Source organism: Monashia sp. HAY1-11D, from assembly GCF_056868035.1.
The window spans coordinates 2,675,955-2,787,506 of sequence record NZ_CP200320.1 but is presented as its reverse complement, the minus strand read 5'-3'; the positions used below and the strand labels follow the sequence as shown (position 1 = coordinate 2,787,506).

The 111,552-nt window shown below is 71.3% G+C and carries 107 protein-coding genes, 1 tRNA gene and 7 pseudogenes (2 of these 115 running past the window's edge); 26 read left to right on the top strand and 89 right to left on the bottom strand.

The genetic code is table 11. The features are described from left to right. Positions 1 to 529 carry the 5' portion of a redox-regulated ATPase YchF gene (gene ychF, locus AC1VM9_RS12910; protein WP_481342389.1) on the bottom strand. It extends 557 nt beyond the left edge of the window, so the window shows 529 of its 1,086 coding nt (coding positions 1–529); its start codon is at positions 527 to 529; the stop codon falls past the left edge of the window. A 98-nt stretch (positions 530 to 627) separates the two neighbouring features. Then, a complete protein-coding gene (locus AC1VM9_RS12905; protein WP_483122933.1) occupies positions 628 to 1,476 on the bottom strand; it encodes a thioesterase family protein in 849 nt (282 codons plus the stop codon). Positions 1,477 to 1,619: 143 nt separating this feature from the next. Between AC1VM9_RS12905 and AC1VM9_RS12900 the strand changes: the two genes are divergently transcribed. The 3 genes from AC1VM9_RS12900 to AC1VM9_RS12890 all read left to right on the top strand — a co-directional run bounded on the left by AC1VM9_RS12900 (position 1,620) and on the right by AC1VM9_RS12890 (position 5,538). Further along, complete coding sequence (locus AC1VM9_RS12900) at positions 1,620 to 2,399, top strand: M15 family metallopeptidase (protein ID WP_483122931.1); 780 nt, start codon at positions 1,620 to 1,622, stop codon at positions 2,397 to 2,399. A gap of 48 nt (positions 2,400 to 2,447) precedes the next feature. Next, complete coding sequence (locus AC1VM9_RS12895) at positions 2,448 to 3,692, top strand: DNA recombination protein RmuC (RefSeq protein ID WP_483122930.1); 1,245 nt, start codon at positions 2,448 to 2,450, stop codon at positions 3,690 to 3,692. A 136-nt stretch (positions 3,693 to 3,828) separates the two neighbouring features. Next, complete coding sequence (locus AC1VM9_RS12890) at positions 3,829 to 5,538, top strand: substrate-binding domain-containing protein (RefSeq protein ID WP_483122929.1); 1,710 nt, start codon at positions 3,829 to 3,831, stop codon at positions 5,536 to 5,538. Positions 5,539 to 5,604: 66 nt separating this feature from the next. Here AC1VM9_RS12890 and AC1VM9_RS12885 read toward each other — a convergent pair whose 3' ends face one another. Beyond that, the gene (locus AC1VM9_RS12885) at positions 5,605 to 6,624 is read right to left on the bottom strand and encodes a 4-hydroxy-3-methylbut-2-enyl diphosphate reductase (RefSeq protein ID WP_483122927.1); all 1,020 of its coding nucleotides are present in this window, start codon (positions 6,622 to 6,624) and stop codon (positions 5,605 to 5,607) included. 70 nt (positions 6,625 to 6,694) lie between these two features. On the opposite strand from AC1VM9_RS12885, the gene xseA reads away from it, so the two are divergent. Both xseA and AC1VM9_RS12875 read left to right on the top strand, forming a co-directional pair. Then, positions 6,695 to 8,020, top strand: coding sequence for an exodeoxyribonuclease VII large subunit (xseA, locus tag AC1VM9_RS12880; protein WP_483122926.1), 1,326 nt, complete (start codon positions 6,695 to 6,697; stop codon positions 8,018 to 8,020). A gap of 10 nt (positions 8,021 to 8,030) precedes the next feature. Continuing rightward, positions 8,031 to 8,330, top strand: a complete 300-nt coding sequence (locus AC1VM9_RS12875; RefSeq protein ID WP_481342383.1) for an exodeoxyribonuclease VII small subunit — start codon at positions 8,031 to 8,033, stop codon at positions 8,328 to 8,330. A gap of 34 nt (positions 8,331 to 8,364) precedes the next feature. Here AC1VM9_RS12875 and AC1VM9_RS12870 read toward each other — a convergent pair whose 3' ends face one another. Next, positions 8,365 to 9,105, bottom strand: coding sequence for a DUF4245 domain-containing protein (locus AC1VM9_RS12870; protein ID WP_483122925.1), 741 nt, complete (start codon positions 9,103 to 9,105; stop codon positions 8,365 to 8,367). Between the two features lie 94 nt (positions 9,106 to 9,199). On the opposite strand from AC1VM9_RS12870, the gene glpX reads away from it, so the two are divergent. From glpX to AC1VM9_RS12855, 3 genes are all read left to right on the top strand, one after another. Continuing rightward, complete coding sequence (glpX, locus tag AC1VM9_RS12865) at positions 9,200 to 10,192, top strand: class II fructose-bisphosphatase (RefSeq protein WP_481342380.1); 993 nt, start codon at positions 9,200 to 9,202, stop codon at positions 10,190 to 10,192. Further along, entirely contained in the window at positions 10,189 to 11,130 is a 942-nt protein-coding gene (locus AC1VM9_RS12860) for a carbohydrate kinase family protein (RefSeq protein WP_481342379.1), read from the top strand. Before glpX ends, AC1VM9_RS12860 begins: the two co-directional genes overlap by 4 nt. 126 nt (positions 11,131 to 11,256) lie before the next feature. After that, positions 11,257 to 12,987 (top strand): substrate-binding and VWA domain-containing protein, encoded by a 1,731-nt coding sequence (locus AC1VM9_RS12855; protein ID WP_483122923.1) that lies wholly within the window; start codon positions 11,257 to 11,259, stop codon positions 12,985 to 12,987. 100 nt (positions 12,988 to 13,087) lie between these two features. Here the strand turns inward: AC1VM9_RS12855 and AC1VM9_RS12850 are convergent, their stop codons facing one another. The 3 genes from AC1VM9_RS12850 to AC1VM9_RS12840 form a co-directional block, all read right to left on the bottom strand. Continuing rightward, entirely contained in the window at positions 13,088 to 14,017 is a 930-nt protein-coding gene (locus AC1VM9_RS12850; RefSeq protein ID WP_481341625.1) for a carbohydrate ABC transporter permease, read from the bottom strand. Then, positions 14,014 to 14,997, bottom strand: a complete 984-nt coding sequence (locus tag AC1VM9_RS12845) for a carbohydrate ABC transporter permease (protein ID WP_481341624.1) — start codon at positions 14,995 to 14,997, stop codon at positions 14,014 to 14,016. The genes AC1VM9_RS12850 and AC1VM9_RS12845 overlap by 4 nt, the downstream gene beginning before the upstream one ends. 79 nt (positions 14,998 to 15,076) lie before the next feature. Beyond that, positions 15,077 to 16,402 carry an ABC transporter substrate-binding protein gene (locus tag AC1VM9_RS12840; protein WP_481341623.1) on the bottom strand — a complete coding sequence of 442 codons (1,326 nt, stop codon included), beginning with the start codon at positions 16,400 to 16,402 and terminating at the stop codon, positions 15,077 to 15,079. A 412-nt stretch (positions 16,403 to 16,814) separates the two neighbouring features. On the opposite strand from AC1VM9_RS12840, the gene AC1VM9_RS12835 reads away from it, so the two are divergent. Continuing rightward, positions 16,815 to 18,527 carry a fumarate hydratase gene (locus tag AC1VM9_RS12835; protein ID WP_483122922.1) on the top strand — a complete coding sequence of 571 codons (1,713 nt, stop codon included), beginning with the start codon at positions 16,815 to 16,817 and terminating at the stop codon, positions 18,525 to 18,527. A gap of 17 nt (positions 18,528 to 18,544) precedes the next feature. Then, positions 18,545 to 19,060, top strand: a complete 516-nt coding sequence (locus AC1VM9_RS12830) for a beta-class carbonic anhydrase (RefSeq protein WP_481341621.1) — start codon at positions 18,545 to 18,547, stop codon at positions 19,058 to 19,060. A gap of 3 nt (positions 19,061 to 19,063) precedes the next feature. Here AC1VM9_RS12830 and AC1VM9_RS12825 read toward each other — a convergent pair whose 3' ends face one another. Both AC1VM9_RS12825 and glmM read right to left on the bottom strand, forming a co-directional pair. Beyond that, entirely contained in the window at positions 19,064 to 20,251 is a 1,188-nt protein-coding gene (locus tag AC1VM9_RS12825; RefSeq protein WP_483122920.1) for a low temperature requirement protein A, read from the bottom strand. A gap of 107 nt (positions 20,252 to 20,358) precedes the next feature. After that, on the bottom strand, positions 20,359 to 21,705 hold the full coding sequence (glmM, locus tag AC1VM9_RS12820; RefSeq protein ID WP_481341619.1) for a phosphoglucosamine mutase: 1,347 nt from the start codon (positions 21,703 to 21,705) through the stop codon (positions 20,359 to 20,361). A gap of 265 nt (positions 21,706 to 21,970) precedes the next feature. Here glmM and AC1VM9_RS12815 point away from each other — a divergent pair, with 265 nt between their 5' ends. Then, positions 21,971 to 23,149: a hypothetical protein gene (locus tag AC1VM9_RS12815; RefSeq protein ID WP_483122919.1), complete on the top strand. Its 1,179-nt coding sequence runs from the start codon at positions 21,971 to 21,973 to the stop codon at positions 23,147 to 23,149. Between the two features lie 86 nt (positions 23,150 to 23,235). Here AC1VM9_RS12815 and rpsI read toward each other — a convergent pair whose 3' ends face one another. Both rpsI and rplM read right to left on the bottom strand, forming a co-directional pair. Beyond that, on the bottom strand, positions 23,236 to 23,739 hold the full coding sequence (gene rpsI, locus AC1VM9_RS12810) for a 30S ribosomal protein S9 (protein ID WP_481341616.1): 504 nt from the start codon (positions 23,737 to 23,739) through the stop codon (positions 23,236 to 23,238). Between the two features lie 42 nt (positions 23,740 to 23,781). After that, positions 23,782 to 24,225, bottom strand: coding sequence for a 50S ribosomal protein L13 (gene rplM / locus AC1VM9_RS12805; RefSeq protein WP_481341615.1), 444 nt, complete (start codon positions 24,223 to 24,225; stop codon positions 23,782 to 23,784). A 283-nt stretch (positions 24,226 to 24,508) separates the two neighbouring features. Between rplM and AC1VM9_RS12800 the strand changes: the two genes are divergently transcribed. Both AC1VM9_RS12800 and AC1VM9_RS12795 read left to right on the top strand, forming a co-directional pair. After that, complete coding sequence (locus tag AC1VM9_RS12800; RefSeq protein WP_481345793.1) at positions 24,509 to 25,144, top strand: winged helix-turn-helix domain-containing protein; 636 nt, start codon at positions 24,509 to 24,511, stop codon at positions 25,142 to 25,144. Beyond that, positions 25,141 to 26,358: pseudogene (locus tag AC1VM9_RS12795) on the top strand (MFS transporter); the annotation flags it as partial. The gene AC1VM9_RS12800 and the pseudogene AC1VM9_RS12795, both read left to right, overlap by 4 nt. Positions 26,359 to 26,634: 276 nt before the next feature. Here the strand turns inward: AC1VM9_RS12795 and AC1VM9_RS12790 are convergent. From AC1VM9_RS12790 to AC1VM9_RS12775, 4 genes and pseudogenes are all read right to left on the bottom strand, one after another. Continuing rightward, positions 26,635 to 27,576, bottom strand: a complete 942-nt coding sequence (locus AC1VM9_RS12790; RefSeq protein ID WP_481341627.1) for an aldo/keto reductase — start codon at positions 27,574 to 27,576, stop codon at positions 26,635 to 26,637. 188 nt (positions 27,577 to 27,764) lie between these two features. After that, on the bottom strand, positions 27,765 to 33,443 hold the full coding sequence (gene pulA / locus AC1VM9_RS12785; RefSeq protein ID WP_483122917.1) for a pullulanase-type alpha-1,6-glucosidase: 5,679 nt from the start codon (positions 33,441 to 33,443) through the stop codon (positions 27,765 to 27,767). A 153-nt stretch (positions 33,444 to 33,596) separates the two neighbouring features. Continuing rightward, complete coding sequence (locus tag AC1VM9_RS12780) at positions 33,597 to 34,304, bottom strand: B12-binding domain-containing protein (protein ID WP_483122916.1); 708 nt, start codon at positions 34,302 to 34,304, stop codon at positions 33,597 to 33,599. 91 nt (positions 34,305 to 34,395) lie between these two features. Continuing rightward, a pseudogene (locus AC1VM9_RS12775) lies at positions 34,396 to 34,608 on the bottom strand (MerR family transcriptional regulator); the annotation flags it as partial. A gap of 256 nt (positions 34,609 to 34,864) precedes the next feature. On the opposite strand from AC1VM9_RS12775, the gene AC1VM9_RS12770 reads away from it, so the two are divergent. Beyond that, entirely contained in the window at positions 34,865 to 35,146 is a 282-nt protein-coding gene (locus tag AC1VM9_RS12770) for a WhiB family transcriptional regulator (protein ID WP_483122915.1), read from the top strand. Positions 35,147 to 35,161: 15 nt separating this feature from the next. Here AC1VM9_RS12770 and AC1VM9_RS12765 read toward each other — a convergent pair whose 3' ends face one another. The 6 genes and pseudogenes from AC1VM9_RS12765 to truA all read right to left on the bottom strand — a co-directional run bounded on the left by AC1VM9_RS12765 (position 35,162) and on the right by truA (position 40,939). Then, on the bottom strand, positions 35,162 to 35,719 hold the full coding sequence (locus AC1VM9_RS12765) for a YbaK/EbsC family protein (protein WP_481341609.1): 558 nt from the start codon (positions 35,717 to 35,719) through the stop codon (positions 35,162 to 35,164). Between the two features lie 98 nt (positions 35,720 to 35,817). Further along, a complete protein-coding gene (locus AC1VM9_RS12760; protein WP_483122914.1) occupies positions 35,818 to 36,879 on the bottom strand; it encodes a nitronate monooxygenase in 1,062 nt (353 codons plus the stop codon). A 79-nt stretch (positions 36,880 to 36,958) separates the two neighbouring features. Then, complete coding sequence (locus AC1VM9_RS12755) at positions 36,959 to 38,641, bottom strand: ABC-F family ATP-binding cassette domain-containing protein (RefSeq protein WP_483122912.1); 1,683 nt, start codon at positions 38,639 to 38,641, stop codon at positions 36,959 to 36,961. A gap of 93 nt (positions 38,642 to 38,734) precedes the next feature. Beyond that, complete coding sequence (locus AC1VM9_RS12750) at positions 38,735 to 39,397, bottom strand: hypothetical protein (protein WP_483122911.1); 663 nt, start codon at positions 39,395 to 39,397, stop codon at positions 38,735 to 38,737. Beyond that, positions 39,382 to 40,008, bottom strand: coding sequence for a hypothetical protein (locus tag AC1VM9_RS12745; protein ID WP_483122910.1), 627 nt, complete (start codon positions 40,006 to 40,008; stop codon positions 39,382 to 39,384). The genes AC1VM9_RS12750 and AC1VM9_RS12745 overlap by 16 nt, the downstream gene beginning before the upstream one ends. 81 nt (positions 40,009 to 40,089) lie before the next feature. Beyond that, positions 40,090 to 40,939, bottom strand: a pseudogene (gene truA, locus AC1VM9_RS12740) (tRNA pseudouridine(38-40) synthase TruA). Positions 40,940 to 41,212: 273 nt separating this feature from the next. Here truA and AC1VM9_RS12735 point away from each other — a divergent pair. Then, entirely contained in the window at positions 41,213 to 41,758 is a 546-nt protein-coding gene (locus tag AC1VM9_RS12735; RefSeq protein WP_481341604.1) for an AMIN-like domain-containing (lipo)protein, read from the top strand. A gap of 82 nt (positions 41,759 to 41,840) precedes the next feature. On the opposite strand, the gene rplQ is transcribed toward AC1VM9_RS12735, so the two are convergent. From rplQ to AC1VM9_RS12695, 8 genes are all read right to left on the bottom strand, one after another. Continuing rightward, complete coding sequence (gene rplQ / locus AC1VM9_RS12730; RefSeq protein WP_483122908.1) at positions 41,841 to 42,455, bottom strand: 50S ribosomal protein L17; 615 nt, start codon at positions 42,453 to 42,455, stop codon at positions 41,841 to 41,843. An 81-nt stretch (positions 42,456 to 42,536) separates the two neighbouring features. Next, positions 42,537 to 43,565 (bottom strand): DNA-directed RNA polymerase subunit alpha, encoded by a 1,029-nt coding sequence (locus AC1VM9_RS12725; RefSeq protein ID WP_481343157.1) that lies wholly within the window; start codon positions 43,563 to 43,565, stop codon positions 42,537 to 42,539. A 154-nt stretch (positions 43,566 to 43,719) separates the two neighbouring features. After that, a complete protein-coding gene (gene rpsD / locus AC1VM9_RS12720; RefSeq protein ID WP_481343156.1) occupies positions 43,720 to 44,328 on the bottom strand; it encodes a 30S ribosomal protein S4 in 609 nt (202 codons plus the stop codon). A 31-nt stretch (positions 44,329 to 44,359) separates the two neighbouring features. After that, complete coding sequence (gene rpsK, locus AC1VM9_RS12715) at positions 44,360 to 44,755, bottom strand: 30S ribosomal protein S11 (RefSeq protein WP_034801606.1); 396 nt, start codon at positions 44,753 to 44,755, stop codon at positions 44,360 to 44,362. A gap of 56 nt (positions 44,756 to 44,811) precedes the next feature. Continuing rightward, positions 44,812 to 45,186 carry a 30S ribosomal protein S13 gene (gene rpsM / locus AC1VM9_RS12710; RefSeq protein ID WP_481343155.1) on the bottom strand — a complete coding sequence of 125 codons (375 nt, stop codon included), beginning with the start codon at positions 45,184 to 45,186 and terminating at the stop codon, positions 44,812 to 44,814. Between the two features lie 224 nt (positions 45,187 to 45,410). Next, positions 45,411 to 45,524, bottom strand: a complete 114-nt coding sequence (rpmJ, locus tag AC1VM9_RS12705; RefSeq protein WP_006592630.1) for a 50S ribosomal protein L36 — start codon at positions 45,522 to 45,524, stop codon at positions 45,411 to 45,413. Positions 45,525 to 45,671: 147 nt separating this feature from the next. Continuing rightward, on the bottom strand, positions 45,672 to 45,893 hold the full coding sequence (gene infA, locus AC1VM9_RS12700; RefSeq protein WP_006946284.1) for a translation initiation factor IF-1: 222 nt from the start codon (positions 45,891 to 45,893) through the stop codon (positions 45,672 to 45,674). 237 nt (positions 45,894 to 46,130) lie between these two features. Continuing rightward, positions 46,131 to 46,484 carry an iron chaperone gene (locus tag AC1VM9_RS12695; protein ID WP_483122906.1) on the bottom strand — a complete coding sequence of 118 codons (354 nt, stop codon included), beginning with the start codon at positions 46,482 to 46,484 and terminating at the stop codon, positions 46,131 to 46,133. Positions 46,485 to 46,663: 179 nt separating this feature from the next. Here AC1VM9_RS12695 and AC1VM9_RS12690 point away from each other — a divergent pair, with 179 nt between their 5' ends. Both AC1VM9_RS12690 and AC1VM9_RS12685 read left to right on the top strand, forming a co-directional pair. Continuing rightward, complete coding sequence (locus tag AC1VM9_RS12690) at positions 46,664 to 46,882, top strand: hypothetical protein (protein WP_481343153.1); 219 nt, start codon at positions 46,664 to 46,666, stop codon at positions 46,880 to 46,882. 73 nt (positions 46,883 to 46,955) lie between these two features. After that, positions 46,956 to 47,669 (top strand): hypothetical protein, encoded by a 714-nt coding sequence (locus tag AC1VM9_RS12685; RefSeq protein ID WP_483122905.1) that lies wholly within the window; start codon positions 46,956 to 46,958, stop codon positions 47,667 to 47,669. Between the two features lie 53 nt (positions 47,670 to 47,722). Here the strand turns inward: AC1VM9_RS12685 and AC1VM9_RS12680 are convergent, their stop codons facing one another. The 28 genes and pseudogenes from AC1VM9_RS12680 to AC1VM9_RS12545 form a co-directional block, all read right to left on the bottom strand. After that, positions 47,723 to 49,150: a DHA2 family efflux MFS transporter permease subunit gene (locus AC1VM9_RS12680; RefSeq protein WP_483124012.1), complete on the bottom strand. Its 1,428-nt coding sequence runs from the start codon at positions 49,148 to 49,150 to the stop codon at positions 47,723 to 47,725. 258 nt (positions 49,151 to 49,408) lie between these two features. After that, complete coding sequence (locus AC1VM9_RS12675; RefSeq protein WP_483122904.1) at positions 49,409 to 50,836, bottom strand: serine hydrolase domain-containing protein; 1,428 nt, start codon at positions 50,834 to 50,836, stop codon at positions 49,409 to 49,411. Positions 50,837 to 50,936: 100 nt separating this feature from the next. After that, complete coding sequence (gene map / locus AC1VM9_RS12670; RefSeq protein ID WP_483122903.1) at positions 50,937 to 51,779, bottom strand: type I methionyl aminopeptidase; 843 nt, start codon at positions 51,777 to 51,779, stop codon at positions 50,937 to 50,939. 59 nt (positions 51,780 to 51,838) lie between these two features. Then, positions 51,839 to 52,417 carry an adenylate kinase gene (locus AC1VM9_RS12665; protein WP_481343148.1) on the bottom strand — a complete coding sequence of 193 codons (579 nt, stop codon included), beginning with the start codon at positions 52,415 to 52,417 and terminating at the stop codon, positions 51,839 to 51,841. Beyond that, positions 52,417 to 53,742, bottom strand: coding sequence for a preprotein translocase subunit SecY (gene secY, locus AC1VM9_RS12660; RefSeq protein ID WP_481343147.1), 1,326 nt, complete (start codon positions 53,740 to 53,742; stop codon positions 52,417 to 52,419). Before secY ends, AC1VM9_RS12665 begins: the two co-directional genes overlap by 1 nt. Positions 53,743 to 53,931: 189 nt before the next feature. Continuing rightward, positions 53,932 to 54,405: a 50S ribosomal protein L15 gene (rplO, locus tag AC1VM9_RS12655; protein ID WP_481343146.1), complete on the bottom strand. Its 474-nt coding sequence runs from the start codon at positions 54,403 to 54,405 to the stop codon at positions 53,932 to 53,934. A gap of 2 nt (positions 54,406 to 54,407) precedes the next feature. Beyond that, on the bottom strand, positions 54,408 to 54,590 hold the full coding sequence (gene rpmD, locus AC1VM9_RS12650; protein WP_034715233.1) for a 50S ribosomal protein L30: 183 nt from the start codon (positions 54,588 to 54,590) through the stop codon (positions 54,408 to 54,410). Next, positions 54,590 to 55,249: a 30S ribosomal protein S5 gene (gene rpsE / locus AC1VM9_RS12645; RefSeq protein ID WP_483122901.1), complete on the bottom strand. Its 660-nt coding sequence runs from the start codon at positions 55,247 to 55,249 to the stop codon at positions 54,590 to 54,592. The genes rpmD and rpsE overlap by 1 nt, the downstream gene beginning before the upstream one ends. 40 nt (positions 55,250 to 55,289) lie before the next feature. Next, positions 55,290 to 55,664 carry a 50S ribosomal protein L18 gene (gene rplR, locus AC1VM9_RS12640; RefSeq protein WP_481343982.1) on the bottom strand — a complete coding sequence of 125 codons (375 nt, stop codon included), beginning with the start codon at positions 55,662 to 55,664 and terminating at the stop codon, positions 55,290 to 55,292. 3 nt (positions 55,665 to 55,667) lie between these two features. Further along, positions 55,668 to 56,204: a 50S ribosomal protein L6 gene (rplF, locus tag AC1VM9_RS12635; RefSeq protein ID WP_481343981.1), complete on the bottom strand. Its 537-nt coding sequence runs from the start codon at positions 56,202 to 56,204 to the stop codon at positions 55,668 to 55,670. A gap of 12 nt (positions 56,205 to 56,216) precedes the next feature. Continuing rightward, entirely contained in the window at positions 56,217 to 56,615 is a 399-nt protein-coding gene (rpsH, locus tag AC1VM9_RS12630; protein WP_481343980.1) for a 30S ribosomal protein S8, read from the bottom strand. 116 nt (positions 56,616 to 56,731) lie between these two features. Continuing rightward, a complete protein-coding gene (locus AC1VM9_RS12625; protein ID WP_013493557.1) occupies positions 56,732 to 56,917 on the bottom strand; it encodes a type Z 30S ribosomal protein S14 in 186 nt (61 codons plus the stop codon). Position 56,918: 1 nt separating this feature from the next. Next, positions 56,919 to 57,478: pseudogene (gene rplE, locus AC1VM9_RS12620) on the bottom strand (50S ribosomal protein L5). Between the two features lie 2 nt (positions 57,479 to 57,480). After that, a complete protein-coding gene (gene rplX / locus AC1VM9_RS12615; protein WP_481343460.1) occupies positions 57,481 to 57,846 on the bottom strand; it encodes a 50S ribosomal protein L24 in 366 nt (121 codons plus the stop codon). A gap of 3 nt (positions 57,847 to 57,849) precedes the next feature. Next, positions 57,850 to 58,218 (bottom strand): 50S ribosomal protein L14, encoded by a 369-nt coding sequence (rplN, locus tag AC1VM9_RS12610; RefSeq protein WP_481347042.1) that lies wholly within the window; start codon positions 58,216 to 58,218, stop codon positions 57,850 to 57,852. 76 nt (positions 58,219 to 58,294) lie between these two features. Next, positions 58,295 to 58,594, bottom strand: coding sequence for a 30S ribosomal protein S17 (rpsQ, locus tag AC1VM9_RS12605; RefSeq protein ID WP_481343462.1), 300 nt, complete (start codon positions 58,592 to 58,594; stop codon positions 58,295 to 58,297). Next, positions 58,591 to 58,932, bottom strand: a complete 342-nt coding sequence (gene rpmC, locus AC1VM9_RS12600) for a 50S ribosomal protein L29 (RefSeq protein WP_483122899.1) — start codon at positions 58,930 to 58,932, stop codon at positions 58,591 to 58,593. The genes rpsQ and rpmC overlap by 4 nt, the downstream gene beginning before the upstream one ends. Further along, the gene (rplP, locus tag AC1VM9_RS12595) at positions 58,932 to 59,351 is read right to left on the bottom strand and encodes a 50S ribosomal protein L16 (RefSeq protein WP_076264098.1); all 420 of its coding nucleotides are present in this window, start codon (positions 59,349 to 59,351) and stop codon (positions 58,932 to 58,934) included. Before rplP ends, rpmC begins: the two co-directional genes overlap by 1 nt. A 3-nt stretch (positions 59,352 to 59,354) precedes the next feature. Then, a complete protein-coding gene (rpsC, locus tag AC1VM9_RS12590; protein WP_481343464.1) occupies positions 59,355 to 60,179 on the bottom strand; it encodes a 30S ribosomal protein S3 in 825 nt (274 codons plus the stop codon). Then, positions 60,179 to 60,547: a 50S ribosomal protein L22 gene (rplV, locus tag AC1VM9_RS12585; protein ID WP_481347041.1), complete on the bottom strand. Its 369-nt coding sequence runs from the start codon at positions 60,545 to 60,547 to the stop codon at positions 60,179 to 60,181. The genes rpsC and rplV overlap by 1 nt, the downstream gene beginning before the upstream one ends. Before the next feature lie 26 nt (positions 60,548 to 60,573). Next, positions 60,574 to 60,855, bottom strand: a complete 282-nt coding sequence (rpsS, locus tag AC1VM9_RS12580; RefSeq protein ID WP_026864141.1) for a 30S ribosomal protein S19 — start codon at positions 60,853 to 60,855, stop codon at positions 60,574 to 60,576. Between the two features lie 15 nt (positions 60,856 to 60,870). Continuing rightward, complete coding sequence (rplB, locus tag AC1VM9_RS12575) at positions 60,871 to 61,707, bottom strand: 50S ribosomal protein L2 (protein ID WP_076264095.1); 837 nt, start codon at positions 61,705 to 61,707, stop codon at positions 60,871 to 60,873. Between the two features lie 32 nt (positions 61,708 to 61,739). Then, complete coding sequence (rplW, locus tag AC1VM9_RS12570) at positions 61,740 to 62,039, bottom strand: 50S ribosomal protein L23 (protein WP_452269189.1); 300 nt, start codon at positions 62,037 to 62,039, stop codon at positions 61,740 to 61,742. Further along, a complete protein-coding gene (rplD, locus tag AC1VM9_RS12565) occupies positions 62,036 to 62,671 on the bottom strand; it encodes a 50S ribosomal protein L4 (RefSeq protein WP_483122898.1) in 636 nt (211 codons plus the stop codon). Before rplD ends, rplW begins: the two co-directional genes overlap by 4 nt. Further along, positions 62,668 to 63,327, bottom strand: coding sequence for a 50S ribosomal protein L3 (rplC, locus tag AC1VM9_RS12560; RefSeq protein ID WP_481343467.1), 660 nt, complete (start codon positions 63,325 to 63,327; stop codon positions 62,668 to 62,670). Before rplC ends, rplD begins: the two co-directional genes overlap by 4 nt. A 14-nt stretch (positions 63,328 to 63,341) precedes the next feature. Then, positions 63,342 to 63,650 carry a 30S ribosomal protein S10 gene (gene rpsJ / locus AC1VM9_RS12555; RefSeq protein WP_009775966.1) on the bottom strand — a complete coding sequence of 103 codons (309 nt, stop codon included), beginning with the start codon at positions 63,648 to 63,650 and terminating at the stop codon, positions 63,342 to 63,344. A 430-nt stretch (positions 63,651 to 64,080) separates the two neighbouring features. Next, on the bottom strand, positions 64,081 to 64,518 hold the full coding sequence (locus AC1VM9_RS12550; protein WP_483122897.1) for a thiol-disulfide oxidoreductase DCC family protein: 438 nt from the start codon (positions 64,516 to 64,518) through the stop codon (positions 64,081 to 64,083). A 125-nt stretch (positions 64,519 to 64,643) separates the two neighbouring features. Further along, positions 64,644 to 65,948: a M18 family aminopeptidase gene (locus AC1VM9_RS12545; protein WP_483122895.1), complete on the bottom strand. Its 1,305-nt coding sequence runs from the start codon at positions 65,946 to 65,948 to the stop codon at positions 64,644 to 64,646. A 157-nt stretch (positions 65,949 to 66,105) separates the two neighbouring features. On the opposite strand from AC1VM9_RS12545, the gene AC1VM9_RS12540 reads away from it, so the two are divergent. The 4 genes from AC1VM9_RS12540 (at position 66,106) to AC1VM9_RS12525 (ending at position 68,722) form a co-directional block, all read left to right on the top strand. Continuing rightward, the gene (locus AC1VM9_RS12540; protein WP_483122894.1) at positions 66,106 to 67,305 is read left to right on the top strand and encodes a WXG100 family type VII secretion target; all 1,200 of its coding nucleotides are present in this window, start codon (positions 66,106 to 66,108) and stop codon (positions 67,303 to 67,305) included. After that, positions 67,302 to 67,808, top strand: coding sequence for a hypothetical protein (locus tag AC1VM9_RS12535; protein WP_483122893.1), 507 nt, complete (start codon positions 67,302 to 67,304; stop codon positions 67,806 to 67,808). The genes AC1VM9_RS12540 and AC1VM9_RS12535 overlap by 4 nt, the downstream gene beginning before the upstream one ends. Next, on the top strand, positions 67,805 to 68,398 hold the full coding sequence (locus AC1VM9_RS12530) for an LLM class flavin-dependent oxidoreductase (RefSeq protein ID WP_483122892.1): 594 nt from the start codon (positions 67,805 to 67,807) through the stop codon (positions 68,396 to 68,398). Before AC1VM9_RS12535 ends, AC1VM9_RS12530 begins: the two co-directional genes overlap by 4 nt. A 63-nt stretch (positions 68,399 to 68,461) precedes the next feature. Then, positions 68,462 to 68,722: a hypothetical protein gene (locus tag AC1VM9_RS12525; RefSeq protein WP_483122890.1), complete on the top strand. Its 261-nt coding sequence runs from the start codon at positions 68,462 to 68,464 to the stop codon at positions 68,720 to 68,722. 220 nt (positions 68,723 to 68,942) lie between these two features. On the opposite strand, the gene tuf is transcribed toward AC1VM9_RS12525, so the two are convergent. The 9 genes from tuf to rpoB all read right to left on the bottom strand — a co-directional run bounded on the left by tuf (position 68,943) and on the right by rpoB (position 83,815). Then, positions 68,943 to 70,139, bottom strand: coding sequence for an elongation factor Tu (gene tuf / locus AC1VM9_RS12520; protein WP_481340695.1), 1,197 nt, complete (start codon positions 70,137 to 70,139; stop codon positions 68,943 to 68,945). 107 nt (positions 70,140 to 70,246) lie between these two features. Continuing rightward, positions 70,247 to 72,364: an elongation factor G gene (fusA, locus tag AC1VM9_RS12515; protein ID WP_481340694.1), complete on the bottom strand. Its 2,118-nt coding sequence runs from the start codon at positions 72,362 to 72,364 to the stop codon at positions 70,247 to 70,249. 180 nt (positions 72,365 to 72,544) lie between these two features. Beyond that, a complete protein-coding gene (gene rpsG, locus AC1VM9_RS12510; protein ID WP_481340693.1) occupies positions 72,545 to 73,015 on the bottom strand; it encodes a 30S ribosomal protein S7 in 471 nt (156 codons plus the stop codon). Further along, the gene (gene rpsL, locus AC1VM9_RS12505; RefSeq protein ID WP_076264083.1) at positions 73,015 to 73,389 is read right to left on the bottom strand and encodes a 30S ribosomal protein S12; all 375 of its coding nucleotides are present in this window, start codon (positions 73,387 to 73,389) and stop codon (positions 73,015 to 73,017) included. The genes rpsG and rpsL overlap by 1 nt, the downstream gene beginning before the upstream one ends. A gap of 393 nt (positions 73,390 to 73,782) precedes the next feature. Continuing rightward, positions 73,783 to 74,400, bottom strand: a complete 618-nt coding sequence (locus tag AC1VM9_RS12500) for a hypothetical protein (RefSeq protein WP_483122888.1) — start codon at positions 74,398 to 74,400, stop codon at positions 73,783 to 73,785. Positions 74,401 to 74,492: 92 nt separating this feature from the next. Continuing rightward, positions 74,493 to 75,320, bottom strand: coding sequence for a D-alanyl-D-alanine carboxypeptidase/D-alanyl-D-alanine endopeptidase (dacB, locus tag AC1VM9_RS12495; RefSeq protein WP_483122887.1), 828 nt, complete (start codon positions 75,318 to 75,320; stop codon positions 74,493 to 74,495). Positions 75,321 to 75,334: 14 nt separating this feature from the next. Further along, positions 75,335 to 76,138 carry a D-alanyl-D-alanine carboxypeptidase gene (locus tag AC1VM9_RS12490; RefSeq protein ID WP_483122885.1) on the bottom strand — a complete coding sequence of 268 codons (804 nt, stop codon included), beginning with the start codon at positions 76,136 to 76,138 and terminating at the stop codon, positions 75,335 to 75,337. 173 nt (positions 76,139 to 76,311) lie between these two features. Further along, entirely contained in the window at positions 76,312 to 80,211 is a 3,900-nt protein-coding gene (locus tag AC1VM9_RS12485) for a DNA-directed RNA polymerase subunit beta' (RefSeq protein ID WP_483122884.1), read from the bottom strand. A gap of 121 nt (positions 80,212 to 80,332) precedes the next feature. Next, complete coding sequence (gene rpoB / locus AC1VM9_RS12480; RefSeq protein WP_481340689.1) at positions 80,333 to 83,815, bottom strand: DNA-directed RNA polymerase subunit beta; 3,483 nt, start codon at positions 83,813 to 83,815, stop codon at positions 80,333 to 80,335. Positions 83,816 to 84,305: 490 nt separating this feature from the next. Between rpoB and AC1VM9_RS12475 the strand changes: the two genes are divergently transcribed. Next, complete coding sequence (locus tag AC1VM9_RS12475) at positions 84,306 to 84,818, top strand: DUF4282 domain-containing protein (RefSeq protein ID WP_483122883.1); 513 nt, start codon at positions 84,306 to 84,308, stop codon at positions 84,816 to 84,818. A gap of 16 nt (positions 84,819 to 84,834) precedes the next feature. On the opposite strand, the gene AC1VM9_RS12470 is transcribed toward AC1VM9_RS12475, so the two are convergent. From AC1VM9_RS12470 to AC1VM9_RS12410, 13 genes are all read right to left on the bottom strand, one after another. Further along, entirely contained in the window at positions 84,835 to 85,845 is a 1,011-nt protein-coding gene (locus tag AC1VM9_RS12470) for an agmatine deiminase family protein (protein WP_483124010.1), read from the bottom strand. A 95-nt stretch (positions 85,846 to 85,940) separates the two neighbouring features. Beyond that, positions 85,941 to 86,915, bottom strand: coding sequence for a nitrilase-related carbon-nitrogen hydrolase (locus tag AC1VM9_RS12465; RefSeq protein WP_483122881.1), 975 nt, complete (start codon positions 86,913 to 86,915; stop codon positions 85,941 to 85,943). 79 nt (positions 86,916 to 86,994) lie between these two features. Further along, positions 86,995 to 87,759, bottom strand: a complete 765-nt coding sequence (locus tag AC1VM9_RS12460) for a hypothetical protein (RefSeq protein WP_483122880.1) — start codon at positions 87,757 to 87,759, stop codon at positions 86,995 to 86,997. After that, positions 87,743 to 88,366, bottom strand: coding sequence for a hypothetical protein (locus AC1VM9_RS12455; protein ID WP_483122878.1), 624 nt, complete (start codon positions 88,364 to 88,366; stop codon positions 87,743 to 87,745). Before AC1VM9_RS12455 ends, AC1VM9_RS12460 begins: the two co-directional genes overlap by 17 nt. Positions 88,367 to 88,417: 51 nt before the next feature. Continuing rightward, positions 88,418 to 89,746 (bottom strand): MCE family protein, encoded by a 1,329-nt coding sequence (locus tag AC1VM9_RS12450; RefSeq protein ID WP_481340685.1) that lies wholly within the window; start codon positions 89,744 to 89,746, stop codon positions 88,418 to 88,420. Beyond that, the gene (locus AC1VM9_RS12445; protein ID WP_481340684.1) at positions 89,743 to 90,984 is read right to left on the bottom strand and encodes an MCE family protein; all 1,242 of its coding nucleotides are present in this window, start codon (positions 90,982 to 90,984) and stop codon (positions 89,743 to 89,745) included. Before AC1VM9_RS12445 ends, AC1VM9_RS12450 begins: the two co-directional genes overlap by 4 nt. Continuing rightward, positions 90,984 to 92,174 carry an MCE family protein gene (locus tag AC1VM9_RS12440; RefSeq protein ID WP_481340683.1) on the bottom strand — a complete coding sequence of 397 codons (1,191 nt, stop codon included), beginning with the start codon at positions 92,172 to 92,174 and terminating at the stop codon, positions 90,984 to 90,986. The genes AC1VM9_RS12445 and AC1VM9_RS12440 overlap by 1 nt, the downstream gene beginning before the upstream one ends. Continuing rightward, a complete protein-coding gene (locus tag AC1VM9_RS12435; protein ID WP_481340682.1) occupies positions 92,174 to 93,202 on the bottom strand; it encodes an MCE family protein in 1,029 nt (342 codons plus the stop codon). Before AC1VM9_RS12435 ends, AC1VM9_RS12440 begins: the two co-directional genes overlap by 1 nt. Continuing rightward, the gene (locus AC1VM9_RS12430) at positions 93,199 to 94,230 is read right to left on the bottom strand and encodes an MCE family protein (RefSeq protein WP_481340681.1); all 1,032 of its coding nucleotides are present in this window, start codon (positions 94,228 to 94,230) and stop codon (positions 93,199 to 93,201) included. Before AC1VM9_RS12430 ends, AC1VM9_RS12435 begins: the two co-directional genes overlap by 4 nt. Further along, positions 94,227 to 95,594, bottom strand: a complete 1,368-nt coding sequence (locus AC1VM9_RS12425) for an MCE family protein (protein ID WP_483122876.1) — start codon at positions 95,592 to 95,594, stop codon at positions 94,227 to 94,229. Before AC1VM9_RS12425 ends, AC1VM9_RS12430 begins: the two co-directional genes overlap by 4 nt. Continuing rightward, a complete protein-coding gene (locus tag AC1VM9_RS12420; protein WP_481345161.1) occupies positions 95,591 to 96,445 on the bottom strand; it encodes an MlaE family ABC transporter permease in 855 nt (284 codons plus the stop codon). Before AC1VM9_RS12420 ends, AC1VM9_RS12425 begins: the two co-directional genes overlap by 4 nt. Before the next feature lie 7 nt (positions 96,446 to 96,452). After that, positions 96,453 to 97,223: an MlaE family ABC transporter permease gene (locus AC1VM9_RS12415; protein ID WP_481340678.1), complete on the bottom strand. Its 771-nt coding sequence runs from the start codon at positions 97,221 to 97,223 to the stop codon at positions 96,453 to 96,455. A 1-nt stretch (position 97,224) separates the two neighbouring features. Beyond that, positions 97,225 to 98,268, bottom strand: coding sequence for an ABC transporter ATP-binding protein (locus tag AC1VM9_RS12410; protein WP_483122874.1), 1,044 nt, complete (start codon positions 98,266 to 98,268; stop codon positions 97,225 to 97,227). A 169-nt stretch (positions 98,269 to 98,437) separates the two neighbouring features. On the opposite strand from AC1VM9_RS12410, the gene AC1VM9_RS12405 reads away from it, so the two are divergent. Then, positions 98,438 to 98,911, top strand: a complete 474-nt coding sequence (locus AC1VM9_RS12405) for a DUF4178 domain-containing protein (protein WP_483122873.1) — start codon at positions 98,438 to 98,440, stop codon at positions 98,909 to 98,911. Positions 98,912 to 98,941: 30 nt separating this feature from the next. Here the strand turns inward: AC1VM9_RS12405 and AC1VM9_RS12400 are convergent, their stop codons facing one another. After that, a complete protein-coding gene (locus tag AC1VM9_RS12400; protein WP_483122872.1) occupies positions 98,942 to 99,826 on the bottom strand; it encodes a hypothetical protein in 885 nt (294 codons plus the stop codon). A gap of 96 nt (positions 99,827 to 99,922) precedes the next feature. Between AC1VM9_RS12400 and AC1VM9_RS12395 the strand changes: the two genes are divergently transcribed. Continuing rightward, on the top strand, positions 99,923 to 101,305 hold the full coding sequence (locus tag AC1VM9_RS12395) for an FAD-binding oxidoreductase (protein ID WP_483124009.1): 1,383 nt from the start codon (positions 99,923 to 99,925) through the stop codon (positions 101,303 to 101,305). 144 nt (positions 101,306 to 101,449) lie between these two features. Here AC1VM9_RS12395 and rplL read toward each other — a convergent pair. Both rplL and rplJ read right to left on the bottom strand, forming a co-directional pair. Next, positions 101,450 to 101,837 (bottom strand): annotated as a pseudogene (rplL, locus tag AC1VM9_RS12390) (50S ribosomal protein L7/L12). A gap of 61 nt (positions 101,838 to 101,898) precedes the next feature. Beyond that, positions 101,899 to 102,483, bottom strand: a complete 585-nt coding sequence (rplJ, locus tag AC1VM9_RS12385) for a 50S ribosomal protein L10 (RefSeq protein ID WP_481340673.1) — start codon at positions 102,481 to 102,483, stop codon at positions 101,899 to 101,901. A gap of 395 nt (positions 102,484 to 102,878) precedes the next feature. Between rplJ and AC1VM9_RS12380 the strand changes: the two genes are divergently transcribed. After that, positions 102,879 to 103,799, top strand: coding sequence for a DUF3152 domain-containing protein (locus AC1VM9_RS12380; RefSeq protein ID WP_483122870.1), 921 nt, complete (start codon positions 102,879 to 102,881; stop codon positions 103,797 to 103,799). A 105-nt stretch (positions 103,800 to 103,904) separates the two neighbouring features. Here the strand turns inward: AC1VM9_RS12380 and AC1VM9_RS12375 are convergent, their stop codons facing one another. From AC1VM9_RS12375 to AC1VM9_RS12345, 7 genes and pseudogenes are all read right to left on the bottom strand, one after another. Beyond that, complete coding sequence (locus AC1VM9_RS12375) at positions 103,905 to 105,170, bottom strand: choice-of-anchor P family protein (protein WP_483122869.1); 1,266 nt, start codon at positions 105,168 to 105,170, stop codon at positions 103,905 to 103,907. A gap of 222 nt (positions 105,171 to 105,392) precedes the next feature. Further along, positions 105,393 to 107,089, bottom strand: a pseudogene (gene ggt, locus AC1VM9_RS12370) (gamma-glutamyltransferase). A 328-nt stretch (positions 107,090 to 107,417) separates the two neighbouring features. Beyond that, positions 107,418 to 108,137 carry a 50S ribosomal protein L1 gene (gene rplA / locus AC1VM9_RS12365; protein WP_481340669.1) on the bottom strand — a complete coding sequence of 240 codons (720 nt, stop codon included), beginning with the start codon at positions 108,135 to 108,137 and terminating at the stop codon, positions 107,418 to 107,420. Between the two features lie 170 nt (positions 108,138 to 108,307). Next, positions 108,308 to 108,733, bottom strand: a pseudogene (gene rplK, locus AC1VM9_RS12360) (50S ribosomal protein L11); the annotation flags it as partial. A gap of 107 nt (positions 108,734 to 108,840) precedes the next feature. After that, positions 108,841 to 109,701, bottom strand: a complete 861-nt coding sequence (gene nusG, locus AC1VM9_RS12355) for a transcription termination/antitermination protein NusG (RefSeq protein WP_483122868.1) — start codon at positions 109,699 to 109,701, stop codon at positions 108,841 to 108,843. A gap of 100 nt (positions 109,702 to 109,801) precedes the next feature. Further along, positions 109,802 to 110,071: a preprotein translocase subunit SecE gene (secE, locus tag AC1VM9_RS12350; protein ID WP_481340666.1), complete on the bottom strand. Its 270-nt coding sequence runs from the start codon at positions 110,069 to 110,071 to the stop codon at positions 109,802 to 109,804. A 100-nt stretch (positions 110,072 to 110,171) separates the two neighbouring features. Continuing rightward, positions 110,172 to 110,244, bottom strand: a tRNA-Trp gene (locus AC1VM9_RS12345). Between the two features lie 180 nt (positions 110,245 to 110,424). Between AC1VM9_RS12345 and AC1VM9_RS12340 the strand changes: the two genes are divergently transcribed. Beyond that, a protein-coding gene (locus AC1VM9_RS12340; RefSeq protein WP_483122867.1) for an aspartate aminotransferase type Ic crosses the window boundary here: on the top strand, positions 110,425 to 111,552 show its 5' portion. It continues 219 nt past the right edge of the window; 1,128 of the gene's 1,347 nt are visible here — the first part of the coding sequence; the start codon lies at positions 110,425 to 110,427; the stop codon falls past the right edge of the window.

Here is a 111,552-nt window from a genome sequence, read left to right as displayed (position 1 = left end):
GGGTGTGCCCCTCCTCGAGAACCTTCTGCGCGGCCTGGGCCAGCTCGAGCGCGGCCTTCCGGTCCTTGTTGACCCGGGCCTCCTTCTCGAGGCGCGGCACCGCCTTCTCGAGCGTCTGGAGGTCGGCGAGGATCAGCTCGGTGTGGATCGTCTCGATGTCGCCGGCCGGGCTGATCTTGCCGTCGACGTGGACGACGTCGGCGTCCTCGAAGGCGCGCACGACCTGGCAGATGGCGTCGGCCTCGCGGATGTTGGCGAGGAACTTGTTGCCGAGACCCTCACCCTCGGACGCGCCGCGCACGATGCCGGCGATGTCGACGAAGCTGACGGTGGCCGGGAGGATCTTCTCGGAGCCGAAGAGCGACGCGAGCACCGTCAGGCGCGCATCGGGCAGCGGCACGACGCCGACGTTGGGCTCGATCGTCGCGAACGGGTAGTTCGCGGCGAGCACGTTGTTCTTGGTCAGCGCGTTGAAGAGCGTCGACTTGCCGACGTTGGGGAGACCGACGATTCCGATGGTGAGTGCCACGAGGACAGGAGTTTAGTGCCGCAGGACGAGCGCCCCGACCACGCACCGACGGCCGCGGCCCTCCGGAGGGTCCGCGCCGACGTCGGGGGCGGGCTGCCTCACCCGTCGGTCGGTGCGGGCCGGACGCCGCAGAGCTGACGCGACTGCGCGACGAGGGCGCCGGTGGAGTCCCAGATCGTCGCGTCCTCCTCCATCATCCCGCCACCGAGGTTCTCGCTCGAGAGCGCGACGCGCAGCCAGCCGGGCGCGGGTCGGCGGCGGACGTGCCCGGTGAACTCCAGCGTCGGGGTCCACCCGAAGAGCCCGAGGTCGAAGGCGACCGGGGGCAGGGCGTCGAGGGCGAGCAGGAGCATCGTCGTGTCCGGGTCACGTCCGTCGCGCAGGCGCAGCCATCCGCGCATGACGCCCTGCATCGAGGGACGCCCGAGTGCCCAGCCGGCCGTCGCCGGGTCGAGCCGCAGGTCGAGGCGCTCGAGGAACCGGGCGTTCGCGAGGAAGTCCGGCGGCGCCTGGTCCGCGCCGAGGCACTGCTCCGGCGGCGGCATGTCGGGCACGACGGACTGGCGCTGCACCTCGACCTCGTCGAGGTTGCCGAACGAGGCGATGGCGCGCATCCGCTCCACCGGGGGGCCGTCGGGCGAGGGCTGCACGATGCTCACCAGCCCCGTCGAGAGGGCGCGTCCGCACCGCATGACCTCGGTCGTCGCCGTGAACGGCCCGCGCTGCGAGGCGGTCAGGAAGTACGCCGAGACGACGACCGGGTCGACGTGACGCGTCGCCTCGGCGGGGTCGGCGGCCAGGTGCTGCCCCAGGGCCGTCAGGGCCGTCGCCATGACCAGCCCCCCGTTGACGGCGTTGCCGATCATCCAGGCCTCGGAGAAGCTGCCGGTCCGGGCGTCGGGCCCCGGCCCGGGCTGCAGGCGGACGGCGTCGTCGTACTCGCTCACGGCGACTGTCTAGCAGACGCGTCCCACACATCGCACCGGGCGGGGCGTGCCGCGGGCCACACCGGGACAAGGGGTGTGTAATGGACACTCCCCTGATCTCCGCACGGACGCAGTCACCCACTGGAACGACCGAAGGACGACTCATGGCTGGATCCCTCCGGCGCGGTGGCGGCCTGGCTGCCGCGGCCCTCGTCACCACCCTCGCTCTCGCCGCCACGGCACCGGCCGCCTCCGGTGCGACGCCCGAACGTCCGGAGCGGCCCCCGGCTGCGGCACCGTCCGTCGCCACCGCGTCGACGCCACGCTCCGGGTCGCTCGGTCGGGGCCCCTCCCTCGCTGCCCTCGCCGTCGCCGCGACCACCGACCCGATCCGCGCCACCGCCCGGCCCGTGACGGCGGCCGACGTCCGTTACACCTGGCGGTCGGGCTGCCCCGTGGGGCCCAGCCGGCTGCGCGTCGTCGAGATGAACTTCCGGGCCTACGACGGCACGATCCGCCGCGGCATGCTCATCGTCCGGTGGGACAAGGTCGGCCAGACCGCGGCCATCTTCCGCGCCGCCTACCTCGCCGGGTTCAAGATCCGCCGGATGGACAACCCGAACCGGTGGTACGGCAACGACGAGGAGATGATGAAGGCCGACAACACCTCGGCCTTCAACTGCCGCCGGGTCACGGGCAACAGCTCGCGGATGTCGCCGCACTCCTACGGCACGGCGATTGACGTCAACACGATGCACAACCCGTACAAGGCGGCCAACGGGGTCTGGTACCCGCCGAACGGGGTGCGCTGGATCAACCGCAACCTGCGCGACCCCGGGATGATCTGGGGCTCCTCGACCATCACGAGGCAGGTCATCTCGCGGGGCGGGATCTGGGGCGGCTACTGGTCGTACAAGGACTACCAGCACTTCGAGCTCGGCTGAGGGCGTGGGCTCCCCGGCCCTGTCGGACCTCTCTGGGACGGTGGGGCCATGGAGTCCTCCTCGCTGCTCACCGGCCTCGTGACCGGCCTCGTCGTCGGCCTCGTCGTCGGCGCGCTCGTCGCCTGGCTGGCGGTCCGTTCCTCGCTCGTGTCGCGCACCGCGGCCGCCGAGGCGGCCCGCGACGTCCTGCGCGAGCGCGTCGACGACCTCGAGGCCTCCCGGGCCGAGGACGACGCCACGGCAGCGGTGCTCGCGCCGCTGCGCGAGACGATCGGCCGCGTCGAGCGGCAGGTCGGCGTTCTCGAGCGCGACCGCGCGCAGCAGTTCGGCCAGCTCGGGGAGCGCCTCAGCGAGGTCAGCCGGTCCACCGAGTCGCTGCGCTCCGAGACCGCCACCCTTGCCGGCGCCCTCAACGCCTCGACCGTCCGCGGCGCCTGGGGCGAGGTGCAGCTGCGACGGGTCCTCGAGGTCTCCGGGCTGCTGGCCCGGTGCGACTTCGACGAGCAGGTGACGCGCGTCAGCCGGCACGGCGCCACCGTGCGCCCGGACGCCGTCATCAACCTGCCCGGTGGCCGGCACGTCGTCGTCGACAGCAAGGCCCCGATGGCCCACTTCCTCCAGGCGCACGGCGACACGGTGTCCGAGGTGGAACGCGGCGAGCTGCTCGCCGCCCACGCCACGGCCCTGCGTCGGCACGTCGAGGGCCTCGCCGCGAAGGCGTACTGGACCGCCTTCACCCGCTCCCCCGAGGTCGTCGTCTGCTTCGTGCCCGGCGAGGCGATCCTCGCCACCGCGCTCGCCGACGACCCGGGGCTCTACGAGCACGCGCTGACGCGCAAGGTCGTGCTCGCCACCCCGGGCACGCTCTACGCCGTGCTGCGCACGGTCGGCGCCATCTGGCAGCAGGACGCCCTCGAGCAGAACGCCAGGGAGCTGCTCGCCCTCGGACAGGACCTCTACGCCCGCCTCGCGACCCTCGGAGGTCACGTCACCGGGATGGGGCAGTCGCTGGCCCGCTCCGTCGAGCAGTACAACCGCTTCGTCGGCACGCTCGAGTCACGCGTGCTCGTCACGGCCCGCCGGATGCACGAGCTGCAGCTGGCCACCGAGCGGCCGGCCGAGCTCGTGCCGCTCGAGGCCGCGCCACGCTCGCTGAGCGCCGCCGAGCTGACCGGAAGCACCCCGGACGACGTCGCCGATGCACTCGGTGCGCGCTCGAGCGAGGAGCGGGACGACGCGTTCCTGCGCCGTGAGCGCGACGCGGCGGCCCGACGTCGGGAGGACACCGCCTGACGGCCTCCCCAGGGGCCGATCACCCACGGCCACAGCCGCTTTCGAGGTGCGGAGAGGCGAGATGTCCGGTATGGGGCGATAGTGGACACCCGCGCGGGAGGCACGGACAATACGGCGGCATGGAAGCGGGCGCAGCGTGACCGGCACCGGGGGGCCGGACCCAGACCATCAGGCAGCAGGCACGGGCCGCCGCATCGGCCCCTACGAGCAGAGCCTCATCGACTCACGGCACAAGGTCGAGGCCGCCGTCCGCGAGCGCAGGTGGCGTCAGCGCCGCAACCGGGTGCTCGGCGCCGTGCTCGCCATCGTCCTGGCCGGCGCCGCGGCGGGCGTGTACGCCCTGCTCGTCCGGCGTGACGTCCCGACCAGCCTGCCTGCCATCGCCGCTCGTCCCGTCGCGTGCGCCCACCCGGCGAAGGTCCGCGTCGCAGTCGCCCCGGCCGCCGCGCCCGCCGTCGCCGCCGCGGCCGAGGCCCTGAGCAGGCACCCCGACGGGCCGTGCGCCGCGTACACCTTCGAGCCCGCGGAGCCCTTCGCGGTGGCCGGCTCGCTCGTCGGCGCCGGGCGGCCCGACGCGTGGATCACCGACTCCGACGTCTGGCTCGGGCGGGCCCGCGCGATCTCCGGTGTCACGGCGGCTCCGGGCAGGCCGTTCGCGACGAGCGCCGTCGTCGTCGCGCTGTCCCCTGCCGCCGCCGAGAGGGTCGGTGCCGACCTCTCGTGGGGGGCGGTGCTCGGGGGCGGGACGCCCGTCCGCGTCCCCGACCCCAACCGCTCCACCGTGGGGCGCCTGGCGCTCGGTGCCGCCGCCGCTTCGATGTCGGACGCGGCCCTCGGCACGCTCGTGTCCCGCGCCGCCGAGGACGGCACCGGCTCGGTGTCCCTCGACGGGGTCGACGGTAAGGACCCGGCCGGCGCCGTCGTCACGCAGGCTCAGCTGACGACGTGGAACGCCGCGCACACCGACGCACCGCTCACGCCGGTGGCGCCGAAGGAGGGCGCGGGCCCGGCCGAGTACTCCCTCGTGTCCCTGTCCGACGACGCGGCCAAGAAGCGCCTGGTCAAGGCGCTCGACGACTACCTCCACACGGGGCAGGCGGCACAGGTCCTGCGGGCCGGCGGTTTCCGCACACCGGGTGGCGCGGACCCCGGGACCCCCAGCGGGCTGCGTGGGACGATCACGGTCGGGCCCGCCCCGGCCGAGGCCGCCGTGGCCCGCGCCGCCGCGCTGTGGGACGCGTCGGCCCCCAAGACCCAGGCCCTGCTCGCGGTCGACGTGTCCGGGTCGATGCTCGACCGGACCGAGAGCGGCGCCACGCGCCTGGCCACCGTCCAGCGGGCCACGGTCCGGGCCGCCGCCGCCGTGTCACCGACGACGGTCGCCTCGCTGTGGGTCTACTCGCAGCACATCGGTGACCACGCCGACGACTACCGGCCGCTCGTCGGCTACGGCGGCCTCGGTGAGGGCAGGCGCCTGGCCGCGTTCGACACGTCCGTCGCCGGCCTCGACACCACGGTGGGCGGTGGCCGCGGCCTCTACGACTCGATCGCGGCGGCGTACGCGCAGGCCAGGGGGTACTGGCGTCCGGGGTCCACCAACGCCGTCGTGGTCGTGACCGGTGGCCCGAACGACGACGACTTCGGGCTGAGCCTGCGGCTGCTCCAGAAGCAGCTGGCGGCGCTGCGGGACCCCGCCAAGCCGGTACGGCTCGTCGTGGTCGACATCGGCGGCCGGTCCGACGAGGGGGCGCTCCGGCAGGTCCTGGCCATCACGGGTGGGCAGTACGTCGCGACGAGCTCGCTCGACGACCTCCAGCCCGCCCTGACCTCCGCGCTCGGAGGCTGACACCGACCCTCGGGAGCCGGTGGGCCCCGGCCCGGTCGGCCGTGAGGACGCGTCGCGGAGGCGGGCTCAGTGGAGCGAGCCGGCGTCCTCGAACGCGGCGTCGTGGCGCAGGCTGCCGGCGTCCTCCCCCTTGCGGGCCTTGAGGTCGCGCCGCAGCTCGTTGGGCAGCGCGAAGAGCAGGGACTCCTCCGCCGCGACGACGGCCTCCACCTCGCCGTAGCCCCGCTCGGCGAGCCACGACAGGACGTCGCGCACGAGCACCTCGGGCACGCTCGCGCCCGACGTCACACCGACCGTCGAGACCCCCTCGAGCCACTCCTCCTGGATCTCGTCGGCGTAGTCGACGAGATGACCGGCCCGGGCACCGTGCTCGAGCGCGACCTCGACGAGTCGCACCGAGTTCGAGGAGTTCCGCGAGCCGACGACGATCATGAGGTCGGTGTCCCGGGCCATCTGCTTGACGGCCAGCTGCCGGTTCTGGGTGGCGTAGCAGATGTCGTCGGACGGCGGGCTCTGCAGGGCCGGGAACTTCTCCTTGAGGCGCTTGACCGTCTCCATCGTCTCGTCGACCGACAATGTCGTCTGCGAGAGCCACACCACCTTCTCGGGATCCCGCACGGTGACGTGCTCGACGTCGTCCGGACCGTCGACGAGCGTGATGTGCTCGGGCGCCTCACCGCTCGTCCCGACCACCTCCTCGTGGCCCTCGTGGCCGATGAGGAGGATGTCGAAGTCGTCGCCGGCGAACCGGACGGCCTCGCGGTGCACCTTGGTCACGAGCGGGCACGTGGCGTCGATGGTCTTGAGCCTGCGCGCCCTCGCCTCCTCGTGGACCACGGGGGCCACCCCGTGAGCCGAGAAGACGACGGTGGCACCCTCGGGCACCTCGTCGGTCTCGTCGACGAAGATCGCCCCCCGCTTCTCGAGCGTCGTGACGACGTGCCTGTTGTGCACGATCTGCTTGCGGACGTACACGGGCGGGCCGTACAGCTCGAGAGCCTTCTCGACCGTGACGACGGCTCGGTCGACGCCGGCGCAGTAGCCACGCGGCGCGGCGAGCAGGACCTTCTTCGCGGCATCGGTCATGCGGCCATGCTACGTGCCGGCCGACGCGCCCCCGAAGTCCGCCGGGACCGGGACGTCGGTCGCTGCGCCTATGGTTGCCGTCGTGAGCCTGCCGAACCCGCTGCCGGACAAGGCGGCCGACACCACCGCCGAGCAGCCCTGGCCGGTCCGCGTGCTCAGCCTCAAGATCAGCGACTACGTCGACCGGATGAGCCAGCTGTGGGTCGAGGGGCAGGTCGTGCAGTTCAACCCGCGCGGCGGCACCGCCTACCTGACGCTGCGCGACCCCGACGTCGACATGTCGCTGTCCGTCTCGGTGCCGATGAACGCCGTCAACGCCATGGCCGTGCCGCTGACGCAGGGGGCCCGCGTCGTGCTCCAGGCCAAGCCGACGTTCTGGACCAAGCGCGGCACGCTGCAGCTCGAGGCCCGCCAGATCCGCCCGGTCGGCATCGGCGACCTCCTCGCCCGCGTCGAGATCCTCAAGCGCACCCTCGCCGCCGAGGGCCTGTTCGACACCGACCGCAAGCGCCCCATCCCCTTCCTGCCGCACCGCGTGGGACTCATCACCGGACGCGGCTCGGCGGCCGAACGCGACGTCGTCGAGAACGCCAGGAGGCGGTGGCCCGCCGTGCGGTTCGAGCTTCGCGAGGTGGCCGTGCAGGGGGCCAGCGCCGTGACCGAGGTCGTCGCGGCGCTCCGCGAGCTCGACGCACACCCCGAGGTCGACGTCATCGTCGTGGCGCGCGGCGGTGGCGCGCTCGAGGAGCTGCTGCCGTTCTCGAACGAGGCCATGGTCCGGGCCGTCGCCGAGGCGCGCACCCCGGTCATCAGCGCCATCGGCCACGAGGTGGACCAGCCCCTGCTCGACCTCGTCGCCGACTGGCGGGCCTCCACTCCCACCGACGCCGGCAAGCGGGTCGTGCCCGACGCCGCGCACGAGCGCGGAACCGTCGAGACCGGCCGCGACCGGCTGCGCCGTGCCCTGCTCCGTCGCGTCGAGCACGAGCGCTCCGGGTTGCGGGCCCTCGTGTCCCGACCGGTCATGGCCGACCCGGTCGCCCAGCTGCGCCCGCGCCGCGCCGAGCTGGCCGCCCTCCGCGAGCGGGCGGCGACGCGCCTCGAGGCCCGCCTGCACCGGGCGTCCGACGAGGCCGAGCACCTGCGCCGGCAGGTCGTCGCGCTCTCACCGCAGTCGACCCTCGAGCGGGGCTACGCCGTCGTGCAGCACCGCGACGGCCGCGTCGTCATGGACCGCGACGACGTCGGCGTCGGCGAGCTGCTGCGCGTGCGCGTCGCCCGAGGCGACTTCGGCGTCCGGCCGGTCAGCGTGAAGAAGGCCGCCGGGAAGAGGGCCACCGCGAAGAAGGCGGCACCGGCCCCGGACCCCGAGGGCGGCGTCGGGCCCACACCGTAGGGTGGCCGCCATGGCCGACGCGTCCCCGCCCGACAGCACCGACTTCCCCGACATCGCCGGCATGCGGTACGAGGACGCCCGCGAGGAGCTCGTCACCATCGTCGCGCGGCTCGAGGCCGGTCAGGCCCCGCTCGAGGACTCGATGCGCCTGTGGCGCCGCGGCGAGGCCCTCGCCGCCCACTGCGCGACGTGGCTCGACGGCGCCCAGGCCGAGATCGAGCGGGCCGTCCGTGGTGGCGACCCCGCCGGCCCGTCGGCTCAGGACGGGCCGCTGCACGCCGACGACGCCGTCTTCGACGACGAGTCCTGACCGCTGCCTCTCGACCCCGCGTGCGACCCGCAGGTCAGGGGGTCGTCGCAGGCGCCACCGGCCGCATCGCGGCGACGAACGCCTTCAGCTCGTCCTCGGACGCGTTGCCCGAGGCGACGATCGTCGGCGTGGTCGGAGCCGTCCCGCGCACGACGTAGGCGACCTGGCCGGCGTCGGAGGCGGTGAACCGCTGGAACGACCGTCCCGACACCTGCACGGTGCCGGCGGCCTCGCCGTCGTCCACCGACCGGCGCAGCCAGCCGTCCGTGGGGTTCACGGCCTGCTTGAGGGCGATGTCGGCTCCGGCCGGCGTCGTCCACACCGTCGTGAAGGTCCGGACCTTCTCGGTCCCGGGGGCGTACGTCGCGACGGTCGGCACCCAGCCGGACCCCAGGCCCTGGGGCAGCTCCACGGCCCAGTGCGTCTGGGCCGCGACCTCGCGCGCCTTGTCGAGCGCGTCCACCGCAGGCCGGTCCACGTGGTCGGTCCGGGGAACGATGGCGACGAGGGCGAGGACGAACAGCCCGATGACGAGCATCGAGCGGAGCATGTTCGGCAGCGTGCCCATCGAGTACCGGCTGCGCGGCGGCGCGAGGGCCTCCGTCTGGGAGTCCGTCTGGGAGTCGGTCTGGGAGTCGGCCTGGGACCGGGCGGACGGAACCGACTGTGCCACGGGCCCGCCCGTCGACGCCGCTGCGACGCCCTCGGGCCCGGTCGACGTGACCGGCTGCTCGGGGTGCCCCGGGGGAGGCGGGGAGGTGGACGGCGAGCTCATGCCTCCATGGTCCCCGACCCGTGGACGGCGTCCAAACGCGGGTCGACCCCCCGATAGGCTGGCGCCGACTCGTTCTGCGCCGACGGAGGACCCGATGAGACACAGCCAGCCGGACCGCAACCTCGCCCTCGAGCTGGTGAGGGTCACCGAGGCCGCCGCCATGGCCGGCGGACGGTGGGTCGGCCGCGGCGAGAAGAACAAGGCCGACGGGGCGGCGGTCGAGGCGATGCGCGCGATGATCTCGACGGTCAGCATGCGTGGGGTCGTCGTCATCGGCGAGGGCGAGAAGGACAACGCGCCGATGCTCTTCAACGGCGAGGAGGTCGGCGACGGCACAGGTCCCGAGGTCGACGTCGCCGTGGACCCCATCGACGGGACGACCCTCACCGCCAAGGGCATGAACAACGCCGTCGCGGTCATGGCCGTCGCCAACCGCGGCGCGATGTACGACCCGTCGGCGGTGTTCTACATGGACAAGCTCGCGACCGGTCCCGACGCCGCCGAGGTCGTCGACATCCGCCTGCCCGTCGCGGAGAACATCCGCCGCATCGCCAAGGCCAAGAAGGAGACGCCGGCCGACGTCACGGTCGTCATGCTCGACCGGCCGCGTCACGACCGCCTCGCCCAGGAGATCCGCGACACCGGCGCCCGTATCCGCTACATCGTCGACGGTGACGTCGCCGGCGCCGTCATGGCGGCCCGACCCGGTACGGGTGTCGACCTGCTCCTCGGCATCGGCGGCACGCCCGAGGGGATCATCGCCGCGTGCGCCATCAAGTGCATCGGCGGTGTCATCCAGGGCCGGCTCTGGCCCAAGGACGACGAGGAGCGCCAGAAGGCGCTCGACGCCGGTCACGACCTCGACCGCGTCCTGTCCACCGACGACCTCGTCGTCGGCGAGTGCTTCTTCGTCGCCACGGGCATCACCGACGGTGAGCTGTTGCGGGGAGTTCGCTACGGCGCCAAGTCCGCCCGCACGAACTCCCTCGTCATGCGCTCGCGCAGCGGCACCATCCGCACCATCGACAGCGAGCACCGCTTCGACCGCCCCGGCTGGTTCGGCAGCGCCGACATGGTCGACGCGTGAGCGAGGACGACGTGACCGACCTGCGCACCCTCGTCGTCGGTGAGGCGCTCGTCGACGCCGTGACGACGCCCGACGGCGTGACCTCCGAGCACGTCGGCGGCAGCCCCGCCAACGTCGCGTTCGGCCTGGCAGCCCTCGAGCATCCGGTCGACCTTGCGACGTGGATCGGGCGAGACGCCCGTGGTGAGCGCATCGCCGCCCACTGCGCCGAGCGCGGCATCGCCCTGACCGAGGGCTCGTGCGACGCCGCGGCCACCTCCCTGGCCCATGCGACGCTCGACGCGTCGGGCGCCGCCACCTACGTCTTCGAGCTCGAGTGGCACGTCGCACCGGTCCCGCACCTCGACGGCTACGGCCACGTCCACACCGGGAGCATCGCCGCGGTCATCGAGCCCGGTGGCCACGAGGTCCGGGCCGTGCTCGAGGCCGCGCGGGCCACCGGCGCCACGGTGTCCTACGACCCGAACGCGCGGCCGACGCTCATGGGCGCCCCGGGCGACGCGCGTCGCGCCATCGAGGCCTCCATCGCGCTGGCGGACGTCGTCAAGCTCTCCGACGAGGACGTCGCCTGGCTGTGCCCGGGCGAGCCCCTCGACGAGGTGCTGCGCGCGTGGGGCGACCTCGGCCCGGCCGTCGTCGTCGTGACCCGTGGGGGCCAGGGCGCCGTCGTGCGGGTCAGCGCCACGGGCGAGCAGGTGTCGTTGCCGGCGCCGAGCGTCCGCGTGGTCGACACCGTCGGCGCGGGCGACTCGTTCATGGCCGGTCTCGTGTCCGGGCTCCTCGACGCGGGCCTGCTCGGTGGGGCCGCCGCGGCCGCACGCCTCCGAGCCGCAGGTCTGGCCGAGATCGCCCCGGCGGTCGAGCGGGCCCTGCTCACCGGGGCCCTCACCGTGCAGCGCGCGGGGGCCTTCGCACCGCCGAGATCCGTGCTGCCGTAGGACATTTCGGGCATTCGACAAACGCGGGGCGGTTGGGGCACCATTCTGCGCGAGCCGCCCGGTACCGTTGCTCGGTGGTTCGCCCCGACGCCCCGGCACCGGGGCGTCCTCATGTGAGGAAACCCCGTGTCCCAGCCGACCCCTCCACGTCGCACCGTCGGTCCCTACGAGCAGAGCCTCATGGAGGGCCGCGCGGCCCGAAAAGCGCTCGAGGCGAAGCTCGCCCGCAACCGTCGCAACCGGCGGGTCGCCGCGGTGCTCGGCTTCGTGCTCGTCGTCGCCGGTGCGGGGGCCGGCGGCTGGACGTGGTGGCAGGGCCGTGACCAGGCGCCCGTCGCCGCGCTGACCGGAGCCCCCGGCAAGTCCTGCCCGGAGCGCACGCCCGTCACGCTCTGGGTCTCCGAGGCGGCGCAGCCGGCGGTTCTCGCCCTCGCCAAGGAGTACCAGGCCGACGCCGACTCCCCCTGCGTCGACTTCGTCGTGCGCGGGAAGACCCCGATCGAGGCGATGATCGGCCTCGGCCAGGGCCAGCCGAACCGGCCGGACGGCTGGATCCCGGACTCCCAGCGCTGGGTCGAGCGGGTCAACGAGTCGGCCAGGATCAACGCCAAGGTCGCCAAGCCCTTCGCCAAGAGCCCGCTCGTCATCGCCATGGACCCCACGCGCGCCAGGCAGCTCGACGGGCAGCCGACGTGGCTCGAGCTGGTCGGGTCCGACTCCCCCATCCGGATGAGCGACCCCCGGTCCACGACGGCCGGCATGCTGACGCTCGCCTCGGCGCTGCCCCGACTGGGACCCGAGCAGGGACGCGTCGTCATCCCGAAGCTGGCCAAGGGCGCCGCCGCGTCCATCGACGAGCTCTTCTCGGCCTACAACGCCAACCCGCAGGAGGCTGGGGCCTTCCCGGTGGCCGAGGCCGACCTCATCGACCACAACCGGCTCTACCCCGACCACCGGATGGTGTCGGTGACCCCGAGCGAGGGCACGCCCGCCTTCGAGTTCTCCCTCGTCAACGTCGCCACCGACCCGGTCCGGGCCCAGGCCGTCGAGCTGCTCCGCACCTACCTCATGACGTCTGAGGCCGCCACGATCCTGGCCCGCTACGGCATCCGCTCCAGCGCGGTTCCCGTGACGATGCCCACCCCGTCCGGCAGCGTCGGTGACGTCACGGTCGGGCCGACGCCCGACGCGGCCACGGTGGCCGCGGCGACCGACACGTGGCAGTCGGCGACCACCGACTTCTCCATCCTGTCGGTGTTCGACGTCTCCGGGTCGATGAACGACAGGGTAGGCAACAGCACCCGGGTCGCCATCACGCAGGAGGCGGCCGGGATCGCGCTGTCGGCCCTGCCGAAGACGACCAAGCTCGGGCTGTGGATCTTCTCCATCGACAAGGGTGGTCCCGGTCAGGACTGGCGCGAGCTGGCTCCGATCGGCCGTCTCGACGACGACAGCCACCGGGCCCAGGTCGCCACCGCCGCCGAGACGCTGTCCAAGAACGTCGGCGGCGGCACGGGCCTCTACGACACCATCTGGGCCGCCTACCAGAAGGCGCAGGCCCAGTACGACCCCGACCGCGTCAACGCCGTCGTCATCCTCACCGACGGCCGCAACGACGACCCGAACGGCATCTCGCTCGAGCAGCTCAAGGCCAACCTGCGCTCGGCGAGCGACCCCGACAAGCCCATCGCCATCACGACGATCGGCATCGGGCCCGACGTCGATGCCACGGCCCTGACCGAGGTGTCGAGGATGACCTACTCGGACTTCTACTCGGCACCGACGCCGGCCGACATGACGACCGTCCTCGCACGCGCGCTCTTCGACCACGACTGCAAGAACGGCCGCTGCGTCTGAGAGCCCGGACCGACCCACCCGGCGGTGGTGACGCGGCTGCGCCCGGGACCCCTGAGCGGGGTCCCGGGCGCCGGCGACGACAGGGCTGCGGGGGTCGGCCTCAGCCCTTGACGGCCCCTGAGGTCATGCCGCGGATGAAGTACCGCTGCAGCGAGAGGAAGACGAGGATCGGGACGATGATCGTCACGTATCCGGCTGCAGGGATGAGCTCCCGTCCTGCTCCGGTCTGGCCCTGCAGGCCCTGCAGCGCCACGGTGGCGACGGTGTTGTCGCCACGACCGAGGAAGATCAGCGCCACGAGGAGGTCGTTCCAGACCCAGAGGAACTGGAAGATCGCGAATGACGCCAGTGCGGGCGTCGACATCGGCATGATGAGCCGCCAGAACGTCGTGAAGTGGCTCGCACCGTCGATCTTCGCCGACTCGATCACCGCGGTGGGCAGGCCGGACATGTAGCTGCGCAGGATGTAGACGGCCAACGGCATGCCGAACCCGATGTGCGCCAGCCAGACCGCGATGAAGGTGCCGTTGAGGCCGAGGCCCGAGTAGAGCTTGACCAGGGGGACGAAGGCCACCTGGTTGGGCACGACGAGCAGGCCCACGATGATGACGAAGACGACGTCGCGGCCTTTCCACTGCATGAACGTGAACGCGTACGCCGCGAAGGCTGCGATGAGGATGGGGATGACCGTCGCCGGCAGCGCCACGATGAGGCTGTTGAGGAACGCTTGGGCCATCGGGATGCCGGCCGCGTCCGAGGTCAGGACCGTGCTGTAGTTCTGCACCGTCCACGCCGAGCCGAACGGGTTGAAGAACGCGGTCCACCAGCCCGAGGCGAACTGCTCGTCACGCGGACGGAACGAGTTCACGAGCATCCCGAGGGCCGGGATCATCCACGCGATGCAGAGGACGAGCACTCCGATGCGGACCGGCCAGTTCGCTGACCCCGTGCCGGCACCGGGCTTGCTCTGGCGCAGGAGCTGCGGCTCGTCGGCGGGTGCGCCGGTGCCTGGCTGGAGCGTCGTGGTCATCGTGCTGCCTCCTCGGCCCTGAAGTGGCGGACCTGGTAGATGAGGATCGGGATGACGGCAAGCAGCAGGATCACGACAATGGTGGCCGCGTAGCCGTTGTTGCCCTGCGTGTAGAGCTCGTCGTAGAAGCGCCGTGCGATGACGTCGGTGTCGTAGGCGCCGTTGGTCGTCACGTAGACGACGTCGAACACCTTCATGACACCGATGAGGACCGTGATGAACACCGTGATCACCGTCGGCCAGATCTGAGGGACGATGATGCTGAAGAAGATCCGCCGCTCGCCGGCTCCGTCGATGCGCCCCGCCTCGACGGTGTCCTCGGGGACGCCCTTGATGGCCGCGGAGAGCAGCACCATCGAGTACCCGACCTGGGTCCAGATGAGGATGATCATGAGCAGCAGACTGTTGAAGTGCAGCGTGCTCTGCCCATACCAGAAGACCGGCGCCTTGTTGAACAGGCCCAGGAAGGCGTTGAGCAGCCCGGTCTGCGGAGTGCCTGGCGGCTGGTAGTCGTAGATGGTGCGCCAGATGGTCGCGGCCCCGACCATGCTGATCGCCATCGGCAGGAAGATGAAGGTCTTGGCAGCCTTCTCACCGCGCGGCCTGAGCCGGTCGGCCAGCACGGCCACCCCGAGGCCCAGAACCACGGTCAGGGCCGGGACGATGACGATCCACAGGACGTTGTTGAACAGCACCTGCAGGAACGTCTTGTCGGTCAGGACGTCCCCGTAGTTCTTGAACCCGACGTAGGCCGTGGAGTCCTCGTTGGCGAAGCTGTACTGGATCGTGACGATCGCGGGGTAGATCAGGTACACCGTGATCGCGAGGATCGCGGGCCCGGCGAACATCCACGGTTTGACGCGGTCCTCCCAGCGGCCCTTGAGCGACTCGGCCAGCTTGTTGAGGATCCAGAAGATGATGATGGCGCCGCCGATCCCGCCGATGATCGCGATCACCGCGTTCACGATCTTGATGGCCATGGCACTTCCTCTCTCTGTTGGGAGAATGCGCTGTCGACCGCGGGGGCGACCGGTCGGTCACCCCCGCGGTAAGGCGGCGTCAGCTGCCGGTCTTCGGGAAGCTGTCGTCGATGTTGTTGAGCGTGGTGTCGAGGTCCTGCTGGCCCGAGAGCCACTTGACCGGCTCGGTCCAGAAGGTCCCGGCACCCACCTTGGCCGGCATGGAGTCGGAGCCGTCGAAGCGGGCCGCGGTCGCCTTGTAGAGCACGTTGGTGGCGATCGTCTGCAGGGTCTTGTTCGGCAGCAGCGACACGTCGGCCGTCTTGTGCGGCGAGAAGGCGCCGTTCTTGGCCTGCTGGGTGCCGTTCTCCTTGCTGGCGATGAAGTTGCGCAGCTTGAGCGAGTTCGGGTCGTTGTTGAAGGCTGCGACGATGTCACCGGCGACGAGGACCGGGTTGTCGCCTGCCGTCTTGGCCGGGAAAGGCAGCGGCGCGGTCTCGGTGTCCAGCTTGGAGATCACGGAGTCGGGGAAGCCGCCCTTGTTGGCCACGAACGTCGCCTGCTTGAACAGGTAGCAGCCCGGGGGGTTGCTGAACAGCGCGTTGCCGCCGGTCTGGAAGTTCGTGGCGACGATGGACTTCGTGCCGCCCCGGACGTAGCCGTCGCCGAAGGCGATCTTCTGGAAGTACTCCCATGCCGGCTTGATCTCCGGGCTGTTGAACTTCAGCTCGCCCTTGACCCACTTGTCGTAGTTGTCAGGTCCGGCGATGCGCAGGACGAGGTCCTCGATCCAGTCGGTGATGGGCCACCCCGTCGCCTGCCCGGACTCGGCCGCGATGCACCATGGGGTCTTGCCCTCGGACTTGATCTTCTGGGTCAGCGTGAGCAGGTCGTCCAACGTTGCAGGGGCGCTGAGCCCGGCCGCCTTGAAGGCGGGCGCGTCGGTCCACAGGATGCTCTTGACGCTCACCTCGTTGGGCAGGCCGTAGACCTTCCCGTCCGCGCAGGTGCCGGCCTGGACGAAGCCCGGGACGAGCGTCTCCTTGTCGGTGGCGACGGTCGCGTCGTCGAACGGGACCAGCTTCTTCTGCTTGGCCAGGTCACACATGAGGCCCGGCTGGGGGAAGAGACCGACGTCCGGCGCGTTCCCACCCTGGACCCTGGTGCGGATCTCGGTGTCCCATGATGCCGATTTGGTGAACTTCACGGTGATCTTGTTCTGCGCCGCCCAAGCAGACACGTCGGCCTTGAAGCCCGGCTCGGTGTCCGGTCCGAGGCCGTACATGACCTCGATCGTGCTCTTGCCCGGGCCGCTGGCGGGACCGGCGTTGGGCCCGGAGCCCGAGTTCGACGACAGGCAGCCTGAGGCGAGGCCCGCGACGGTGATGCCGATCAGGGCGGTGAGCCCTGCCTTTCGGTTCAACATTCCTGCTCCTTCTCGGAAGGCTTGGGGGCGTCATCGGCCCCACGCTGACCGGCCGCGCTGGAGACCGGTGTTCCACAGGATTCCGGCGTGACCACCGGCTGGCTGACGGGGCCACAGCCCCATCCGTCCGTCCCTCTCACCCAACACCACAACAGTGACGTGCGCCACAACTGTCAACACTTCTTGCCGAAGTGTTACGCAGCCGCACGTCGCCCGTGCCACGCGGAGGATGTCGGCCCACGCCCGGCACGTACCCGCTCGGACGGGTCCGACAGCAGCGGAACCCGCCACACCCGACCCCAGCCCGCTGCGGTGACACCCCCCGACGGCTCCCCGTGCCCCCGCGCTACCGTGGTGCCGCCGGAGTCCGCCCGCACGAGGCCGGTGGGCGGCCGGGTGCACAGGAGAAAGAGTGAGCGACTTCCAGTACGAGGACCTGCTTCCCATCGGCGCGGACGAGACGCCGTACCGCCTCCTCACCACCGAGGGAGTGCGCACCGTCGAGGGACCCGGTGGCCGGACCTTCCTCGAGGTCGAGCCCGAGGCCCTGCGCCTGCTCACCGAGACCGCGATGCACGACATCGCCCACTACCTGCGCCCGGCCCACCTGCAGCAGCTGCGCAGCATCCTCGATGACCCCGAGGCGAGCAACAACGACAGGTTCGTCGCCCTCGACCTGCTCAAGAACGCCAACATCGCGGCGGGTGGTGTGCTGCCGATGTGCCAGGACACCGGCACGGCGATCGTCATGGGCAAGCGTGGCCAGCACGTCCTCACGCCCGGCACCGACGAGCGCGCCGTCGCCGAGGGCGTCCGCGACGCGTACACGCGTCTCAACCTGCGCTACTCGCAGATGGCGCCGCTGACCATGTGGGAGGAGAGGAACACCGGCTCGAACCTCCCCGCGCAGATCGAGCTCTACGCCGACACCGCCGTGGGCCACGAGACCTCGTACAAGTTCCTCTTCATGGCCAAGGGCGGCGGCTCGGCGAACAAGAGCTTCCTCTACCAGGAGACCAAGGCGATCCTCAACGAGGAGGCCATGATGCGCTTCCTCGACGTAAAGCTCCGGTCGCTCGGCACCGCCGCGTGCCCGCCGTACCACCTGGCCATCGTCATCGGCGGGACGAGCGCCGAGTTCGCCCTGAAGACAGCCAAGTACGCGTCGGCCAAGTACCTCGACACCCTGCCCAAGCAGGGCTCCATGACGGCCCACGCCTTCCGCGACACCGAGCTCGAGGAGAAGGTGCTCGAGCTGACCCGGCAGTTCGGCATCGGTGCCCAGTTCGGCGGCAAGTACTTCTGCCACGACGTCCGCGTCGTGCGCCTGCCCCGCCACGGTGCGAGCCTGCCGGTGGCCATCGCCGTCTCCTGCTCGGCAGACCGTCAGTGCCTCGGCAGGATCACGCCCGAGGGGGTCTTCATCGAGCAGCTCGAGACCGACCCGGCGCGCTTCCTGCCCGACGCCGGATCGGTGGACCTCGGCGACCACGAGGACGACGCGGTCGGGGTCAGCTCGACCAGCCGCAACGTCGTCGTCAAGGTCGACCTCAACCAGCCCATGGACGACATCCTCGCCGAGCTGTCGAGGCACCCGGTCAAGACGCGGCTGTCGCTGACCGGCCCACTCGTCGTCGCGCGCGACATCGCGCACGCCAAGATCAAGGAACGCCTCGACGCGGGCGAGCCGATGCCGCAGTACCTCAAGGACCACCCGGTGTACTACGCGGGACCGGCCAAGACGCCCGAGGGCATGCCGTCGGGCTCCTTCGGACCGACGACGGCCGGCCGGATGGACTCCTACGTCGACCAGTTCCAGGCGGCCGGCGGCAGCAAGGTCATGCTCGCCAAGGGCAACCGCAGCACGCAGGTCACCGACGCGTGCGCCGCGCACGGCGGCTTCTACCTCGGCTCGATCGGCGGCCCCGCGGCCCGGCTCGCCCAGGACTGCATCAAGCACGTCGAGGTCCTCGAGTACGAGGAGCTCGGCATGGAGGCCGTCTGGAAGATCGACGTCGAGGACTTCCCGGCCTTCATCGTCGTCGACGACAAGGGCAACGACTTCTTCGCCGAGGTGAGCAAGCCGGTGGCCTTCACCATCGGCAGGCGGCCCGGACTCGAGTGAACGAGGAGACAACGACAGTGACCCAGAACGCTTCCGCCCCAGCCGGTTTCGAGGACCTCGTCGCAGCCAACCGTGACTACGCGGCCCGGTTCGAGATGGCCGGTTTCGACGGCATCGCCCGGGCAGGCGTCGCCATCGTCACGTGCATGGACTCGCGCATCGACCCCCTGGGGCTCGTCGGCCTCAAGCCCGGCGACGCGAAGATCTTCCGCAACCCCGGCGGCCGCGTGGCCTCCGAGGCCCTCGAGGCGCTCGTCCTCGCCACCCACCTGCTCAACGTCGACCGCATCCTCGTCGTCCCCCACACCCGGTGCGCCATGGCGTCCAACAGCGAGGCCGAGCTGCGCGAGCGCGTCGGTGAGAGCGCGGGCAAGGACGCGTCGTGGATGGTCTTCCACGCCATCGCCGACCAGGAGCGCGCCCTGCGAGAGGACCTCGCCAAGGTCCGCTCGCACCCGCTCATCGCCGAGGGCACGCAGGTGGCGGGCTTCGTCTACGACGTCGACACCGGCCTGCTGCGCCACGTCGACTGACCCTCAACGCAGGCTCCCGGCCGCGGGCGCCCCGCGCGTGCTCCACACGTGCTCGGCCACCGACAGCGCGAGGACGAGCCCGGTCCCGGCCACCGACAGCCCGATGGAGGGCGACACCAGCGCCACGGCCAGCGTCAGGGCGGCGACGACGGCCGCGAGGCGCAGCTGACCGCGGTCACCGTCGACGACGCTGTGCAGCGCCCCCAGGACGAGCACGTACAGCGAGACCGCGACCGCGAGCGCCACGGCGACGAACCGGACGCTCGCATGGGACTCCTGGGTCGCGACGTCCACGGACGCCGCGAGCGCGGCTCCCGTGCCCGCCACCGACACGAAGACGAGGTAGTGCCCGTAGCCGGCGGTGAGGTTGTGCCGGAACGGCCCCTCGAACAGCTCGAGGTGGTCGCGCTTGAAGTAGATCCACCACAGCGCGTAGACGATGAGCAGGCCACCGACGACGACGCCGGCGAGGTCGAGCCCCACCCCGTGCCCCAGCGCGCCCGCCACCGCCTGCACCGCGGCGAGGACGACCTCGCCGAGCACGATGATGGTGAACAGCGCGTACCGCTCGGTGATGTGGTGCGGGTGGAAGGGCGTGCGGACGCGTCGCTCGGCCACGACCGGCACGAGGAGCTCGAGCACGACGAGCACGAGGAAGGTCACGTACAGCACCACCTCGCCGTCGAGCAGGAGGCGCAGGATCCACAGCACCTGCACGAGCGCGATGCAGACGGCGTAGCGCAGGGCCGTGCCGCGGCCGTCCGGGTCGCCGTGCGCGGCCCGCAGCCACAGGCCGACCATGGCGAACCGCATCACCGCGTAGCCGGAGACGGCCAGTCCGGACTGGCCGTCGTCGAAGAGGTCGCCGATGCCGGCTGCCAGCATGAGCGAGCCGGTCATGATGACGAACGTCAGCAGCCGGTAGGACACGTCGTCGCAGTCGTAGGCCGACGCGAACCACGTGTAGTTCATCCACGCCCACCAGATGGCGAAGAAGACGAGGAGGAACTTGAGCAGGTCGGCGGTGTGGCCCTCGCTGAGGCCGTGGTGCAGCTCGGCTCCGTTGGAGGCGATCGCGACGACGAAGACGAGGTCGAAGAACAGCTCGAGCGGCGACGCGACGCGGTGCTGCTCCTGCGGGTCCCTCGGACGCATCCGGCGATGCAGCGGGACGACGGAGATCGGGCTCACCCGCCGAGTGTGCCAGCGTCCGTCACCGGCCGCCGGGCCGCCCGGCCGCGGGCTGCCCGGCCGCGGGCTGCCCGGCCGCGGGCCGCCCGGCGCCGGCCACCCGCGCTCTAGAGGCTGAGCTCGGCCCTGACCACGCCGACGAGGCGGTCGGCGAGCAGCCGGGCCTGGTCGCCGTCGGCGGCCTCGACCATGACGCGCACGACCGGCTCGGTGCCGGACTTGCGCAGCAGCACGCGTCCCGTCGCGCCGAGCTCGTCCTCGGCGCGCCGCACGGCCTCGGCGACGACGGCGTTGGCCTCGAGGGCCGACTTGTCGACGTCCTTGACGTTGACGAGCACCTGCGGGAAGTGCGACATGACCGTCGCGAGGTCCGACAGCGGGTGACCGGTGGCGGCGACCCGGGAGGCGAGCATCAGACCGGTGAGGGTGCCGTCGCCGGTCGTGCCGTGGTCGAGCATGACGACGTGGCCGGACTGTTCACCACCGAGGACGAAGCCGCCCTCCTTCATCCCCTCGAGGACGTACCGGTCGCCGACGGCGGTCTGCACGACGGTGATGCCGGCGTCCGCGAGGGCATGGATCATGCCGAGGTTGGACATGACGGTGGCCACGAGGGTGTCGCCGCGCAGGACGCCCTGCTCCTTCATGGCCAGGGCGAGGATCGTCATGATCTGGTCGCCGTCGACCTCGACGCCGGCCGCGTCGACGGCCAGGCAGCGGTCGGCGTCGCCGTCGAGGGCGACACCGAGGTCCGCCCCCGCCTCGACCACCGCCTTCTGGAGCGCTTCGAGGTGGGTGGAGCCGAAGCCGTCGTTGATGTTGATGCCGTCGGGCTCGCAGCCGATCGTCGTCACGGTGGCTCCGGCCTCGCGGAAGACGCGCGGGGCGACCTGCGACGCCGCGCCGTGCGCGGCGTCGACGACGACGTGGAGGCCGTCGAGGCGGTGCGGCAGGACGGACAGCAGGTGGGCGACATAGCGGTCGGCGCCGTCCTCGAGCGGCGTGATGCGTCCGACGTCACCGCCGACCGGCCGCTGCCAGTCGTCGCGCAGGCGGGCCTCGATGCGGTCCTCGAGCTCGTCGGCGAGCTTGTGGCCGCCGCGGGCGAAGAACTTCAGGCCGTTGTCGGGCATCGGGTTGTGCGAGGCCGACAGCATGGCGCCGAGGTCGGCGTCCTGCTCGGCCACGAGGTAGGCGATCGCCGGCGTGGGCAGCACCCCGGCGTCGCGCACGTCGACGCCGGCCGACGCCAGCCCGGCGATGGTCGCCGCGGTCAGGAACTCGCCGGAGGCCCGGGGGTCGCGCCCGACGACGGCGACGGGGCGGTGCCCGTTGAACTCCCCGACCTCGCCGAGGACGTGCGCGGCCGCCACCGACAGGTCGAGGGCCAGCTCGGCGGTGATGTCCTTGTTCGCGATGCCACGGACGCCGTCCGTGCCGAAGAGTCGAGCCACGCGTTTGTGCCTTCCCGATCGGGTGGCCCGCGGCCGACCCAGGTCATGTGCTCGGACGACCATACCCCCCGGAGGGCGGTGCCACCGCCCGGCCCGGGACGCTCGGCCGCTCAGGCGACGTCCGGTTCGTCCCGATGTCAGGCGTCCCCGCACGAGGCGCCAACTGGCAGGGAACTGGCAGCATCCTCCCACCACTTTCCCAGACTGGGGCCACGACGATGTGCGCCATCGTGCTCCGATCGGAGCCCCCGGTGAAAGGATCCGCATGAGTCCTCGACGTTCGCGTCTGATGGTGGCCGTCGCCACCACGGCGACCGCGCTCTGTCTCGGTACGGCCTTCGGTGCCACGAGCGCCACGGCCAGCAGCACCCTGAGCGACACGATGAGCAGCACCGACACCGCCCCGGCCGTGTCGGGCGGCGTCACCGACCCGTACTCGCCCGCGTACGGCCACCCGTACCGGCACGGCGCCGTCCCCACGCGCGAGCTCAACACCCAGATGCACCGGTGGGAGGCGCAGACCAAGGGCTCGCGACCGGCGGCGAGCAAGACGCTGTCCTACGGCGGCGGCGTCGACGGCATCGGCGTCACGAGCGGCACCCCGAGGGTCTACCTCGTCTTCTGGGGCAGCCAGTGGGGCTCGCAGGGCACGGACACCGCCGGCAACCTCACCTTCACCGGAGACCCGAAGTCGGGCGCTCCCCTCGTGCAGAAGCTCTTCAAGGGCCTCGGCACCGGCGGCGAGGCGTGGTCCGGCGTCATGACCCAGTACTGCGACGGGCCGCTCGTGGCGAAGGGAGCGACGTCGTGCCCGGCGGGAGCGGCGCACGTCGGCTACCCGACCGGCGGCGACCTCGCCGGCGTCTGGTACGACCCCTCGACCGCGGCGCCGTCCTCCGCGACGGCCAAGCAGCTCGGCGACGAGGCGGTCCGGGCGGCCGGCCACTTCGGCAACACGACGGCCTCGAGCAACCGCTACGCCCAGTACGTCGTCCTGTCGCCGACCGGCACGCACCCGGACGGGTTCAACACGCCGTCCGGCACCTTCTGCGCCTGGCACGACTACAACGGTGACCCGTACGTCGGGTCGGCCTCGCCCTACGGGGACATCGCCTTCACGAACATGCCGTACGTCATGGACATGGGTACCAGCTGTGGCCAGAACTTCGTCAACGCGGGGACGGCCGGGACCGACGACGGCTACACCATGGTCGAGGGTCACGAGTACGCCGAGACGATCTCCGACCAGAACCCGGCCGGCGGCTGGACGAACACCACCTCGCGCACGTACTCCGGCCAGGAGAACGCGGACGAGTGCGCCTGGATCTCGCCGTCCTCGGGCGGCTCCGGCAACGTCGCGACGACGCAGGGCTCCTTCGCGATGCAGTCGACGTGGTCCAACGACACCAACCGCTGCGACATGGCGCACGCGACCGTGAGCTGACGCGTCGGCCCCGGGCACGACGAAGGCCCCCGAGCAGCTGCTCGGGGGCCTTCGTGCACGCGGGGGGCGCCGGGTGGCGCGGCGTGTCAGCGCTTGCTGTACTGGGGCGCCTTGCGGGCCTTCTTGAGACCGGCCTTCTTGCGCTCCGGGACGCGGGCGTCGCGGGTGAGGAAGCCGGCCTTCTTCAGCGCCGGCCGGTTGAGCTCGGCGTCGACCTCGTTGAGCGAGCGGGCCACGCCGAGGCGCACCGCACCGGCCTGGCCGGAGGGGCCACCGCCGTGCACGCGGACGAGCACGTCGTAGGAGCCCTCGAGCTCGAGGATCGTCAGCGGCTCGCGGACGATCTGCTGGTGCACCTTGTTCGGGAAGTAGTCCTCGAGCGCACGGCCGTTGATCTTCCACTCGCCGGTGCCCGGCACGATGCGGACGCGGGCGATGGCCTGCTTGCGGCGGCCGGTGGCCGAACCGGGCGTCGAGACCTGGCGGGAGCGCTTGGCCTCGCCGGTCACCGAGGTGTCGGACTCGGACGTGTACTCGGTGAGCTCGGGCTCGTCGGTGTCGAGGACGCCCTCGTTGATGATGTCAGTCACGGTGTCTGTTCGCTTTCTACGCAGCAGCGGCGGCGCCGGGCCTTACTGCGCGACCTGGGAGATCTCGAAGGGGACGGGCTGCTGGGCCGCGTGCGGGTGCTCGGCACCGCGGTAGACCTTGAGCTTGGACAGCTGCTGGCGGGCCAGCGAGTTCTTCGGGAGCATGCCCCGGATCGCCTTCTCGACGGCCTTCTCGGGGCTCTTGGCGAGCAGCTCGGTGTAGGAGGTGGAGCGCAGGCCGCCCGGGAAGCCCGAGTGGCGGTAGGCCTTCTTCTGCTCGAGCTTGGCGCCGGTGAGGGCGACCTTCTCGGCGTTGACGATGATGACGAAGTCACCGGTGTCGACGTGCGGCGCGAACTGCGGCTTGTGCTTGCCCCGGAGCAGGATCGCAGCCTGGCTCGCGAGGCGTCCGAGCACGACGTCGGTGGCGTCGATGACGTGCCACGTGCGAGTGACCTCGCCGGGCTTCGGGGTGTACGTGCGCAATGGAGTCTGCCTTCTCGCTTCAAACGATGGATGCGTGCCGCCCGGGCGATGACCCGCGCCGGTCCGAGGCGCTGGACGCGGGGCCGCCGCGCTGGTCCGCGCGGGCTCCGGGCATCGCTCTGCCGGTTCGGCACAACAGTCGTCAAGTCTACGGAGCGTCCGGCCCGCAGCCAAATCCTCGTGACGACCGCGCCGAACGGCCGCTGACCTGCGGTGATGCACCGCAGGACGCGCTATGCAGAACCCTTGTGCAAACAGATTGTGCAAAGGTAGTGTGCACACTATGGCTGCACACCCCCCGACGCCGGACAACGTCTGGCTCACTCCCGAGAGCCTCCGGGTCCTCGCGCACCCGCTCCGCTCGCGCCTCCTCGGCGCCCTCCGCCGTGGCGGCCCCGCCACCGCCACCGACCTCGCCACCGCCCTCGGCACCAACTCCGGCGCGACGAGCTACCACCTGCGCAAGCTCGAGGCGGTGGGCCTCGTCGAGGACACCGGCGAGGGCGAGGGCAAGCGCCGCCTCTGGCGCGCCAGCTCCGAGTTCCACTCCTGGCACCCGAGCGACTTCGAGGGGGACGAGGACTCCGAGACCGCGCTCAACTGGCTGACGCGCGACTACGCGCGCCACTTCGCCGAGCAGTACGACCGCTGGCTCGACGTGTCGATGACGTGGCCCGCCGCGTGGCAGGACGCCTGCGGGTCGAGCGACGCCGCCGTCCTCGTCACGCCCGAGGCCCTCGAGCAGCTGCGCGAGGAGATGTGGGACCTCGTCGAGCGCTACCGGCGCCTCGGCCAGGGCAACCCGAACGCCCGGCGGATCGCGGTCTACGCGTTCGCCTACCCCATCGACCTGGACCGCCCACCCGGACGCGGCCCCGGCGGCCCCGGCGAGGGCTCCCGCGCCGGCGGCGGGCGATGAGCGCGGCTCGGCGGGCCGTGCTGTCGCCCGCGGCCGCCCGACGCGTCTTCCTCCTCCTGAGCCTGACCCGGTGGTTCCCCGTCGGTCTCGTCGTCGGCCTGCTCACCCTCTGGCAGCTCGAGCGCGGCCTGACCGTGTCGCAGGCGATGACGGTGTCCTCGGCGGCCGGCCTGACGATCTTCGTCCTCGAGCTTCCGACGAGCGGGTTCGCCGACGCCTTCGGGCGCAGGCCGGTCTTCGTCGTGTCGGCGGTCGTCAACGTCGTCGCCAGCGCCCTGCTGCTCGCCGCGCACACGTACTGGATGTTCCTCGTCGCAGCCGTGCTCACCGGCGTCTTCCGGGCGCTGGACTCCGGGCCGCTCGAGGCGTGGTTCGTCGACACCGTGCACGCGACGACGCCGGGCGCCGACGTCGACGCGTCGCTCGCCGCGCAGGGCACGGTGCTCGGCGGCGGCATCGCGAGCGGCGCACTCGTGTCGGGCGCCCTGGTGTGGTGGCACCCGTTCCAGGGTGCCTCGGCCCTCGTCCTGCCGGTGGCGGTGTTCGTCGCGCTCAACGTCGTGCACCTCGTCGCCGTGCTGGCACTGCTGCGGGAACCGCGCGCGGCCGAGCACGTCGACGTGAGCGGCCTGCGCCGGGCCGTCGCCTCGACGCGGGAGGCTCCCACCGTCGTGCGCGAGGGCCTCGGCATGCTGCGGGGCAACGCGGTGCTGCGCGGCATCGTCCTCGTCGAGGTCTTCTGGTCGACAGCCATGATCGTCTTCGAGACCTTCCAGCCGATCCGGCTCGCCGAGCTCGTCGGCGGCGAGGAACGTGCCGGCGCCATCATGGGTCCGGTGGCCGCGGCCGGCTGGGCCGTCTTCGCCGTGGGCGCGACCCTGTCCGGGTGGTCGAGCCGCCGCATCGGGGTGGCGCGCACCGCGGTCCTCGCCCGCGTCCTCAACGGGCTCGGTGCCGTCGTCATGGGCCTCGTCGCCGGACCGGCTGCCCTCGTCGCCGCCTACGGCGTCACCTACCTGCTGCACGGAGCGGCGGGGCCGGCCCACTCGACGCTGCTGCACCGTGAGGCGCAGGCCCGCAACCGCGCCACCGTGCTGTCGATGAACTCGATGGTCGCCTCGGCCGCCTTCGCCGTCGGTGCGTCGGTCATGGGCGTGCTCGCCGATGCCACCTCGACACAGGCCGCGATGGTCTGCGCCGGTGCGGTCAGCATCGTCGGGGCCGGGTTCTACCGGGCCGCGAGGCGCGCCGAGGTGGACCGAGACACCCTGGCCGGGTCGGCACCCGACACCACGGTGCCCGACACCACGGTGCCCGACACCACGGTGCCCGACACCACGGTGCCCGACCCCACGGTGCCCGACACCACAGTGCCCCATGCCACGGCGCCGGCGACCGGGGCACCGGCCCCCTCCCCCACACCCGGTCGGGAGCCCGTCACGCGCGGCGGTGAGCACCGGTCACCGCGGCCGGCGCGGCGACGGACGGCGTCAGGCGGGTGGCGTGGTGATGTCGTCGAGCTCGGCCAGGTCCTCGGGGCTCGGGTCCCACGCACCGGCGCGGACGTTGTCGAGCACCTGCTCGGGACGCGTCGCACCGGCGATGACCGAGGCGACGGCCGGCTGCGCGGCCAGGCCGCCGATCGCGACGTCGACGAGGCGCAGGTCGCGACGGGCGGCGAACGCCTCGAGGGCCTCGAGGGTGTCCCAGTCCGCGCCGGCGAGCCGGTCGGTGTTCGCCGCGAGGCGTGCGCCCTCCGGCGCCGGCTCGCCGCGTCGGTACTTGCCCGTGAGCAGGCCGCTCGCGAGCGGGAAGAACGGCAGCAGCCCGACGCCGACGTGCTCGCACGCCGGGACGAGCTCCTCCTCGACGTCACGCTCGAGCAGGGAGTACTCGTTCTGGGCCGACACGAACCGGGCCGTGCCGGCTGCGCGCGCGGTCCAGTCGGCGTCGACGACCTGCCAGCCGGTGAAGTTGCTGCTGCCGATGTAGCGCACCTTGCCCTCGCGGACCAGCTCGTCGAGGGCCGCCAGGGTCTCGTCGACCGGCGTCACGGGGTCGGGGCGGTGCAGCTGGTAGAGGTCGATCCAGTCGGTGCCCAGGCGCCGCAGGCTGGCCTCGACCGCCTTGCGCACATAGCGCCGCGAGCCGCGCACGCCCCAGTCGGGCCCGTTGGAGCCCTGCATGTCCATGCCGAACTTCGTGGCGACGACGACGTTGTCGCGCTCGGCGCCCAGGGCCAGCCCGAGCATCTCCTCGCTCGCGCCCTGACCGTAGATGTCGGCCGTGTCGAAGAGGGTGACGCCGGCGTCGAGGGCGGTGCGCACGACAGCGTTGGTCGCCTCCTGGTCGATGCGACGGCCGAAGTTGTTGCAGCCGAGCCCGACCGTGGAGACGGTGAGGCCGCTGTCGCCGAGCTGTCGGTACGTCATGTCGGTCACGCGTCCAACGTAGACCCGGCCCGCACCCGCCGGGCGGTGGAGCGATCCCGACCGCGACTCGCGACCACATGGCGCGTTGTCGTGGCCGTGCAGCGAACCCGACCGCGACTCCCGACCACATGGCGCGTTGTTGCGGCCGACGACCTCCCCTGGGTGCTTGACGCCGTTGGTCGGAGGCGTCAGTGCGGCAGGACGAACACCGCGACGGTGCGGGCCGGGACGGTCAGCGTCGACGTCGAGGCGTCCCACGTGGACCGCCTGACCACCGGGTCGGCCCCGCCGGCCTGCACCGGGCTGAGCGCCAGCGCCCCGGTGAGGCCGGGCACCTTCTGCGACACGGCGTCGGGCGTCGCGTTGAACACGACGACGAGGCCGTCGAGCCGCGGGTCGGCATCAGTGCCCTTCGTGTCGTCGATGCGCATGACGACGACGCCGGCGTGCGCGTCGGCCGTGCCCGAGGCCGGGAACGACACCTTCGACTCGATGGCCGAGGCCGAGCCCAGGCGGAACAGCGGGCTGCTGAACCGCAGGCGAAGCAGGTCTTCGGCCATGGCGCTCGCCGACTGCACGTCGCTCGCGCCCGGCTTGAGCGCCGGGTTCGCGAGCAGCGGCTTCATGTAGGACCACTTGTTCGAGTTCGGTCCCTCGGGCGGGAGGCCGTGGCCGAACCCGTTGTCCGCGCCCGTCCAGTCGAGGCGGTTGAACCAGTCGCCGCTGTCGTAGGAGTCGCGGTCGAGCGACTTGCTGCGCAGCAGGTCCGCACCGGCGTGCCAGAACGAGGGCGTCTGTGCCAGAGCGGTGGTCGCGAGCGACAGAGTGTTCATCCGCACCCGGTCGGTCATCGACGTCGCGACAGGCAGCTTGTACGTCAGGGCGTCGAAGAGCGTCTCGTTGTCGTGCGCGTCGACGTAGCTGACGACCTCGTCGGGCTGGTCGGCGTAGCCGGCGGGTGCCCCGTTGTAGTCGATCTTGTCGCCCCGCACGACCTGTCCGCTCTCCTGGCTGCGGAACTGGAAGGCCCGCAGGTTGCCGGCGAGGCCGAGCTGCACGAGGTCGGTGTCGTGCGCCAGACGCGTGGCTGCTCCGTCGTTGACCGCCGCACCGTTCGGGTCGGTCGCCTCACCGGAGCCGAAGCCCTGGCGGCGCGGGTCCTCGTCGAACGGCCCACCGCCGCGGACGGCGTCACGCAGCCGGTCGCTGAAGGTCCCGATGCCGGTGCCGCCGAGCTGGCCCTGCGTGGCCTGGGTGAACCGGGCGTTGTCCGCGACCTCCCCGAAGTTCCAGCCCTCTCCGTAGAGGTAGATCGCCGTTCCGTCGACGCCGTCCTCGGCCGGCGTCAGGGCGTCCAGCGCGGAGCGCACCGCGAGCAGGTTGTCGCGGCTGGCGTGGCCCATGAGGTCGAAGCGGAAGCCGTCGACCTTGTAGCTGCGGGCCCACGACACGACCGAGTCGACCATGAGCTTCTGACCCATCGCGTGCTCGGTGGCGACGTTCTGGCAGCACGTCGAGGTCTCGACCGCACCGCTGGCGTTGAGCCGGTGGTAGTACCCCGGGACGACCTTGTCGAGGACCGACTGGTCGGCCTGGCCGGAGGCCGCCGTGTGGTTGAAGACCTGGTCGAGGACGACGCGCAGGCCGTCCTGGTGCAGGGCCCCGACCATGGTGCGGAACTGGGCGACGCGCTGGCCACCGTCGGCCGCCTGCGTCGTCGAGGTGTACGAGCCGTCCGGGACGCTCCAGTGGTAGGGGTCGTAGCCCCAGTTGAACGCGTCCTTGCTCGCGACCGCCGTGACGCACTTCTGCTGCGCGTCGCTGTCCGGGGCGTAGGAGGGCAGGTCGCACTGCGGCGTCTGCTGCTTGGCCTTGTCCTCCTCGATCGAGGCGATGTCGAAGGTCGGCAGCAGGTGAACGGTGTTGAGACCCGCCTTGGCCAGGGCCTTGAGGTGGGCCCGACCGTCACCGTTCTCGGCGAAGGCCAGGTAGCTGCCGCGCAGGGCGGCCGGCACCTTGGCGTCGCTCATCGAGTAGTCGCGCACGTGCAGCTCGTAGATCGTCGAGTCGACGTCCTTGGTCAGGCGCGGCGAGGGGGTCGTGCGCCACGCCGACGGCATGAACGCCGGGTCCGCGAGGTCGACGGCCACCGAGCGGGTCGAGTTCGGCGTCAGCGCCACCGACGCCGGGTCGGTGACGACGTTCGTCTCGACCTTCTGCGTGCTCGGCGCCCACACCTTCACCTCGTAGAGGTACCGGGCGTTGCGACCCGCGCTGCCGAGCGAGGTGGACCACGAGCCGTCCGTCGAGCGCGTCATGGCGGTCCGGTGCGCCGTCGCGACCGGCTGGTCGGCCGAGCCCGCGGCCCAGGTCAGCAGGGTCACCTGTCGGGCCGTCGGGGCCCAGACGCGGAAGCCCACGCGGCCACCGGAGACGCTGACTCCGTAGGCGCCCCGGCTCGCCGCCGTAGCGTAGAGCGCGTCGAGGGCGATCGCCGTCTGGGCACCCGTGGCGTCGAGCAGCGCGCCCGACGAGTCGTACATCGCCACGGCCACCTGGCCGCGGAGGATGTCGCCCATCTGCCGTGCCGTCGCCTGGTCGGTGCGCAGCGCCACGTAGCCCTTGAGCTCGGGGTGGGCCGCGACGAGCGAGGCCGGCAGGCCCGCGGGGTCACGCGTCAGGGTCGCGACCGAGCCACCGGTCACGGCCTCGGCGTCGACCGCGAGGCCACCGGTCGCCGACCAGTGCAGGCGCCAGGCCAACGTCGCCGGGTCGGTGCCGGCCGGCAGGCCCGCGGCTGGCCAGGCGACGAGGTCGGGGCCGACGACAAACGCCTTGGCCTTGGTCAGGTCGGGCGCGGCGCCGGCCCGCGAGGTCTTGACCGAGATCTGGTGCGTCGCGAGGACGTAGCTGATCGTCGTGACGACGCCGTCGGAGGGCACCGTGAACGCCATGTTCGTGCCGCCGGGCGCGCCACCGGCTCCGTAGTTCTCGTCCCACGTCAGGCCGTGCGCGACCTTGAGCTCGTAGCTGCCGGCCGGGATGGCATCGGTGCTGAAGGTGTACGTGCCGTCACCGTCGGGGTCCTGCAGCCACGAGCGCATGCAGTCCGGCGACCAGTCGCCGGGGCAGCCGAGCTCGCTCTGGAACGAGCCGGGCGCGGTGATGATCGGCCCCTGCGCGTCGCTGGTCACCCAGTGGGTGCGGTGGTCGTAGTAGAAGCTGACCGACCCGCCGGCCGGGACCGTCAGCGGGATGTTCGAGCCACCCTTGAGGGCGCCCGCCCCGTAGTTCTCGTCCCACTTCTTGTCGATGGCGGCCTTGTACTCGTAGTCGCCGGCGGGCAGGCCCGTGTACGAGCCCTTCCAGATGTCGTCCTTGGGGTCGAGCGCCAGCTGGGCCTGCGCGCAGTCGGGCTGCCAGTCACCCGAGCAGCCCATCTCGCTGTTCTCGCTGCCGGGGACGCTGACGTTGCCGGGCTGCGTGACCGGTCCGACGCCGCCGCCACCGCCGCTGCCGCCCGCCGGGGCGGGGTCGCCGACGACGCCGTACGTCGAGGTCGCCGACACGTGCCCGGCGAGGTCGCGGGCGAGCACGCGGTACTCCATGAGCGTGCCCTTGGCGTAGCCGGTGACGTCGTGGAAGACCCGGTACGGGGCGTTGTCGTCGGTGCCGATCGTGGACCACTCGGACGTGCCGACCGGACGCGCGAGGAAGGTGACGTCGGCGAAGGTGTCGCCGGGGACCGCCGCCGAGATCTCGGCACGGCCGCCGACGACGCCACCGGCGCTCGGGGACAGCGGGTACACCGGCGGGGCCGTGCGCGAGACCTCCATCGTCGAGTCGGCGCGGAAGACCTTGACCGACAGCGGCGGGACGCTGACGGTCACGCGCCCCGACGCGTCGGCACGGACGTCGCCGGGCCCACCGAGCATCGGGCTGAACCTCGAGCGTGCCGAGTAGGTCTGGAAGGTCGCCTGCTTCGTCGACGTGGCGTTGTTGGCCACGACGAGGTACTCGCGCTTGGCCGCCTTGTCGATGCGGCTGACCGCGTAGATGCCGGCGCTGTCGCTCGCGTAGCGGTGCACCTGCGCGCCGTCGGCGAGCGCCGGGTTGGCCTGGCGCAGCGCGGAGAGCGCGGCGATGCTGCGGTAGAGCGGGGCGCCCGTGTCGTAGTGCGCACCGGTGCCGGCCTTCTCGGTGCTGCCGACGATGGTGTCGTCGGCGTAGTCGGCAGTCTGCGTCGGGAACATGTCCTGGCGCGCGCGCTTGTCGTCGAAGCCGGAGGTCGGGCCGGTGAAGCCCTGCTCGTCGCCGTAGTAGACGACCGGCTGGCCGCGGGTCAGGAACATCAGCGAGGTGGCGAGCCGGTCGCGGTCGAGCAGCTCCTGGCCGGAGTAGCCGGCGGCCTGGAGCATGGCGCCGACGCGGCCCATGTCGTGGTTGCCGAGGAAGGTCGGCAGCTCGTAGGCGTTGGAGTCGGTGTCGGTGTACCAGTCGTCACCGGCGAAGAGGTCGCGGATGCCGGTGGTCGCCTTGCCCTGGGCGAACCCGAGGGCCGCGCCCTGGAAGCCGAAGTCGAGGGTCGCGGGCGAGAACTGCTGCCAGAACTGCAGGTTGACGTGCTTGGCGGTGTCGATGCGGAAGCCGTCGACGCCGACGTCGACCCACGTCTTGTAGATGTCCTCCATGCCCCTGACGACCTCGTGGTTCTCGGTGAACAGGTCGTCGAGACCGGAGAAGTCGCCGTACGTGGCGGACTCGCCGGCATACGTCGAGTCGCCGCGGTTGTGGTAGAGCGTCACGTCGTTGAGCCACGCCGGCACCTTGACGTCCTTGTCGGCGTCGGCGACGACCGGCACGTACGGGAACGAGGTCGCCGGGTCCATCGCCGGGAACGTGTCCTTGCCGGCGTAGTCGGCGTCGTCGAAGGCGTTGCCCTGGGCATCCCGGTAGGGCTTGTCGGCCTTGGGGACGTAGGTGTACTGGCCGCCCTCGTAGGAGATGACGTCGGCGGTGTGGTTCGTGATGATGTCGAAGTAGACCTTCATGCCCTTGGCGTGCGCCGCGGCGATGAGGTCCTTCATGTCGGAGTTGGTGCCGAGGTGCGGGTCGATCTGGGTGAAGTCGGTGACCCAGTAGCCGTGGTAGCCGGCGCTCGCGTCCGACCCGGAGCCCTGGACGGGGCGGTTCTTGAACGACGGGGTCAGCCAGATCGCCGTCGTGCCCAGGCCCTTGATGTAGTCGAGCTTGCCGATGACGCCCTTGAGGTCGCCACCGTGGTAGAAGCCCATGTTCGTCGGGTCGTAGCCGGTGACGAGCCGGTCGCCGGTCAGGCCACCGCGGTCGTTGGCGGCGTCGCCGTCGGCGAACCGGTCGGCCATGACGAAGTAGAACCGCTCCCGCGTCGAGCCGGTGCGCAGCGACTGGCCGGCGAGCTGCGCGTCCGCCTCGGTGGCGGCCCCGGGCAGGTCGGTCGGGGCGATGCCGACAGCATGCGACGCGTCGTCGTAGGTGATGCGCAGACGCTCGGGGCCCGCGAGGACGAGGGGGATGTTCGAGCCGCCGCCGTCCTTGCCGTAGCTCTCGTCCCAGGCGTGGTCGATCGCGACCTTGAGCTCGTAGGAGCCTGCGGGCACGTCGAACTCGGCGGAGTACGTGCTCGTCCCAGCCTGGCGGACGAGGTCGGTGGCCCCGCAGTCGGGCTGCCAGTCGCCCGGGCAGCCGAGCTCGCTCTGGAGCGACCCGACGAGGGTGGCAGTGCGCTCGGCGGCGCGAGCGGTCGAGGGCCCGGCGAGCGGCATGACGGCCCCGGCCAGGACGAGGGCGGAGACGCTGGCGGCGGTCAGGGCCGGCCTACGGCGCATGTGCACTCCTTCGTGCAGGGGAAAGGCCGGCGGGTCCCACGCGTTCGTGGAGGGTCCCCGTCGCCGGCCATCCGGCAACGTAGCGTCCGGTTCGTCCCCCGCGCCAGAGGTTCGCTGCAACTTTTTGCAATCTGCGCCAGATTCTTGCGGCGCTCAGGCGAAGGCGTCGCGTCCGTTCGCCAGCAGGAGGCGGTCGACCGCCGCGCCGAGGTCGTCCACGTGCACGACCTCGATGCCGGGGGCCGGATCGGGCGTCGGCTCCGGCCAGCCGGGCCCACCGAGCACGACGACGACGGGGTGTCCCGCGTCGGACAGCAGCGTCCAGAACGGCTCGTCGGTGGGTCGATCGAGCGAGGCCCAGAGGAACACGACGCGAGCCCGAGCCTGCACGACGGCGTCGACCATCGACCGGGCGGGGACGCGCGCCCCGAGGAAGACGCTCCTGGCGCCGCACCGGGCGAGCTCCGCCTCGACCGCGACGACCGGCAGGTGGTGGTGCTCGTCGTCGGCGCTGCCGAGCAGGACCGGCGCCCCGGACACGCGCTGCCGGTTGGCTCGGACGACCGAGCGCAGCTCAGCCTGGAGGAACTCGCTGGCCAGGTGCTCCCCCTGCACGCCGAGCGACCCGTCACCCCAGCGCTCGCCGACGAGGCGCAGGGCCGGCGCGAAGACCGATCCCCAGGCCTCCCGGAAGTCGAGCTGCCGCAAGGCCTGCCGGTAGTAGGCGACGAGGGAGCTCGCGTCGAACCCCATGGCGGCCGACACGATGCCGTCGACGAGGACCTGGGGCGAGAACGACGGCTCGGGCACGTCGTCCTGCTGCGCGGCGGCGCGGCGGCCACCGGCGGGATGGTCGAGCACCGGGGCCGAGCCCACCCACTCGCCGCCGGAAGCTCGCGAGCCGTGCGGCGACGCCGGCGTCGGTCAGGCCGGACACCGACTCCGCAGCCGCGTGCGCGGGGACCCCGTGACCGGTGAGTCGCGCCATGAGCTGCACCCGCTGGACGTCGGCGGGTCCGTAGCGCCGGTGGTTGCCGTGCGTCCGGTGGGTCGGCCCGAGCCCGTACCGCCGCTCCCACGAGCGCAACGTCGACGCGGACACCCCGAGGCGCTCCGCGACCGCGCCCACCGACCAGCTGAGCTCGGGCAGGTGCCGGGCCGGCATGCCGACGTCGGACCCCCCGTCCCGGGTGGTCCCGTCGTGTGCCGTCACGTCGTCGCTCATGTGTGCCTCACCGAACAGCCCGGCCCTCCGGCGCTCACCGCCGCCAGCTCCCGCCGCCCGGCGACACGGCCGGTGCGACGACCTCACCATAGAGGCATCGACAGATCTTGTGCAACTGCGTGAGTTGTGCATAAGTTTGGCCTGCACGATCCGGCCGCCGTCCGGCCGCGACCCGAAGGAAGGAACGAACGACCCCATGAACGTGACGCGACTTCCCCGCCCCGTGCACGAGTCCTACGAGTGGCAGGAACAGGGCCTGTGCCGCGGTGCCGACGTCGAGCAGTTCTTCGCCGACGACCCCGACCTCGGGCAGGTCGCCCGGCGCGAGCGCACCGATTCGGCCAAGAACGTCTGCGCCTCGTGCCCCGTCGTCCGCCAGTGCCTCGAGCACGCGATGCGGGTGCCCGAGCCCTACGGCATCTGGGGCGGGACCACCGCTGCCGAGCGCTCGCGCCTCCTCTGGGACGCCGCCGGCTGAGCCGCCCCTCGCACCTCAGCCCCTGGGGTCCGGGCCCGGCGAGGCGGGCAGGGCCAGCTCGACGACGTCCGCACCGGGCAGCCCGGCCAGGCTCGCCCCGTCGAGGAGCAGCTTGGCCCCCCGCAACCCGGCGCCGATGACGACCGGTCCGGCCGCGACGACGTTCGCGTCCACGAGCACCGGCCAGCCGTCCGGCAGCCCGACGGGCGTGATGCCGCCCTGCTGCATGCCGGTCAGCGACTCGGCCAGGGCCTGGTCGGCGAAGGAGATCTTGCGCGCCCCGAGGTGCCTGCGCACCACCCGGTTGATGTCGGCCCGGTCGGTGGCGAGCACCATGACCGCCGCGAGCGTCGTGACCTCGCCGCGACGCGCCTCGACGACGACGCAGTTGGCCGACGCCTCCGGCGCGACGTCGTAGGCCGCGCAGAACGCGGCCGTGTCGGCGAGCGCGGCGTCGATGGGCGCGACCCGCGCCCCGGGGACGAGGGGGATCGCCGCGGCGACGGGCGGCGCGAGCAGGTCGGGCCGCTCACCGGCCGGGACCCACTGGAGGCTTCCTTCCGCTGATGCCATGGGCCCACCGTAGGCGGTGCCGCGGACCGCACGGCGACGCGCCCTCCGGCCTCGGGGGTGCACGCCGTGCCATCGGTCCGGCGCGACGGCGGGTCGGGTCAGCGTGGCAGGAGGCCTGCGACCACCGTGGCCGACGGCACGGGACGCGCGGCCCGCCAGCCGGTTCCCGCCCAGAGGGCGAGGTGGTCCGGGCGGTCGGCCGCGGCGGACGCGCGACGCAGCGGCACCGTGACGTGGTGGACCTCGGGGTAGGCGGCCGGCGCCGCCTCCGAGTGCCGCCGGACGAAGTCGGACTCCAGCGAGCGGGCCAGCCGCCCGGAGAAGGCGCGCGTCACGCACGTCGTCGTGAAGGCCGGGTCGGCGAGCGCACGCCGGTAGGCCAGTCCCGTCCCTGCCTCCGGCGTCAGGAGCAGCACCGTGCCGACCTGGACCGCCGCGGCACCGGCCCCGAGCAGCGCGGCGACGCGGTCGGCGTCGCTCACGCCACCGGCCGCGACGACCGGCACGTCGGCCAGACGGGCGACCTCGGCCACGAGGTCGACGAGGTCGGACGCGTCGGGGCGGGCCTCCGGGTCGAGCGTGCCGCGGTGTCCGCCGCCCTCGTGACCCTGCACGACGAGACCGTCGACCCCGGCGTCGAGCGCCGCCTTCGCCTCGGACGCGTCCGTGACGGTCGCGAGGGTCAGCGACCCGCCTCGACGCAGCGCGCCGAGGACCCCGGCGTCCGGCAGCCCGAAGGTGAACGACACGACCGGGACCCGCTCGCGGACCAGCAGGTCGACCTTGCGGTCCCAGTCGTCCGTGTCGCCGGGGTCCGGTTGCGGCAGCTCGACGCCCAGGCGCTGCGCCTCGGGCAGCAGCCGCTCGCGGTAGGCCGCCACCGCCGCCACGCGCCGGGCGCCGGCGAGCCCCGCCCGCGTCGGGTAGGTGTTGGCCGACGCGGGCACGAACAGGTTGACCCCGAACGGCCGGTCGGTCGCGTCCCAGACGTCGGCGACCTGTCGCGCGAGCTGCTCGGTCGTCAGGTACCCGCCCGCGAGGAAGCCCAGCCCACCGGCGTCGCCGACCGCCGCCGCGAGCTCGGGCGTCGAGGGACCGCCCGCCATCGGGGCACCGACGACGGGGACCTCGAGCAGGGACACCAGCGGGGAGTCGGCCATGGACCGACGCTACCGGTCGGCGCCGCGGCCCGTCACCGCGCCGCCACCCGTCACCGCGCCGCCACCAGTGGCCGGGCCCTCAACGGGGACGGACGACCCGGCCCTCGTCCCACACCGGCTCGTCCGACTCGTACACCCGTCCGTCCTGGCCGAAGACGAGGAACCGGTCGAAGCCGCGCGCGAACCACCGGTCGTGGGTCACCGCGACGACGGTCCCCTCGAACCGGTCGAGGCCCTCCTCGAGCGCCTCGGCGGACTGGAGGTCGAGGTTGTCCGTGGGCTCGTCGAGCAGCAGCAGGGTCGCGCCCGACAGCTCGAGCAGCAGGATCTGGAACCGTGCCTGCTGCCCGCCGGACAGCGACTCGAACCGCTGCTCGCCACTGCGCGCCAGGTTGTAGCGGTCGAGCGCGCGGGCGGCCTCCTCCCGCGGCTTGCCCGGCCGGTGCTCGTCGCCGCGGTGCAGGATCTCGAGCAGGGTGCGGCCCACGAGCGTCGGGTGCTGGTGGGTCTGGGCGAACCAGCCGGGCCGCACCCGGGACCCGAGCCGGACGAGGCCCTGGTGGGCGACCGGGTCGGGCCGGATGTCGCCGACCGGCCGGTGCTCACGCTCGGGGTCGGTGCCACCCGAGGCGAGCAGGCGCAGGAAGTGGGACTTGCCCGAGCCGTTGCTGCCGAGGATCGCGACACGTTCGCCGTACCAGACCTCGAGGTCGAACGGCTTCATGAGCCCGGTCAGCTCGAGGGCCTGGGCGACGACGGCCCGCTTCGCCGTCCGTCCGCCGGCGAGCCGCATCCGCACATGCTGGGTCATCGGCGTCGCCTCGGGCGGCCCGGCGTCCTCGAACTTGGCCAGCCGGGTCTGTGCCGCCTGGTAGCGCGAGGCGAGACCGTCGTTGTAGGCCGCCTTCGTCTTGTACATGAGCACGAGCGCCTTGAGCTTGGCGTGCTCCTCGTCCCAGCGGCGACGCAGCTCCTCGAGGCGGGCGTTGCGGTCCTCGCGGGCCTGCGCGTACGTCGAGAAGCGCCCGGGGTGCACCCAGAGCGTCGCACCGGCAGCGCCCGGCTCGAGGGTGGCGATGCGGGTGGCGACCCGGTCGAGCAGCTCGCGGTCGTGGCTGATGAACAGGACCGTCTTCGGCGAGGCCACGAGCGCCTCCTCGAGCCAGCGCTTGCCCGGGACGTCGAGGTAGTTGTCCGGCTCGTCGAGCAGGAGCACCTCCTCGGGCCCCCGGAGCAGCGCCTCGAGGACGAGACGCTTCTGCTCACCGCCGGACAGCGTGTTGACGGCTCGCCACTGCGCCTTCTCGTACGGGACGCCGAGCGCCGCCGTCGTGCACTGGTCCCAGAGCGTCTCCTGCTCGTAGCCGCCCGCCTCACCCCATTCGACGAGCGCATGGGCGTAGGCCATCTGGTCGTCCTCGGAGTCGCGCTCCATCATGAGCAGCTCGGTGCGGTCGACCTCCTGCGCGGCCGTGCGGATCCGAACGGGCGCGACGGACACGAGCAGGTCGCGCACCGTCGAGTCGTCGCGGACGGACCCGACGAACTGCCGCATGACGCCGAGGCCACCGGAGCGGGTCACCGCCCCGTCGTGGGCGGCGAGGTCACCGGCGATGATGCGGGTCAGGGTCGTCTTCCCGGCGCCGTTGGGGCCGACGAGGGCCACCTTGGCGCCCTCCCCCACGCGCAGCGAGACGTCGCCGAGGAGCGGCCTGCCGTCGGGCAGGCTGAAGGAGACCGAGTTGACGTCGACGTGACCCACGAGGGTCAAGCCTGACGCATCGGGCCGGGTGCCGTCACGCCGATATCCCCGACCGGCCGGAGGGCCGACGAGCCGGCGGGCGGGCGGGAGCACTCAGCCCCACGACCACCCGTCGAGCACGGCCTCGTACGCCGCCAGCGCGCTGGGGTCGCCGGGGTCGTAGGTCAGCCGGATCGCGTACGCCTTCTGCGTGAAGACCACGATGTAGTAGACGTGGCGCACGTCCTCGGACTGGTCGACGACGATGCCCTGCGCCGAGTAGCCGGCCACCCGCCGCTCCGGCGCGGCCTTCGGGTGGAAGCCCTTCTCCTCGAAGCCCGAGCGCAGGGTGTCGACGACGTCCGGGAGGCTCGAGGACCCCACGTCGAACGGCCGCTCCACCGCGATGAACCCGGGAACGTCGGCGTCCTGCGGCTGCACGAGCGTGTCCGGCGGCGGGTCGAGGTCGCGCTCGGCGGAGGACCAGCCGGCGGGGACGGGGTAGCTGTACTCCAGGCCACGGACGCGGTCGTCGCTGAGGGCGGCGGGTGGCAGGTGGGTGGGCAGCGGCTCGATGAGGTGCCCCGAGCTGTCCGTGGTCGGTGCCGTCGAGGACGGCAGCAGCACGATGCCGGTGTCGGTGGGAGGCGGCGGCGCCGGCGGCGGGTCCTCGCTGCACCCGCCGAGCAGCACCGGCCCGAGCACGAGCGCCACCGTGGGGAGGGCCGAGCCGAGCCGGTTCACGGCCTGCCGTCCCGCGGTCAGGACCACGACCACGACGAGAGGATCTCGTCGAGCTCGGTCATGGCGTGGTCGGCGTCCTCCTGCGAGGAGGACAGCGTGAACAGGAAGACGCGGCCCTGGTGGACGAGGCCGTAGGACCGGGCGACGACCTTGATCCCCTGCTGCTCGAACGAGGTGGTGAACCCGGTGGCGGTCGCCCCCGCCACGGGCTTGTCCGGGGCCGACGACACCGTGCGTCCGGCCGCCTCGACCTGGGCGCGGCCCTTGTCCAGCTCGTCGCGCAGGGTCCGGCCGTCGCCGGGGCTGCTGAGCACGACGAGGTTGTTGGCGAAGCTGCCCACCTTCCTCGAGGACAGCAGCACGAGGTCGATGTCCGCCACCTCGTCGGCGCGGTCAGTCGCCTCCGCCCAGCCCTCCGGAGGCACGGCCGTGAAGGTCGCCGAGCGACTTCGGACGGCGTCACCCTCCGCCGACTCACTTCCCGCGCCCGACGACGTCGCCGCCGGGCTCGAGGCCGATGACGTCGCCCCGGTGCGCGCCCCGGACGCCCCGTCCTGTCCGTCGGAGTGCGTGGAGCAGCCGGTCAGGACGAGCACGACCGTCAGGCCGATGACCGACGCGACGCGGGAGGGGCGGGCGACCATGCCGAAGATCCAACCACAGCGCCAGGTGCAGCGCCCTGCCGCCTTCAGGGCGCGGACGGCACCCCGACGGGACGACGGCGCTCAGCCGTCGTGCCCGGCCGGCCCGTCACGGCGCGCTCGCGACTGCTCCACGCGGGCCGCGAGCCCGGCGTCCGCGGGGTAGCGCACCTCCTCCAGGCTCAGTCCGTGCGGGGGCATGACGTGCACCTCACCGGCCCGTCCGCCCCGCGCGAGCAAGGCCGCCGGCCACCCGACGGGGCGCCTCCCCTCCCCCACGGCCACCACGGCGCCGACCAGCGAGCGGACCATCGAGTGGCAGAAGGCGTCGGCGCGCACCGTGGCGGCGAGCACGCCGTCGTCGAGGCGACGCCACGAGAAGCTCGAGCAGGGTGCGCACCGTCGTCGCCCCGTCCCGCTGCCGGCAGAACGCGGCGAAGTCACGCAGCCCCACGAGGGCCCCCGAGGCGGCGTCCATGGCGTCGGCATCGAGCGGCCGGCGCCACGCGACGGTGTCGAGGCGGCGCAACGGGTCGTGCCGCGCCTGGGGGTCGGCGAGGCGGTAGACGTACCGTCGCTCGAGCGCGGCGAACCGGGCGTCGAACCCGGGCGCGGCGGGCGCGGCGCGGTGCACGACGACGTCGGGGGGCAGCACGCCGGCCAGCCGCCGCACGAGCGCGTCTGCCGGGTCGCGGTCCGAGCGCCCGGGCACGGCGGACCAGGAGTGCGGGTCGACGTCGACGTGCGCGACCTGCCCGCGGGCGTGCACCCCCGCGTCGGTGCGACCGGCGACCGTGAGCCGCAGCGGCTCCGCCGGGCGCAGCACCGTCGCGAGGCCGTCCGCGAGCACGCCCTCGACGGTGCGCCGGCCCGGCTGCGCCGCCCACCCGGAGAAGCCGGTGCCGTCGTAGGCGAGGTCGAGCCGGACCCGCAGCGTGCCGGGTCCGGTGGGTCCGGTGGGTCCGATGGGTCCGGTCCGCCGGTCCGACCCGCCCGGACCATCCGGTCCGTCCGGTGGCTGCGGCGTCGTGTCGCCCGTCATGTCGGACAACCTATCCGGCGTCCTCGGCACCGTGCCCAGCGCCGTCGTGGGCCGGGCGGCGGAGGCGACCTTCGCCTCCGCTCCGCGTCAACCGACAGGGCCCGTCACCCGTCTCACAGGTGGGACCGGGCACGGAGCCCGGCCCCCAGCACCAAGGGGGCTCACATGTTCGCGACACCACGTCGTCGTCTCGCCGTCGCCGCCGCAGCCGCCGTCCTGGCGGCCGCCACCACGAGCGTGGCCACCGCGTCTCCCGACGCCTCGGCCGCGCCGTACTGCGGCATCACCTGGGGCTCGCTCGCCAAGAGCACCAGTCCCACCGCAATGTGGTCCGGACGCGTCACCGGCGCCCGGGCCGGCCAGCACAGCTGCTACGACCGGCTCGTGCTCGACCTCGCACCCGGCAGGGGCCGCGTCGGCTACAACGTCCGCTACGTCGAGTCCGTCACCGGCCCGGGCAGCGGGCTGCCCGTCCCGGTCGCGGGCGGCGCGAGGCTGCAGGTCACCGTCGATGCGCCCTCCACCCTCGGCACGAGCACCCGCACCTTCACCGGCTGGCGAACCTTCCGCCAGCTGAAGGACGTCGGCAGCTTCGAGGGGTACACCGACTACGGCCTCGGCGTCCGGGCTCGCCTGCCCATGCGGGCCTTCGTCCTGACCGATGCCGACGGCGGACGGCGCCTCGTCGTCGACGTCGCGCACGCCTGGTGACCGGCGTCAGACGACGCGAGTGGGCCCCCTCCGTCATGACGGCGGGGGCCCACCTGGTTCGAGCTACCGGCTGCGCCCGGGCTCAGGCCTGCTTGGCCTCGGCGTCGTCGGCGGCCGCCTCGTCGGTGCTCTCGCTGCTCTCGGTCGCCTCGGCGCTCTCGGTCGCCTCGGCGCTCTCGGCGGCCGGGGCCTCGGTCACCTCGGCCACCTCGCTCGCCTCGGTCACGTCGGTGTCCTCCGACTCCATGGTCGCCGCAGCAGCCTCCTTCGACTCCTGCTGCTTGGCGGCGCGCCTCGTGGCCGCCTCTGCCTCCTTGACCGTCGCCTTCTTGGCCGACAGCGGCTCGCGGACGAGCTCGATGACGACCATGGGGGCGTTGTCGCCCTTGCGCGCGGCGATCTTCGTGATGCGGGTGTAGCCACCCTCACGCTGAGCCATGTCGGGGGCGATCTCGGCGAAGAGGCGGTGGACGACACCCTTGTCGCGCACGACGGTGAGGACCCGACGGCGGGCGTGCAGGTCGCCGCGCTTGGCGAACGTGATGAGACGCTCGGCGAGCGGGCGCAGGCGCTTGGCCTTGGCCTCGGTCGTCGTGATCCGGTCGTGCTCGAAGAGCGACGTCGCGAGGTTGGCCAGGATCAGCCGCTCGTGGGCGGGGCCGCCACCGACGCGGGGACCCTTGGTGGGCGTGGGCATTTCGTATCTCCTAGAAGGACTGCAACGGGCTGCGCTCGCGCGCTCGATGACCCGGTCAGAGTGGTCAGAGGCGGGGGTGGATCAGAGACGCTCGTCCTCGACGAACGACTGGTCGTCGTCGTCGCCGTAGTCGTCGCCGTAGCCCTCGACGAGGGCCGACGGGTCGAACCCGGGCGGGCTGTCCTTGAGCGCGAGGCCCATGCCGGCGAGCTTGGCCTTGACCTCGTCGATCGACTTCGCACCGAAGTTGCGGATGTCGAGCAGGTCGGCCTCGCTGCGGCCCACGAGCTCACCCACGGTGTGGATGCCCTCGCGCTTGAGGCAGTTGTAGGAACGGACCGTGAGGTCGAGGTCCTCGATGGGCAGCGCCAGGTCGGCGGCCAGGGCGGCGTCCGTCGGCGACGGGCCCATGTCGATGCCCTCGGCCTCGACGTTGAGCTCACGGGCCAGGCCGAACAGCTCGACGAGCGTCTTGCCGGCCGAGGCCATCGCGTCGCGCGGCGTCATCGAGTTCTTCGTCTCGACGTCGACGATGAGCTTGTCGAAGTCGGTCCGCTGCTCGACACGGGTCGCCTCGACCTTGTACGTCACGGCGAGGACCGGCGAGTAGATGGAGTCGACCGGGATGCGACCGATCTCCTGGTCACCGGACTTGTTCTGCTGGGCCGAGACGTAGCCACGGCCGCGCTCGACCGTCAGCTCCATCTCGAGCTTGCCCTTGTCGTTGAGCGTCGCGATCTGCAGGTCGGGGTTGTGCACCTCGACCCCCGCCGGCGGCGTGATGTCGGCGGCGGTGACGACGCCCGGGCCCTGCTTGCGCAGGTACATGACGACCGGCTCGTCGTGCTCGGAGGAGACGACGAGGCCCTTGATGTTGAGGATCATCTCGGTGACGTCCTCCTTGACCCCCGGCACCGTCGTGAACTCGTGGAGCACGCCGTCGATGCGGATGGAGGTCACCGACGCACCGGGGATGCTCGAGAGCAGGGTGCGACGCAGGGAGTTGCCGAGCGTGTAGCCGAAGCCCGGCTCGAGCGGCTCGATGGTGAAGCGGCTGCGGTTGTCCGCGACGACTTCCTCGCCGAGCACGGGACGCTGTGCGATGAGCACTGTTCAGTTCCTTCCCACGGGCGCCCGCCATATGACGCCTCGTGAAACTGCCCGGTCGTGAGCCGGGCGGGTCCGGTCGTCTCGGTCTGCGACCCGACCCCGCGGACGCGTCCGGTGCGTGCCGTGGGAGACCCGCGGCACGCACCGGTGTGCGTCAGTTCTTCGAGTAGAGCTCGACGATGAGCTGCTCGGTCAGCTGCGAGTCGATCTGCTCGCGGACCGGCAGCTGGTGGACGAGCACCTGCAGGGAGCCCGGGACGACCTGGAGCCAGGCCGGGACCGGACGCTCGCCGAACGTCTGGCGAGCCAGCTCGAACGGGAAGGTCTCCACCGACTGCTTGCGGACCGTGATGATGTCGTACTGCTCGACGCGGTACGAGGGCACGTCGACGCGCACGCCGTTGACCTCGAAGTGGCCGTGCGTCACGAGCTGGCGCGCGTGACGACGCGTCCGGGCCAGGCCCGCGCGGTACACGACGTTGTCGAGACGGGACTCGAGGATCTGGAGGAGGTTCTCACCGGTCTTGCCGGGGCGGCGGGCCGCCTCCTTGTAGTACCGGACGAACTGCTTCTCCATGACGCCGTAGGTGAAGCGAGCACGCTGCTTCTCCTGCAGCTGGGTCAGGTACTCCTTCTCCTGGATCCGGCGACGGCCGTGCTGGCCGGGCGGGAACGGACGGAGCTCGAAGTTCTTGTCGCCGCCGACGAGGTCCATCTTGAGACGACGCGACTTCTTGGTGATCGGGCCGGTGTAACGAGCCATGGTTCTACCTACTTCCTTCGCTCAGGCCTGATCAGACGCGACGGCGCTTGGGCGGACGGACACCGTTGTGCGGCGTGGGCGTGACGTCGCTGATCGCGCCGACCTCGAGGCCGGTGGCGGTCAGCGAACGGATCGCCGTCTCGCGGCCCGAGCCCGGGCCCTTGACGAAGACGTCGACCTTGCGCATGCCGTGCTCCATCGCGCGCCGGGCCGCAGCCTCGGCCGCCATCTGGGCAGCGAACGGGGTGGACTTGCGCGAGCCCTTGAAGCCGACCTGGCCGGCAGAGGCCCACGAGATCACGGCACCGGTGGGGTCCGTGATCGAGATGATCGTGTTGTTGAACGTGCTCTTGATGTGAGCGTGCCCGTGGGCGACGTTCTTCTTCTCCTTGCGACGAACCTTCGTCACACGAGCCTTGGGAGGCATGTTTCTCCTACGTCAGAACTGAGTCGATGAGGACGCGACCGGCGAGGCGGTCAGCGTCACTTGGCCTTCTTCTTGCCGGCCACGGTGCGCTTCGGGCCCTTGCGGGTGCGCGCGTTGGTCTTGGTGCGCTGACCGCGCACCGGCAGGCCGCGACGGTGACGAAGACCCTCGTAGGAGCCGATCTCGACCTTGCGACGGATGTCGGCCTGGACCTCACGGCGAAGGTCACCCTCGAGGCGGTAGTTGCCCTCGAGGAAGTCACGAAGCGCCACGAGCTCGGCCTCACCGAGGTCCTTGACGCGGGTGTTGGGGTCGACGCCGGTGGCAACCAGCGCCTCCTTGGAACGGGTGCGACCCACACCGAAGATGTAGGTCAACGCGACCTCGACGCGCTTCTCGCGCGGAAGGTCGACTCCAACAAGACGAGCCATGTTGGGGGTTCTCCTGGTTTCTGTGTTCGCGGAGGTCTGGGAGCAGTCACCGGTCCGGTGCTCGGTCGCCTCGCAGAAGGGCGACCGCCGGTCCCCGGCCTCCGTGCCGGGGGTGACGTCCTGCGCCGACTCGACGGTCGGTCATCAGGGGCCGGGTGCTGCTGTCGTTCACGTGTGTCGCGTGCTGTCGAAAGGTCTGTCGACGGCGAGGGTGGTGGCTCTGCTCAGCCCTGGCGCTGCTTGTGGCGCAGGTTCTCGCAGATCACCATGACCCGCCCGTTGCGGCGGATCACCTTGCACTTGTCACAGATCTTCTTGACGCTCGGCTGAACCTTCATCTGCCTGCTGTCTTCAGATCGTGCTCCTGCTCCTCCACGGGCCGCGGTGGGCCCGTGGCGCAGCAGGCGCTGGTGGGGAATCGGGATGGTGCTTCACGCTCGTGCCGGAGCATCGGGCACCCGGGGGTGCCGCGCCGGCCCTCGCGCTCAGCGGTAGCGGAAGACGATCCGACCGCGGGTCAGGTCATAGGGCGAGAGCTCGACGACGACCCGGTCCTCGGGGAGGATCCGGATGTAGTGCTGACGCATCTTGCCCGAGATGTGAGCGAGCACCTTGTGACCGTTGGTGAGCTCGACCCGGAACATCGCGTTCGGGAGAGCCTCGACGATCGTGCCCTCGATCTCGATGACACCGTCCTTCTTGGCCATGTCCTCCATCAATCTGTCGGTGGTCGGACCGCGGTGTGACCCGACCTCGGATGTGCCCGGGTGCCCACGCACGGGGCGCAGGCGAGTACTGGATGTCGAGGCACACGACACCCAACGCACAAGACTACGCCATCGGGGGCCATTCCCTGAAATCGTCACGGGCGCCCGGCCGCACGCCCTCGCCGCCGGCCGCCGCCGGCCTCCTCTCGGGCCCGGTGGGTCGGTGGCCGGGCTCGGTCAGCCCTCGATCTCGGCCCGCCGCAGGGCCACGATGCGCTCGACGACCGGGTCCGGAAGCGGCTGGCCGACGGCGAAGCGGACCGTGCCCTTGGACAGCGAGAACCCGTCGAGGTCGCCGCGGACGGCCTCCACGACCGCTGGGCTGAACGGGAACAGGGACAGGTGCCCCTTGGCGACGGTGAACCCGACGAGGGGCCGACCGGCCAGGCGCAGGGCGGGCATGCCGTAGCTCGTGCCCTCCTCGGCATCGGGGGCGATGCGTCGCGCGACGTCGACGACGTGGCGCAGCGCCTCCTGCTCCGGCAGGGGCAGGCCGGCCAGGTAGTCGGTCAACGGCCGTGCGGGGTCCACGGAACCCCATGGTGCCGCCTCGACGCCTGCCGCGGGCGCGTTCCGGCAGGACGGGTCCGGCCCTCGATGCTGACATCTCGGGTACGGGTACGACCCACGTGTGGTCCGGCCGCCCGGGGCCCGGCACCGCCCGCCCGATCGCCTCAGCTCGGCGAGTCCCTCCACGAAAGGTCGCCGCCATGGCACTTCGCACCGGCTCCGGGAGCCGCATCCTGACCCTCGTCGTCCTCGTCTGGCTGCTCGTCGGCATCATCGCCGCCTTCCAGCGGGGCTACTTCGGCTCCGCCACGACGAGCTGCAGCCGCGTGGCCAACGCGGCGGTGACGATCGTCGCCGGCCCGCTCAACTACGTCGGCGTCCACCCGCGGATCGGGTGCACCGTGCCCCAGCCGTCCTGACCCGGACCCCCGTCCGGCTGGGCAGGTCCGCCGTCGCCGGCGTGCCGCGTCGGCGCGACGGCATACTGGCGTGATGAGCGAGCGCAGCGACGCGACAGCCCCGCCCGACCGCACGGACGTGGTCACCGCGCCGCCGGATGCCGCCGAGAGCGTCGAGGACTACCACGCGCGGATCGCCGCGGCGGCCGGACCCGACGGACGGCTGCCCGTTGCCGTCGAGGAGATGCCCGGCTGGGACATCTATCCCTACGAGCTCGACAGCCTGCGGCTCAAGCCGGTCCAGCCGCCCGCGGACGAGGAACCGCCGCGACGCGGCGAGCGGGCCGCGGACTGCTGGTGCGCCGGCGCCGACGCGGACGCGCAGACCCCGGACGCCGACGAACGGCTGGTGTGGAGCAACCCTCGGTGGCGCCTCACCCTGTCGACCGACACCGGCCTGCCGGTCATGCTCGTCCTCGCCCCGGTCGAGCACCACGACCTGCCGTCGCTGCCCGGCGACCTCGCGGCGGAGATGGGCCAGCTCGTCGTGGCCGTTTCCGACGCCGTCGAGCACGTGCCGAGCGTCGGCCGCGGTCAGCTGGCCAGGTACGGCGACGGCGGCGCGCACCTGCACCTGTTCTTCCTCGGCCGTCCCGCGCGGATGCTCCAGCTCCGTGGCTCGCCGCTCGTCGACTGGGAGGAGAACCTGCCGCGGGTGCCCCTGGAGGTTCTGCAGACCAACGCCCGGGTCGTCGCCGAGCGTCTCGTCGTGCACGTCGGCGGACGGGCCGGGCGCCTGGGCCGCTGACGTCCGTCCGGTTCGGCCGCCCGGACCCCGACGGCTCGGACGACGCGCCGGGCTCAGGCGTGGTGGCTCTGCGGCCGGGAGAAGAACAGGACGGCGACGACACCGATGACGAGGGCGAGCCCGGGCAGGAGCATGGCCTCGCTCATGGCGTCCGAGAACCCGGTGCGCACCTGCAGTGGCAGCGAGCGCCCGAACGTCTGCTGCATTCCGCCGGCGCCGGCCGCGGCTCCCGCCGCGGCCGGCAGGTCGGCGGCGAGCCGTGCCTCGATGAGGGCGGCGATGGCGGCGCTGCCGAGCACCGCGCCGACCTGGCGGGTCGTGTTGTAGACACCTGAGCCCGCGCCGGCCGAGCGCAGGGGCAGGTTGCGGGTGGCCGTCGCGCCGAGCGGGCCCCACATGAACGCGTTGCCCAGCCCCATGAGCGCCATCGGCAGGAGCAGCTGCCACGTCTGCGTCTCCGGCCGCATGACGAGGGCCACCCACAGCAGCGAGGCCGAGGTCAGCGCGATGCCGACCGCCGTGATACCCCGGGGGTGCAGGCGGTCGGCCATCCGGCCCGCGAGGGGCGCGAGCCCACCGGAGATGACGGCCATCGGCACGAGGAGCAGGGCCGACTGCGTGGGGGTCAGGCCCCGCACGACCTGGGCGTACAGCATGAACGGGAAACCCATCGCGGTGATCGAGAACCCGATGGTCGTGATGGCGACGTTGGCCAGCGAGAAGTTGCGGTCGCGGAACAGCGCCAGCGGCAGGAGCGGCTCGCGGCGGTTGCGCGCCTGCCACAGCACGAAGAGCGCGAGCACGACGATGCCGACGGCGATGAGCAGGGGTACCGAGACCCAGCCGCTGATGGTGCCCCAGTCGTAGCTCTCCCCCTCCTGCACCCCGAAGACGAGCAGGAACATGCCGACGGCCGACAGGGCCACGCCGAGCCAGTCGAAGCTGTGGCTGTGGGTCTCGAGGTGCGGGACGAGCCGGGCCGACAGGACCAGCCCGACGATGCCGACGGGCACGTTGATGAAGAAGATCCACTCCCAGCCCGGCCCGTCGACGAGCAGGCCGCCGACGATGGGGCCGACGAGGATCGCGACGCCGGCCGTGGCACCCCAGAGCGCCATCGCCTGGCCGCGAGAGGCCGCCGGGAAGGTGCGCGTGATGACGGCCATGGTCTGCGGCGTCAGCATCGAGGCGCCGAGGCCCTGGACGACGCGGGCCACGACGAGCCCCGTGATCGTCGTCGTCAGGCCGCACCACAGCGAGGCGACCGTGAAGACCGTCAGCCCCACGAGGTAGAGGTTCTTCGGGCCGTAGCGGTCGCCGAGGCGGCCGGTGATGAGCAGCGGCGTGGCGTAGGCCAGCAGGTAGGCGCTGGTGACCCAGATGACACCGTTGACGTCGGAGCCGAGCCCGCGCATGATCGCCGGCGTCGCGACGGACACGATCGTCGAGTCGACGAGGATCATGAAGAAGCCGATGACCATGGCCCACAGGGCCGGCCACGGGTTGTGCCCGTCAGGCACACCGCCCGGGACGCGCCCCGCCCCGGCCGTCGCGGCCCGGTGGGAAGCACCGCCGACGTCGACGGACCGGCCGGCCTCCCGTGCCACCGTTCGCTCGGCTGCCTGCTCGTCACCGGCCACGTCCCGCCCTCTCGATGCGTCCTGGTACCGATTCTGCGCCACCCCACCGACAGCGCATCGCCCTTTTCCCGTCGACAGGGTCAGGGGCGTCGGCGGGGGTCAGGACCAGCGCGTCGCGAGCCAGAGGGGGTCGTGGCCGGTCAGCGGGACCATCCGCCACGTGAGGTCGGCGTCGCCACCGCGCAGCCGTGCCTCGACGCGGAAGCGGTGCGGCGTCTCGATGACGATGACCTCGGCCCGGAAGGTGTCCTCCTCGACCCAGCCCCCGCTCGCGACGACGGGCAGCACCGCCCCCGCGCCGACCAGCTCGGACTCGTGCCACCCGCCGGAGGTGACCGGGACCCTGAGCCAGGTGTCGCGCCGCTGCAGGCCGAGCACGTGCCCCTCCTCGGAGCGCGTCACCGACACGGCGGTGTAGTCGGTCGTGAGGTCCGAGGCGTCCGAACGGAGGAACTCGGCGTACTCGGGGCCGAGCGCCTCCCCCGCCATCGCCGGGATCTCGAGGCCCGCGAGACGACGGGTGAGCTCCTCGTCGGCCGTGCGCGAGCCGACGCGACCGAGGGCCGGGACGACGTGCTCCCAGAGCGCGTCGAGCGTCGACTGCATCCGGGCCTGCTCGGACGTGACCGCGACGACGGTGTCGTGCTCGGGCAGGACGACGAGGAACTGGCCGAAGGCGCCGTCGCCGCGGAAGCCGTGACGCTGCATCCAGAACGAGTAGCCGTAGCCGCACGCCCAGTCCGGCTCGGTGGCGGGATCCTCGTCCACCGGACCGAAACCCCGCGTCGCCTCCCGGACCCACGCCTCGGAGAGCAGCTGCCGGCCCTGCCAGCGCCCCTGGTCGAGGTAGAGCTGGGCGACCGAGGCGATGCCCTCCGTGGTCAGGTGCGCACCGGTGAACCCGAGCTCTCGACCGAGCGGGTCACGGTGCCAGGGCACGTCGGGAAGGCCCAACGGGACCAGCAGCCGCAGCCGGAGGGCCTCGGCGAGGCCGACGCCGGTGAGGCGCCCGACGATGACCGACAGCAGGTAGGTCGCCACCTGGTTGTAGGCGAAGTGCGTCCCGGGTTCGCGGGTCGGGGCCGTCGCGAAGACGCGCGGCACCCAGTCGGCGCGGGCCGCCGGCGCCGTGCCGCTCAGGCGGTCGAAGACGTGCGCCCACGCGTCCTCCTCGTGCCCGACCGTCATCGACAGACAGTGCCTGACCCGGACGTCGTGCCACCCCTGCGGCACCGTGGCCGGGTCGTACTCGGGGAAGTGGTCGAGGATGCGGTCGTCGAGGGACAGGCGCCCCTCCTGGACGAGGAAGGCGACGGCCGTGGCGGTCAGGGTCTTCGACAGCGAGTAGCCGAGGTGCAGGCGCTCGGCGGAGTACGGCCGCCACCAGCCCTCGGCCACGACGTGGCCGTGCCGGGCCACCATGAGGCTGTGGAGGCCGAGGCGACCCGCCTCGACGGCGTCGACGAACGCGAGGAGGCCGGACGCGTCGACGTCCTGGGCGCTGGGGGTGCTGCGCGGAAGGGTCACCTCCGCACGGTACGCGGTGGCGGGACCGACCGGGGGGCGACGCGGGGCAGAGTCTGGCTGAGTCCGGGCCCAGTCGGTCCTTAGTCGGGCTCAGTCGGGCTCAGTCGAGCGGCGCGAAGGGGGCGCCGAGCCGCTCGAGCTGCTCCTTGCCGCCGTCGACCGCGGTGAGGACCCACAGGCCCTCCTGGCGCACCGCGACCGAGTGCTCCCAGTGCGCCGCGCGCGAGCCGTCGGTGGTGACGACCGTCCAGTCGTCGTCGAGCACGCGGGTGTCGCTCGCGCCGAGGGTCACCATCGGCTCGATCGCGCCGGTGAACCCGTCGACGAGCTTGGGCCCGCTCTCCCGCACGGCGTAGTTCGGGATCTGCGGGTCCATGTGCATCTGGGGACCGATGCCGTGGCCGACGTACTCGTCGACGACCCCGTACGCGTGGCCGTCGCGCTCGGCGGCCGCGTCGATGCTGGCCTCGACGGCGTCACCGACCGCGTAGAGGCGGCCCCCGACGCGCATCGCGGCGATGCCGGCGTAGAGGCTCGCCTCGGTGGCGGCGATGAGGTGCAGGTCCTCCGGACGCGCGGCCTCGGGGCCACCGACGACGGTCGTGAAGGCGGCGTCGCCGTTCCAGCCCTTGACCTCGGCGCCGCAGTCGACCGACAGCACGTCACCCGCGCGCAGGACGCGGTCGCCCGGGATGCCGTGGACGACCTCCTCGTTGACGCTCGTGCACAGCGTGTGCCGGTAGCCGGGGACGAGCTGGAAGTTCGGGACCCCGCCGTGGCTGCGGATGAAGTCCTCGGCGAGGGCGTCGAGCTGCTGCGTCGTGACGCCCTCGCGCACCTCGCCCCGGAGCAGCTCGAGGGTGCGCCCGACGAGCAGCCCCGCCTCACGCATGAGGCGCAGCTGCTCGTCGGTGCGGCCGGTCAGTCGGTGGCGTCCGAACACGGGTCTGCTCGTCGTCCTTCGGGGCGTTGGCGGTGGTGGTGCGGTGGCGTGGAGGTTGCTCAGTGCCGAGGCAGGGCGGCGATGACGCGGTCGGTGACCTCGTCGACCTCACCCATGCCGTCGACCTGCACGAGCAGGCCGGCGAGCTGGTAGTGCTCGGCGAGGGGCGCGGTCTCCTTGCGGTAGATCGCCTGGCGCTCGCGGATGACCTCCTCGCTGTCGTCGGCCCGGCCCTCGATCTCGGCGCGCTTGAGGAGTCGCTCCACGACGGCGTCCTCGTCGACGACGAGCTCGATGACGGCGTCGAGCGCGTGGTCGTGCTTGGCGAGCATGGCGTCGAGGGCCTCGACCTGCCCCGCCGTCCGCGGGTAGCCGTCGAGGAGGAACCCGCCGACCGCGTCGTCCCAGGACAGCCGGTCCTCGACGATCTCGTTGGTCACCTCGTCGGGCACGTAGCCGCCCGAGGCGAGGATGTCCTTGACCTTGAGACCGAGCTCGGTCTCGTTCTTGATGTTCGAGCGGAAGATGTCGCCGGTCGAGATCGCCGGGATCGACAGGCGCGCGGCGATGCGGGCGGCCTGGGTGCCCTTCCCGGCGCCGGGCGGGCCGAGGATGATCAGTCGCGTGGGGGCTGGCATCAGCGGAGGAACCCTTCGTAGTGACGCTGCTGGAGCTGCGCCTCGATCTGCTTGACCGTCTCGAGGCCCACACCGACGACGATGAGGATCGAGGTGCCACCGAACGGGAAGTTCTGGTTGGCCCCGACGAGCACGAGTGCCACGAGCGGGATGAGCGAGATGAGCGCGAGGTAGATGGCACCCGGCACGGTGATTCGGGTCAGGACGTAGTTGAGGTACTCGGCCGTGGGTCGCCCGGCACGGATACCCGGGATGAAGCCGCCGTACTTCTTCATGTTCTCGGCGACCTCGGTCGGGTTGAAGGTGATCGACACGTAGAAGAACGTGAAGAAGAGGATGAGCGCCACGTAGATCGCCATGTAGATCGGGTGGTCACCGCGCACGAGGTTGCTCTGCACCCACAGCACCCAGTCCGGGTTGTTGCCGTCGGCGCGGGTGTTGAACTGCGCGACGAGGCCCGGCAGGGCCAGCAGCGAGCTGGCGAAGATGACCGGGATGACGCCGGCCATGTTGACCTTGAGCGGGATGTAGGTCGACGTGCCGCCGTACATGCGGCGCCCGACCATGCGCTTGGCGTACTGCACCGGGATGCGTCGCTGCGACTGCTCGACGAAGACGACGGCCGCGATGACGAACATGCCGAGCAGGACGATGAGCAGGAACGTGCCCCAGCCCTTGTTCTCCTTGATGGCCCACAGCGAGCCCGGGAAGCCGGCGGCGATCGAGGTGAAGATCAGCAGTGACATGCCGTTGCCGACACCCTTGTCGGTGATGAGCTCGCCGAACCACATGATGAGGCCGGTGCCGGCCGTCATCGTCAGGACCATGATGACGATGGTCACCATCGACTGGTCGACCATGATGGAGTCGCAGGAGCCGCCGAAGAGGCTCGAGGGGTTCCGGGCGAAGGTGACGAGCGTGGCCGACTGGAGGATCGCCAGGCCGATCGTCAGGTAGCGCGTGTACTGCGTCAGCTTGGTCTGCCCCGACTGGCCCTCCTCCTTGAGCGCCTCGAAGCGCGGGATGACGACCGTGAGCAGCTGGATGATGATGCTCGCGGTGATGTAGGGCATGATCCCGAGCGCGAACACCGACAGCTGCAGCAGCGCGCCACCGGAGAAGAGGTTGGCCAGGTTGAGGAACCCGCTCTGGTCACTGCCGCCGGCGGCCTTGCCGGCCTGGAGGCACTGCTGCACCAGGCCGTAGCTGATGCCCGGCGTCGGCACGTGGGAGCCGAGACGGAACAGCACGATGATGCCGAGCGTGAAGAGCAGCTTCTTGCGCAGGTCCGGGGTGCGGAACGCGCGGACGAAGGCGGCGAGCACAGGGTCCTCCTGGGGTGCCGCGCGGTGGCGCGGCCTGAGTCATGCAATCCGTGGAAGGTTAACGCAAAGAGGCAGCGCCCCGGGCACCGCTCCGCCATGGCCGACGTCACGTCGACCCGCGGTGCGGACGCCCGGGGCGCTGCTCACACGAGGTGTGAGGTGGTCCGGATCGGATCCGTCGAGCGGTGGTCAGTCCGCGATGGACGTGACCGAACCGCCGGCGGCCTCGATCTTCTCCTTGGCGGAGGCCGAGAACTTGTGCGCCTCGACCTCGACCTTGACGGAGATCTCACCCGTGCCGAGCACCTTGACCGGGAAGCCGTCGCGGACGGCGCCCTTGGCCACGAGGTCGGCGACCGAGACCTGGCCACCCTCCGGGAAGAGGGTCTGCAGGCGGTCCAGGTTCACGACCTGGTACTCGGTGCGGAACGGGTTCTTGAAGCCACGGAGCTTGGGAAGGCGCATGTGCAGGGGCATCGAGCCACCCTCGAAGCGCTCCGAGACCTGGTAACGGGCCTTCGTACCCTTGGTGCCGCGACCGGCGGTCTTGCCCTTGGAGCCCTCACCACGACCGACGCGGGTCTTGGGGGTCTTGGCACCGGGGGCCGGACGCAGGTGGTGGACCTTGAGGGCCGAGCCCTCGGTCTTCTTGGCCTCAGCCATGGTCAGTCAACCTCCTCGACGGTCACGAGGTGCGTCACCGTCTTGACCATCCCGCGGATCTCGGGACGGTCCTCCTTGACGACGACGTCGCCAATGCGCTTCAGACCGAGGCTGCGCAGCGTCTCGCGCTGGTTCTGCTTGCCACCGATCTCGGAACGGGTCTGGGTCACCTTGAGACGAGCCATCACGCACCAGCCTTCTCGGCCGCGGCCTTGGCCTCGGCCAGGCCCGCGGCACGCGCCCTGAGCATGGCCGCCGGGGCCACCTCCTCGAGCGACTTGCCGCGGCGCGCGGCAACCGACTCGGGGCGCTCGAGGTCGCGCAGGGCCTGGGCGGTCGCGTGCACGATGTTGATGGCGTTGTCCGAGCCCAGCGACTTGGACAGGACGTCGTGGATGCCGGCGCACTCCAGGACCGCACGCACCGGGCCACCGGCGATGACACCGGTACCAGGGGCGGCCGGACGGAGCATGACGACACCGGCCGCGGCCTCGCCCTGGACGGGGTGCGGGATGGTGCCCTGGATCCGCGGGACCTTGAAGAAGCCCTTCTTGGCCTCCTCGACGCCCTTGGCGATCGCGGCGGGGACCTCCTTGGCCTTGCCGTAGCCGACGCCCACGGTGCCGTCACCGTCACCGACGACGACGAGCGCCGTGAAGCTGAAGCGACGACCACCCTTGACGACCTTCGCGACGCGGTTGATGGTCACCACGCGCTCGACGTACTGGTTCTGCTCGCGGCTCTCGCGGCTGTCACGGCCGCCGCGGCGGTCCTGACGCTCGCCGCGCTCGCCGCGCTCGCCGCCACCGGCGGGGCCGGTGCCTCGACGCTGCTGTCCGGGCATCAGATGTTCCTCATCTCGACAATTGCGTTCACGAAGTTGCTCACAGCGACAGGCCTCCCTCGCGGGCGCCCTCGGCGATCGCCGCGACGCGGCCGTGGTACTTGTTGCCCCCACGGTCGAACACGACGGAGTCGACGCCGGCGTCCTTGGCGCGGGCGGCGACGAGCTCGCCGACCCGCTTGGCCTTGGCCGTCTTGTCACCGTCGAACGAACGCAGGTCGGCCTCCATCGTCGAGGCGTAGGCGACGGTCTTGCCGACCGTGTCGTCGACGACCTGCACGAAGAGGTGACGGCTCGAGCGCGAGACGACGAGGCGGGGACGGGCCGCGGTGCCGGCGATCTTCTTGCGACCGCGCACCTGGCGACGGATGCGGGCGGCAGCCTTGGACTTGCCGCGCTTGATGATCATTGCCATGGCTTACTTACCGGCCTTTCCAACCTTGCGACGGATCTGCTCGCCCGCGTAGCGAACGCCCTTGCCCTTGTACGGGTCGGGCTTGCGCAGCTTGCGGATGTTGGCCGCGACCTCACCGACGAGCTGCTTGTCGATGCCCTGCACCGAGAAGCGGGTCGGGTTCTCGACGGCGAAGCTGATGCCGGCGGGAGCCTGGATGAGGATCGGGTGCGAGTATCCGAGCGAGAACTCGAGGTCCGAGCCCTTCGCGGCGACACGGTAGCCCGTGCCGTGGATCTCCATCTTCTTCTCGTAGCCCTCGGTGACACCGAGCACCATGTTGTTGATGAGCGAGCGGGTCAGGCCGTGGCGGGCCCGGGAGTCACGCTCGTCGTCGGGGCGCTTGACCTCGAGGTTGCCCTCGGCGACCTCGACGGTGATCGGGGTGACGACGGTCAGCGAGAGCTCGCCCTTGGGGCCCTTGACCGTGACGTCCTGGCCGTCGACCTTGACGTCCACACCCGAGGGGATGGAGACGGGGAGTCGTCCGATTCGCGACATGTCAGCGTCTCCTTACCAGACGTAGGCGAGGACTTCCCCACCCACGCCCTTCTCGTGTGCCTGCTTGTCGGTCAGGAGGCCGCTCGAGGTCGACAGGATCGCGACGCCGAGGCCGCCGAGAACCTTGGGCAGGTTCGTCGACTTGGCGTAGACGCGCAGACCCGGCTTCGAGACGCGACGCACGCCGGCGATGGAGCGCTCGCGGTTCGGGCCGTACTTGAGGTCGATGGTCAGCGTCTGGCCGACCTCGGCCTCCTCGATCTTCCACGAGGCGATGTAGCCCTCGGTCTGGAGGATCTCGGCGATGTTCTTCTTGAGCTTCGAGTACGGCATGGAGACCGTGTCGTGGTGCGCCGAGTTGGCGTTCCGCACACGAGTCAGCATGTCCGCAATCGGGTCAGTCATGGTCATGGTGGGCTCTTTGCCCTTCCTCACCGGGGTTTCGGACACCGGGGCGCCTCGAGGGCGCTCCGGGCCGACCTACGGTGCCAGAGGTGTTGGCTGGTCTTTGGGTGGCTACCGGTGGTTTACCAGGAGCTCTTGGTCACGCCCGGCAGCTCGCCCGCGTGCGCCATCTCGCGAAGGCAGATGCGGCAGAGGCCGAACTTGCGGTACACCGAGTGCGGGCGACCGCACTTCTGGCAACGGGTGTACGCGCGGACCTTGAACTTCGGCTTCCGGTTCGCCTTGTTGATCAGGGCGGTCTTGGCCATGTCAGTTCTCCTTGAAGGGGAAGCCGAGCGCCTTGAGCAGCGCGCGACCCTCGTCGTCGTTGGTCGCCGTGGTGACGACGGTGATGTCCATGCCGCGCACGCGGTCGATGCGGTCCTGGTCGATCTCGTGGAACATCGACTGCTCGGTCAGGCCGAACGTGTAGTTGCCACGGCCGTCGAACTGCTTGGGCGACAGGCCGCGGAAGTCGCGGATGCGCGGGAGGGCGATCGTCACGAGACGGTCGAGGAACTCCCACATGCGGTCGCCGCGCAGCGTGGTGTGCGCGCCGATCGGCATGCCCTCGCGGAGCTTGAACTGGGCGATGGACTTGCGGGCCCGCGTCACGACCGGCTTCTGGCCGGTGATGGCGGTGAGGTCACGGACGGCGCCCTCGATGAGCTTGCTGTCGCGCGCGGCGTCACCGACACCCATGTTGACGACGACCTTGACGACGCCGGGAACCTGCATGACGTTCCCGTGGCCGAACTGCTCCTGGAGCGGCTCTCGATCTCGTCCTGGTACCGCTGCTTGAGGCGCGGCTTGCTGGTGGTCTGCGTCATGTTCAGAGGTCCTTGTCCGACTTCACGGCGACGCGCACGCGGGACGCCTTCTGGCGACCGCCGCGCTCGACCGTCTCGACGCGCGTCTTGACGCGGGTCGGCTTCTTCGTCTCGGGGTCGACGACGGCCACGTTGCTGACGTGGATCGCGGCCTCCGTGTGGGTCAGGCCACCGGTGCGGGTGCCACGGGCGGTGGCGCCGGCCTTGATGTGCTTGGTGACGCGGTTGATGCCCTCGACGAGCACGCGCTGCGTCTCCGGGTAGACCGCGATGACCTTGCCCTGCTTGCCCCGGTCGCCGCCGTTCTTCTGGCTGCGGCCCGAGATGACCTGGACGAGGTCACCCTTCTTGATCTTCATCTTCGCCATGGGTCAGAGCACCTCCGGCGCGAGCGAGATGATCTTCATGAACTTCTTCTCGCGCAGCTCACGGCCGACGGGACCGAAGATGCGGGTACCGCGCGGGTCACCGTCGTTCTTCAGGATGACCGCGGCGTTCTCGTCGAACTTGATGTACGAGCCGTCGGGACGCCGACGCTCCTTGACGGTCCGGACGACGACGGCCTTGACCACGTCGCCCTTCTTGACGTTGCCGCCCGGGATGGCGTCCTTGACGGTGGCGACGATCGTGTCGCCGATGCCGGCGTATCGACGGCCCGAACCACCGAGAACACGGATGCAAAGGAGCTCCTTGGCACCGGTGTTGTCGGCGACGCGCAGTCGCGACTCCTGCTGGATCACTGTCTAACTCCTGTCGTCGTGCTGGTTCTCACCCGGTCACCCGGGTGAGCCTTGCCGAACGGAAATGGGGGGTGGCTTACTTGGCCTTCTCGAGGATCTCGACGACACGCCAGTGCTTCGTCGCGGAGAGCGGACGCGTCTCCATGATGAGCACGCGGTCGCCGACGCCGGCCTCGTTCTTCTCGTCGTGCGCCTTGACCTTCGAGGTGCGACGGATGACCTTGCTGTAGAGGGCGTGCTTGACGCGGTCCTCGACCTCGACGACGACGGTCTTGTCCATCTTGTCGCTCACCACGTAGCCCTGACGGGTCTTGCGGTAGTTGCGCTCGGTGGTCTGACCCGTCGCGTCCGTGGTCACGGTGTCCTTCTCGCTCATGCCTGGTCCTCCTCGGCCGTCTCGGCCTCGGCCGTCTTCTCGGCCTTCTTGGTGGCCTTCTTGGCCTTCTTCTCGGCCTCGTCGTCGGCCTTCGCCGGCTCCGGCTGCTCGACCGGGGCCGAGCCGATGCCGAGCTCGCGCTCACGCATCTCGGTGTAGATCCGGGCGATGTCCTTCTTGACCGCACGCAGACGACCGTGGTTGTCCAGCTGGCCCGTGGCGGACTGGAACCGGAGGTTGAACAGCTCCTCCTTGGCCTTCTTCAGCTCGTCGGCGAGCTTCGTGTCGTCGAGACCACGCAGCTGGTTCGGAGCCAGGTCCTTCGTTCCGACTGCCATCAGTTGTCACCACCCTCACGCTGGACGAAGCGGCACTTCATCGGGAGCTTGTGCATCGCGAGACGCATGGCCTCGCGGGCGACCGGCTCGGCCACGCCCGAGAGCTCGAACATGACGCGACCCGGCTTGACGTTCGCGACCCACCACTCGGGCGAGCCCTTGCCCGAACCCATGCGGGTCTCGGCGGGCTTCTTCGTGAGCGGACGGTCCGGGTAGATGTTGATCCAGACCTTTCCGCCACGCTTGATGTAGCGGGTCATCGCGATACGAGCGGACTCGATCTGACGGTTGGTGACGTACGCCGGCTCGAGGGCCTGGATGCCGTACTCACCGAAGGCGATCTTCGTGCCGCCCTTGGCAGCACCGTGACGATCCGGGTGGTGCTGCTTGCGGTGCTTGACTCGACGGGGAATCAACATGGGTCAGGCCTGCTCATTCTCGGTGCTCGCCGCGGCGGGAGCCTCGGCAGCAGCGGTCTCGTTCACTGCCGGGGCAGCGGCGGTCTCGTTGCGGTCACCACGGCGGGCGCGGTTCGGACGGTCGGAACCGTCACGACGCGGGCCACGCGACGGGCGGGGCGCGGCGGCCTGCTGGGCAGCCAGCTCCTTGGCCGTCAGGTCACCCTTGTAGATCCACACCTTGACGCCGATGCGGCCGAACGTCGTACGGGCCTCGTAGAAGCCGTAGTCGATGTTCGCGCGCAGCGTGTGCAGCGGGACGCGACCCTCGCGGTAGAACTCGGTGCGGCTCATCTCGGCGCCGTTGAGACGGCCCGAGACCTGCACGCGGATGCCCTTGGCGCCGGCGCGCTGGGCGGACTGCATGCCCTTGCGCATCGCGCGGCGGAAGGAGACACGGGCCGAGAGCTGCTCGGCGATGCCCTGGGCGACCAGCTGGGCGTCGGTCTCGGGGTTCTTGACCTCGAGGATGTTCAGCTGGACCTGCTTGCCCGTGAGCTTCTCGAGCTCGCCGCGGATGCGGTCGGCCTCGGCGCCACGACGGCCGATGACGATGCCCGGACGCGCGGTGTGGATGTCGACGCGGACGCGGTCCCGCGTGCGCTCGATCTCCACCTTGGCGATGCCGGCGCGCTCCATGCCCGTGGCCATGAGGCGACGGATCGCGACGTCTTCCTTCACGTAGTCGCGGTAGCGCTGACCCTGCTTCGTGGAGTCGGCGAACCAGCGGCTCTTGTGGTCGGTGGTGATGCCCAGACGGAAGCCGTGGGGGTTGACCTTCTGACCCATCAGCGGGCTCCCTTCTTGTTCTCGGGCTGGGTGACGACGACGGTGATGTGGCTGGTCCGCTTGTTGATGCGGCCGGCGCGGCCCTGGGCGCGCGGACGGAACCGCTTCATCGTCGGGCCCTCGTCGACGAACGCCGCCGTGATGACGAGGTTGCGCTCGTCGAAGGCCACGGACTCCTTGTCGGCCTTGAACCGGGCGTTGGCGATGGCGCTCTCGAGCACCTTCTTGACCGGGTCGGACGCGGACTGCGGGGCGAACGTGAGCACCGTGACGGCGTCGGTGGCGCCCTTGCCGCGGATCAGGTCGACGACGCGGCGGGCCTTCTGCGGGCTGACCCGGACGTGCCGGGCCGAAGCCTTGGCTTCCATGACAACTTCCTTGGATTCGGTGGCCATCAGCGACGACGACCCTTCTTGTCGTCCTTCACGTGACCCTTGAACGTGCGGGTCGGTGCGAACTCGCCGAGCTTGTGGCCGACCATCGACTCGGTGACGAACACCGGCACGTGCTTGCGGCCGTCGTGGACGGCGAAGGTGTGGCCGAGCATGTCGGGGCTGATGACCGAACGACGCGACCAGGTCTTGATGACGTTCTTCGTGCCCGCTTCGTTCTGGGCGTCCACCTTCTTCTGGAGGTGGTCGTCGATGAAGGGGCCCTTCTTGAGGCTACGAGGCATTCTTCAGGCTCCTTGTCAGCGCTTCTTGCCAGTACGACGGCGACGCACGATGAGCTTGTCGCTTTCCTTGTGGCCCTTGCGGGTCCGGCCCTCGGCCTGGCCCCAGGGGCTCACGGGGTGACGTCCACCGGACGTCTTGCCCTCGCCACCACCGTGCGGGTGGTCGACCGGGTTCATGGCGACACCGCGGACGGTCGGGCGCTTGCCCTTCCAGCGCATACGGCCGGCCTTGCCCCAGTTGATGTTGCTCTGCTCGGCGTTGCCCACCTCGCCGACGGTGGCGCGGCAGCGCACGTCGACGTTGCGGATCTCGCCGGACGGCATGCGCAGCTGGGCGTAGGGGCCGTCCTTGGCGACGAGCTGGACGCGAGCACCGGCGGAGCGGGCGATCTTGGCGCCGCCGCCGGGCTTGAGCTCGATGGCGTGCACGACCGTGCCGACGGGGATGTTGCGCAGCGGCAGGCTGTTGCCGGGCTTGATGTCGGCGGCGGGACCGTTCTCGATCGGGTCGCCCTGCTTGAGGCGGTTCGGCGCCAGGATGTAGCGCTTCTCGCCGTCGGCGTACTGGACGAGCGCGATGCGCGCCGTGCGGTTGGGGTCGTACTCGATGTGCGCGACCTTGGCCGGCACGCCGTCCTTGTCGTGGCGACGGAAGTCGATGACGCGGTAGGCGCGCTTGTGACCGCCACCGATGTGGCGCGTCGTGATGCGACCGGAGTTGTTGCGGCCACCCGTCTTCGAGAGCGGTCGCACGAGCGACTTCTCCGGGGTGCTGCGCGTGATCTCGACGAAGTCGGCGACCGACGAGCCGCGACGGCCCGGCGTGGTCGGCTTGTACTTGCGGATACCCATGTTCGTTAAGTCCTTACGATTCTTCGTCGGTCTCAGGCGCCCGCACCGAAGATGTCGATCGAGCCCTCGCGGAGGGAGACGATCGCACGCTTGGTGTCCTTGCGCTTGCCGATGCCGAAACGGGTGCGACGGCTCTTGCCCTGGCGGTTCAGGGTGTGGACCTTGTCGACCTTGACGTCGAAGATCTGCTCGATGGCGATCTTGATCTCCGTCTTGTTCGCCCTGGGGTCGACGAGGAACGTGTACTTGCCCTCGTCGAGGAGCCCGTAGGACTTCTCGGAGACGACCGGCGCGATGAGGATGTCGCGGGGGTCCTTGGCGTGGATGCTCACTTGGTGGCCTCCTTGTCGGCCTCGGCACCCTTGGGGCTGCCGGCGACGAACGCGTCGAGGGCGGCCTGGGTGAACACGATGTCGTCGGCGCAGAGGACGTCGTAGGTGTTGAGCTGGTCGGCGACCAGGACGTGGACGTTGCTCAGGTTGCGGACCGACTTGAAGGTCACGTCGTCACCGCGCTCGATGACGACGAGCAGGTTCGGACGCTCGGTCAGGCCGGCGAGGAACACCGCGGCGTCCTTGGCCGAGGGGACCTCGCCCGAGACGATGGCGTCGACGACGTGGATGCGGTCGAAGCGGGCCCGGTCGGAGAGGGCACCGCGCAGCGCGGCGGCCTTCATCTTCTTGGGGGTGCGCTGGGCGTAGTCGCGCGGCTGCGGGCCGTGGACCGTGCCACCGCCGGCGAACTGCGGCGCACGCGTCGAGCCCTGGCGGGCGCGGCCGGTGCCCTTCTGGCGGTAGGGCTTGCGGCCACCGCCGCGGACCTCACCGCGCGTCTTCGTCGAGTGCGTGCCCTGACGAGCCGCCGCGAGCTGGGCCACCACGACCTGGTGGATCAGCGGGACGTTCGTCTGCACGTCGAAGATCTCGGCAGGCAGGTTGGGGGTCTTCGTGGCCATGTGGATCATGCACCCTTCGCAGCCGTGCGGATCAGGACGATGCCACCGCGGGGGCCGGGCACGGCACCCTTGATGAGCAGCAGACCCTTCTCGGCGTCAACGGCGTGGATCTGGAGGTTCTGGGTCGTCTGGCGGACACCACCCATGCGACCGGCCATGCGCATGCCCTTGAAGACACGGCCCGGCGTGGCGCAGCCGCCGATGGAGCCCGGCTTGCGGTGGTTGCGGTGCGCACCGTGCGAGGCCGAGACACCGGCGAAGCCGTGGCGCTTCATGACGCCGGCGAAGCCCTTGCCCTTGGTGGTGCCGGTGGCGTCGACGCGCTGGCCGGCCTCGAAGGCCTCGGCCGTGATCTCCTGGCCGAGCTCGTACTCGCCGGCGTCGGCGGTGCGCAGCTCGACGAGGTGACGGCGCGGCGTGACGCCGGCCTTCTCGAAGTGGCCGGTCATCGGCTTGTTGACCTTGCGCGGGTCGATGGCGCCGAAGGCGATCTGGACGGCGTCGTAGCCGTCGGTGTCACCGTTGCGGACCTGCGTCACGACACAGGGGCCGGCCTTGACCACGGTCACGGGGACGAGGCGGTTGTCGGCGTCCCACACCTGGGTCATGCCGAGCTTCTCGCCGAGGACGCCCTTGATGGTCTTCTGCTGAGCAACAGTCGTCATGTGTACCAACCGCCTCAGAGCTTGATCTCGATGTTGACGTCCGCCGGCAGGTCGAGACGCATCAGCGAGTCGACGGCCTTGGGCGTCGGGTCGATGATGTCGATGAGGCGCTTGTGCGTGCGCATCTCGAAGTGCTCGCGGCTGTCCTTGTACTTGTGGGGCGACCGGATGACGACGAAGACGTTCTTCTCCGTCGGCAGCGGGACGGGGCCCACCACGGTCGCGCCGGCGCGCGTCACTGTGTCAACGATCTTCCGGGCCGAGTTGTCGATGACCTCGTGGTCGTACGACTTCAGCCGGATGCGGATCTTCTGTCCCGCCATCTGATGAACGTCTCTCTCTCGCTTCTGACTGCCGGTTCCCTTGGCCTCCGACCCCCGAGGTCGGGCGTGTCGCCCTCTCCACGAAGTGAAAGTGCGCACGGAAGTGCCACTTTCGTCGTGAGTGCCCGGCCGAACCGGGTTGCACTGCGCTTCCCTCGGGCCTCCGAGAGGAGTCCGGGCGAGTCCCCGTCAGGAGGCTCTCGAGGGGCGGCGCCGTCGACATGGGTCAGCGACGCGCGTCAAGCAACCTGGCTAGTGTGCCAGAGCGGCGGGGGCCCTATCAAATCGAGGCGGGCGCCGCGCGCACCGTTCCCGCCGTGGCGCGTCGTGGCACGTCGTGGCGCTTCGTTGCGCTTCGTTGCGCTTCGTGGGCCAGGACTGACGCGGCGCGGGCCGGGCGGACCCGTCGCCACCTCGGCGTGACGGGGGGTCAGCCCGCCGCCTCGCCGGGGCGCGGGCGCTGAGGGTCCTGCGGGTCCTGCGGGTCCTGCGATGTCGGGCGGGCGCACGCGGCGCTGCCGCCCGGCAGCCGGTACCGGTGGTCGGCGACCCATGCGTAGACGCGCGCCGCGAGGGCCGAGACGCCGGGGGCGAGCAGGAGGTAGCCGAGCGGGCGCCAGGCCGGCGCGCCGTGAGTGGCCGCGCTCGCGATGGCCCGGTGCCCCGAGCGGATCGAGCCGTCGGCCGTGACGAACTGGGCCGCTGCGTCGCAGTCCTGCGGCGTGAGGCCGACGGCGGCGAGGTCGAGCGCCTGCCAGGGGTGGACGTCGTAGCGACCACGGCGGTCCACCCAGCGCCGGGCGAACGCCACGCTGCGGGTGCAGAAGCCGCAGTCGGCGTCGTACACCAGCGTCGGCCGGTCCGGCACCCTCGCTCCACCCGCCCATCCTCGCACGGCTCTACCACGTCCGGTCGAGCGTCCGGGACCGGTGCGGTGCCGGCGCGGTGTCCGGCGTGGGTGGCTGGAGGTACCGGTGCGCGCCGGCGGTGGCGTCAGGCGGGGGCGAGGAAGGCGCTCAGCGCGCCCGCGTACATGGCCGGGTCCTCGGCGCCCATGAGCTCGCGCGCACTGTGCATCGACAGCGCGGCGGCCCCGAAGTCGACGGTCGTCGCGCCGGTCAGCGCCGACGTGACCGGCCCCACCGTCGAACCGCACGGCAGGTCGCTGCGCGTCACGAACGTCTGCATCGGCACCTCGGCCTGCTCGCACGCGAGCCGGAAGGCCGCCGCCCCCACCGAGTCGGTGGCGTAGCGCAGGTTGGTGTTGACCTTGAGCACCGGTCCGCCGTTGACGCGGATCTGGTGCAGCGGCTCGTGCAGCTCCGCGTAGTTCGGGTGCGTCGCATGACCCATGTCGCCCGAGGCGATGACCGTCGCGGCGAGCGCGCGGAAGTAGTCGTCGCGGCTGCCGCCGGCGGCGAGGACGACGCGCTCGAGGACCGAGGGCAGCAGCGTCGAGACGGCGCCCCGCTCGGACGTGCTGCCGATCTCCTCGTGGTCGAACAGGACGAGGACGGGCACGTGCCCGGGCTCGGTCGCCGTGGCGTCGACCATCGCCCGGACGCCCGCGTAGGAGGTGGCGAGGTTGTCCAGGCGCGGGGCGGCGATGAGGTCGCGGTCGCGGCCGATGCGCGCCGAGGGCTGAACCGGGTGCGTCATGACGTCCCAGGCGAGGACGTCCTCGTGGTCGACGCCGACGTGCGCGGCGAGGTAGGCGGGGAAGACGCCCGGGGTGTCGCCCACGCCCCAGACGGGTACGAGGTGCTGCTGGCGGTTCAGAGTCAGCGCGTCGTTCTGCGTGCGGTCGAGGTGGATGGCGACCTGCGGCACCCGCAGGACGGGGTCGCTGTCGTGGAAGAGGCGCTGCTCCAGGCCGTCCCGGGTGCGCACGGCGACCCGGCCGGCCAGGCCGAGGTCGCGGTCGAGCCACGAGTTCTGCAGCAGGCCGCCGTACGGCTCGACGGCCAGCATCTGCCACCCGGCCTTGACGTGGTCCGCACGGGGCTTGACGCGCAGGTTCGGGCTGTCGGTGTGCGCTCCGACGACGCGGAACCCGGCGGCCGGACCGACGCCCGAACCGTGGGCACCGATGGTGTCCCAGGCGATGAGCGACCCACCGCGCACGAGCCAGTGGCGCCCCGGCTCGGTCGGGAACGGGTCGGTCTCGGCCACCTCGGTGAACCCGGCCTCGGCGAGGCGACGCGCCGCCTGCTCGCACGCGTGGAACGGCGTCGGTGACGCATCCACGTAGTCGATCAGCCCCTGGGCCTCGGAGTCGGTGTCGAAGGAGTGCGCCATGGTGCCCGACCCTACCGATCCCTCACGGGTCGACCGATGCCGACGGCTGCCGGTCGGGGTGCGGGTAGGGCTCCCCATTGGCCGAGCCGCGACAGTCTGCCTAGGGTTTGGGGCGGGGCGCGGCCCCACACTTCGTCGGACGGGGGAAGGGCGAGACGTGGTCGTGTACAGGAAGGGCGCCGACCCGGACGCGCTGGAGCGCGCCGCGGGGCAGCTGGAGCGGTTCGCCGGCGAGTGCCGGGCCGCGCGCTCAGCGGTCGACCACGCGGTCGGTCGACTCGGAACCGCCTGGGGTGGTGCCGACGTCGAGGGCTTCCGCGGCGACTGGCACGGTGCCGCGCCCAGGATCGACGCCCTCGAGCACGCGCTGACCGGGCTGGGGACGAGGCTGCGCGAGAACGCCGCCCGGCAGCGGGGTGCGAGCGCGCCCGGCACGGGCAGCGGCTCCGGTGCCGTCGGCGGCGTCGGTGACCTCGGTGGCCCTGGTGGCGCCGGAGTCGGCGGGGCCCCGCACGTCATGTCCGGCCCGGGTGTCGCGCCCGTGCCGCTCGCGGCCGACCCGTCCCCCTCGCCGGGCCCCTCCCCCACGCCCGGTCCCGCGTCCGTCCCGCCCGCGACGACCGGCACGGGGGGTCCCGTCGACGGCTACGACTTCGGCGCGCCGCACAAGCCGGACATCGAGTGGGACGAGGGCTTCGAGTACGACTCGAAGGAGGCCACCTGGCACGACTACGTCGCCAAGGCCGAGTGGATGGCCAAGCTCGAGGCCGGCCGGGCGCTCAAGTCCGACCTCGACGACGCGACGGCGATGTACGCCCACTACTGGGACAACGACGGCGAGCCGGCCCGCTTCGACTACGAGGAGGGCTACAAGGAGGACCCCGCCATCGCCGCCAACGTCAACGGCGAGGTGTCCCGCACGGCGGCGGCCGTCGACGAGATGGTCCGCAACGGCAACACGCACTTCAGCATGACGGGCGACGCCCACCCGGCCACCGCCTATCCCACGACCGAGAACTGGCAGAAGACGATCGGCGGCTACCAGCAGTGGAGCAGCGCCGACGTGACCGTCGAGAACGGTCAGGTGACGATGACGGTCACCGTCCACGCCGAGGACTACTACAACTTCAACCCGGGTCAGGCCGACATCGCCAGCGGCGCCGGTGACAACGAGAACGGCCGCTTCACCGAGATCGGCTGGGCCAAGCCGTTCCCGTCGAGCGGTGACGTCACGCGGACGGTCACGTGGCCGGTCGGCTCGCCGCCGCCCTCCGTCGACGTCGGCCCGGGCGACGTCGAGCGCACCCCCGGGCTCGGTCGAGAGGACCGGGCCGACGAACGAGGAAGCAGCCGATGACCCGCGCCCGACGCGTCACCGCCGTGACGATGTCCGTCACCACCGCCCTGCTCGCCCTGACGACCGCCGCGTGCAGCACGTCGTCGCCCACGCCGCCGAACGACCGACCGAGGAGCACCGTGAACGCAGCGACGAAGACCGGCACCGGGCAGGTGCGCCACGACCTCGACCCGCTGACCAAGCGCTTCACCGCCCTCGGCCGGCCGGTCGCGGCGACGTGGATGTCGGGCACCCTGGACGGCGAGGCACCCGGGCCCTCGACGTACTGGATCGACGCCGTCGTCCGGCTGTCGCCCGACACTGCCACGGCCCTGCGTGCCCACTCCCCCGCACCGACCACGGAGACACCCGACGTCGAGGACGGCGTCCGCTCCGCCCTGCCCACCGGGCAGCTGCTGCGCTCCGACGCCCTCGACGCCGCCTTCGCCCAGGGCTCGTTCCGCGCCAAGGCCTACCTCGCGGCCGACTCCGACACCGTCGTGCTCGTGGCCCTCGGCCAGTGAGCCGCCCGCTCCGGGTCGGCGTCCAGCTGCCCGAGGTCGAGCGCCGGGTCGACTGGCCCGAGCTGCTCGCCATGGCCCGTACGGCCGAGGACGTCGGCCTCGACTCGCTGTGGCTCGGCGACCACCTGCTCTACGACCTGCCGGGCGGAGTCACCCGCGGGCCGTGGGAGGTGTGGACCTCGCTCGCTGCCGTCGCCGCGGTCACCTCCCGTGTCGAGCTCGGACCGTTCGTGGCCTCGACCGCCTTCCACGCGCCGGCCATGCTCGCGAAGATGGCCGCGACCGTCGACGGCATCTCCGGCGGGCGCCTGGTTCTCGGGCTCGGGGCCGGGTGGAACGAGCGGGAGTACACCGCCTACGGGTTCCCCTTCGACGAGCGGGTCTCCCGCTTCGAGGAGGCCTTCACCGTCATCCGCACGCTCCTGCGCGAGGGACGGATCGACCACCACGGCCGGTTCCACGACCTCACCGACTGCGTGCTCGACCCCGGGCCGACGCGGCCGGGCGGGCCCCCGCTCATGCTCGGCTCGACCGGGCCGCGCATGCTGCACATCGGCCTGCCCCACGTCGAGCTCTGGAACACCTGGTGAAGCCAGTACGCCAACTCGCCGGCGGAGTTCGCGCGTCTGCGCGAGCGCGTCGACGCGGCGGCCGTGGAGACGGGCCGCAGGCCGGGTGAGGTCGGCGCCACCGCCGCCGTGCTGGTCCGGCTCGCCGGGGGCGCCGGACGGGTGATGGGCGACTCCCCCCATGCCGCGTCGGTCGCGCCCGTCAGCGGCGAGCCGGGCGCACTCGCCGAGCACCTGCACGCGATGGCCGAGGCCGGAGCGGTGCACGTGCAGCTCGTCCTCGACCCCATCACCGTCGAGAGCCTCACCGCCATCGGCCAGGCCCTCACCGTCCTCGACGGCTGAGCCGGCCCGGGCGCGCAGACGCGGTCCGAGGTGATCCGTCGCGGCTGGACGCGGCCGATCACGTCCACCCGACGGACGGACCGGCGGGTCGAGGTGATCCGTCGCGGCTGGACGCGTCCGCTCACCTCGACCCGAGGCGGCACCACGCCGGGCATGCGGAAGGGCCCGCCCCGCCGAAGCGGAACGGGCCCTCCCAGAGGTGCTGCGTCGCAGCGTCAGATCACTTGAGGATCTTCGTGACGCGACCGGCGCCGACCGTGCGGCCACCCTCGCGGATGGCGAACTTGAGGCCGTCCTCCATGGCGATCGGCTGGATGAGCTCGACCTTCATGTCGGTGTTGTCGCCGGGCATGACCATCTCGGTGCCCTCGGGCAGGTGCACGACACCCGTGACGTCCGTCGTCCGGAAGTAGAACTGCGGACGGTAGTTGTCGTAGAACGGCGTGTGACGGCCACCCTCGTCCTTGGACAGGATGTAGACCTGCGCCTCGAACTCGGTGTGCGGGGTGATCGAACCCGGCTTGACGACGACCTGACCGCGCTCGACGTCCTCACGCTTCGTGCCACGGAGCAGGAGGCCGACGTTCTCGCCCGCGCGACCCTCGTCGAGCAGCTTGCGGAACATCTCGATGCCGGTGACGGTCGTCTTGGCCGGCGGGCCGGTGTGGATGCCGACGATCTCGACCTCCTCGTTGACCTTGAGGATGCCGCGCTCGATACGACCGGTGACGACGGTGCCACGACCGGTGATCGTGAAGACGTCCTCGACGGGCATGAGGAACGGCTTGTCGACGTCGCGCTCCGGCTCCGGGATGGCGCTGTCGACGGCGTCCATGAGGTCGAGGACCGACTGGCCCCACTCCGGGTCGCCCTCGAGGGCCTTGAGCGCCGAGACCTTGACGACCGGCAGGTCGTCGCCCGGGAACTCGTAGGACGAGAGCAGCTCACGGACCTCCATCTCGACGAGCTCGAGGATCTCCTCGTCGTCGACCATGTCGGCCTTGTTGAGCGCCACGACGATGTAGGGGACGCCGACCTGGCGGGCCAGGAGGACGTGCTCCTTCGTCTGCGGCATCGGGCCGTCGGTCGCGGCGACGACGAGGATCGCGCCGTCCATCTGCGCCGCACCCGTGATCATGTTCTTCACGTAGTCGGCGTGACCCGGGCAGTCGACGTGCGCGTAGTGACGACCCTCGGTCTGGTACTCGATGTGCGCGATCGAGATCGTGATACCGCGCTGGCGCTCCTCGGGAGCCTTGTCGATGTCCTCGAACGCGAACTGCGGGTTGAGGTCGGGGTACTTGTCGTGCAGGACCTTGGAGATCGCAGCCGTCAGCGTCGTCTTGCCGTGGTCGATGTGACCGATGGTGCCGATGTTGACGTGCGGCTTGGTCCGCTCGAACTTTGCCTTCGCCACTGTGTGTCCTCCTCAGGACTTTCTAGTGTTACGCCGTACGACCAGGGCAGGACGTGGCGCGATGGGTTGGGATTTCCGAAGAAAGAGACTACCGGGATGACCCGTCGTCACTCGCCGCGGGTCTTCTTGATGATCTCCTCGGCAACGGCCTTGGGGACCTCTGCGTAGGAGTCGAACTCCATGGAGAAGCTCGCGCGACCCTGCGTCTTGGACCGCAGGTCGCCGACGTAGCCGAACATCTCGGACAGCGGGACGAGGCCCTTGACGACCTTGGCGCCGCTGATGTCCTCCATGCCCTGGATCTGGCCACGACGGGAGTTGATGTCACCGATGACGTCGCCCATGTAGTCCTCGGGCGTGCGGACCTCGACGGCCATCATCGGCTCGAGCAGGACCGGGTCCGCCTTCTTGATGGCCTCCTTGAGGACCATCGAGCCGGCGATCTTGAACGCCATCTCGGACGAGTCGACGTCGTGGTACGCGCCGTCGACGAGCGTCGCCTTGATGCCGACGAGCGGGTACCCGGCGAGCACGCCGTACTGCATGGCGTCCTGGATGCCGGCGTCGACCGACGGGATGTACTCACGCGGGACGCGGCCACCGGTGACGGCGTTGACGAACTCGTACATCGAGCCGTCCTCGGTCTCGCCCAGGGGCTCGAAGGACACCTGGACCTTCGCGAACTGGCCGGAACCACCGGTCTGCTTCTTGTGCGTGTAGTCGTACTTCTCGACGGAGCGACGGATCGTCTCCCGGTAGGCCACCTGCGGCTTGCCGACGTTCGCCTCGACCTTGAACTCGCGCTTCATGCGGTCGACGAGGATGTCGAGGTGCAGCTCGCCCATGCCGGCGATGATCGTCTGGCCGGTGTCCTCGTCGAGGTGGACCTGGAAGGTGGGGTCCTCGGCCGAGAGCTTCTGGATGGCCGTCGACAGCTTCTCCTGGTCGCCCTTGGTCTTGGGCTCGATGGCGACCTGGATGACCGGGTCGGGGAAGGTCATCGACTCGAGGACGATCTGCTCGCTCGGGTCCGACAGCGTGTCGCCGGTGGTCGTGTCCTTGAGGCCGATGGCCGCGTAGATGTGGCCGGCGAGGGCCTCCTCGACGGGGTTCTCCTTGTTGGCGTGCATCTGGAAGAGCTTGCCGATGCGCTCCTTGCGGCCCTTGGTCGTGTTGATGACCTGCGAGCCGGCGGCGATGCGGCCGGAGTAGACGCGGATGAAGGTGAGCGTGCCGAAGAACGGGTGCGCGGCGACCTTGAAGGCGAGCGCCGAGAACGGGGCGTCCTTGCTCGGCTCGCGCGTCATCTCGACGCTCTCGTCGCCCGGCTTGTGGCCGATCATGGCCGGCACGTCGACCGGGGACGGGAGGTAGTCGACGACGGCGTCGAGCATCGGCTGCACACCGCGGTTCTTGAACGCCGAGCCGCACAGGACCGGGTAGAGCTCGGAGTTGACCGTCAGCTTGCGGATGCCGGCCTTGATCTCCTCCGGGGACAGCTCCTCACCGCCGAGGTACTTCTCCATGAGGTCGTCGTCGGACTCGGCGACACGCTCGACGAGGGCCTGGCGGTACTCCTCGACCTTCTCGACCATGTCGGCCGGGATGTCCTGGATCTCGTACTTGGCGCCCATGGTGACGTCACCCTTGGCGTCGCCCGGCCAGACCAGGGCGCGCTTGTAGATGAGGTCGACGACGCCGATGAAGTCGTTCTCGGCACCGATCGGCAGCTGGAGCACGAGCGGCTCCGCACCGAGGCGGTCCTTGATCGTCTGCACCGTGAAGTAGAAGTCGGCACCGAGCTTGTCCATCTTGTTGACGAACGCGATGCGGGGGACGTCGTACTTGTCGGCCTGGCGCCACACCGTCTCGGACTGGGGCTCGACACCCTCCTTGCCGTCGAAGACGGCGACCGCGCCGTCGAGGACGCGCAGGGACCGCTCGACCTCGACCGTGAAGTCGACGTGGCCGGGCGTGTCGATGATGTTGATCTGGGTGCCCTCCCAGAAGCAGGTGACGGCGGCGGAGGTGATGGTGATCCCGCGCTCCTTCTCCTGCTCCATCCAGTCGGTCGTCGACGCACCGTCGTGCGTCTCACCGATCTTGTGGTTGACACCGGTGTAGAAGAGGACGCGCTCCGTCGTCGTGGTCTTGCCAGCGTCGATGTGCGCCATGATGCCGATGTTGCGGACCTTCTTCAGGTCCGTCAGGACGTCAAGTGCCACGTCAGTTGTCTCGTCTCATTCGTGTAGTGAAGTCTGCGGTGGTCCCGCGGCCGCCCGGCCGGACCGGGACCGGCCCGTGGGGGCCCCGTTCAACGCGGGCGGCTGTGGCCGGTGTTCCCCGGCCGGGTGCGGCGCCCTCCGCCGGAGCGGGGGCGCCGTGGCACCCGGCCTGGGGGTGCGTCACCAGCGGTAGTGCGCGAAGGCCTTGTTCGACTCGGCCATCTTGTGGGTGTCCTCGCGACGCTTGACCGCGGCACCGAGGCCGTTGGACGCGTCGAGGATCTCGTTCATGAGGCGCTCGGTCATCGTCTTCTCGCGACGCTGACGCGAGTAGCCGACGAGCCAGCGCAGGGCGAGCGTCGTGCTGCGGCCCGGCTTGACCTCGATCGGCACCTGGTAGGTCGCACCACCGACACGGCGGGACTTGACCTCCATGGCCGGCTTGACGTTGTCGAGCGCGCGCTTGAGCGTCGCGACCGGGTCGGTGCCCGTCTTCTGGCGGCAGCCCTCGAGGGCGCCGTAGACGATCGTCTCCGCGATGGACTTCTTGCCGTCGAGGAGGATCTTGTTGACGAGCTGGGTGACGAGCGGGCTGCCGTAGACCGGGTCGACGACGAGCGGGCGCTTCGGAGCGGGTCCCTTGCGAGGCATCAGCTCTTCTCCTTCTTCGCGCCGTAGCGGCTACGAGCCTGCTTGCGGTTCTTGACGCCCTGGGTGTCGAGCGTGCCGCGGATGATCTTGTAGCGGACGCCGGGGAGGTCCTTCACACGACCGCCGCGCACGAGCACGATCGAGTGCTCCTGCAGGTTGTGGCCGACGCCCGGGATGTAGGCCGTGACCTCGATGCCGCTCGAGAGGCGCACACGGGCGACCTTGCGGAGGGCAGAGTTCGGCTTCTTGGGAGTGGTCGTGTACACACGCGTGCACACACCACGGCGCTGGGGCGAGCCCTTGAGCGCCGGGGTCTTGGCCTTCGAGGCCTTGTCCTGGCGGCCCTTGCGGACCAGCTGGTTGATGGTAGGCAACCTGGTGACTCCGTAACGTTGCTGTTGTCGGTCGCCCGGGTGGGCGGCTCCTTGACTGTTCGGCTCCTCGACCCCCGAGGTCGGGTGTGTCCTGGGGCTGTCGGTGCCGGTTCTCCCCCCTGCACTCCCCACGGGCCGACGAGCGTCGGGCTCCGCGGGTTGCCCGGCGGGAGGTGTGCTCTGGACCCCGGTGATGTCGCCCCGCCGGAGCGGTGGACAGGGCACGAGGGCCGTCATCGCGCATGCCTGAGGGCATGCCTCAGACACAGTGTTCAAGCGTACCGGCGCGTGGCACGGCTACCAAATCGGTTCGAGCAGGGACAGGAGCACGCGGAGCGCCGCCCGGAGCGTCGGGCCCAGGGGTCACCCCGGGTCGGCGCGAGCGGGCTCCGCTCAGCCCAGGCGCCAGTCCCCCGCGTACATGTGCAGCACGGGCACGCCCAGGACCTCGCGGGCGCGCGAGGCCCAGTCGGTGTGGAAGGTGTCCTCGACGGCGTGGGGCTCGGTGACGACGACGACCTCGCGGGCGCCGAGGCGCGACACCTCCTCGACAAGGGTCGGCACGGGGTCGTCGCCCGTGATCTCCCCGGTCGCGGTGGCCGCGTGACGGCCCAGCTCGGACAGCGTCGTCGACAGCGCGGTGTCGGCACCGACGCGCGCCTCCTCCCGGTCGACCGGGCGCAGGCTGTCGAGCGCCTCGCGCATCTCGAAGAGGCTCAGGTGGTTGAGGAACGTCGAGAGCATGTTGCGCTCGGTGTCCGCCGGCACGAGCACCCGGTAGGTCGGGGCCTCGTCGACGTGCAGGGCCACGATCTTGTCGACGTCGGCAGGCTTGAGCGCCTCCTCGGTGAGGATGATGATCGTCGGCGCGGGGGTCCCGGTGCCGCTGTCGGCACCACTCGGTGCGGCTGTCGGTGAGACTGTCGGTGAGGCCGCGGGTGAGGCGATGGGCGAGGCGGTCGCAGGGGCGGTCGCTGCGTCGCTGGGGGCGTCGGCCGTGGGCTCGGTCATGCGGGCCAGCCTATTTCAGACCGTGGCGCCGACCGCAGGGTGACGCGCCTCGGGAGCACCCGCGGGTGCGTGCCCTCCGCACCTTCCGCGCCTCAGCGGTTCGTCATGCGCCACCGGGCGAGCAGGACTCCTAGACGGTCCTCGACGGGCCGGGTCGAGGCTCCGGCGTAGGTGCCCATCATGACGAAGACGTACCGGCGCCCGTCTGCGCCCGTGACGTAGCCGGCGAGGGAGGACACGCCCGTCAGCGAGCCGTTCTTGGCGCGGAGGTTGCCCGCTGCGGCCGTCCCCCGCATCCGGCCGGCGAGCGTGCCGCCGGTCCAGCGCACGGGGTCGGTGCCCGCCAGCGGCAGGGCAGCACGGAACGTCCCGGCCCACGACGTGCGCTGCACCTTGTCCAGGAGCGTGGCCAGCTGGTTCGGCGTGAGTCGGTTGGTACGAGCCAGGCCCGAGCCGTCGACGAACCGCAGCCCCCGCACGTCGATGCCGACCCGGCCTGCGAACGCCCGCAGCGCCGCGGTGCCGTCGGCCCAGCTGCCCGGCCGGCGGGTGCGCGCCCCGAGCGTCTTGACGATGGCCTCACCGTGCGAGTTGTTGCTGAGCTTGAGGAACGGCACGAGCAGCTGGCCCAGCGTCATAGACGCGTGGCGGGCCAGCAGGGTCTGGCCCGACGGTGCCCGCCCCTTGACGGCGCCGCCGTCCACACGGATGCCGGCGGCGGCCAGTCGGTCACGGAAGGCCCGGGCCGCGAGGAGCGCCGGCTCGTTGACCGTCACCCACTTCTTCACCGTCGCGTGCCCTGCGCCGATGCGTCCCGACACCGTGACGAAGTTCGTCCCCGACCGGCGTGCGACCGACAGCGTCGTCGCCGACCCGGCGGAACCCGTCGTCGCCTGGTTGACGAGCGTGACCGTGCGCACCGCCGACGGCGGGGTCAGCGTGAGGCGGGGTCGTGCCCGACCGTGGCCGCGGGGGCGACGTCGACGATCACGGTGCCGGCGTCGTAGTCGGTGTCGGGCGCGAGCGTCAGGCCGGACACCTGGGCCGCGTAGTAGCTCGAGGCGTACGAGGTGGACCAGTACGGGCTGTACCGCTGGTCGTCGAAGTAGGTCGGGTCGCCGACGACGTCCCCGGACACGCGCGTCACGCCCTTGGACCGCAGGGCCGACGCCAGGGCCGTGAGGTCCTTCTCCATGAGGGTCGGGTCGCCGCGACCCTTGAGGTAGAGGCGGCTGACCACACCCCCGGTCGGGGGCGCCGGCGCGAGCACGTCGGTGGTCCAGCGGTAGCCGCTGCCCAGGACGTTCATGGCCGCGGCCGCGGTGAAGACCTTCTGCGTCGAGGCCGGCATGAGGGGCGTGTTGGCGTACCGCACGTACACGGGCACCCGCGTCGACGCGTCCTGGACGGTCACCCCGACCCGGGCCGAGGCCGCGGTGACGCTCGGGTCGGTCATGAGCCGGCCGATCTCGCGGCGCAGGGCCGCGTCGCGCGACTGGTAGCCGACCGCCTCCGAGCCCGAGGGTGTCACCGTGACGAGCGCGAGCCCTGCGACGACGGCGCCGACGGCCACCCCCGCGGTACGTCGTCGGCGGCCCGGCCCCCGCTCCGGGCCGCGCGGTCCCGGCCGCGAACGCAGCGGGCCGGACAGGACACGCGTCGGATGGAGCACGGCGACCTCCAAGGGCATCGCGACCTCGGGTGCGCGTCCGGCGACCCGCGCCGCCGACCCGGTCACCCTGCCCCGCAGGCTAGTCCGTTTTGCCCGGTATCGGCGCTTTGGGCAGCGACAAGGAAGTCCCGCCCGGCGACGGCCGCGGGGCCGCCGAGACGGCCGCAGGGCCGGCTCCCCGGGTGGGGAGCCGGCCCTGCGGGCGGGTGTTCGCGCGGTCCGGCCTCGCGGCCGGGCCCTCAGAACTTGTCGAGACCGAGCGCCTCGTCGTCGAGGCGGATCGCCTCGCCGGAACCCGTCCCGAAGCCCGCGTAGTCGTACGCGTCGTAGCTCGGGAGCGAGTACATGGCGGCCTTGGCCTCCTCGGTCGGCTCCACCTTGATGTTGCGGTAGCGGGGCAGGCCCGTACCGGCCGGGATGAGCTTTCCGAGGATGACGTTCTCCTTCAGGCCGAGCAGCGGGTCGGACTTGCCCTCCATGGCGGCCTGCGTGAGCACGCGGGTCGTCTCCTGGAAGGACGCGGCCGACAGCCACGACTCGGTCGCGAGCGACGCCTTGGTGATGCCCATGAGCTCGGGACGACCGGCGGACGGGCGACCGCCCTCGGCCATCGCCTTGCGGTTGGCCTCCTCGAAGCGGCCCCGCTCGGCCAGCTCGCCCGGCAGCAGCTCGGTGTCACCCGACTCGATGATCGTCACGCGACGCAGCATCTGACGCACGATGACCTCGATGTGCTTGTCGTGGATCGACACGCCCTGCTGGCGGTAGACCGCCTGCACCTCGTCGACGAGGTGCTTCTGGGCGGCACGCGGGCCGAGGATGCGCAGCACCTGCTTCGGGTCGATGGCACCCTGCACGAGCTTGGTGCCGACCGCGACGTGGTCGCCGTCCTGGACGAGCAGGCGCGAACGCTTGCTGACCGGGTAGGCGTGCTGGTCCGAGCCGTCGTCCGGGGTGAGCAGGATGCGACGCGCCTTGTCGGTGTCCTCGATCTCGACGCGGCCGGTGGCCTCGGCGATCGGGGCGACACCCTTGGGCGTCCGCGCCTCGAAGAGCTCGACGACACGCGGCAGACCCTGGGTGATGTCGTCGGCCGCGGCCGCACCACCGGTGTGGAAGGTACGCATCGTCAGCTGCGTGCCCGGCTCACCGATCGACTGGGCCGCGATGATGCCGACGGCCTCGCCGATGTCGACGAGCTTGCCGGTCGCGAGCGAGCGGCCGTAGCACTTCGCGCAGGTGCCGACGCGGCTGTCGCAGGTCAGGACCGAGCGGACCTTGATCTCGTCGACACCGGCCTCGTAGAGGTTGCGGATGGCGACGTCGCCCACGTCGATGCCGGCCTCGGCCAGAACCGTGCCGTCGGGGCCCACGACGTCCTCGGCGAGCGTCCGGGCGTACACCGACGCCTCGACGACCTCCGAGAGGCTGCGACCGCCGGTGACCTCGTTGATCGCCGCGATCGGCAGCTTGAGGCCACGCTCGGTGCCACAGTCGTCCTCGCGGATGATGACGTCCTGCGACACGTCGACGAGACGACGCGTGAGGTAGCCCGAGTCGGCCGTCCGGAGGGCGGTGTCGGCCAGACCCTTGCGGGCACCGTGGGTCGAGATGAAGAACTCGACGACGGTCAGGCCCTCACGGAAGTTCGCCTTGATCGGGCGCGGGATGATCTCGCCCTTCGGGTTGGCCATGAGGCCACGCATGCCGGCGATCTGACGGATCTGGAACCAGTTACCACCGGCACCCGAGGACACCATCCGGTAGATGGGGTTCGTGCGCGGGAAGTTGGTTTCCATCTCCTTGGCGACCTGGTTGGACGCCTGCGTCCAGATCTCGACGAGCTCCTGACGACGCTCGTCGTCGGTGATGAGACCGCGCTCGTACTGGGTCTGGACCTTCGCGGCCTTCGACTCGTAGCCCTCGAGGATCTCGGTCTTGTTGCTCGGCGTCGTGACGTCGGCGATCGAGACGGTGCAGCCCGAGCGGGTCGACCAGTGGAAACCGGCCTCCTTGAGGGCGTCGAGGGATGCGGCGACCTGGACCTTGGAGTAGCGCTCCGCGAGGTCGTTGACGATCGCCGACAGGCGCTTGCGGTCCACGGCCCGGTTCTCGAACGGGTAGTCCACCGGCAGCGTGTCGTTGAACAGCGCGCGACCGAGGGTCGTCTCGAGCGTCAGCGCCGGCACGAGGCCGTCCTCGCCGGCCTCGACACCCTCCGGCAGCGCGTAGCCGAGCGGCGGGACGACGTCGGTCAGGCGCAGCCGGATCGTCGAGCCGAGCTGGATCTCGCCACGGTCGAAGGCCATCCGGGCCTCGGCCGGGGACGTGAAGGCACGACCCGCACCGAGACCACCACCGTCGACCGCGTCGGTCAGGTGGTAGATACCGGTGATCATGTCCTGCGTCGGCATGGTGACGGGGCGACCGTCGGCCGGCTTGAGGATGTTGTTGCTCGACAGCATGAGGATGCGGGCCTCGGCCTGCGCCTCCGCGGACAGCGGCACGTGGACGGCCATCTGGTCACCGTCGAAGTCGGCGTTGAAGGCCGAGCAGACGAGCGGGTGGATCTGGATGGCCTTGCCCTCGACGAGCTGCGGCTCGAAGGCCTGGATGCCGAGACGGTGCAGCGTGGGTGCACGGTTGAGCAGCACCGGGTGCTCGGTGATGACCTCTTCGAGGACGTCCCACACGACCGGGCGGGCCCGCTCGACCATGCGCTTGGCCGACTTGATGTTCTGCGCGTGGTCGAGGTCGACGAGGCGCTTCATGACGAACGGCTTGAACAGCTCGAGCGCCATCTGCTTGGGCAGCCCGCACTGGTGCAGCTTGAGCTGCGGGCCGACGACGATGACCGAACGGCCGGAGTAGTCGACGCGCTTGCCGAGCAGGTTCTGGCGGAACCGTCCCTGCTTGCCCTTGAGCATGTCGGACAGCGACTTCAGCGGACGGTTGCCGGGGCCCGTGACCGGGCGACCGCGGCGGCCGTTGTCGAAGAGGCTGTCGACGGCCTCCTGGAGCATCCGCTTCTCGTTGTTGACGATGATCTCGGGCGCGCCGAGGTCGAGCAGTCGCTTGAGGCGGTTGTTGCGGTTGATGACGCGGCGGTAGAGGTCGTTGAGGTCCGAGGTCGCGAACCGGCCACCGTCGAGCTGCACCATCGGGCGCAGGTCCGGCGGGATGACCGGGATCGCGTCGAGGACCATGCCGGTCGGGTGGTTCGTCGTCGTCTGGAACGCCGACACGACCTTGAGGCGCTTGATGGCGCGGGTCTTCTTCTGGCCCTTGCCGGTCGCGATGATCTCGGTCAGCGCCTCGGCCTCGGCCTCGAGGTCGAAGGACTCGAGGCGCTTCTGGATCGCCGCCGCGCCCATGCCGCCCTCGAAGTAGAGGCCGAACCGGTCACGCATCTCGCGGTAGAGGATCTCGTCGCCCTCGAGGTCCTGGACCTTGAGGTTCTTGAACCGGTCCCAGACCTGCTCGAGCCGCTCGACCTGCTGGTCGGCGCGCTTGCGGATGTTGTTCATCTCGCGCTCGGCGGAGTCGCGGACCTTGCGCTTGGCGTCGGCCTTGGCGCCCTCGGCCTCGAGCGTGGCGATGTCCTTCTCGAGCAGCTGCGCGCGCGCCTCGACGTCGGCGTCGCGGCGGTTCTCGATCTCCTTCTTCTCGACCTGGATCTGCGCCTCGAGCGAGGGCAGGTCGGCGTGCCGCTGCTCCTCGTCGACGGACGTGATCATGTACGCCGCGAAGTAGATGACCTTCTCGAGGTCCTTCGGAGCGAGGTCGAGCAGGTACCCGAGGCGCGACGGGACGCCCTTGAAGTACCAGATGTGGGTGACGGGCGCGGCGAGCTCGATGTGGCCCATCCGCTCACGGCGCACCTTGGCGCGCGTGACCTCGACGCCACAGCGCTCACAGATGATGCCCTTGAAGCGGACGCGCTTGTACTTGCCGCAGTTGCACTCCCAGTCCCGGGTCGGGCCGAAGATGCGCTCGCAGAACAGGCCCTCCTTCTCCGGCTTGAGGGTGCGGTAGTTGATGGTCTCGGGCTTCTTGACCTCGCCGTGGCTCCACTGGCGGATGGAGTCCGCGGTGGCAAGGCCGATGCGCAGCTCGTCGAAGAAGTTGACGTCGAGCACGTGGTTCCTTCTCTCGTAACTCTCGTTAAGTCTTTGGTCTGAGTGGTGTTCGTTGACGAGGGGACGTATGCCGCTGAGCGGGCCCAGCGGCATACGCACCGCCTGTCGTTGGGGGGCCTTCTCAGACCTCTTCGACGCTGGACGGCTCGCGCCGGCTCAGGTCGATGCCGAGCTCCTCCGCCGCGCGGAAGACCTCCTCGTCGGACTCCTTCATCTCGATCGTCGTGCCGTCGGAGCTCAGGACCTCGACGTTGAGACACAGGGACTGCATCTCCTTGAGGAGGACCTTGAACGACTCCGGGATGCCCGAGTCGGGGATGTTCTCGCCCTTGACGATGGCCTCGTAGACCTTGACGCGTCCGGGGACGTCGTCGGACTTGATCGTCAGCAGCTCCTGGAGCGTGTAGGCCGCGCCGTACGCCTCGAGCGCCCAGACCTCCATCTCACCGAAGCGCTGGCCACCGAACTGGGCCTTACCGCCGAGCGGCTGCTGGGTGATCATCGAGTACGGGCCCGTCGAGCGCGCGTGGATCTTGTCGTCGACGAGGTGGTGCAGCTTGAGGATGTACATGTAGCCGACCGCGACGGGCTCCGGGAACGGCTCGCCGGAGCGGCCGTCGAACAGGCGCGTCTTGCCCGAGGCGTCGATGAGGCGCACGTCGTCGCGCGTCTTCAGCGTCGAGTCGAGCAGGCCGGTCACGACGTCCTCGGACGCGCCGTCGAAGACGGGCGTCGCGACGCGGGAGCCGGGCGGGGCCTCGTGGGCGTCGGGCGCGATCTCCTTGGCCCAGTCCGGGTTGCCCTCGATCTTCCAGCCGCGGGAGGCGGCCCAGCCGAGGTGCAGCTCGAGGATCTGGCCGAGGTTCATCCGTCGCGGCACGCCGTGCGGGTTGAGCACGACGTCGACGGGCGTGCCGTCCTCGAGGAACGGCATGTCCTCGACCGGGAGGATCTTGGAGATGACGCCCTTGTTGCCGTGGCGGCCGGCGAGCTTGTCACCGTCGGTGATCTTGCGCTTGTTGGCCACGTAGACACGGACGAGCTGGTTGACGCCCGGGGGCAGGTCGTCGCCCTGGTCGGCCCGGAACTCCTTGACGCCGATGACCGTGCCGGTCTCGCCGTGCGGCACCTTGAGGGAGGTGTCGCGGACCTCGCGGGCCTTCTCGCCGAAGATCGCACGGAGCAGGCGCTCCTCTGGCGTCAGCTCGGTCTCGCCCTTGGGCGTGACCTTGCCGACGAGGAGGTCGCCGTCGCGCACCTCGGCCCCGACGCGGATGATGCCGCGCTCGTCGAGGTCGGCGAGGACGTCCTCGGAGACGTTCGGGATGTCCCGGGTGATCTCCTCGGGGCCGAGCTTGGTGTCACGGGCGTCGACCTCGTGCTCCTCGATGTGGATCGAGGAGAGGACGTCGTCCTGCACGAGGCGCTGCGACAGGATGATCGCGTCCTCGTAGTTGTGACCCTCCCACGACATGAACGCGACGAGCAGGTTGCGCCCGAGCGCCATTTCGCCCTTGTCCGTGGCGGGACCGTCGGCGATGACCGAGCCGGCCTCCAGGCGGTCGCCCTCGTTGACGACGACGACCTGGTTGTAGCTCGTGCCCTGGTTGGAGCGGGCGAACTTGGCGATGCGGTACGTCTGGTACGTGCCGTCGTCGTTGGCCACCGTGACGAGGTCGGCCGAGACCTCCTGCACGACGCCGGGCTTGTCGGCGCGGACGACGTCGCCAGAGTCGAGGGCGGCGCGGTACTCCATGCCGGTGCCGACGAGGGGCGCCTCGCTCTTGACGAGCGGGACGGCCTGACGCTGCATGTTGGCGCCCATGAGGGCACGGTTGGCGTCGTCGTGCTCGAGGAACGGGATCATCGCCGTCGCGGCCGAGACCATCTGGCGCGGCGAGACGTCCATGTAGTCGACGTCCTCACCGGGCACGAGCTCCACCTCGCCACCCTTGGTGCGCACGAGGACCCGCTCGTCGACGAAGTTGCCGTCGAGGTCGAGCTGGGCGTTGGCCTGCGCGACGACGTAGCGGTCCTCCTCGTCGGCGGACAGGTAGTGGATCTCGTCGGTGACGTGGCCCTTCTCGACCTTGCGGTACGGGGTCTCGATGAAGCCGAACGCGTTGATGCGGCCGTACGAGGCGAGCGAGCCGATGAGGCCGATGTTCGGGCCTTCCGGCGTCTCGATCGGGCACATGCGGCCGTAGTGCGACGGGTGGACGTCACGGACCTCCATCTGCGCGCGGTCACGGGAGATACCACCCGGGCCGAGGGCCGACAGACGCCGCTTGTGCGTCAGGCCCGCGAGCGGGTTGTTCTGGTCCATGAACTGCGACAGCTGCGAGGTGCCGAAGAACTCCTTGATCGACGCCACGACGGGGCGGATGTTGATCAGGGTCTGCGGCGTGATGGCCTCGACGTCCTGCGTGGTCATGCGCTCGCGGACGACGCGCTCCATGCGGGACAGGCCGGTGCGGACCTGGTTCTGGATGAGCTCGCCGACCGACCGCAGGCGGCGGTTGCCGAAGTGGTCGATGTCGTCGACCTCGACGCGGACGTCGATCTCCTCGCCCTGCTTGACGCCCTTCATCGAGTCGCCGCCGTCGTGCAGCGTCACGATGAACTTGATCGTCTTGACGATGTCGTCGATGGACAGCGTCGAGTCGTTGATCGGCGCGTCGAGGCCGAGCTTCTTGTTGATCTTGTACCGGCCGACCTTGGCGAGGTCGTAGCGCTTGCCGTTGAAGTAGAGGTTGTCGAGCAGCGTCTGCGCGGCCTCCTTCGTCGGCGGCTCGCCCGGGCGCAGCTTGCGGTAGATGTCGAGCAGGGCGTCGTCCTGGCCCTGCGTGTGGTCCTTCTCGAGGGTCATCCGCATCGACTCGAAGTCGCCGAACTCCTCGAGGATCTGGGCCTCGGTCCAGCCGAGCGCCTTGAGGAGCACCGTGACGGACTGCTTGCGCTTGCGGTCGACGCGGACGCCGACCATGTCGCGCTTGTCGATCTCGAACTCGAGCCAGGCGCCGCGGCTCGGGATGATCTTGGCCGTGTAGATGTCCTTGTCGGACGTCTTGTCGGGCGTGCGCTCGAAGTAGACGCCCGGGCTGCGGACCAGCTGGGACACGACGACACGCTCGGTGCCGTTGATGATGAAGGTGCCGCGCTCGGTCATGAGCGGGAAGTCGCCCATGAAGACCGTCTGGCTCTTGATCTCACCCGTCTGGGCGTTCATGAACTCGGCGGTGACGAAGAGCGGGGCGTCGTAGGTCTGGTCGCGCTCCTTGCACGACTCGATCGTCTTGCGCGTCTCCTCGAAGCGGTGGTCGCGGAACGACAGCGACATCGAGCCGCTGAAGTCCTCGATCGGCGAGATCTCCTCGAAGATCTCCTCGAGCCCGGACCGGTCCGGGACGTCGGTGCGCCCCTCGGCCTTGGCCGCGGCGACGCGGGCCTGCCAGCGCTCGTTGCCGAGCAGCCAGTCGAAGCTCTCCGTCTGAAGGGCCAGGAGGTCGGGGACCTCGAGCGGTTCGCGAATCTTCGCGAAGGACAGACGCCCCGAAGGGGTCTGTGCGGTGGACATGTTCGTCGCAGTACGCGAGGCAGCCAAGGAGGGTCCTTCCACGGGCCTTTTCGAATCTTCAGATCCGCGTTGCCGCATGGCTTCGCTCACGGGACCCGGGTCAGAACTCGTACCGGACGGCACGGTGGTCAGCCTGACTGGACACGCGGAGAGAGGGCAGGGCAGCGCAAAGGCCCAGCCTACCGGCAAAGGGCAGGAGTGTCCAGCCGGGTCAAGAGCGGAGACGCCTGCCGGAGCCTGCCCACAGGTGGTCACCCGTGTCAGCCGCGGCGGCTGCCTGCCACGCTCCCGGACCGGGAAGCTCGCAATGCGAACGCGTCGAATATGGCGCTCAACGGGCGGCCCGTCAAGAGCCACCCACCTCGCGGGCGCGTCGGGAGCCTCCGCGAGGGCCCCTCGCCCACCGTCCGGAGGCGTCCCGCGCCGGTCCCGTCGCCGCGCACCGGGCGTCCCTAGGCTGGGCGCGACCGGCCGTGCCGGGCGTGCCCCGGGGCCCACTCGAGAAGGAGATTCCACCATGTCAGACCAGAACCCCCGGGAGCAGGGCGCCTTCGGCTCCCCCGCGCCCGGATCACCCGCGCCCGGATCACCCGCGCCCGGCTCCCCCGCGCCAGGATCACCCGCGCCCGGATCACCCGCGCCCGGGTCGCCCGCTGCCGGCCCGTCGGCTCCCGGATCGCCCCCTGCCGGCCCGTCGGCTCCCGGCCCGTCCGGTGAGGCCCCCGCCGACTCGTCGGCCGGCTTCTTCCAGGCCCTGTTCGACGTCAGCTTCACGACCTTCGTCACGCCGACGATCGTGCGCATCGTCTACGTGCTGGCGATCGTCTGGGCGGCGGTCGTCTACGTCCTCGTCGTCGTCGGCGGCTTTGCCACGAGCGTCGGCACAGGGCTCGTCGTCCTGGTCTTCGGCCCGGTCGCTGCCGTCATCTGGCTCGCGATCGTGCGCATCTGCCTCGAGCTCGGTGTCTCGGTCGTGCGGATGAGCGAGGACGTCCACCGCCGGCTGCCGCAGGCCCGACAGCCAGGCTGACCTGCGTGGACGCGCGTCAGAGCGCCGGCTGCTGCTGGGTGATGCAGTGGATGCCGCCGCCGCGGTCGAAGAGCGGGCGGGCCTCGACACCGACGACGCGGCGCCCGGGATAGGCCTCGCGCAGCACCCCGAGGGACGCGTCGTCCTGCGGGTCGCCGAAGGTGCAGGCGATGACGCCGTCGTTGACGACGAGATGGTTGAGGTAGGACCAGTCGACGGGACCCTCGGCGTCGGACAGGGTGCGCGGGGCCGGGACGCCGACGACCTCGAAGCGCTCGCCGCGCGCGTCGCGGGCGTCCTCGAGCAGCTCGCGCAGCATCCGGGACACGGCATGGTCGGGATGGGCCGGATCCTGCTGCTCGTGCAGGAGCACGACACCGGGGCTCGGGATCGTCGCGACGATGTCGACGTGCCCGCGGGTGCCGAACTCGTCGTAGTCGCGGGTCAGTCCGCGCGGGAGCCACACGAAAGCCGTGGCTCCGAGGGTTCGCGCGAGCTCGGCCTCGACGTCGGCCCGGGTCAGGCCCGGGTTGCGCCCCGGGTCCAGCTGGACGGTCTCGGTCAGCAGGACGGTGCCGATCCCGTCGACGTGGATGCCGCCGCCCTCGTTGACGAGTGCCGAGCCGATGCGCTCGGCGCCGGCCAGGCCCGCGACGAACGAGCCGATGCGGGCGTCGTGCTCCCACGTGGCCCACGCCTGGGCCCCCCAGCCGTTGAAGACCCAGTCGACGGCGCCGAGCCGCGTGCCGTCCGCCGAGCGGACGAACGTCGGGCCGATGTCGCGCATCCACGCGTCGTCGAGGGCGGCGGGCACGAGCTCGACGTCAGGGGGCAGGAGCGACTCGGCGACCGGCAGGTCGGCCGGGGTGACGACCATCCTGACCGGCTCGAACTCGACGACGGCGGCGGCGACGGCCGCCCACGTCGCGCGCGCGGTCGCCACCTCCTCGGGGGTCTCCCCGAGCGTGTAGCCCCGGCTCGGCCAGGCCATCCACGTGCAGTCGTGCGGCTCGGTCTCGGCGGGCATCCGCCAGCCGGGCGCCGCCGGGGCAGCCGCCGCGTCGGTGTCACTGGTGGCGTCGGTGTCTCCGCTGGCGCCCGTGGCGTCGGTGGCGGGCACGCTCACGCGTCGACCTCGCGGCGGTGCTCGGCCCGGACCGGCTCGGCGAGAGCGGCGTAGGAGTCGGGGCGCCGGGTGGCCAGGAAGGGGAACAGCTCGAGCCAGTCCCGGCGCTGGGCGAGGTCGAGGTCGGCGACGAGGACCGCTGCCTCGTCCCGCGGGGCCTGGACGAGGATCCGGCCGTAGGGGTCCGAGATGAACGAGCTGCCGTAGAACGTGATGAGGCCCTCGGTGCCGTAGCGGTTCGGCACGACCATGAACAGGCCGTTGGCGATGCCGTTGCCGACGATGACCTGCTGCCACAGCGGCTGCGTGTCGAAGTCGGGGTGGTCCGGCTCGGACCCGATCGCCGTCGGGTAGCACAGCACCTGCGCCCCCGCGAGGGAGTAGAGCCGCGCGACCTCGGGGAACCACTCGTCCCAGCACGTCGGCAGGCCGAGGCGCATCGCCGGGTCGTCGAGCTCGATGACCGGGTAGGCGGCCTCGGGCGGGCCGGGGCGGAAGTACCGGTCCTCGTAGTACCCGGCCGTCACGGGGATGTGGGTCTTGCGGGTGCGGGCCACGAGCTGCCCGCTCGGGGCCACGAGGACGGCGGTGTTGAAGCCGAGGCCGTCGGCCGCCCCGTCCGGGGCGTCGGCCCGCTCGTAGAGCGAGGCGTGCACGTGGACGCCGAAGTCCCGGGCAGCGTCACGGGCGAAGGTGACCGTCGGACCGGTCTCGAGGTCCTCGGCGGTCGCGTTCGGGGTGCCCTCGGGCAGCGCGTCGGCCGGGTAGCGCGACAGGGTCAGCTCGGGCAGGAAGACGACCGACGCTCCCGCCTCGGCTGCCGTCCGGACGCCGTCCCGGAGGGTGTCGACGAGGGCCGCGGGGTCCTCGACCCACGCGTGCTGGACGACTCCGACACGGACCGGAGGGGCCTGCGGAGCGTGGACGCGGGCGAGGGACTCGGGGACACCGTTGGCCTGGATGAGCTTCACAGGAGGCAGTATGCCAACCGCTGGGCTCCCCCGCCCCGGTCCCGGACGACCCCCTCTGGGCGCCCGGGACCAGCCCCTTTCAGAATGCGGCCAGGTCGCTGACGAGCCAGCGTTCCCCCACCTTCCGCATCGTCGCGATGACCCGGTTCTGGTCGATCGCGGGGGTCGTGCTCGCCTTCGTCGTCGTCGCCTGGTTGACGAAGGCGAGGACGCGCACGGTCGTGCCCTCACCGCCGTCGCCGGTCGCGTCCATGACGCCGGCGTCGTAGACCTTGGCCTGGACGGTCGCACCGTTCTTGACCGCCATCGGCTTGATGTCGGCTGCCGCGACCTTCGTGAACTGCTCGCGGAACGGCGAGGCGAGCTGCGGCGTCACCTGGGCGACGTGCTGGTCGAAGGTGGTGCCGCTGTAGCTCAGGAGGCTCTCGAGCGTCGTGCGGGCCGAGCCGACGGCCGCGCTGCGGTCGGCGTCCGTGACGGTCGGACGCAGCGACAGCACGAGCGTCGTCGCGAGCAGCGCGAGCGCGAGGACCGCCGCGGTGGCGGCCGGCCACAGCCGGCGCCCAGGTTGCGGCGCGTCCGCGCCGGCTTCGGCGGGTGCTCCGACGCGCACGTCGGGGGCCGTGGGGGTCACGGCCTCCGGGGACGCCGCGACGCGCACGGCGCTGGCCGCGGGAGCCGTGGCCGCGCCGGTCGGCGGGGCGGTCAGGGTGGGCAGCACCTCGGCACGGCCAGGACCGGTGGTCTCGCGGCGGCGGGAGCCGGCGACGCGGCGGCGCGCCCCGGCCGTCCTCGGCGACGCGGCGGGAGGCGTCGTCCGGCGGGTGTCAGCTGACGAAGTCAAGGGCGTTCACCTTCCAGGCGTCGCCGACGCGCACGAGGTCGAGGCGCAGGCGGTACGTCTTCTTCTCGGGTGTGCTCGTCGACGCGTTGGTCGTCGGGGCGACCACCCCGACGATGACGCGGGCCGAGTCGTCGTCGGCGGAGACCAGAGCGGCCTCGGCGCGCTCGACGGTCGAGACCGTCTTGTTCGCGGTGACGACCGGCTTGAGCTGGGCCAGGGTGGAGGCGTACTCGGTGCGGAACTGGCCGGTGGCGTCGTCGAGGACGCGCTTGGTGTCCGCGTCGAAGGAGGAGGCACGCATCGTCACGAAGTTCACGGCGATCTGCCGTCCGGCGGCGAGCGCCGCCGAGCGTGACTCGTCGGCCTGACGGGCCTGCCACGCGGCGCGCCCGAGCGTCGCCGTGACGGCGAGGGCCGCGAGGAGGAACACCGCCGCCAGCGCCCAGAGGACGCGCGCGGAAGGACGCCTGGTGCGCGGCTGCCGGGTGCGCGGTTCCGTGGTGCGCGGTTCCGGGGTGCCTGGCTGCCGGGTGCCTGGCTGCCGGGCCTCGGTGTCGTCGGGCGCCGGTCCGCCCCGGTCGGTGGGTCGCTGGGTGACCGTGGTCATTCGAGGGGTGTCCTTCCGTCACCGGCCCGGACGACCCTGGGTGTGCGGCGCCTAGCGGAGCGCCTCCTGCATCATCCAGAGCCAGCTCGGACCGTTGTCGGTGGTGCTGGTCGGGTTCGGTGTCGAACCGGGTCCACCGGTCGGGGCGACCGGTGCCTGTACGGACAACGAGGCGGGGCTGTCGGAGGTCACGGCCGCGTTTCCGAGGGCCACCGGCGTCGACCCGAAGGCCATCGGGTAGCTGGCACCGCTCTGGGCGCTGCCACCGCCGGGGCGGGGCTTCGGCTCGTTCTGCGCACCCCGGACGTTGGTGCCCGAGCCGCGGGCGGCGGCGCAGTGTGCGTCGAAGTTGGTCGGCGGGAGGTTCGTCGTCCGGTGCGGCTCGACCTTCCGGGTCCCCTCGTAGCCGGCCACGCAGGCCTTGGGGTCGTCGGCGTTGAGGACCAGACCGAAGTGCGCGGTGCCGTCTCCGGGGATCACGGTGAAGCCGCCCGTGACGACGTCGGGGTAGGTGACGAGCATCTGCTCGATGCCGTCGAGCCGCGCCGTCGTGACGTTGCCGATGGTGATGAAGTTCGCGAGCAGCGCCGCGAGGCTCTGCTTGTTCTCGCGAATGAGGGCGTCGAGCTGGGTGACGGCGGTGGCCCCGCGGTCGAGGACCAGGCGCAGGTCCGGGTCGGCCTGCTTCAGGGCGTCCGCGACGTCGGCGAAGCCCGCGATGCTGGCGCGGATGTCCCTCCCGCTCTGCTTCTGGGTCGTCAGGACGATTCGGCCGTCGTCGATGAGCGTCGTCGTCTCGGGGAGCGCCTGCGTCGCGGCGACCGTCAGCCGGTCACCCGCGTCGACGAGCCGCTGGAGGTCGGACCCGCCGTCGGCGAAGGCGTCACCGAGCTCGTCGACGGTCGTGACGAGCGCGTCGCGGGGCACCGACGCGACGGTCCGGTCGACGTGCCGCAGCAGCTGGTCGATGCGGATCGGGAACGCGGTGTCCTCGCGGGGCACGACGTCACCCGCGGCGAGGTAGGGCGCGCGGTCGGTGCGCGGCTGGAGGTCGAGGTACTGCTCGCCGACGGCTGACCGGTTCTCGACGACGGCCCTGGTGTCCTTGGGCACCTCGGTGCCTCGGTCGAGGCGGGCGTCGACGCGAACTCCGTTGCCGGACAGGCGCATCGCTTCGACGCGGCCGACTGTGACACCCCGGTAGGTGACCTCGGCCCCGACGAAGATGCCGCCGGACTCGGCGAGGTCGGCCGACACGACGTAGCTGCCGCCGATGATCTTGTCGGTGAGGCCGACGTACCTGGCCGACAGCACGGCCACGAGCACGACGGACAGCAGCGCGAAGACGGCCAGCTGGATGCGGACGGTACGGGTGATCACCGGGAGCCTCCCGTCGGGAACAGCGAGGACCAGGCCGACCCGTCGGAGCCCGGCCCCGACGCCGACTGGCCGAGCGGCAGCCCGGGCAGGGTCGTCGGCAGGGGCACGCCGGGGACGGTGGGCACCGGGACCTTCGGCACAGAGGGGACGGAGGGAACGGACGGTAGCGGGACACCCGGCAGCGACGGCAGGCCCCCGGCGGGCAGCCTGCCGATGCCGAGGTTGTCGGCGATGGTGCCGACGTCGGTGTCGAGGGTGGCCCAGAGGTTGGTGTAGTCGCCCTTGATCGTCGACTGGGCGTTGTTCGGGAAGGGGTAGGTCAGCAGCAGCTGGAAGCTCTTGGGCAGGTCGTCGCCGGCCTTGTTGAGCTGGTGCAGGATCGGGCTGACGGCCCGCAGGTTGGCCTCGAGGTCGGCCCTGGAGCCCTTGATGACGCGAGTGCCGACGGCGCCGAGGTGGTCGAGGGCGGTGAGCATCGCGGTCAGCTGCCGGCGCTGGTCGGCGAGGATCTTCAGGCCCTTGGGCAGCTCCTCGAGGGCCTTGCCGATGTCGTCGCGGTGCTCGGCGAGCGTGGCGCTCAGCCGGTCGATGCCGTCGAGCGCCCGCACGATCTCGGACTTCTGCGCGTCGAGACCGCCGACGAAGGTGTCGAGCTGGCCGATGACGTCGCGGACGTCGGCCGTGCGACCGCGCAGGGCGTTGTCGAGCTCGGCCTCGATCGTCTTGAGCTGCGCGACGCCGCCGCCGTTGAGCAGCAGGGACAGCGCGCCGAGCACCTCCTCCACCTCGGGGTTGCGGGTCGTGCGCGACAGCGGGATGCGGTCGCCGTCGGACAGGCGTCCCTCGGGCGCGACCCCGGTGGGCGGGGCCAGCGCCACGTACTTCTCGCCGAGCAGGGAGGTCTGCTTGAGCTCGGCGGTCGCGTTGTCGGGCAGGACGACGGAGCGGGGCAGGCGCAGGCGCACCGTCGCCGTCCAGCCGTTGACCGAGATGTCCTCGACGGTGCCGACGCTGACCTGGTTGACCTTGACCGAGGACTGGGGCACGAGGTCGAGCACGTCGGAGAACTCGGCGGTGACGGTGTAGGCGTCGTCGCCCGTGCCGGCTCCGCCGGGCAGCGGCAGGTCGTAGGCGTTGCAGCCACCGACGGCGAGGCAGGCGACGACGGCGGTCGCCGTGGCCTTGAGGGCGGTGCGGACCGGACGCATCGAGGGCTCCTGCGGGGTGTGGGCCGACATCAGCGACCACCCCCGAGCAGGCCGCCGAGGGACGGGTCGGCTCCGCGGAGGTCGACGAGGCCGCCCGGCTGCGGCGTGCCACGCAGCAGGGTGCCGCTCGGCAGGGCGGGCAGCTGCGGCAGCCTGAGCAGCAGGGCCGAGCGCAGGGTGTCGCACAGCTTGCTGTTGCCGCTGTGCGTCGGCCCGGTGAGGATCGAGCAGACGAGCAGCAGCGGGTCGTCGAGGCCCTTGGCGTTGTTGCGGGTGTCGAGAGTGCCGGTCTGCGGGTGGTAGGCGTTCTGCAGGTTCGACAGCGCGGTCGGTGCGTTCTCGAGCACCTGGGCCAGCGCGTCACGCTGCTTGACGAGCGAGCCGGTGACGGCGACGGCGCGGTCGAGGTCGGTCTTGACGAGCGCGCGGTTGTCCCTGACGAACGACTGCACCTCGTCGACCGCGACGCCGAGGTTCTTCAGCGCCGACCGGAGGTCGTCGCGCTCGGCGGACAGCTGCACGGCCACGGTCGCGAGGTCGCTGTTGAGGCGGCGCACCTGGTCGTTGTTCGTCGCGAGCATCGAGGTGAAGGACTGCAGGTTCCGCACCGTGCCGAAGAGGTCCTCGCGGCTGCCCGAGAGGGTCGACAGGGCCGTGGACAGGTCGTGGACCGTGCCGTTGATCTTCGTGCCGTTGCCGTCGAGGTTGGCGGCCGACGTCTCGAGCAGCTGCGACAGGGCTCCCTGCCTGTTCGCGCCGTCCGGGCCGAGTGCCACCATGAGGTCGTCGAGGCTCTGCGAGACGCGATCGAGCTCGACGGGGACCGCCGTGCGCTCCAACGGGATTCGCGTACCGGCCGCGAGGGCGGGACCGGAGGTGTAGACGGGCAGGAGCTGCACGTACCGGTCGGACACCAGCGACGGCGCGACGATCGCGGCCTTGGCGTCGGCGGGCACGCGGTACCTGGCGTCGTAGCTGAAGGTGACGTGGACGTGGTCGCCCTCGGGCACGACCGTGTCGACCTGCCCGACGCGGACGCCGAGGATGCGGACGTCCGAGCCGGGGTACAGCCCGACGGCGCGGGTGAAGTCGGCGCTGACGGTCGTCTGCTCGGCACGCGGCCAGAAGGTGTACGCCCCGGCGGCGAGCGCCACGACCGCGACGGCGACCACGAGCATCGTGAGCAGGGACCGCGAGCGGGCGGCAACGGCGGCGGCCATCAGCGTCCACCCCCGAGCAGCTGCGGCAGCGAGGTGCCGGGAAGGGAGAGCCCGGGCGTGCCGACCGGCACGACGAGGTTGCTGACCCATGTGTCGAACCAGCGGCCGGTGCCGAGGGTGTTGGCGTAGACGCGGGTGAAGGGGGCCATGAGCTTGATCGTCTTCTGGAGGTCGGCGTCGTGCTTCTGGAGCAGGGCGAGGGTGCGGTCGAGCTCGTCGAGCGCGGGCTTGAGCTGGGCGCGGTTGTCGCGGGAGAGCCCGGTGAGCTGCTGGGCCAGGGCCGAGGTGTTGCGGAACAGCGTGCGGATCTCCTCCCGACGCTTGGCCAGCTCGACCATGAGTGCGTCGGCGTCGCGGATCAGCGTGCCGACCTGCTCGTTGCGGCTCTTGAGCAGCCCGGTGACGCGGTTGGCCCGCTGGAGCAGCGCGGACAGCTGCTCGTCGCGGCCGGCGACGGTGCGCGACAGGCGCGACAGGCCGTCGAGCGTCGAGCGGACGTACTTCGGACTGTCGCGGAACTCGGTGGCCATGACGGTCAGGGACTTCGCGAGCTGGTCGGTGTCGATGCGCTCGGTCGTCGTCGTGAGGTCCTGGAAGGCGTTGATGACGTCGTAGGAGCTGACGGTGCGCGTCGTCGGTATCTGCGACCCGGCGTCGAGCCGCCCGCTGCCCTTCGGGTCGAGGGCGACGTACTTCTCCCCCAGCAGGGTCTTCATGCGGATCGAGGCGCCGGTCAGCGAGCCGAGCTGCACGGAGTCGTCGGTGACGACGAAGTCGACGCGCACGTGCGACCCCTCGAGGTCGACGCCGGTGACCTTGCCGACCTTGACGCCGGCGAGGCGCACGTCGTCGTCGGGGCGGATGCCGCCGGCCTCGGTGAAGGCCGCGCTGTAGCCGGTGCCGCCGCCGATGACCGGCAGGCTCGAGGCGTTGAACGCGAGGAACAGGAGCAGCGCGATGACGACGAGCCCGGCGGCACCGATCGGGACGGGGTTGCGCTCGCGGAACGGGATGCTGCGCGACCTCATGGCTGGCACCTCGCGGACGAGACGTCGTAGGAGGGGGAGACGCCGGGCAGGATGGGGCTCCTCGTGTCGAAGCGGCACAGGTAGAAGTTGAACCACGAGCCGTACGTGGCGGTACGGGTCAGGGTCTCGATGCGCCGCGGCGCCGACGTGACGAAGTCCTCGAACAGCTTGACGTTGGCGGGCTTGTTGAGCGTCGTCGACAGGGTCCGCAGCTGGGCGACGTCGTCCTTGATGAGCGGACGCGTGGTCACCAGCAGGTCGGCGGTCTCGGCGGAGAGGTCGTTGATCCCGGACAGGGTGCGCCCGATGGTCTCGCGGTCGGCGGCAAGGCCGCTGGTGAACCGCTGGAGCTGGTCGATGAGGTCGAGCAGCTGCTGGTCATGGGCGTCGACGGTGCCGAGGACGGCGTTGAGGTTGTCGATGGTGCGTCCGATGACGGCGTCGCGGTCGGCGAGGGTCGAGGTGAGGCTCGCGGTCTTGGCCAGCAGCGCGTTGACGTTGCCGCCCTCGCCCTGGAGCGTCTCGATGAGGAGGCCCGACAGCTCGTTGACGTCCTTGGGCGACAGCGCCGCGAAGAGCGGCTTGAAGCCGTTGAACAGGACGGTGAGGTCGAGGGCCGGGTGCGTGCGCGCCAGCGGGATCGTCGCACCGTCGGGCAGCGGTGCGGCCGACCCGGTCCCCTGGGTCAGCGCGAGGTAGCGCTGGCCCACGAGGTTGCGGTACTTGACGGTGACCTCGGTGCCGCGGGTCAGCACCGAGCTCTTGAGCACCGTGAAGTCGACCTGCGCGACCGCCTGCCCGGTGCCCGGCGCCCGGGCCACCCGGACGTCCTCGACCTCCCCCACCCGGACGCCCGCGATCCGCACGTCCTGTCCCTCGACGACGCCGGTGGCGTCGGTGACCAGGGCGGTGTACGTCGCCTTGGAACCGAGCTGGATGTTGGCGATGGTCATCGCGAGGACGCCGGTGGCCGCGAGGGTCACGAGCGCGAACACGACGAGCTTGACGAGCGATGCCTTCCACCTCATCGGGTGCTCACCACCGTCCCGCGCATGAGCGGCCCGGCGAGCAGCGTCTGGATGCCCCTCGGGGCGGCGTCGTCCGAGTCGTCACGGGCGAGCAGCGCCGCGACGACGCGCTGCTCGTCGACGGTTCCGGCCGTGCCGGAGTCGGAGGCACCGGCCTCCCCGAGCAGCGCCTGGGGAACTCCGCTGAACGGGGTGCCGCTGCCGGCCGGTCGGGTGCCGTCGTCGAAGTGGTGGCCCTTGAACGGGTTCGACTGGGAGCCAGGGGGGTTCGGCAGGCCGTAGCAGTTCGGGCCGCGCTTGTCCTGCCATCGCGGCTCCTCCCCGGGCTGGTAGGCCGGACGCGGTGGGACGACCTCGAGCGTGATGTGGAAGGTGCCGCCGGAGAAGGCCTCGTTGACCCGCGGCAGCCAGTTGACGAGACCGGAGGCCATGCACGGGTAGATCGGGGAGTACTCGGACAGCAGCTGCAGCGTCGGGCGCGACACGCGTCCGACCTGGATGATCCGGTCGCCGTTGTCGCGCAGGAAGCCTGCCGTGGTGTCGGCGAACCCCGCCGTGCCGACGAGGAACGCGGCCAGCTGCTGGTCCTTCTCGACGATCGTCCGGTTGGTGACGCGCAGCGACTCGGTGAGCCGGAAGAGGTCCGGGCTGACGTCGGCGTAGAGGCCGGCGACGTCGGCGAGGAGGCTGACGTCGTCGGCGATGACGGGCATCTGCGGGTTGATCGCCTTGAGGTAGCGGTCGAGCAGCTGCAGGTTGCGTCCGATGCGGTCCCCACGCCCGTCGAGCGTCGTCGAGAGGGCGTTCAGGGTGGTGGCCAGCTTGGCCGGCTGGACGGTGCGCAGCAGCGGGTAGAGGTCGTCGAGGACGCTCTCGAGCTCGATGCCGACGGCACTGCGGTCCTGGGTGATGACGTCACCGGCCTGCAGGTGCCTCGCGCTCGGCGCGGCGACCGTGACGAGGTCGACGTACCGCTCTCCGAAGAGGGTCTTCTGCAGGAGGCGGGCGTTGACGTTCGCGGGGATCCGGCCGACCTGGTCCGGCTGCAGCGCCAGCTCGAGCCGGGCGCCGTCAGGCGTCACCGAGACGCTTCGGACCTCGCCGACGAGCAGGCCGCGCAGCTTGACGTCGCTGCTCTCCTGCAGCTGGCTGCCGAGGCGGTTGGTCTCGAGGGTGACCATGACGACCGGCGTGAACCGCTTCTGGAAGGTGGCGACCGACAGGGCGACGAGGAGGGTGACGACGACGACGAAGACCATGCCGTAGGCCTTCTGCCCCAGCCGCTTGCGCGTGTGCTGGGTGACCGGCCCGGGTGTCGAGTCCGTGCTGACGTCGGTGACGGGCTGGTGCGCGGTGGCGGTCATCCGGCGATCCTCACGCTCGTCGTCGCGCCCCAGATCGCGAGGGACAGGAAGAAGTCGACGATGTTGATCGCCACGATGGAGGTGCGCACCGCCTTGCCGACCGCGACGCCGACGCCGGCCGGGCCTCCCGAGGCCGTGTAGCCGTAGTAGCAGTGGATGAGGATGATGACGACCGCGAACACCATGACCTTGCCGAAGGACCAGAAGACGTCGCCCGGCGGCAGGAACAGGTGGAAGTAGTGGTCGTAGGTGCCCTCGCTCTGGCCGAAGTACGAGGTCGAGATGAACCGGGTGGCCGCGTAGGAGCTGAGCAGGCCGAGGACGTAGAGCGGCACGACGGCGACGAACCCGGCGATCATCCGCGTCGTGACGAGGAAGGGCAGCGACGGGATGCCCATGACCTCGAGCGCGTCGACCTCCTCGGAGATGCGCATCGCGCCGAGCTGGGCGGTGAACCCGCAGCCCACCGTCGCCGCTAGCGCGAGCCCGGCCACGAGCGGGGCGATCTCGCGGGTGTTGAGGTAGGCGGAGAAGAACCCGGTGAAGGCGCCGGTGCCCAGCTGGTCGAGCGAGGAGTAGCCCTGCAGGCCGACCTCGGTGCCCGTGAAGAAGGCGAGGAACGCGATGACGCCGACGGTCCCGCCGATGACCGACAACGCGCCCGTGCCGAGCGACACCTCGGCGAGGAGGCGGACGACCTCCTTCTTGTAGCGGCGCAGCGTGCGGCCGCTCCACGCGAGCGAGCGCACGTAGAAGCGCATCTGCTCCCCGAGCGAGTCGAGCGTGCGCGACGGCGCGCTGGCGAGATGGAGCAGGCGCTCCGCCGCGGGGTTCTGGGTCTTCGTCGTCATCGCGGCCTCAGATCTTCTGCGGGACGACCTGGAAGTACACGGCCGTGATGACGAAGTTGACGACGAACAGGAGCATGAAGGTGATGACGACGCTCTGGTTGACGGCATCACCGACGCCCTTGGGCCCACCGCCGGCGTTGAGCCCCTTGTAGGCGGCGACCACGGCGGCGATCGCGCCGAAGACGAGCGCCTTGACCTCGGCCGTCCAGAGGTCGGGCAGCTGGGCGAGCGCGGTGAAGCTGGCGATGTACGCGCCCGGCGTGCCGCCCTGGACGATGACGTTGAAGACGTAGCCACCGACGACACCGACGACGGAGACGAGGCCGTTGAGGAGGACGGCGACGAGCATCGAGGCGAGCACCCGGGGCACGACGAGGCGCTGGATCGGGCTGATCCCGAGCACCTCCATCGCGTCGATCTCCTCGCGGATCTTGCGCGAGCCGAGGTCGGCGCAGATGGCCGAACCACCGGCGCCGGCGATGAGCAGCGCCGTGACGATGGGGCTCGCCTCACGCAGGACGGCCAGCACGCTCGCCGCCCCCGTGTAGGACTGGGCGCCGAGCTGACGCGTCAGGGTGCCGAGCTGCAGGGCGATGACGGCGCCGAACGGGATGGACACGAGGGCGGTCGGCAGGATCGTCACGCTGGCGATGAACCACGCCTGCTGGACGAACTCCTTGACCTGGAACGGTCGTCGCGGCAGGGACCGCATGACGTCCAGCGCGAGCGCGAAGAGCGAGCCGGACTGCCGGAGGGCGCCGGTGAGGGGTGCGGCCACGTCAGCGCACCCCGTCCAGGGCCGCCGCCTGCGCCGTGGCCGGGGCCGGCGGCGTCGAGGCAGGCGGCGTCGAGGCGGGCGGCGTCGGGCCCACTGGCGTCGGGCGCAGGTGCCCGTCGGTGGCGAACGAGCCGGGCGGCGGCGTCACCCCGTTCTCACGGCACCATGCACCGGCGGGTCGGGCCGTGCGCCGCGCGGACCCGTCGGACGGCTCGAGCTGCAGGGCGATCGGTGGCAGCGGCGGCAGCTCCTGGCCGGACTCGGCGGCCAGCTCGTCGGCGTCCTTCTCCTCGGACATGCCGATGGGCCCAACGCGCTGGGCGTTGAGGAACTGGCGCACGACCGGCTCCTCGGAGGACAGGAGCATCTCGCGGGGGCCGAACATCGCCAGGTGGCGGTGGTAGAGCAGCCCGATGTTGTCGGGCACCGTGCGGGCCGTGTTGATGTCGTGCGTGACGATGAGGAACGTCGCCTCGATCTGGGCGTTGAGGTCGACGATCAGCTGGTTGAGGTAGGCCGTGCGCACCGGGTCCAGGCCGGAGTCCGGCTCGTCGAAGAGGATGATCTCGGGGTCGAGCACGAGGGCCCGGGCGAGGCCGGCCCGCTTGCGCATGCCCCCGGAGATCTCGCCGGGCAGCTTGCCCTCGGCGCCCTGGAGCCCGACGAGCTCGATCTTCTCCCCGACGATGCCCCGGATCTCGGACTCGGACTTGCGCGTGTGCTCGCGGAGGGGGAAGGCGATGTTGTCGTAGAGGTTCATCGACCCGAAGAGGGCACCGTCCTGGAAGAGGACGCCGAAGAGCTTGCGGACCTCGTAGAGGTCGTGCTCACGCAGCCGCGTGAGGTCCTGGCCGTTGATGACGATCGACCCGGCGTCGGGCTTGAGCAGCCCGACGAGGGTCTTGAGGAAGACCGACTTCCCGGTGCCCGAGGGGCCCAGCATCACCGAGATCTCCCCGGCGGGGAGCGTCAGGGTGACGTCCTTCCAGATCGTCTGCGACCCGAAGGTCTTGGTCAGACCGCTGACCGCGATCTCCACACCCATGTGGCACCTACTCGTTGTCTCGACCGTCTCGACTCGGTTGTCTGGGAAACGAGTGGTCAGGGGCGAAGTTACGCGCGAGTTCACCCTCCCCCCATTCGGCGTCGGGCACCCCTACCCTGTGAGCAGGCCGCATGGCGGGGATGGGAGCCGGGAGCGACGAGGAGGGCTGATGCGGGCACAGCTGTTGGCCTCGCAGGTCGAGCCCGGTGCCGTCATCGAGGTCGAGGGCCGGCCCCGGCGCGTGCTCGGGACGCTCCGCTTCGTCAGCGACGGGCGTCGGTGGCGCGAGCACTGCGTCGAGGGGTCACGGTCGGGCAGCCGCGAGTGGGTCGCGATCAGTCCCCGCGACCGCGACACCGTCATCGAGTGGACCGCGCGCCACGACCTCGTCGGCGAGCCGGATCTGCGCGGCCTCACCCTCGACGGGCGCGAGTGGGACCTCGACGAGGCCGGCACGGCCACGTACACGGCCACCGGCGACACCGGCACCGGCCGGGACGGCACGTGCGAGTTCGTCGAGTACACGTCGGGGGCCGATGCCGTCCTCGTCTTCGAGAGCTTCGACGGCGGCGTCTGGGAGATCAGCACCGGCCGGCGGGCCCGCCCGGAGGCCGTGACCGCCTACCACGACGTCGTCGGCTGAGCCCACCGCACAACCGGCGACCCCGGATCCCTAGCCGTGCGTGGCGGTGACCTCGTGCCGTAGCCGGCCGTCCTCGACGTGCAGCGTCACCGACGCGACGCTGCCGGCCGCCCCGAGCCGGGCCAGCCCCGCGAGAGCCGCGTTGAGCCGGTCGAACGTCTCGGGCGTCGGGACGGGGGCCTGCCCGTCGGCGTTGCCGGACAGGCCGGTGAGCCGGTGGTCGGGCCCGACCGTGATGGTGGCCGCGAGGCGCTCGACGTCCCGGCCCCGGAACGCGACGACGCCGGCGTGCAGCGTGCGGGCCACACCGTCGAGCAGTTCGCCGACGCGTGCCGACGCGTCGTCGGGGTCGACGACCTCCGGTGCGGACCCGGACGCGGACCCCTCGGACCGGCGCGGCGAGTGTCCCTCGCTGAGGAAGCCGACGGCGGCGAACTCGATCTTGGCGAAGTCCACGACGGCGTCGCGCGCGAGCGAGTTGTCGATGACGTAGGCGAGGTTGACCGCCAGATCCCTCATGCCCGGGTGCAGCTGCTGGCCGACGAAGCGCGCGCACAGCAGCATCGCGTGGACCCGCACCATCCGGCGGCCGCGCTGGTCCTGGACGCGCTGCTCCGGCTCGACGCGGCCGAGGTCGAACCCCTCCGCGGGATAGAAGTGCACCGGGCGCTCGAGGACGAGCAGCGAGTAGTCGGGCCGGTCCGAGCCCGGCATGAGCCGGTAGAGCTCACCGTTGAGGGGTAGCTGCCACTCGAGCTCCGGCGGCGCGACGTCGAACCGGGTGACGCTGACGAGAGGTCCGTAGCGACCCGAGGGTGCCGCAGCACCTGGCGGCGTCCATTGCGGCGTCGCCCCCTCGTCAGCCCCCGGAAACGCCCCGGAGGCGAGGCCCTTGGCATGCGAGCGCCATCCCATGCGGTCAACCTACCGGCAGGCGCACCGCGCCCACGGGCACCGGCCGCCGCGGCGGCGAGCGTGCTCCGGCGTCGTTACGGTGGAGTGGTGACGACAGTGGGCAAGGACGCTCCCGAGCTGCAGGACCTCTCCGAACTGGTCGACGCGCTGCCGACGGGCGCGGTCCTCACGGCACCCGACAGCGTCGCGGCCTACCGCTTCGACTACACGGCCGACCCCGGTGCCGGGACGCCGAGCGTCGTCGTGCGCGCCACGACCGCCGCCGACGTCCAGGCCACGCTCCGGTGGGCGTCGGCGCACGGCGTGCCCGTCGTGCCCCGCGGCGCCGGCAGCGGCCTGTCCGGCGGCTCGAACGCCGTCGACGGGTGCGTCGTGCTCAGCCTCGAGCGGATGCGCCGCGTCGAGGTCGACCCGGCCACCCGCACGGCCGTCGTCGAGCCCGGCGCCCTCAACGCCGAGGTCAAACGGGCCGCCGCCGAGCACGGCCTCTGGTACCCGCCGGACCCGTCCTCGTTCGAGATCTGCTCGATCGGCGGCAACGTCGCGACCAATGCCGGCGGCCTGTGCTGCGTCAAGTACGGCGTGACGAGCGACTACGTCCTCGGGCTCGACGTCGTCCTCGCCGACGGCACCCTGGTCCGGCTCGGCGGCGCGCGCATCAAGGACTCCGCCGGCCTGTCGCTCGTCAAGCTCTTCGTCGGCAGCGAGGGCACGCTCGGGGTCGTCACCCGGGCGACGCTGCGCCTCGTGCCGGCCCAGGCCCCGCCGGCGACGCTCGTGGCCACCTTCGACGACGTCGCCGACGCCGCCCGCGCGGTCGTCGCGATCGGTGGGCGGTTGCGCGCCTCGATGATGGAGCTGATGGACCAGGCCTCGATCAACGCCGTCGAGGACCACCGCGCGATGGGCCTGGACCGGGACGCCGGTGCCCTCCTCGTGGCCCAGTCCGACGCGCCCGGCGAGGCCCGGGCCCAGGAGATCGCGGTCATGGAGCAGCTGTGCACCGCGAACGGCTCGCGGGAGTGCTTCACGACGACCGACCCCGACGAGGGCGAGCTGTTCGTCGCCGCGCGCCGGGCGGCCATCGTGGCCATCGAGCGCCGGGGCCTGCTCATGCTCGAGGACGTCGGTGTGCCGGTGCCCCGCCTGCCGGAGCTGCTCACCGGCATCGCCGAGATCGCGCGCCGTCGCGAGGTCGAGATCCCCGTCGTCGCCCACGCCGGCGACGGCAACACCCACCCGGTCATCGTGCACCCTCCCGGCGACGAGGCCGCCCGGGCGCGCGCGGCCATCGCCTTCCGCGAGGTCATGACCCTGGCCATCGGCCTCGGCGGCACCATCACGGGCGAGCACGGCGTCGGGCGGCTCAAGCGCGCCGCCCTCCCGGAGCAAGTGGGCCCGGACGTCATGGCGCTGACGCATCGCATCAAGTCCGCCCTCGACCCCCAGGGCATCCTCAACCCCGGATCGGGGTTCTGACGACGCCATCTGGTTCGAGGTATCCCGTCGCAATCCACCGCGACGAGCCACCTCGACCCGCGGCGCGACAACGCGAAGGCGGGCCCGACCGCATGGTCGGACCCGCCTTCGCGAGGCAGTGATCCCGGCAAGTGCCGGGTCAGATCACTTGAGCTCGACGGTCGCGCCGGCGCCCTCGAGCTGCTCCTTGGCCTTCTCGGCCGCAGCCTTGTCGACGTTCTCGAGAACGGGCTTCGGGGCGCCGTCCACGAGGTCCTTGGCCTCCTTGAGGCCGAGGCTCGTGAGGGCGCGGACCTCCTTGATGACCTGGATCTTCTTCTCGCCCGCGGCGGTGAGAACGACGTCGAACGAGTCCTTCTCCTCCTCCTCGACGGGGGCAGCGGCGCCGCCGCCGGCCGCCGGAGCGGCGGCAACGGGGGCAGCAGCGGTGACCTCGAAGGTCTCCTCGAACTGCTTCACGAACTCGGAGAAGCTCGATGAGGGTCATCTCCTTGAAGGCGTCGAGGAGCTCGTCGGTGCTGAGCTTCGCCATGATGGCTTCCTTCCTGTTTCTTGCCGTGAGTGGCGTTGTGGTGGTTGAGCGACGCCGTGCGTCAGCTCTCGTCGCCACCCTCGGCGACGTCGGTGGTGGCCTCGTCGGCGGCAGCCGGCGCGGCGGGTCCCTGGGCCTCGACCTTCTGGCGCAGCGCGTCGACCACACGGGCCGTCTGCGACAGAGGAGCGACGAACAGGTACGCGGCCTTGGTGAGCGAGCCCTTCATGGCGCCCGCCAGCTTGGCCAGGAGAACCTCGCGGGACTCGAGGTCCGCGAGCTTCGTGATGTCCTCGGCCGTCAGCGGCTTGCCGTCGAGGACGCCGGCCTTGATGACGAGGAGCGGGTGTGCCTTGGCGAAGTCACGCAGGCCCTTGGCCGCCTCGACCGGGTCACCGGTGACGAAGGCGATCGCGGACGGGCCCTGGAGCTGGCCGTCGAAGGCCGTGATCCCGGCCTCCTTGGCGGCGAGCTCCGTGAGCGTGTTCTTGACCACGGCGTAGGTGGCGTGCTCTCGGATCGAGCTGCGCAGCTCGGACAGCTGCTTCACGGTCAGACCGCGGTACTCGGTGAGAACGGCCGCGCCGGACTCACGGAAACGGTCCGTGATCTCGGCGATGGCTGCCGTCTTCTCGGCGTTCGCCATCTGGGCCTCCTTCCCTTGCGTGGTGACGCCGGGAGGAGGATCTCCGTAGGGCCTGCACGAAAAGAGCCCCGGCGCAGGCGCTCGGGGCTCGGACGGGCACGTGGGCGTGCCGCTCTCGCTCGATCGGCCTGCGCCGGTTGCCCGCATCGTGCGGGACCTTCGGGAGTCGTGGAACCACGTCTCCAACCGGCGGTCATTGGTCGCGGACCAGCGTACGTGCTCGGGCCGCCACGACAAAATCGAGCCATCCCGCGCCCGGCGAGAACCCGTCAGGCTCGGCGAGCGCGCCGCGAGCGCGCGGCGAAGTCCCGCCACGCGACACGGCGGCCTGCCCGATCCGGCGGGTCCGCGCCAGCATCCTCGCAATCGTCCCCACGAGCACCTAGCGTGGGGCCATGGTGACTGGCGGTGGACCACGCCGGCACGAGCACCCCGGCGTGCGGGCCCTCCGGCGCCGGCGGCTCTGGGCCGGCACAGCGGTGCTGGCCTGCGTCGCGGCCGACGTCTGGTCGGTGAGCTGGGCCGGTGCGCGTGAGACCGACTCCCCCGCCGCCCTCCCAGTGCTGTCCCGGGTCGCCCTCACCGCCGGGACCGGCCCCCTCGTCCACGTCGACGCGGTGGAGACGGTGCCGACGTCGCCGCTCATGCCGGGCTCCGACGCCGCGGTCGCGGGCCAGCGTCCCCTCTCGGCGACGCAGGGCCCGACGTCCGGCACCGCGTCGGAGGGCACGTCGACCTCGTCGGCGACGCACGTCGTCGAGCGGGGCGACGGACGCTTCACCGTCCTCGCCGTGCCCACCGACGCCGAGCGCACGCACGTCTCGAGCGGACGCGTCGTCCGCTACACGCTCGAGATGGAGGGCGGCCTGGACGTCGATCCCGACGAGTACACGCGGACGGTCGTCTCGGTGCTCACCGACGGACGGGGCTGGCAGGGCGTCGACCACGTCCGCTTCGTCGGTGTCTCGCCCCAGCAGGTCGCCGCGGGCACCACGCCGGACCTGCGCATCACCCTCGCGAGCCCGGACACCACCGACCGCCTCTGCGCCCCGCTCGAGACCCGTGGCCAGGTCAGCTGCCACAACTCGGGGCGCGTCGTGCTCAACCTGCGTCGGTGGGTCCTCGGCGCCGATGCGTACGGCAAGGACGTCACCGGGTACCGCACCTACCTCGTCAACCACGAGGTGGGCCACGGCATCGGTCACGCGCACGCCTACTGCGGGGGTCCCGGCCAGGCCGCGCCGGTGATGATGCAGCAGAGCTACGGCCTCAAGGGCTGCACCGCCTGGAACTGGCCGAGCCCGAAGCCCGCCTGACGCGTCCGGCAGCCCGCGCCGGTTCCCGGCCCCGCGGCCCGTCGTCCAGGGGGCGCGCCCGGGGCGCCGGGCACCGTGCTCGGCCCGACGCCCCGGTCGCGTCCGTCAGAGGACGGCGCTGTAGCTGTAGCCGATGCGGATGACCGAACCGGTCGGCAGTGAGCCGAGGACGCGGTCGGTGACGATCTCGACCATGACGACCTCGATCGACTTCGCGGTGCGGGTGACCTTGTGCAGCGTCACCTTGCCCAGGCCCGGCACCGTGACGACGGTGTTCGGCGGTACCGACCCGTTGACGGCCGGAAGCTTGGGGATGCTCAGCCCGGTGAACGAGCTGCGGTCGACGAGGACGGGCGCAGCCGACGGGCTCGACTGTGTCACCGCGGTGTCCGCGACGAGCGCGTCGGCCCCGATGACACCGGCGAGCACCCGCGGGGAGCCGACCCGGTTGATGACCCGCACCGCCCGGGAGGACGTCGTGGCCGTGGCGGCCACCGTGGTCGTCGTCGTGCCGGTCGTGACGACGCCCGGAACGGTGGCCGACGCGACGTTGGCGGAGCCGGTGCTGCCGGCGCACTGCGGGTGGGCCAGGGCCGTCGGGCTCGACAGCACTCGGCCGTCGGCGGCGTTGGCGCTCGTGGCGTAGCCGGTGCCCGCGACGAGACCCACGACCGGGCGGGTCAGCGACGAGCTGGAGACGCCGACGAGGACGTTGGACCCGATGTCGATGCCGAACGGGTTCCGGCCGGTGACGACGACCTGGAGCGCGACGGTCTGGACCCGCCACTCCGAGCCGACCCACGCCTTGGTCTGGCGGTTGAGGTAGACGGTCGCGTACGGCTTGCCGTCGCTGCCGCGCAGGTAGAGGGCCGTGTTCGGCGCGGGGGTCGCACTCTGGGCCTGACCGGCGACCGTGAGACCGACGAGCTGAGCACGGTTGCCGCCGGTGAACGTGGTGCTGCCGTTGACGACGGCGGTGCTGGCCGAGCTGACGGCGCTGGTGCGCACGAGCCCGCCGACGAGGTTGACAGCGCCCGTCGTGGCCGTCGTGCGGCTGACCTTGAGCCCGTTCTCGATGGACGAGGAGGCCGTGGTCGACGTCGCCCCGACGGTGCCGAGGGGCGCGGCGTTGACGGCGGCAGCGGTGCCCTTGACGGTGCGCCCGAACGTCGTCGTGCACCCGATGCCGGCGTAGGCCACCGGCCCGGACACCACCTTCGAGCCCACGGCGGCGTAGGTGCCGTAGGCGTATGACAGGACCCCGACGTTCGGGAGGCCGGCGGCCTGCGCGGGTCCCGCCAGCGGGAGGGTGGAGACGGCAAGCGCCGCCGAGAGGAACGCGGTCCGTACCGCGCGATGCATGGTGCTCATGGAAGCTCCTGACTCGATCCCACACAGCGTCGGTCCCCTGTGACCGACCCACCGGGCAAACGAGTGCGCAGCGCGAGGTGTTATGGGTGGTTGGCCCGAATTGTCGAAGCGCTCCCCAGCAGAACCGCAGGTGGGAGGGCCGGACCTGCACGTGCGACGCGCCCGCCACCTGTTCCTGTGGGCAGGCGGCGAGCGCCTCGGTCGCAGCAGGTCGATCCCGCGTCAGGGAGCCGGGTGGACCACCATCGCGGAGCCGCCGCCGCGGCGCACCGGTTCGGCCGCCGCCTCGAAGACCCCGTCGCCGAGGCTGCGGATGGCCGTGACGGCACCGATCTCGCCGGCGTCGGTCAGCGTGTGGCCCAGGGCGCGCAGACCGGCGGCCGCGGGGCTGGCCAGGAACGCCGGCTCCGCACCCTCCCCCGAGGCGCTGTTGCGCGACGAGAGCCGCGGTGCGGCGATCGCGTCGACGAGGGAGAGGTCACGGTCGAGGTAGCCGAGGATCGTCTGCGACACCGACGTGATGATCGTGGCGCCACCGGGCGAGCCGACCGCCAGGAACGGCGTGCCGTCCTTCAGGATGATCGTCGGGCTCATGGACGAGCGCGGCCGCTTGCCGGGGCCCGGGAGGTTGGGGTCGGGCGCATCGCCCTGCGTCGGGGCGAAGTTGAAGTCGGTCAGCTCGTTGTTGAGCAGGAAGCCCCAACCGGGCACGGTGATCCCCGAGCCGCCCGTCTGTTCGATGGTCAACGTGTAGGACGCCACGTTCCCCCACCGGTCCGCCGCCGTGAGGTGAGTGGTCGACTGCCCCTCGCTGGGCTGCGCCGACGCGGGGGCGGTGGCGCACGAGGTGTCGTAGGAGCCGTCGGGCACGCCCGGAGGTATGGGCCGCGAGTGGGCCTTGGCCGGGTCGAACAGGCAGGCGCGCTCGGCGGCGAAGTCGGGGTTGACGAGCTGGGACACCGGCACGCCGGGGACGTCACCGACGTACCGGTTGCGGTCGGCGAACGCCGTGGCCGACGCCTCCGAGAAGCGGTGGAGGTACTGGACGTCGCTGACGTCGCTGGTCGCCACTCCGGTGCGGTCCTCGTAGGCCTTCATGAGGTTGAGGATCTCGGCCACGGCGATGCCGCCCGAGCTCGGCACCGGCATGCCGTAGACGTCGAGACCCTCGTACCGCGAGTGGATCGGCGCCTTGGTCAGCGCACGGTAGGCCGCGAGGTCGCGCAGCGTCATCGTGCCGCCCATGACCTCCTGACCGGGCTTGGTATGCGGCGCGTTGACCTCGCGGACGATCGCCTCGCCGAGGCGCCCGCGGTAGAGGACGTCGAGCCCCTGGGTGCGCAGCGTCCGGTACGCCTTGGCCATGTCGGGGTTGGTGAACGTCGAGCCGACGGCGGGCGGCTGCCCCCGGGCAGGAACACCCGCGCCGTGGCGGGGAACCTCGAGAAGCGGTCGGCGTTCTGGGCGGTCTGGTCGTGGAAGGTCTGGTCGACGACGAAGCCCTTCGCCGCCAGGCGCTCGGCCGGCTTGAGCGCCTCGTTGAAGGAGAGCGTGCCGTAGTCGCGCAGGGCCTTGGCCCACAGCGCCGGAGTTCCCGGGACACCGACCGACAGGCCGGAGTTCACAGCCGTGTTGAAGGCATAGGGCTGGCCGGTCGCCGGGTCGATGAAGGCCTGGTCGGTGAAGGACATCGGCGCCGTCTCGCGGCCGTCGATCGTGCTCACCTTCTTGGTGCGGGCGTCGTAGTAGACGAGGAAGCCGCCACCGCCGATGCCGGCGCTGTACGGCTCGGTGACCCCGAGGGCGGCGGCGGTGGCCACGGCCGCGTCGGCCGCGTTGCCGCCCCGGGCGAGGACGTCGATGCCGACCTGCGAGGCGTCCCGGTCGACGGAGCTGACCGCTCCACCGGAACCCGTCATGACGGGCACCTTCGGCAGCGTGGCGGGGCGGCCGTGCCATCCGCGGTCGGTCGTGTGGCTGGGGGCGGAGGTCGGGGTCGCGGGCTGCGCGCCCGCCTGAGGCGCGAGCAGGGCGAGCGGGAGGCCCGCGCTGACACCCGCCACGACCCAACGTCTGGTGCTGCGTGTCTGTCGGCTCATCCGTCGACCGTACTCGCGCAAGGCCGTTCGGGCGCCCTGGCGACCCGGCCGATTCGGCGGACACGAGCAGAGCCCGCCACCCGAGGGGTGGCGGGCTCTGGCGTCGGACCGGCCGTGGGCCGTCGGTGACCGAGGGCGTGGAGCGACCTCAGGCGGTCGCGTCCTCCTCGACGAGGAGGTTGCGCGTCTTGCTGAAGTCGAGCGGGATGCCGGGGCCCATCGTCGTGGAGATGGTGGCCTTCTCGATGTAGCGGCCCTTCGAGCTGGCCGGCTTGAGACGCAGGATCTCCTCGAGCGCCGCGGCGTAGTTCTCGACGAGCGACTTCTCGTCGAAGGAGGCCTTGCCGATGATGAAGTGGAGGTTCGCGTGCTTGTCGACGCGGAACTCGATCTTGCCGCCCTTGATGTCGGTGACGGCCTTGGCGACGTCCATCGTGACCGTGCCGGTCTTCGGGTTCGGCATGAGACCGCGCGGGCCGAGGACCTTGCCGAGTCGACCGACCTTGCCCATCATGTCGGGCGTCGCGACGACGGCGTCGAAGTCGAGCCAGCCGCCCTGGACCTTCTCTAGCATGTCGTCCGAGCCGACGTACTCGGCGCCGGCCTCACGGGCAGCCTCGGCCTTGTCGGCGTTGGCGAACACGAGGACGCGGGCCGTCTTGCCCGTGCCGTGCGGCAGGTTGACGGTGCCACGGACGGCCTGGTCGGCCTTGCGCGGGTCGACGCCGAGGCGGAAGGCCACCTCGACGGTCTCGTCGTACTTGGCCTTGGCCGTCTGCTTGGCGACGCGGACGGCCTCGAGGGGCGCGTAGACCTTGCCGGGCGTGATGAGCTCGGCGGCTGCGCGGTAGTTCTTGCTGCGCTTCATGACTGCTCCTTGCTGTTTCGTGGAGTCGTGGTGCGACCGTGCGCTGGTCTCCCACGGAGCCGCCGGCCGGGGGCCGGCCTCGGTGGCCGGTGTGCCGTGCGGCTCGGTTCGGGCGGCCCGCCCCCGAGGGGGCGGGCTCCCGACATCAGGGTGACCCGGGCTCTCAGAAGCTCGGTGTCGATGCCCATCGAGCGAGCGGTGCCGGCGATGATGCGCGCCGCCATCTCCTCGTCGTGGGCGTTGAGGTCCTCCATCTTCTGGCGGGCGATCTCGAGGACCTGGTCGCGCGAGAGCTTGGCGACCTTCGTCTTGTGCGGCTCGCCGGAGCCCTTGGCCACACCGGCGGCCTTCTTGATGAGCTCGGCGGCCGGCGGCGTCTTGGTGACGAACGTGAACGAGCGGTCCTCGTAGACCGTGATCTCGACCGGGATGACGTTGCCGCGCTGGGCCTCCGTCGCGGCGTTGTACGCCTTGACGAACTCCATGATGTTGACGCCGTGCTGGCCAAGGGCCGGGCCGACCGGCGGAGCGGGCGTGGCCTGACCGGCCTGGATCTGCAGCTTGATGAAGCCGGAGACCTTCTTCTTGGGGGGCATGGGTGCCTACCTTCTTCGTTGTGGGCCGACGCCGTGGGCGATGACCCGGTTGCATGCCTCCGCGGGGTGCCGCGGGGGCGATGGTGCGGACCGCGTGGTCCGGTCGGTCAGATCTTGGCGACCTGGCCGAAGGACAGCTCGACCGGGGTCTCCCGGCCGAAGATCGAGACCAGCACCTTGAGCTTCTGGGTGTCGGTGTTGATCTCGGAGATCGTGGCGGGGAGGGTCTCGAACGGGCCCTCCATGACGGTGACGGACTCGCCGACCTCGAAGTCGACGACCCGCACGTCCTTCGGCGCGCTCGACGCAGCCGCGGCGGCGCCACCGGCGGGGGCGGCGGCCTCGAGGCTCGGCGCGAGCATCGTGAACACCTCGTCGACGGACAGCGGCACGGGCTGGTGGGCGTTGCCGACGAAACCGGTCACGCCCGGCGTGTGGCGCACGGCGCCCCAGCTCTCGTCGGTGAGGTCCATGCGCACGAGGACGTACCCGGGCATCCGGACGCGGCGGACCTGCTTCTTCTGGCCGTTCTTGATCTCGGTGACCTCCTCCATGGGCACCTCGATCTCGAAGATGAAGTCCTCCATGTTGAGGGTCTGGATGCGCGTCTCGAGGTTGGCCTTGACCCGGTTCTCGTAGCCCGCGTACGAGTGCACGACGAACCAGTCGCCGTCACGCATCCGCAGGTCACGCTTGAAGTCCGCGACGGGGTCGGCGCTCTCCGGCGCGCCGGCACCGTCGGCGTCGCCCTCGGCGTCCGCGTCGCCCTCGGCGTCGACGTCCGCGTCGCCCTCGGCGTCCGCGGCGCCCTGGGCGACCTCACCGGTCGTCTCGTCGAGAGTCACGTCGGCGGTGTCCTCACCCGCGGCGTCGACCGAGGCGTCGGACGCGTCGACCAGCGGCTCGACGACGTCGCTCTCGGTGTTCTCGCCGTTCGGGGCGCCCTGCGGGGCGAACTGCTCGGACACGCTCTGACCTACTTCCTTGCTCGTGGACCAGCCGGTGCGGCTGGGCTGACTCCCGGTGACGGGGGCGGCCGTGTCCCGCGCGCCCGGCCCGATGCGCGACCTAGGTCGTCGAACCGGTGAGGACCCACGAGATCAGCTTGCTCAGACCGAAGTCGAGCGCCGACACCAGGGCCATCATGACCACGACGAAGACCACGACGACCGTCGTGTACCGCACGAGCTCGGGACCCGTGGGACGCACGACCTTGCGCAGCTCGTCGAGGATCTGCCGGACGAAGAGGCTCATCGCACCGAAGAACCGCGACAGCGGGTTGCCGCCGCGAGCCTGGCCGGCCCGGCCGGACCCGCGCTTGGCGCTCGTCTCCGTCACGATTCCTACTTTCTGCCTGGGAAACGGCCCGCGACAGGCCCCGAGGTCCGGGGCAGGAGCCGCGTGCCGCCTTGCACGACGACCACATCACTGGGATGCGCAGGGCAAGAGGGACTCGAACCCCCAACCGCTGGTTTTGGAGACCAGTGCTCTACCAATTGAGCTATTGCCCTTCGCCGTGGTCGTGGGGCGACCGCGGCGGGACGGCATGCGACAGCATGGCCAGCGTCAGCCGTCCGAGCGACGATCATACGGGACGGATCGGTCCGACGCGAACCGGCCGTCGCGGCGCCACACCACCGGCATGCGGACCGCCCTGCTCGGGTCGCGCACCCGGTGGCAGGATCGTGGACGTGACGAACTCGCGCAGCCCCCTCGCGTCCCTGTCCGACGACGACCTCGCCGCCTTCCTCACGGAGCAGCAGGCAGCCTATGCGGCCCTGAAGGACCGCAGCCTCACGCTGGACCTGACGCGCGGCAAGCCCTCGAGCGCCCAGCTGGACCTGTCCGACGACCTGCTCCGGCTGCCGACGACGACGAAGGACCGCGGCGGCGTCGACGTCCGCAACTACGGCGGCCTCGAGGGGCTGTCCGAGCTGCGCGAGATCTTCGCCGACCTGCTCGGGGTCGACGCCTCGCAGGTCGTCGCCGGCGGCAACTCGAGCCTGACGATGATGTACACGACGGTCGTCGACCTGCTCCTGTTCGGCGGCGTCGGCTCGCCGCGGCCGTGGTCGCAGGAGCCCGCCGTGAAGTTCATCTGCCCCGTGCCCGGCTACGACCGCCACTTCTCGATGCTCGCCGAGCTCGGCATCGAGATGGTCAACGTCGACATGCACGACGACGGCCCGGACATGGCGGCCGTCGAGGCGCTCGTCAAGGACGACCCGACCGTCAAGGGCATCTGGGTCGTGCCGACCTACGCCAACCCGACGGGGGCCGTCGTGTCGCAGGAGGTCGCGGCCCGCCTCGCCGCGATGCCGACCGCGGCGCCGGACTTCACGATCTTCTGGGACAACGCCTACGCGTTCCACCACCTCACCGACGACGAGGCCAAGAGTGCGGACATCCTCACGCTGGCGGCCGCCTCGGGGAACCCGAACCGGCCGATCATGTTCGCCTCGACCTCGAAGATCACCTTCGCGGGGGCGGGCGTCGCGGTCCTCGCGGCGAGCGAGGCCACCGTCCGGTGGTACCTCAAGCACCTGTCGATGGCCTCGATCGGTCCCGACAAGGTCAACCACCTGCGCCACGTCGAGTTCTTCCGCGACGCCGACGGCGTCCGCGCGCACATGCGCCGGCACCGCGAGATCATCGCCCCGAAGTTCGCCGCCGTCGACGAGGCCCTGACCGCGGGCCTGGCGGGGCTCGAGGTGGCCACGTGGAGCCACCCGACCGGCGGCTACTTCGTCAACCTCGACGTGCTCGACGGCACGGCCTCGCGCGTCGTCGAGCTGGCCAAGGCGGCCGGCATCGCCCTG

Excerpts from the sequence above, each read along its gene's own strand:
- AC1VM9_RS12545 (WP_483122895.1), bottom strand. The coding sequence starts at position 65,948 with ATGGCGCACTCCTTCGACACCGACTCCGAGGCCCAGGGGCTGATCGAC.
- rpsK (WP_034801606.1), bottom strand. The coding sequence starts at position 44,755 with ATGCCTCCCAAGGCTCGTGTGACGAAGGTTCGTCGCAAGGAGAAGAAG.
- xseA (WP_483122926.1), top strand. The coding sequence starts at position 6,695 with ATGGTTGCCGTCGTGAGCCTGCCGAACCCGCTGCCGGACAAGGCGGCC.
- AC1VM9_RS12535 (WP_483122893.1), top strand. The coding sequence starts at position 67,302 with ATGACCCGCGCCCGACGCGTCACCGCCGTGACGATGTCCGTCACCACC.
- infA (WP_006946284.1), bottom strand. The coding sequence starts at position 45,893 with ATGGCCAAGAAGGACGGTGTCATCGAGATCGAGGGCACGATCGTCGAG.
- AC1VM9_RS12375 (WP_483122869.1), bottom strand. The coding sequence starts at position 105,170 with ATGAGCACCATGCATCGCGCGGTACGGACCGCGTTCCTCTCGGCGGCG.
- rplV (WP_481347041.1), bottom strand. The coding sequence starts at position 60,547 with ATGGAAGCCAAGGCTTCGGCCCGGCACGTCCGGGTCAGCCCGCAGAAG.
- AC1VM9_RS12895 (WP_483122930.1), top strand. The coding sequence starts at position 2,448 with ATGGAGTCCTCCTCGCTGCTCACCGGCCTCGTGACCGGCCTCGTCGTC.
- AC1VM9_RS12410 (WP_483122874.1), bottom strand. The coding sequence starts at position 98,268 with ATGGGTGTGGAGATCGCGGTCAGCGGTCTGACCAAGACCTTCGGGTCG.
- AC1VM9_RS12685 (WP_483122905.1), top strand. The coding sequence starts at position 46,956 with ATGAGCGAGCGCAGCGACGCGACAGCCCCGCCCGACCGCACGGACGTG.
- rplJ (WP_481340673.1), bottom strand. The coding sequence starts at position 102,483 with ATGGCGAACGCCGAGAAGACGGCAGCCATCGCCGAGATCACGGACCGT.
- AC1VM9_RS12690 (WP_481343153.1), top strand. The coding sequence starts at position 46,664 with ATGGCACTTCGCACCGGCTCCGGGAGCCGCATCCTGACCCTCGTCGTC.
- AC1VM9_RS12475 (WP_483122883.1), top strand. The coding sequence starts at position 84,306 with ATGTCAGACCAGAACCCCCGGGAGCAGGGCGCCTTCGGCTCCCCCGCG.
- AC1VM9_RS12625 (WP_013493557.1), bottom strand. The coding sequence starts at position 56,917 with ATGGCCAAGACCGCCCTGATCAACAAGGCGAACCGGAAGCCGAAGTTC.
- rplO (WP_481343146.1), bottom strand. The coding sequence starts at position 54,405 with ATGGCTGAGGCCAAGAAGACCGAGGGCTCGGCCCTCAAGGTCCACCAC.
- AC1VM9_RS12400 (WP_483122872.1), bottom strand. The coding sequence starts at position 99,826 with ATGGGATGGCGCTCGCATGCCAAGGGCCTCGCCTCCGGGGCGTTTCCG.
- AC1VM9_RS12500 (WP_483122888.1), bottom strand. The coding sequence starts at position 74,400 with ATGACCGAGCCCACGGCCGACGCCCCCAGCGACGCAGCGACCGCCCCT.
- rplD (WP_483122898.1), bottom strand. The coding sequence starts at position 62,671 with ATGATCCACATGGCCACGAAGACCCCCAACCTGCCTGCCGAGATCTTC.
- AC1VM9_RS12845 (WP_481341624.1), bottom strand. The coding sequence starts at position 14,997 with ATGGCCATCAAGATCGTGAACGCGGTGATCGCGATCATCGGCGGGATC.
- AC1VM9_RS12445 (WP_481340684.1), bottom strand. The coding sequence starts at position 90,984 with ATGTCGGCCCACACCCCGCAGGAGCCCTCGATGCGTCCGGTCCGCACC.
- AC1VM9_RS12800 (WP_481345793.1), top strand. The coding sequence starts at position 24,509 with ATGGCTGCACACCCCCCGACGCCGGACAACGTCTGGCTCACTCCCGAG.
- rpmC (WP_483122899.1), bottom strand. The coding sequence starts at position 58,932 with ATGGCAGTCGGAACGAAGGACCTGGCTCCGAACCAGCTGCGTGGTCTC.
- rpsH (WP_481343980.1), bottom strand. The coding sequence starts at position 56,615 with ATGACCATGACTGACCCGATTGCGGACATGCTGACTCGTGTGCGGAAC.
- AC1VM9_RS12870 (WP_483122925.1), bottom strand. The coding sequence starts at position 9,105 with ATGAGCTCGCCGTCCACCTCCCCGCCTCCCCCGGGGCACCCCGAGCAG.
- rplQ (WP_483122908.1), bottom strand. The coding sequence starts at position 42,455 with ATGCCCACGCCCACCAAGGGTCCCCGCGTCGGTGGCGGCCCCGCCCAC.
- rplP (WP_076264098.1), bottom strand. The coding sequence starts at position 59,351 with ATGTTGATTCCCCGTCGAGTCAAGCACCGCAAGCAGCACCACCCGGAT.
- AC1VM9_RS12440 (WP_481340683.1), bottom strand. The coding sequence starts at position 92,174 with ATGGCCGCCGCCGTTGCCGCCCGCTCGCGGTCCCTGCTCACGATGCTC.
- rpsG (WP_481340693.1), bottom strand. The coding sequence starts at position 73,015 with ATGCCTCGCAAGGGACCCGCTCCGAAGCGCCCGCTCGTCGTCGACCCG.
- rpsM (WP_481343155.1), bottom strand. The coding sequence starts at position 45,186 with ATGGCTCGTCTTGTTGGAGTCGACCTTCCGCGCGAGAAGCGCGTCGAG.
- AC1VM9_RS12665 (WP_481343148.1), bottom strand. The coding sequence starts at position 52,417 with ATGCCAGCCCCCACGCGACTGATCATCCTCGGCCCGCCCGGCGCCGGG.
- AC1VM9_RS12885 (WP_483122927.1), bottom strand. The coding sequence starts at position 6,624 with ATGACCGATGCCGCGAAGAAGGTCCTGCTCGCCGCGCCGCGTGGCTAC.
- AC1VM9_RS12470 (WP_483124010.1), bottom strand. The coding sequence starts at position 85,845 with ATGCCCGCCGAGACCGAGCCGCACGACTGCACGTGGATGGCCTGGCCG.
- AC1VM9_RS12875 (WP_481342383.1), top strand. The coding sequence starts at position 8,031 with ATGGCCGACGCGTCCCCGCCCGACAGCACCGACTTCCCCGACATCGCC.
- rpsE (WP_483122901.1), bottom strand. The coding sequence starts at position 55,249 with ATGCCCGGACAGCAGCGTCGAGGCACCGGCCCCGCCGGTGGCGGCGAG.
- rplF (WP_481343981.1), bottom strand. The coding sequence starts at position 56,204 with ATGTCGCGAATCGGACGACTCCCCGTCTCCATCCCCTCGGGTGTGGAC.
- AC1VM9_RS12735 (WP_481341604.1), top strand. The coding sequence starts at position 41,213 with ATGTTCGCGACACCACGTCGTCGTCTCGCCGTCGCCGCCGCAGCCGCC.
- rpsS (WP_026864141.1), bottom strand. The coding sequence starts at position 60,855 with ATGCCTCGTAGCCTCAAGAAGGGCCCCTTCATCGACGACCACCTCCAG.
- rpmD (WP_034715233.1), bottom strand. The coding sequence starts at position 54,590 with ATGGCTCGTCTCAAGGTGACCCAGACCCGTTCCGAGATCGGTGGCAAG.
- AC1VM9_RS12790 (WP_481341627.1), bottom strand. The coding sequence starts at position 27,576 with ATGACGTACCGACAGCTCGGCGACAGCGGCCTCACCGTCTCCACGGTC.
- AC1VM9_RS12765 (WP_481341609.1), bottom strand. The coding sequence starts at position 35,719 with ATGGCATCAGCGGAAGGAAGCCTCCAGTGGGTCCCGGCCGGTGAGCGG.
- AC1VM9_RS12455 (WP_483122878.1), bottom strand. The coding sequence starts at position 88,366 with ATGACCACGGTCACCCAGCGACCCACCGACCGGGGCGGACCGGCGCCC.
- AC1VM9_RS12840 (WP_481341623.1), bottom strand. The coding sequence starts at position 16,402 with ATGTTGAACCGAAAGGCAGGGCTCACCGCCCTGATCGGCATCACCGTC.
- AC1VM9_RS12435 (WP_481340682.1), bottom strand. The coding sequence starts at position 93,202 with ATGAGGTCGCGCAGCATCCCGTTCCGCGAGCGCAACCCCGTCCCGATC.
- AC1VM9_RS12380 (WP_483122870.1), top strand. The coding sequence starts at position 102,879 with ATGGTGACTGGCGGTGGACCACGCCGGCACGAGCACCCCGGCGTGCGG.
- rplR (WP_481343982.1), bottom strand. The coding sequence starts at position 55,664 with ATGGCAATGATCATCAAGCGCGGCAAGTCCAAGGCTGCCGCCCGCATC.
- rpsC (WP_481343464.1), bottom strand. The coding sequence starts at position 60,179 with ATGGGTCAGAAGGTCAACCCCCACGGCTTCCGTCTGGGCATCACCACC.
- rplA (WP_481340669.1), bottom strand. The coding sequence starts at position 108,137 with ATGAAGCGCAGCAAGAACTACCGCGCAGCCGCCGAGCTCATCACGCCC.
- AC1VM9_RS12420 (WP_481345161.1), bottom strand. The coding sequence starts at position 96,445 with ATGACGACGAAGACCCAGAACCCCGCGGCGGAGCGCCTGCTCCATCTC.
- glpX (WP_481342380.1), top strand. The coding sequence starts at position 9,200 with ATGAGACACAGCCAGCCGGACCGCAACCTCGCCCTCGAGCTGGTGAGG.
- AC1VM9_RS12900 (WP_483122931.1), top strand. The coding sequence starts at position 1,620 with ATGGCTGGATCCCTCCGGCGCGGTGGCGGCCTGGCTGCCGCGGCCCTC.
- rpsQ (WP_481343462.1), bottom strand. The coding sequence starts at position 58,594 with ATGAGCGAGAAGGACACCGTGACCACGGACGCGACGGGTCAGACCACC.
- rpsJ (WP_009775966.1), bottom strand. The coding sequence starts at position 63,650 with ATGGCGGGACAGAAGATCCGCATCCGGCTGAAGTCGTACGACCACGAG.
- AC1VM9_RS12425 (WP_483122876.1), bottom strand. The coding sequence starts at position 95,594 with ATGACCGCCACCGCGCACCAGCCCGTCACCGACGTCAGCACGGACTCG.
- pulA (WP_483122917.1), bottom strand. The coding sequence starts at position 33,443 with ATGCGCCGTAGGCCGGCCCTGACCGCCGCCAGCGTCTCCGCCCTCGTC.
- AC1VM9_RS12850 (WP_481341625.1), bottom strand. The coding sequence starts at position 14,017 with ATGACCACGACGCTCCAGCCAGGCACCGGCGCACCCGCCGACGAGCCG.
- AC1VM9_RS12760 (WP_483122914.1), bottom strand. The coding sequence starts at position 36,879 with ATGGCCGACTCCCCGCTGGTGTCCCTGCTCGAGGTCCCCGTCGTCGGT.
- rpsD (WP_481343156.1), bottom strand. The coding sequence starts at position 44,328 with ATGGCTCGTTACACCGGCCCGATCACCAAGAAGTCGCGTCGTCTCAAG.
- AC1VM9_RS12430 (WP_481340681.1), bottom strand. The coding sequence starts at position 94,230 with ATGAGGTGGAAGGCATCGCTCGTCAAGCTCGTCGTGTTCGCGCTCGTG.
- rplB (WP_076264095.1), bottom strand. The coding sequence starts at position 61,707 with ATGGGTATCCGCAAGTACAAGCCGACCACGCCGGGCCGTCGCGGCTCG.
- rplC (WP_481343467.1), bottom strand. The coding sequence starts at position 63,327 with ATGACGACTGTTGCTCAGCAGAAGACCATCAAGGGCGTCCTCGGCGAG.
- AC1VM9_RS12815 (WP_483122919.1), top strand. The coding sequence starts at position 21,971 with ATGAGTCCTCGACGTTCGCGTCTGATGGTGGCCGTCGCCACCACGGCG.
- AC1VM9_RS12405 (WP_483122873.1), top strand. The coding sequence starts at position 98,438 with ATGCGGGCACAGCTGTTGGCCTCGCAGGTCGAGCCCGGTGCCGTCATC.
- AC1VM9_RS12680 (WP_483124012.1), bottom strand. The coding sequence starts at position 49,150 with ATGGTCATCGGCTTCTTCATGATCCTCGTCGACTCGACGATCGTGTCC.
- rpmJ (WP_006592630.1), bottom strand. The coding sequence starts at position 45,524 with ATGAAGGTTCAGCCGAGCGTCAAGAAGATCTGTGACAAGTGCAAGGTG.
- AC1VM9_RS12770 (WP_483122915.1), top strand. The coding sequence starts at position 34,865 with ATGAACGTGACGCGACTTCCCCGCCCCGTGCACGAGTCCTACGAGTGG.
- rplX (WP_481343460.1), bottom strand. The coding sequence starts at position 57,846 with ATGGCGAAGATGAAGATCAAGAAGGGTGACCTCGTCCAGGTCATCTCG.
- AC1VM9_RS12745 (WP_483122910.1), bottom strand. The coding sequence starts at position 40,008 with ATGGTCGCCCGCCCCTCCCGCGTCGCGTCGGTCATCGGCCTGACGGTC.